The sequence below is a fragment of the Fibrobacter sp. genome (genome assembly GCF_045131395.1).
Lineage (GTDB): Bacteria > Fibrobacterota > Fibrobacteria > Fibrobacterales > Fibrobacteraceae > Fibrobacter.
This window is the reverse complement of the sequence record NZ_JBGUQY010000004.1, coordinates 1-115,343: the sequence shown is the minus strand read 5'-3', so window position 1 is coordinate 115,343 and position 115,343 is coordinate 1. Positions and strand designations below refer to the sequence as shown.

92 protein-coding genes and 2 tRNA genes are annotated in these 115,343 nt (G+C 51.0%); 60 read left to right on the top strand and 34 right to left on the bottom strand.

The window, feature by feature from the left end; translation table 11 throughout:
- The first annotated feature begins 31 nt into the window (after positions 1 to 31).
- The 4 genes from ACJMNB_RS02800 to ACJMNB_RS02785 all read left to right on the top strand — a co-directional run bounded on the left by ACJMNB_RS02800 (position 32) and on the right by ACJMNB_RS02785 (position 7,246).
- Positions 32 to 1,417: a tetratricopeptide repeat protein gene (locus ACJMNB_RS02800; RefSeq protein WP_405338773.1), complete on the top strand. Its 1,386-nt coding sequence runs from the start codon at positions 32 to 34 to the stop codon at positions 1,415 to 1,417.
- A 250-nt stretch (positions 1,418 to 1,667) separates the two neighbouring features.
- On the top strand, positions 1,668 to 3,185 hold the full coding sequence (locus ACJMNB_RS02795; RefSeq protein ID WP_405338771.1) for a family 16 glycosylhydrolase: 1,518 nt from the start codon (positions 1,668 to 1,670) through the stop codon (positions 3,183 to 3,185).
- Positions 3,186 to 3,311: 126 nt separating this feature from the next.
- The gene (secD, locus tag ACJMNB_RS02790) at positions 3,312 to 5,960 is read left to right on the top strand and encodes a protein translocase subunit SecD (protein ID WP_405338769.1); all 2,649 of its coding nucleotides are present in this window, start codon (positions 3,312 to 3,314) and stop codon (positions 5,958 to 5,960) included.
- Between the two features lie 143 nt (positions 5,961 to 6,103).
- Positions 6,104 to 7,246 carry a hypothetical protein gene (locus ACJMNB_RS02785; RefSeq protein ID WP_405338767.1) on the top strand — a complete coding sequence of 381 codons (1,143 nt, stop codon included), beginning with the start codon at positions 6,104 to 6,106 and terminating at the stop codon, positions 7,244 to 7,246.
- A gap of 91 nt (positions 7,247 to 7,337) precedes the next feature.
- Here the strand turns inward: ACJMNB_RS02785 and ACJMNB_RS02780 are convergent, their stop codons facing one another.
- The 9 genes from ACJMNB_RS02780 to ACJMNB_RS02740 form a co-directional block, all read right to left on the bottom strand.
- Positions 7,338 to 8,480: an N-acetylmuramoyl-L-alanine amidase gene (locus tag ACJMNB_RS02780; RefSeq protein ID WP_405338765.1), complete on the bottom strand. Its 1,143-nt coding sequence runs from the start codon at positions 8,478 to 8,480 to the stop codon at positions 7,338 to 7,340.
- The gene (gene smpB, locus ACJMNB_RS02775; protein ID WP_173653416.1) at positions 8,480 to 8,950 is read right to left on the bottom strand and encodes an SsrA-binding protein SmpB; all 471 of its coding nucleotides are present in this window, start codon (positions 8,948 to 8,950) and stop codon (positions 8,480 to 8,482) included. The genes ACJMNB_RS02780 and smpB overlap by 1 nt, the downstream gene beginning before the upstream one ends.
- A gap of 3 nt (positions 8,951 to 8,953) precedes the next feature.
- On the bottom strand, positions 8,954 to 10,081 hold the full coding sequence (obgE, locus tag ACJMNB_RS02770; protein ID WP_405338762.1) for a GTPase ObgE: 1,128 nt from the start codon (positions 10,079 to 10,081) through the stop codon (positions 8,954 to 8,956).
- Entirely contained in the window at positions 10,081 to 11,043 is a 963-nt protein-coding gene (gene argC / locus ACJMNB_RS02765; protein ID WP_405338760.1) for an N-acetyl-gamma-glutamyl-phosphate reductase, read from the bottom strand. Before argC ends, obgE begins: the two co-directional genes overlap by 1 nt.
- A 14-nt stretch (positions 11,044 to 11,057) precedes the next feature.
- Positions 11,058 to 11,555, bottom strand: a complete 498-nt coding sequence (locus ACJMNB_RS02760) for a YchJ family protein (protein WP_405338758.1) — start codon at positions 11,553 to 11,555, stop codon at positions 11,058 to 11,060.
- 152 nt (positions 11,556 to 11,707) lie between these two features.
- Positions 11,708 to 12,328 (bottom strand): methyltransferase domain-containing protein, encoded by a 621-nt coding sequence (locus ACJMNB_RS02755; RefSeq protein ID WP_405338756.1) that lies wholly within the window; start codon positions 12,326 to 12,328, stop codon positions 11,708 to 11,710.
- A complete protein-coding gene (gene rlmN, locus ACJMNB_RS02750; protein WP_405338754.1) occupies positions 12,322 to 13,398 on the bottom strand; it encodes a 23S rRNA (adenine(2503)-C(2))-methyltransferase RlmN in 1,077 nt (358 codons plus the stop codon). Before rlmN ends, ACJMNB_RS02755 begins: the two co-directional genes overlap by 7 nt.
- A gap of 53 nt (positions 13,399 to 13,451) precedes the next feature.
- Positions 13,452 to 13,841: a helix-turn-helix domain-containing protein gene (locus ACJMNB_RS02745; protein WP_405338752.1), complete on the bottom strand. Its 390-nt coding sequence runs from the start codon at positions 13,839 to 13,841 to the stop codon at positions 13,452 to 13,454.
- A gap of 166 nt (positions 13,842 to 14,007) precedes the next feature.
- Positions 14,008 to 14,081: transfer RNA gene (locus ACJMNB_RS02740), tRNA-Arg, on the bottom strand.
- A 186-nt stretch (positions 14,082 to 14,267) separates the two neighbouring features.
- Between ACJMNB_RS02740 and ACJMNB_RS02735 the strand changes: the two genes are divergently transcribed.
- Complete coding sequence (locus ACJMNB_RS02735; protein WP_405338750.1) at positions 14,268 to 16,580, top strand: penicillin-binding protein 1A; 2,313 nt, start codon at positions 14,268 to 14,270, stop codon at positions 16,578 to 16,580.
- A 101-nt stretch (positions 16,581 to 16,681) separates the two neighbouring features.
- Here the strand turns inward: ACJMNB_RS02735 and ACJMNB_RS02730 are convergent, their stop codons facing one another.
- Entirely contained in the window at positions 16,682 to 17,227 is a 546-nt protein-coding gene (locus ACJMNB_RS02730; protein WP_405338748.1) for a TlpA disulfide reductase family protein, read from the bottom strand.
- Positions 17,228 to 17,332: 105 nt separating this feature from the next.
- Positions 17,333 to 19,087 (bottom strand): hypothetical protein, encoded by a 1,755-nt coding sequence (locus ACJMNB_RS02725; protein ID WP_405338746.1) that lies wholly within the window; start codon positions 19,085 to 19,087, stop codon positions 17,333 to 17,335.
- An 86-nt stretch (positions 19,088 to 19,173) separates the two neighbouring features.
- On the opposite strand from ACJMNB_RS02725, the gene ACJMNB_RS02720 reads away from it, so the two are divergent.
- The 4 genes from ACJMNB_RS02720 (at position 19,174) to ACJMNB_RS02705 (ending at position 24,775) form a co-directional block, all read left to right on the top strand.
- Entirely contained in the window at positions 19,174 to 20,439 is a 1,266-nt protein-coding gene (locus ACJMNB_RS02720; RefSeq protein ID WP_405338744.1) for an FISUMP domain-containing protein, read from the top strand.
- A gap of 106 nt (positions 20,440 to 20,545) precedes the next feature.
- Positions 20,546 to 21,829, top strand: coding sequence for a serine hydroxymethyltransferase (glyA, locus tag ACJMNB_RS02715; RefSeq protein WP_405338742.1), 1,284 nt, complete (start codon positions 20,546 to 20,548; stop codon positions 21,827 to 21,829).
- 267 nt (positions 21,830 to 22,096) lie between these two features.
- Positions 22,097 to 23,764, top strand: a complete 1,668-nt coding sequence (locus ACJMNB_RS02710) for a carbohydrate-binding protein (protein WP_405338740.1) — start codon at positions 22,097 to 22,099, stop codon at positions 23,762 to 23,764.
- Between the two features lie 180 nt (positions 23,765 to 23,944).
- Positions 23,945 to 24,775 (top strand): ABC transporter ATP-binding protein, encoded by an 831-nt coding sequence (locus ACJMNB_RS02705; protein ID WP_405338738.1) that lies wholly within the window; start codon positions 23,945 to 23,947, stop codon positions 24,773 to 24,775.
- On the opposite strand, the gene ACJMNB_RS02700 is transcribed toward ACJMNB_RS02705, so the two are convergent.
- Both ACJMNB_RS02700 and ACJMNB_RS02695 read right to left on the bottom strand, forming a co-directional pair.
- Positions 24,772 to 26,676, bottom strand: a complete 1,905-nt coding sequence (locus ACJMNB_RS02700) for a BamA/TamA family outer membrane protein (RefSeq protein WP_405338736.1) — start codon at positions 26,674 to 26,676, stop codon at positions 24,772 to 24,774. The genes ACJMNB_RS02705 and ACJMNB_RS02700 overlap by 4 nt on opposite strands.
- Positions 26,673 to 30,557 carry a hypothetical protein gene (locus ACJMNB_RS02695; RefSeq protein WP_405338734.1) on the bottom strand — a complete coding sequence of 1,295 codons (3,885 nt, stop codon included), beginning with the start codon at positions 30,555 to 30,557 and terminating at the stop codon, positions 26,673 to 26,675. Before ACJMNB_RS02695 ends, ACJMNB_RS02700 begins: the two co-directional genes overlap by 4 nt.
- A gap of 244 nt (positions 30,558 to 30,801) precedes the next feature.
- Here ACJMNB_RS02695 and sbcD point away from each other — a divergent pair, with 244 nt between their 5' ends.
- The 6 genes from sbcD (at position 30,802) to ACJMNB_RS02665 (ending at position 39,477) form a co-directional block, all read left to right on the top strand.
- Positions 30,802 to 32,064, top strand: a complete 1,263-nt coding sequence (sbcD, locus tag ACJMNB_RS02690) for an exonuclease subunit SbcD (RefSeq protein ID WP_405338732.1) — start codon at positions 30,802 to 30,804, stop codon at positions 32,062 to 32,064.
- Positions 32,065 to 32,066: 2 nt separating this feature from the next.
- A complete protein-coding gene (locus ACJMNB_RS02685; RefSeq protein WP_405338730.1) occupies positions 32,067 to 35,192 on the top strand; it encodes an AAA family ATPase in 3,126 nt (1,041 codons plus the stop codon).
- On the top strand, positions 35,189 to 35,815 hold the full coding sequence (locus ACJMNB_RS02680) for a hypothetical protein (protein WP_405338728.1): 627 nt from the start codon (positions 35,189 to 35,191) through the stop codon (positions 35,813 to 35,815). Before ACJMNB_RS02685 ends, ACJMNB_RS02680 begins: the two co-directional genes overlap by 4 nt.
- Positions 35,815 to 36,642 carry a hypothetical protein gene (locus ACJMNB_RS02675; RefSeq protein WP_405338727.1) on the top strand — a complete coding sequence of 276 codons (828 nt, stop codon included), beginning with the start codon at positions 35,815 to 35,817 and terminating at the stop codon, positions 36,640 to 36,642. Before ACJMNB_RS02680 ends, ACJMNB_RS02675 begins: the two co-directional genes overlap by 1 nt.
- Positions 36,643 to 36,734: 92 nt before the next feature.
- Positions 36,735 to 37,514, top strand: coding sequence for a hypothetical protein (locus ACJMNB_RS02670; protein WP_405338725.1), 780 nt, complete (start codon positions 36,735 to 36,737; stop codon positions 37,512 to 37,514).
- Positions 37,515 to 37,881: 367 nt separating this feature from the next.
- The gene (locus tag ACJMNB_RS02665; protein WP_405338723.1) at positions 37,882 to 39,477 is read left to right on the top strand and encodes a right-handed parallel beta-helix repeat-containing protein; all 1,596 of its coding nucleotides are present in this window, start codon (positions 37,882 to 37,884) and stop codon (positions 39,475 to 39,477) included.
- A 15-nt stretch (positions 39,478 to 39,492) separates the two neighbouring features.
- Here the strand turns inward: ACJMNB_RS02665 and ACJMNB_RS02660 are convergent, their stop codons facing one another.
- Together ACJMNB_RS02660 and ACJMNB_RS02655 are read right to left on the bottom strand one after the other, a co-directional pair.
- On the bottom strand, positions 39,493 to 40,464 hold the full coding sequence (locus ACJMNB_RS02660) for a hypothetical protein (protein WP_405338721.1): 972 nt from the start codon (positions 40,462 to 40,464) through the stop codon (positions 39,493 to 39,495).
- A 419-nt stretch (positions 40,465 to 40,883) separates the two neighbouring features.
- Positions 40,884 to 41,894: a helix-turn-helix transcriptional regulator gene (locus tag ACJMNB_RS02655; RefSeq protein WP_405338719.1), complete on the bottom strand. Its 1,011-nt coding sequence runs from the start codon at positions 41,892 to 41,894 to the stop codon at positions 40,884 to 40,886.
- Between the two features lie 94 nt (positions 41,895 to 41,988).
- Between ACJMNB_RS02655 and ACJMNB_RS02650 the strand changes: the two genes are divergently transcribed.
- From ACJMNB_RS02650 to radA, 5 genes are all read left to right on the top strand, one after another.
- Positions 41,989 to 45,423 carry a hypothetical protein gene (locus ACJMNB_RS02650; RefSeq protein WP_405338717.1) on the top strand — a complete coding sequence of 1,145 codons (3,435 nt, stop codon included), beginning with the start codon at positions 41,989 to 41,991 and terminating at the stop codon, positions 45,421 to 45,423.
- Positions 45,407 to 47,254 carry a hypothetical protein gene (locus ACJMNB_RS02645; RefSeq protein WP_405338715.1) on the top strand — a complete coding sequence of 616 codons (1,848 nt, stop codon included), beginning with the start codon at positions 45,407 to 45,409 and terminating at the stop codon, positions 47,252 to 47,254. Before ACJMNB_RS02650 ends, ACJMNB_RS02645 begins: the two co-directional genes overlap by 17 nt.
- A 154-nt stretch (positions 47,255 to 47,408) precedes the next feature.
- The gene (locus ACJMNB_RS02640; protein ID WP_405338713.1) at positions 47,409 to 48,320 is read left to right on the top strand and encodes an FISUMP domain-containing protein; all 912 of its coding nucleotides are present in this window, start codon (positions 47,409 to 47,411) and stop codon (positions 48,318 to 48,320) included.
- A gap of 801 nt (positions 48,321 to 49,121) precedes the next feature.
- Positions 49,122 to 51,419, top strand: a complete 2,298-nt coding sequence (locus tag ACJMNB_RS02635; protein WP_405338711.1) for an ATP-dependent helicase — start codon at positions 49,122 to 49,124, stop codon at positions 51,417 to 51,419.
- Positions 51,420 to 51,672: 253 nt separating this feature from the next.
- A complete protein-coding gene (gene radA / locus ACJMNB_RS02630; protein WP_405338709.1) occupies positions 51,673 to 53,067 on the top strand; it encodes a DNA repair protein RadA in 1,395 nt (464 codons plus the stop codon).
- A gap of 52 nt (positions 53,068 to 53,119) precedes the next feature.
- Here radA and ACJMNB_RS02625 read toward each other — a convergent pair whose 3' ends face one another.
- Positions 53,120 to 54,511, bottom strand: a complete 1,392-nt coding sequence (locus tag ACJMNB_RS02625) for a pentapeptide repeat-containing protein (RefSeq protein ID WP_405338707.1) — start codon at positions 54,509 to 54,511, stop codon at positions 53,120 to 53,122.
- Positions 54,512 to 54,630: 119 nt separating this feature from the next.
- Between ACJMNB_RS02625 and ACJMNB_RS02620 the strand changes: the two genes are divergently transcribed.
- Genes ACJMNB_RS02620 through ACJMNB_RS02610 form a run of 3 tightly spaced genes read left to right on the top strand, consistent with a single transcriptional unit; the run spans position 54,631 to position 56,884 of the window.
- Positions 54,631 to 55,824 (top strand): NAD(P)/FAD-dependent oxidoreductase, encoded by a 1,194-nt coding sequence (locus ACJMNB_RS02620; protein ID WP_405338705.1) that lies wholly within the window; start codon positions 54,631 to 54,633, stop codon positions 55,822 to 55,824.
- A 4-nt stretch (positions 55,825 to 55,828) separates the two neighbouring features.
- On the top strand, positions 55,829 to 56,275 hold the full coding sequence (locus ACJMNB_RS02615) for a SufE family protein (protein WP_405338703.1): 447 nt from the start codon (positions 55,829 to 55,831) through the stop codon (positions 56,273 to 56,275).
- Between the two features lie 21 nt (positions 56,276 to 56,296).
- Positions 56,297 to 56,884, top strand: coding sequence for a hypothetical protein (locus ACJMNB_RS02610; RefSeq protein WP_405338701.1), 588 nt, complete (start codon positions 56,297 to 56,299; stop codon positions 56,882 to 56,884).
- A gap of 75 nt (positions 56,885 to 56,959) precedes the next feature.
- Here ACJMNB_RS02610 and tsaE read toward each other — a convergent pair whose 3' ends face one another.
- Positions 56,960 to 57,367, bottom strand: a complete 408-nt coding sequence (gene tsaE, locus ACJMNB_RS02605; protein ID WP_405338699.1) for a tRNA (adenosine(37)-N6)-threonylcarbamoyltransferase complex ATPase subunit type 1 TsaE — start codon at positions 57,365 to 57,367, stop codon at positions 56,960 to 56,962.
- Positions 57,367 to 58,506, bottom strand: coding sequence for a carboxynorspermidine decarboxylase (gene nspC / locus ACJMNB_RS02600; protein WP_405338697.1), 1,140 nt, complete (start codon positions 58,504 to 58,506; stop codon positions 57,367 to 57,369). The genes tsaE and nspC overlap by 1 nt, the downstream gene beginning before the upstream one ends.
- 70 nt (positions 58,507 to 58,576) lie before the next feature.
- Between nspC and ACJMNB_RS02595 the strand changes: the two genes are divergently transcribed.
- Genes ACJMNB_RS02595 through ACJMNB_RS02585 form a run of 3 tightly spaced genes read left to right on the top strand, consistent with a single transcriptional unit; the run spans position 58,577 to position 61,185 of the window.
- Positions 58,577 to 59,461 (top strand): hypothetical protein, encoded by an 885-nt coding sequence (locus tag ACJMNB_RS02595; protein ID WP_405338695.1) that lies wholly within the window; start codon positions 58,577 to 58,579, stop codon positions 59,459 to 59,461.
- A gap of 9 nt (positions 59,462 to 59,470) precedes the next feature.
- Positions 59,471 to 60,442 (top strand): FecCD family ABC transporter permease, encoded by a 972-nt coding sequence (locus ACJMNB_RS02590; RefSeq protein ID WP_405338693.1) that lies wholly within the window; start codon positions 59,471 to 59,473, stop codon positions 60,440 to 60,442.
- Positions 60,439 to 61,185, top strand: a complete 747-nt coding sequence (locus tag ACJMNB_RS02585) for an ABC transporter ATP-binding protein (RefSeq protein ID WP_405338691.1) — start codon at positions 60,439 to 60,441, stop codon at positions 61,183 to 61,185. The genes ACJMNB_RS02590 and ACJMNB_RS02585 overlap by 4 nt, the downstream gene beginning before the upstream one ends.
- 1 nt (position 61,186) lies before the next feature.
- Here ACJMNB_RS02585 and ACJMNB_RS02580 read toward each other — a convergent pair whose 3' ends face one another.
- From ACJMNB_RS02580 to rho, 3 genes are read right to left on the bottom strand one after another with little or no spacing between them, the layout of a single operon-like run.
- On the bottom strand, positions 61,187 to 62,512 hold the full coding sequence (locus ACJMNB_RS02580; RefSeq protein WP_405338689.1) for a sigma-54 interaction domain-containing protein: 1,326 nt from the start codon (positions 62,510 to 62,512) through the stop codon (positions 61,187 to 61,189).
- Positions 62,513 to 62,520: 8 nt separating this feature from the next.
- Positions 62,521 to 63,327 carry a pyrroline-5-carboxylate reductase gene (gene proC, locus ACJMNB_RS02575; RefSeq protein WP_405338687.1) on the bottom strand — a complete coding sequence of 269 codons (807 nt, stop codon included), beginning with the start codon at positions 63,325 to 63,327 and terminating at the stop codon, positions 62,521 to 62,523.
- A 15-nt stretch (positions 63,328 to 63,342) separates the two neighbouring features.
- Positions 63,343 to 65,367: a transcription termination factor Rho gene (gene rho, locus ACJMNB_RS02570; protein WP_405338685.1), complete on the bottom strand. Its 2,025-nt coding sequence runs from the start codon at positions 65,365 to 65,367 to the stop codon at positions 63,343 to 63,345.
- Positions 65,368 to 65,633: 266 nt separating this feature from the next.
- Here rho and folK point away from each other — a divergent pair, with 266 nt between their 5' ends.
- Genes folK through panC form a run of 3 tightly spaced genes read left to right on the top strand, consistent with a single transcriptional unit; the run spans position 65,634 to position 67,646 of the window.
- Positions 65,634 to 66,143, top strand: a complete 510-nt coding sequence (gene folK, locus ACJMNB_RS02565; RefSeq protein ID WP_405338683.1) for a 2-amino-4-hydroxy-6-hydroxymethyldihydropteridine diphosphokinase — start codon at positions 65,634 to 65,636, stop codon at positions 66,141 to 66,143.
- Between the two features lies 1 nt (position 66,144).
- Positions 66,145 to 66,795 (top strand): deoxynucleoside kinase, encoded by a 651-nt coding sequence (locus tag ACJMNB_RS02560; protein WP_405338681.1) that lies wholly within the window; start codon positions 66,145 to 66,147, stop codon positions 66,793 to 66,795.
- The gene (gene panC / locus ACJMNB_RS02555) at positions 66,795 to 67,646 is read left to right on the top strand and encodes a pantoate--beta-alanine ligase (RefSeq protein ID WP_405338679.1); all 852 of its coding nucleotides are present in this window, start codon (positions 66,795 to 66,797) and stop codon (positions 67,644 to 67,646) included. Before ACJMNB_RS02560 ends, panC begins: the two co-directional genes overlap by 1 nt.
- 41 nt (positions 67,647 to 67,687) lie before the next feature.
- Here the strand turns inward: panC and ACJMNB_RS02550 are convergent, their stop codons facing one another.
- Complete coding sequence (locus tag ACJMNB_RS02550; RefSeq protein WP_405338677.1) at positions 67,688 to 70,813, bottom strand: CHASE2 domain-containing protein; 3,126 nt, start codon at positions 70,811 to 70,813, stop codon at positions 67,688 to 67,690.
- Between the two features lie 50 nt (positions 70,814 to 70,863).
- Here ACJMNB_RS02550 and ACJMNB_RS02545 point away from each other — a divergent pair, with 50 nt between their 5' ends.
- Positions 70,864 to 73,866 carry a DNA translocase FtsK gene (locus ACJMNB_RS02545; RefSeq protein ID WP_405338675.1) on the top strand — a complete coding sequence of 1,001 codons (3,003 nt, stop codon included), beginning with the start codon at positions 70,864 to 70,866 and terminating at the stop codon, positions 73,864 to 73,866.
- A 10-nt stretch (positions 73,867 to 73,876) separates the two neighbouring features.
- Here the strand turns inward: ACJMNB_RS02545 and ACJMNB_RS02540 are convergent, their stop codons facing one another.
- Both ACJMNB_RS02540 and ACJMNB_RS02535 read right to left on the bottom strand, forming a co-directional pair.
- A complete protein-coding gene (locus ACJMNB_RS02540; RefSeq protein WP_405338673.1) occupies positions 73,877 to 74,866 on the bottom strand; it encodes a hypothetical protein in 990 nt (329 codons plus the stop codon).
- A gap of 17 nt (positions 74,867 to 74,883) precedes the next feature.
- Positions 74,884 to 76,248, bottom strand: a complete 1,365-nt coding sequence (locus ACJMNB_RS02535) for a DUF1302 family protein (protein WP_405338671.1) — start codon at positions 76,246 to 76,248, stop codon at positions 74,884 to 74,886.
- 100 nt (positions 76,249 to 76,348) lie between these two features.
- On the opposite strand from ACJMNB_RS02535, the gene ispE reads away from it, so the two are divergent.
- From ispE to ACJMNB_RS02505, 6 genes are all read left to right on the top strand, one after another.
- Positions 76,349 to 77,212, top strand: a complete 864-nt coding sequence (ispE, locus tag ACJMNB_RS02530) for a 4-(cytidine 5'-diphospho)-2-C-methyl-D-erythritol kinase (protein WP_405338669.1) — start codon at positions 76,349 to 76,351, stop codon at positions 77,210 to 77,212.
- 48 nt (positions 77,213 to 77,260) lie between these two features.
- Positions 77,261 to 77,332: transfer RNA gene (locus ACJMNB_RS02525), tRNA-Gln, on the top strand.
- 37 nt (positions 77,333 to 77,369) lie between these two features.
- Positions 77,370 to 77,981 (top strand): 50S ribosomal protein L25, encoded by a 612-nt coding sequence (locus ACJMNB_RS02520; RefSeq protein ID WP_405338667.1) that lies wholly within the window; start codon positions 77,370 to 77,372, stop codon positions 77,979 to 77,981.
- A gap of 79 nt (positions 77,982 to 78,060) precedes the next feature.
- A complete protein-coding gene (gene pth / locus ACJMNB_RS02515; protein ID WP_405338665.1) occupies positions 78,061 to 78,615 on the top strand; it encodes an aminoacyl-tRNA hydrolase in 555 nt (184 codons plus the stop codon).
- Positions 78,616 to 78,698: 83 nt separating this feature from the next.
- Positions 78,699 to 80,156 (top strand): IMP dehydrogenase, encoded by a 1,458-nt coding sequence (guaB, locus tag ACJMNB_RS02510; RefSeq protein WP_405338663.1) that lies wholly within the window; start codon positions 78,699 to 78,701, stop codon positions 80,154 to 80,156.
- 132 nt (positions 80,157 to 80,288) lie between these two features.
- Positions 80,289 to 81,017 (top strand): hypothetical protein, encoded by a 729-nt coding sequence (locus tag ACJMNB_RS02505; RefSeq protein WP_405338661.1) that lies wholly within the window; start codon positions 80,289 to 80,291, stop codon positions 81,015 to 81,017.
- Between the two features lie 82 nt (positions 81,018 to 81,099).
- Here the strand turns inward: ACJMNB_RS02505 and gatA are convergent, their stop codons facing one another.
- The 4 genes from gatA to ACJMNB_RS02485 are packed head-to-tail and all read right to left on the bottom strand — an operon-like array spanning position 81,100 to position 84,854.
- Positions 81,100 to 82,515 (bottom strand): Asp-tRNA(Asn)/Glu-tRNA(Gln) amidotransferase subunit GatA, encoded by a 1,416-nt coding sequence (gene gatA, locus ACJMNB_RS02500; RefSeq protein ID WP_405338659.1) that lies wholly within the window; start codon positions 82,513 to 82,515, stop codon positions 81,100 to 81,102.
- The gene (locus ACJMNB_RS02495; protein WP_405338657.1) at positions 82,515 to 82,838 is read right to left on the bottom strand and encodes a DUF4321 domain-containing protein; all 324 of its coding nucleotides are present in this window, start codon (positions 82,836 to 82,838) and stop codon (positions 82,515 to 82,517) included. The genes gatA and ACJMNB_RS02495 overlap by 1 nt, the downstream gene beginning before the upstream one ends.
- 34 nt (positions 82,839 to 82,872) lie before the next feature.
- Entirely contained in the window at positions 82,873 to 83,550 is a 678-nt protein-coding gene (ung, locus tag ACJMNB_RS02490; RefSeq protein ID WP_405338655.1) for a uracil-DNA glycosylase, read from the bottom strand.
- Positions 83,547 to 84,854, bottom strand: coding sequence for a class I SAM-dependent methyltransferase (locus ACJMNB_RS02485; RefSeq protein ID WP_405338653.1), 1,308 nt, complete (start codon positions 84,852 to 84,854; stop codon positions 83,547 to 83,549). Before ACJMNB_RS02485 ends, ung begins: the two co-directional genes overlap by 4 nt.
- A gap of 63 nt (positions 84,855 to 84,917) precedes the next feature.
- On the opposite strand from ACJMNB_RS02485, the gene ACJMNB_RS02480 reads away from it, so the two are divergent.
- From ACJMNB_RS02480 to hisB, 10 genes are all read left to right on the top strand, one after another.
- Positions 84,918 to 85,913, top strand: a complete 996-nt coding sequence (locus ACJMNB_RS02480) for a metallophosphoesterase (protein WP_405338651.1) — start codon at positions 84,918 to 84,920, stop codon at positions 85,911 to 85,913.
- Between the two features lie 7 nt (positions 85,914 to 85,920).
- On the top strand, positions 85,921 to 87,972 hold the full coding sequence (gene ccsA, locus ACJMNB_RS02475; RefSeq protein ID WP_405338649.1) for a cytochrome c biogenesis protein CcsA: 2,052 nt from the start codon (positions 85,921 to 85,923) through the stop codon (positions 87,970 to 87,972).
- A gap of 27 nt (positions 87,973 to 87,999) precedes the next feature.
- Positions 88,000 to 89,307 (top strand): deoxyguanosinetriphosphate triphosphohydrolase, encoded by a 1,308-nt coding sequence (locus ACJMNB_RS02470; RefSeq protein ID WP_405338647.1) that lies wholly within the window; start codon positions 88,000 to 88,002, stop codon positions 89,305 to 89,307.
- A gap of 6 nt (positions 89,308 to 89,313) precedes the next feature.
- Entirely contained in the window at positions 89,314 to 89,970 is a 657-nt protein-coding gene (locus ACJMNB_RS02465) for a pyrimidine 5'-nucleotidase (RefSeq protein WP_405338645.1), read from the top strand.
- A 21-nt stretch (positions 89,971 to 89,991) separates the two neighbouring features.
- Positions 89,992 to 91,104, top strand: coding sequence for a hypothetical protein (locus tag ACJMNB_RS02460; protein WP_405338643.1), 1,113 nt, complete (start codon positions 89,992 to 89,994; stop codon positions 91,102 to 91,104).
- 109 nt (positions 91,105 to 91,213) lie between these two features.
- Positions 91,214 to 92,026, top strand: a complete 813-nt coding sequence (locus tag ACJMNB_RS02455; protein ID WP_405338641.1) for a PDZ domain-containing protein — start codon at positions 91,214 to 91,216, stop codon at positions 92,024 to 92,026.
- Positions 92,027 to 92,098: 72 nt separating this feature from the next.
- The gene (locus ACJMNB_RS02450) at positions 92,099 to 94,567 is read left to right on the top strand and encodes a putative LPS assembly protein LptD (protein ID WP_405338639.1); all 2,469 of its coding nucleotides are present in this window, start codon (positions 92,099 to 92,101) and stop codon (positions 94,565 to 94,567) included.
- 22 nt (positions 94,568 to 94,589) lie between these two features.
- Positions 94,590 to 95,156, top strand: a complete 567-nt coding sequence (locus ACJMNB_RS02445; RefSeq protein ID WP_405338637.1) for a Maf family protein — start codon at positions 94,590 to 94,592, stop codon at positions 95,154 to 95,156.
- Positions 95,156 to 96,163 (top strand): helix-turn-helix domain-containing protein, encoded by a 1,008-nt coding sequence (locus ACJMNB_RS02440; RefSeq protein WP_405338635.1) that lies wholly within the window; start codon positions 95,156 to 95,158, stop codon positions 96,161 to 96,163. Before ACJMNB_RS02445 ends, ACJMNB_RS02440 begins: the two co-directional genes overlap by 1 nt.
- A gap of 9 nt (positions 96,164 to 96,172) precedes the next feature.
- A complete protein-coding gene (gene hisB, locus ACJMNB_RS02435; RefSeq protein ID WP_405338633.1) occupies positions 96,173 to 96,757 on the top strand; it encodes an imidazoleglycerol-phosphate dehydratase HisB in 585 nt (194 codons plus the stop codon).
- Position 96,758: 1 nt separating this feature from the next.
- On the opposite strand, the gene ACJMNB_RS02430 is transcribed toward hisB, so the two are convergent.
- Positions 96,759 to 97,358 carry a hypothetical protein gene (locus ACJMNB_RS02430; RefSeq protein WP_405338631.1) on the bottom strand — a complete coding sequence of 200 codons (600 nt, stop codon included), beginning with the start codon at positions 97,356 to 97,358 and terminating at the stop codon, positions 96,759 to 96,761.
- Between the two features lie 90 nt (positions 97,359 to 97,448).
- On the opposite strand from ACJMNB_RS02430, the gene ACJMNB_RS02425 reads away from it, so the two are divergent.
- The 8 genes from ACJMNB_RS02425 to ACJMNB_RS02390 all read left to right on the top strand — a co-directional run bounded on the left by ACJMNB_RS02425 (position 97,449) and on the right by ACJMNB_RS02390 (position 104,842).
- Positions 97,449 to 97,751, top strand: coding sequence for a type B 50S ribosomal protein L31 (locus ACJMNB_RS02425; RefSeq protein WP_072800891.1), 303 nt, complete (start codon positions 97,449 to 97,451; stop codon positions 97,749 to 97,751).
- A 59-nt stretch (positions 97,752 to 97,810) separates the two neighbouring features.
- Positions 97,811 to 98,674 carry a hypothetical protein gene (locus ACJMNB_RS02420; RefSeq protein ID WP_405338629.1) on the top strand — a complete coding sequence of 288 codons (864 nt, stop codon included), beginning with the start codon at positions 97,811 to 97,813 and terminating at the stop codon, positions 98,672 to 98,674.
- A 159-nt stretch (positions 98,675 to 98,833) separates the two neighbouring features.
- Positions 98,834 to 100,297: a glycosyl hydrolase 53 family protein gene (locus ACJMNB_RS02415; protein ID WP_405338627.1), complete on the top strand. Its 1,464-nt coding sequence runs from the start codon at positions 98,834 to 98,836 to the stop codon at positions 100,295 to 100,297.
- A 36-nt stretch (positions 100,298 to 100,333) separates the two neighbouring features.
- Positions 100,334 to 100,588, top strand: a complete 255-nt coding sequence (locus tag ACJMNB_RS02410; protein WP_405338625.1) for a chorismate mutase — start codon at positions 100,334 to 100,336, stop codon at positions 100,586 to 100,588.
- Positions 100,588 to 101,730, top strand: a complete 1,143-nt coding sequence (locus tag ACJMNB_RS02405) for a prephenate dehydrogenase/arogenate dehydrogenase family protein (protein WP_405338623.1) — start codon at positions 100,588 to 100,590, stop codon at positions 101,728 to 101,730. Before ACJMNB_RS02410 ends, ACJMNB_RS02405 begins: the two co-directional genes overlap by 1 nt.
- Positions 101,730 to 103,100 carry a 3-phosphoshikimate 1-carboxyvinyltransferase gene (locus ACJMNB_RS02400; protein WP_405338621.1) on the top strand — a complete coding sequence of 457 codons (1,371 nt, stop codon included), beginning with the start codon at positions 101,730 to 101,732 and terminating at the stop codon, positions 103,098 to 103,100. The genes ACJMNB_RS02405 and ACJMNB_RS02400 overlap by 1 nt, the downstream gene beginning before the upstream one ends.
- Position 103,101: 1 nt before the next feature.
- Positions 103,102 to 103,998: an NAD(+)/NADH kinase gene (locus ACJMNB_RS02395; protein WP_405338619.1), complete on the top strand. Its 897-nt coding sequence runs from the start codon at positions 103,102 to 103,104 to the stop codon at positions 103,996 to 103,998.
- Position 103,999: 1 nt separating this feature from the next.
- Complete coding sequence (locus tag ACJMNB_RS02390) at positions 104,000 to 104,842, top strand: hypothetical protein (protein WP_405338617.1); 843 nt, start codon at positions 104,000 to 104,002, stop codon at positions 104,840 to 104,842.
- A gap of 54 nt (positions 104,843 to 104,896) precedes the next feature.
- Here ACJMNB_RS02390 and ffh read toward each other — a convergent pair whose 3' ends face one another.
- Positions 104,897 to 106,261 carry a signal recognition particle protein gene (gene ffh, locus ACJMNB_RS02385; RefSeq protein ID WP_405338615.1) on the bottom strand — a complete coding sequence of 455 codons (1,365 nt, stop codon included), beginning with the start codon at positions 106,259 to 106,261 and terminating at the stop codon, positions 104,897 to 104,899.
- Between the two features lie 51 nt (positions 106,262 to 106,312).
- Between ffh and ACJMNB_RS02380 the strand changes: the two genes are divergently transcribed.
- Positions 106,313 to 107,731: an MATE family efflux transporter gene (locus tag ACJMNB_RS02380; protein ID WP_405338613.1), complete on the top strand. Its 1,419-nt coding sequence runs from the start codon at positions 106,313 to 106,315 to the stop codon at positions 107,729 to 107,731.
- Here ACJMNB_RS02380 and fliB read toward each other — a convergent pair.
- Together fliB and ACJMNB_RS02370 are read right to left on the bottom strand one after the other, a co-directional pair.
- Positions 107,728 to 108,696, bottom strand: coding sequence for a flagellin lysine-N-methylase (gene fliB, locus ACJMNB_RS02375; RefSeq protein WP_405338611.1), 969 nt, complete (start codon positions 108,694 to 108,696; stop codon positions 107,728 to 107,730). The genes ACJMNB_RS02380 and fliB overlap by 4 nt on opposite strands.
- 3 nt (positions 108,697 to 108,699) lie before the next feature.
- The gene (locus ACJMNB_RS02370; protein ID WP_405338609.1) at positions 108,700 to 109,353 is read right to left on the bottom strand and encodes a hypothetical protein; all 654 of its coding nucleotides are present in this window, start codon (positions 109,351 to 109,353) and stop codon (positions 108,700 to 108,702) included.
- A 134-nt stretch (positions 109,354 to 109,487) separates the two neighbouring features.
- On the opposite strand from ACJMNB_RS02370, the gene ACJMNB_RS02365 reads away from it, so the two are divergent.
- Positions 109,488 to 110,150 carry a DUF4230 domain-containing protein gene (locus tag ACJMNB_RS02365; RefSeq protein ID WP_405338607.1) on the top strand — a complete coding sequence of 221 codons (663 nt, stop codon included), beginning with the start codon at positions 109,488 to 109,490 and terminating at the stop codon, positions 110,148 to 110,150.
- 12 nt (positions 110,151 to 110,162) lie between these two features.
- On the opposite strand, the gene ACJMNB_RS02360 is transcribed toward ACJMNB_RS02365, so the two are convergent.
- Together ACJMNB_RS02360 and ACJMNB_RS02355 are read right to left on the bottom strand one after the other, a co-directional pair.
- A complete protein-coding gene (locus ACJMNB_RS02360; RefSeq protein ID WP_405338605.1) occupies positions 110,163 to 111,602 on the bottom strand; it encodes a vWA domain-containing protein in 1,440 nt (479 codons plus the stop codon).
- A gap of 154 nt (positions 111,603 to 111,756) precedes the next feature.
- Positions 111,757 to 112,299, bottom strand: a complete 543-nt coding sequence (locus ACJMNB_RS02355; RefSeq protein ID WP_405338603.1) for a GNAT family N-acetyltransferase — start codon at positions 112,297 to 112,299, stop codon at positions 111,757 to 111,759.
- Positions 112,300 to 112,365: 66 nt separating this feature from the next.
- Between ACJMNB_RS02355 and ACJMNB_RS02350 the strand changes: the two genes are divergently transcribed.
- The 4 genes from ACJMNB_RS02350 (at position 112,366) to ACJMNB_RS02335 (ending at position 115,105) form a co-directional block, all read left to right on the top strand.
- Positions 112,366 to 113,340, top strand: a complete 975-nt coding sequence (locus ACJMNB_RS02350) for a fibrobacter succinogenes major paralogous domain-containing protein (protein WP_405338601.1) — start codon at positions 112,366 to 112,368, stop codon at positions 113,338 to 113,340.
- Between the two features lie 94 nt (positions 113,341 to 113,434).
- Complete coding sequence (locus ACJMNB_RS02345; protein ID WP_405338599.1) at positions 113,435 to 114,490, top strand: fibrobacter succinogenes major paralogous domain-containing protein; 1,056 nt, start codon at positions 113,435 to 113,437, stop codon at positions 114,488 to 114,490.
- Positions 114,491 to 114,663: 173 nt separating this feature from the next.
- Positions 114,664 to 114,918, top strand: coding sequence for a hypothetical protein (locus tag ACJMNB_RS02340; protein WP_405338597.1), 255 nt, complete (start codon positions 114,664 to 114,666; stop codon positions 114,916 to 114,918).
- Complete coding sequence (locus ACJMNB_RS02335) at positions 114,875 to 115,105, top strand: DUF2442 domain-containing protein (protein ID WP_405338595.1); 231 nt, start codon at positions 114,875 to 114,877, stop codon at positions 115,103 to 115,105. Before ACJMNB_RS02340 ends, ACJMNB_RS02335 begins: the two co-directional genes overlap by 44 nt.
- The last annotated feature ends 238 nt before the right edge of the window (positions 115,106 to 115,343 follow it).

Here is a 115,343-nt window from a genome sequence, read left to right as displayed (position 1 = left end):
ATTCTAAAAATAATTTTGCTAAATTAAGGGCATGAATATCCGAATTTCTGCGATTGCGTTAGCATGTTTGGTGGGTCTCTCCTTCAGTGCCGACCCCCGAATGGAACAGGGTGCCCGTTTTGAGGCGAAAGGTGATTTTGAAATGGCCCTCGGCGAATACCGCGCTGTCTTGGCCGAAAATCCTAGGAATGCCGAAGCATACCTGGCCGCTGCACAAGTTCGCATGAAGATGAAGGATTATAGCGGAGCCCTCGCCAATTTCCGCCTGGCCTACAAGTTTGAACCTACTATGAGTGCCGCCTACGAAGGCGCCGCCAAGGTTTACGAGGCTCTCGGCCAAAAGGCCAAGGCCGATGCCGAACGTGCAAAGGACCCGAAGAACAATCCGGTGGTAGAAACTCCGATTGAAGCGACGACCGTTGCAGAAGCCCCAGCACCTGAGCCGGCTCCTGTGGCTGAAGCCCCGAAGCCGGAACCGAAGCCTGTCGAAGAGGCCAAGCCGGCTCCCGCTCCAGAGCCGAAGCCTGTGGAAGTTGCAAAGGCTGAACCAGCCAAGGCTGCCGCTCCTGCTGTTGCAGAACCTGCAAAAGCAGAAGCCGCCCTTCCGACGGATCCCTTTGAAAAAGGCAAGGCCCTCTTTGCCGAAGGCAAGTATAAAGAAGCTGCCCCCATGTGGCGTGAAGTCTTGCGTAAGCAGCCTGGCCATGCCGGTGCCTATTTCTATGCGGGCCTTACCCGTTACGAACTTGGCGAATTGGACAAGGCCGAGTTCAACTTGAAGAAGGGTCTTGAATACAAGGAAGAAGGCAACGACGCTAACTTCTTCTTGGCAAAGATCGCCCAGAAGAACAACAAGCCCGAACAGGAACTTAAGTTCTTGGCCGCCTACATGAAGAAGGCCGCTCCCAGCGCCAAGTATCGTGCCGCTGCCGAAGCCCGTATCGCCGAAATCAAGGCTGCCAAGAGTGGCAATGTTGCACCGGAAGCCGTGAAGGCAGACGTGAAGACTGCCGAAGCGAAGGTTGAAACCAAGGCTCCCGAAGCCGCTCCGGTGGTGGCAAGTGCCGCTCCCGCAGAAGAAGTTGCCCCTGTAAAGGACTTTGCCGACGCACCGTCCAATACGCCGACTCTTGCCAACGCGAACTTGCTCTTTGGTGCCGGCAGCTACGAATCTGCTCTCCAGATGTACAAGGCCTTGCTCGAAACGGAACAGGACCCTGAAGAACGCTACTTTACCATGCTTCAGGTGGGCAATATCTATCGTGAACTCCGCGACTTCCATAGCGCCGTGGTGCGTTACCGCGAAGTAGTGCAGCAGTTCCCGGATTCCGACTGGGCTACCGAAGCCGAACGTGCGTTGGAAGATGCCGTGTGGCTCGAAAAACATGCCTCCGAACTGCCTCGCAGAACTAGATAATAAAAGCCGTTCGGCTCTATAGCATTCCTATTTTAATTGTCTTCCCGGCCTTTGACCGGGCGGACAGCACTTAGCACTTTAGTGCTTAGTGCGCATGGTCCCCGAATGGGGAGACCTCCTTTTACGGCTTTCCAAAACGCTTGTAAACCTTATTGCAGTCTTTCTTTTTGCCCCTGCTATAAATTTTTTGCTTTGTAAAACCGCACCTTGAAAGTATATTTAAGAAGCGTGTGTTGGGTGAGGATTGGATATGAATAACGTCATTGCGAGTGTAACGAAGCAATCTATAGCAGTTTTGTTCTTGGCCTCTTTGGTCATGGCGGATCCTCCCGCTAATTTTAGCGGTTGGGAAAAAGTGTTTGAAGACAATTTTGATGGCACTTCGCTCAACAAAAAGAAATGGAACCCGACTTACAACTGGGGCCCCACTCACAACCACCGTGCCTATTGCGCTGAAGAGAACGTAATCGTTTCCGACGGTACGCTTAAGCTTAAAGGCGAAAAGAAAAAACACCCGGATGCCAGCGGCAGAACTGCCAAGTTCAACGGCAAGGAAATTCCGGTGGACTATACGAGTGGTGCCATCGATACCAAGGGCAAATTCGAAGTCAAGTACGGCTACATCGAAGGCCGTTTCAAGGCTCCGTCGCAAAAGGGAACCTGGCCTGCCTTCTGGACTTTGCAAGACGGCTGGCCCCCGGAAATCGACATTCTCGAAATTCCCGCATCCCGCAAGCAGCATCATTACTATTTGCATTACACGGACCCCAGTTGGTATAACAGTCATGGCTCGGCTTGGGACCATGAGGCTTCTTTCGGCGGCCACAAGGATGACAATGTAGACCGTTCCGCAGACTTCCACAACTATGGCGTGGAATGGGATGAATCTACTCTCAGCTTTTACTTTGACGACAAGAAGTTTGCAAGCTACAATCGTCCGACCGAAATCAAGCAGCTCTCGGCGCAGTACATCATCGTGAACCTGGCCATTGGCGGCTGGGCCGGCGACGACATCGACATTACAGCCGACAAGCCCGCTTATTTTGAAAGCGACTGGGTGCGCGTGTGGCAGGCCAAGCCCGCGAAACCCGATACGGTTCGCATCTTCTCGATGAACTTCGGGAGCTGCATGGTTCGTACTGCCGAAGACAAGCTTGCCCTCGGCGATTGCCACGGCGACGATGCCATCGTTGTCATTACGCCCCTTTCTTCGAACACCTATCGCTTCAACTTTGGCGAAATGTCGATAGACGTTCCCAATGAGTCGAAGGACGCTGGCGTGACCATGGGCCTTTACAAGTGGAATGGTGGCGAACACCAGAAGGTCGTGATGGAAAAACAGTCCGGCTACGAAGGCTCCGTGGTCCGCATGAAGATGCTGAACAGCGGCATGTACCTGCGTGCAACGACCGATGGCGAACGCGTGGTGCAGAGCTGGGCTGACGACTGGGAATGGAATCAGATGTGGCGTCTGCTTGCAAAGGATGACAAGATTCCTTCGAAGGATACGTCCACCACGGCGCTGGGCCAGATTACGAATCTCTATGGCACTTCCGTTCATCAAATGAATAATAATTTGTATGTAGAAGTGGGAAGCGGGTTCAAGAAGGGAGCCTCCATCCGTATTCTTGACTTGCAGGGCCGCGAAATGGTGCGTCAGCAGGCTTTACATAGTGCCACTATAGATATAAGGGCGCTGGCTCCTGGGCTTTACCATGTAGTGGTGAGCGATGGGGTGCGTACGGACGTGAAACGCTTCAAGAAATAACGGGGTTTTCGGACCGTTCGGCTCTATTTGAACTGGTTTTCTGGGAACCGGTAACTAATATGTAATGTCATTTTACTATCTTTGCGCGCAAAACTTACTGAATAATGCCTTATTAAGGGATTACAAATGAACAAGAAAAAATTCGGCATGCGAGAACTCATTATTCTCCTCGTCATTGTTTTGTCGGCCTACACTGTATGGCCTTCTATCCAGGTACACACCAAGAAGGGGGCTGAAAAGCAGACCTTCCTCAAGGAAAATCCGAAGCTGGGTGCAAAATCCATCAATTTCGGCCTTGACCTTGCCGGTGGTACGGCTATTACGCTCGAAATCGACAAGTCCGGCATCAAGGGTGAAGATATTAAGGACGTTCAGGAACAGTCCCTCGAAATCATCCGTAACCGCGTTGACCAGTACGGTCTTTCTGAACCGCAGATTTCCCCGTCCGGCGACGACCGAATCGTGGTTGAACTGGCAGGCGTGGATGACTCCACTGCAAAGGCTCTCGTGGGTTCTACCGCTAAGCTGGAATTCAAGATTCTTGCTGAAGCTGAAAAATTTACCCAGGTGGTTGGCCTCATCGACCAGTACCTGACCCGTCAGACCACCGATATCGTGGCCGACTCCGCCGCAACGGATTCTACTGCCAAGGACTCTACGGTTGCCAAGGCTGATTCCGCCAAGGACACCACCAAGGCCCTTTCTGATGACGAACTCCTCGGTAAGGCTCCCGCTGCTGCCGAAGTTGCCGCTACCGATTCCGCCAAGGATTCTGCTGCGGTCGAGGCTCAACCGGCATCTGAGGTCGGCGTTGCCCTTTCCGCTTACTACATGAGCTTTGGTAACGGCGGCTTTATCGCCGAAGAAAATGTGGAAAAGGTGAAGAAGCTCCTCGCCACCGAAGGCGTGCAGAAGCTGATTCCCCGCGATGTTGCTTTCGCTTTCGGCAGCGGTCTCGAACCGGTGCAGCGCGATTCCAAGATCAAGGCCAAGCGTCTTTACTTGCTCAAGCGCCGTGCCGAAATGGCCGGTGACGATGTGGTCGATGCTCGCCCCTACCGCGTGTCCGATGGTGTGAGCGCCGGTGAAGTGGCCGTTAGTCTCAAGTTCGGTGGCATCGGTCCGAAAAAGTTCTCTGCCGTGACTGCCGCCAACATCGGCAAGCAGATGGCTATCGTTCTTGACAACCAGGTGATTTCCGCTCCGGTGATCCGTGACCGTATCCCCAACGGCGAAGCCCAGATTACTGGCCTCGACGACATGGCTGAAGCTAACCGCCTCTCTGTCGTGCTCCGCGCCGGTGCCCTGAAGGCCCCGATGAAGATTATTGAAAGCCGCAGCGTGGGTGCAACCCTCGGTGAAGAAAACATTGTGCAGGGCTTCGGTTCCGGTGCTATCGGCCTTATCCTCTGCTTGGTGTTCATGGTTGCCTACTACCGCCTCGGTGGTCTTATCGCTAGCTTCGGTATGGTGATCAACACTCTCGTGACCGCCGCCGTGATGTCCGTGTTCAATGCTACTTTGACTCTCCCCGGTATCGCAGGCTTCATCCTCGTGGTGGGTATGTCTCTCGACGCCAACGTGATTATTTACGAACGTATCCGTGAAGAACTCAAGAACGGTCTTACCGCTCGCGCTGCCGTGGCCAAGGGTTACGAACGTGCTTTCGGCGCCATCTTGGACTCCAACTTGACCACCGTGCTTACCGGTCTTATCCTCTATAAGATTGGTACGGGTTCTGTGAAGGGTTTCGGTCTTACTCTTACCATCGGTATTCTTACTTCCTTGTTCTGCGCTATCACGGTGACCCGCTCCATCTTGGATTGGAAGCTTGCCAAGCGCGACGCTACCACCCTTTCTATCGGTGGCGGCTTCAAGGCTATCAACGAAGCTAACCTCCAGATCATTCCGAACCGTCGCCGTTTCGGTCTCATTTCTGCAATCCTCATTATTGCTTCTATCGCCTTCGTCGCAATCAAGGGCTTTGACTTCAGCATCGACTTCACTGGTGGTCAGGTTTATACAGTGCAGTACCAGGATAGCGAAAAGCATGAAAAGGATTTGAGCAAGGCTCTGTCCGCTGCCGGCATCTCTGGCACGAAGGTCCGTACGCTCGGTGGTACTTCTGCTAACTCTTACCAGATTAGCATGCGCGCCTCTGACGACGCTCAGTTCGAAGTCAAGATGGCTCAGGCCTTCGAAAAGGCCGGTCAGAAGTGCGAAATCGTGGCTAAGGACAATGTGGGTCCGACCATTGGTAAGGAACTCCGCTTCAACGCAATCCTCTCCGTGATCCTCGCCTGGCTCGGCATCTTGATCTACGTGTGGTTCCGCTTCGGTAAGTTCGGTCTCGGCTTCGGTGTCGCTGCCGTGCTCGGCCTTGTGCACGATACCGTGATTACCCTCGGCTTTATCTCCGCTTTCGGTCTCTCCTTCGACGGTGCCTTGATCGCATCGCTCCTTACGATGATCGGTTACTCCGTGAACGACACCATCGTGAACTTCGACCGTATCCGTGAAAATACCGCCGTATATGGTTCCAGCAACTTCGCCGAAACCATCAACAAGTCTATGAACCAGTGCTTCAGCCGTACCATGGTGACCTCTCTCACGACCTTGTTCGTGTGCGTGATCCTCGCTGTGATGGGTGGTTCTTCCATCCGCGACTTCGGCTTGGTCCAGTGCTTCGGTATCCTTATCGGTACCTACTCTTCTGTGTGCATCTGCTCTCCGATCGTTCTGTGGTGGAGCAAGCGCTTCAAGAAGGGTGTGTAATCCTTTTTGAGGGAAGTTTTGAAAATCCCTGGCTTCGGCCGGGGATTTTTTTGATGCTTAAATCACATTTTTTTATAAAGTTGTTTAAACGATAATCTGTTTTTTTGAATAAATTGTATATTGTAGAAAAATTGGAGGTCTCTATGAATATTCGCAATGTTTGGCGTCTGTGCTGTGTATCGGTTGCATCTCTGTTTTGGGCGAGTTGCGATAGTGACACTAGTACGCAGGCTCCGGAAATTAATGATCCTGAATCTCCGGAATCTTCGTCGGCGGAACCGACCTCTTCTGAACAGTCTCCGACAAGTTCCTCATCCCTGGAATCAGATCCCGTTTCTTCGGAAACGCAGTCTTTGTCAAGTGCCGAAGTGGAAAGTTCTTCGTCTGTCAATGAACCCGGTTCTTCAGAATCTTTGGAATCGTCCAGTTCTGAAGCGTCTAGTTCCTCTAGTTTAGAACAATTTGTTCTGGCGAAAGATCCTTCGGTGACTTGCACGAAGATCGATTCTTATGAATCTGTGTGCGGTTCTACTACTTCTTCAAAATCTACTACTTCTTCAAAACTTTCTTGTATGGATTTACAAGAATTTTTGAAAGCGGATACGGCTGTACATTTTTCGACAAGGATGGAATGGGAGAGAAAACTGGAAAATTGTGGGGCCATTGAGGAAGCAGTTGCCCTCTATGGTATCGTATACGATCCCTGCAATTCGTACCGCACTGTGACTAATCTTAAATGCTCCGATGGCTTGACCTATAAGTGGTTCAAGGTAGAGGATGGCGTCGCCTATACATCCGAAGAGGAATATAACAAGGCCAAGGGAATCAGCTCGAGTTCCGAGGTCGAAAGTTCTAGCTCCGAAGCGGAAAGCTCGAGTTCCTCTTTGCCTGAAGGCTATGTCCAGTGCTCGTTAGATGGTTTTGCCTTGTTTGCGGATATTCTTGCCGAAGTACAAAAAGAAATCTATCGGAGAATATCCGCGTTGTTGGAAAATCCGGAATCTGGCTTGACCGATGCTCAAAAACAGTTCTATGATGAGTTGCTGGATAGTGAAAATGAAAAATTGCTCGGGAATTTTTCACCCTATTATGTGGGTGGCGATGACTTTGATGTCGAGCATACAAGTTTAAAGTATACAACAGATCTGTGGTTCGATGGCTATATTGCCAAGACCTATACTTGTGCGGGTGGAACTCTTACGACAAATGAACGCTATCAGGAAAAGTACGATAAAATCCTTGAAGAGTGTTTAGATATAATCAATAAATCGTTACCTAAAAAATAGCCAATCAGAGAAGCAGAGGATCTTGAAAATAAAAGAGCCGATTGCAACTGCAGTCGGTTTTTTTTATACAAAGGCGGTGTTTCCCGCGGATTTATCGGCCTAAGGTCTCGCGGTAATTGTGGACGGCTGCCTTGTAGGTGCTGACCGCTTTTGCGACGCGTGTGGCAATGTCTTCTTGTGCCTTGGTCGTCATCATATAGGCTTCTTCCTCGGGGTTGCTGATGAAGCCGATTTCAAAGAGGACTGCGGGCATGAGCGCACCTACCAGAACCATGAATCCGGCACCGCCGACGCCACCGCCCTGACGCTTGATTTTGCCGTCGTCAAAGGCCTTGAGCATTTCTTCGGTGAACATGTAGCTGTTCTGCTTGTACTTTTCGAGGCGGGCTTCCAGCTTGAACCATTCCAGCGGGGAGAGTTCTTCCTTGGCGTTCTTTTCGCCGTAGAGGGTGGCCACCTTGTTTTCGCGGCGGGCAATGGCCTTGTCTTCTTCGCTTTCGGGGGCGCGGAGTACGTAGACGTGGAAACCCTTGATTTGCTTCTTGCGTTCGGCGCTGGCGTCGATGGCGTTGCAGTGCAGGCTAATGAAGAGGTCTCCGTCCCATTGGTTGGCAAGGTTTGCGCGTTCGCCAAGTTCGATGAACACGTCCTTGTCGCGGGTCATTTTGACCTTGAAGCCTTCTTTTTCCAGTTCCTTTTTCAGGAGCTTGCCGACGGCGAGCACGATGTCCTTTTCGTTGGAATTCTTGCCTTGGGCGCCGGTATCTTTGCCGCCGTGGCCGGGGTCGATGACGATGGTCTTGACTTCGCGGGTGCCGGCGGTTTCGTTTTTAGGCGTGGCGGGTTTTGCTGCGGGAACGGCTGCGGCCGTTTTAACTGGTGCGACAGCTGCAGAAGAGGCAATGGAACTGCTGCTTGCCGTTTTTGCAGACGAAGAACTTTCTGCCTTGTATAGGCCTGCCACGTCGGCAGAGTCTAGAAAGATGTGCCCGTCAATAATTTGGGGGGCGCGCTTGAGTTCTATGGACTTGCCGTGGCTGCTGACGTAGGGGAGCCCGATGGCGAATTTAAGCGTGTCGTTGGGGGAGGCCAGGAGAAAAGTCTTCTGTACCGGGAACCAGTGGAAGCTGGCGTTGTGTTGCTTGGCGAAGTCTTCGGCGTCAATCGTAGGGGAGGCCCAGGCAGAACCTGCAAGAGCTGCGCAAACGAAGATGTTCCGAAGACCTTTCAGCATTAGCGGTGAGCCTTTGCCGCACGGGCCATTTCGAGTTTTGCGTCGCGGTTGATGATATCCTGGCGCTTGTCGCGCTGGTCTTTACCGCGGCAGATTCCCATTTCGAGCTTGGCGCGGCGATTCTTGAAGTAGAGCTTCAAGGGAATGAGGGTGCAGCCCTTTTGTTCCTTCGCCTTGCGCATTTTGGCAATTTCATGGACATGTGCCAAGAGCTTGCGGCGCCTTGCCGGAAAATGGTTGAATCGGTTGGCGAAGAGGTATTCGTCGATGTGCGCACCCACGAGCCAGATTTCGTTCTTGGTCTCGTCGATGTCAATCCAGGCTTCGCCCAAAGTACACTTGCCGTCGCGGATAGATTTCACTTCCGAACCGATCAGCATGATTCCCACCTCGAATGTCTCGTCGACAAAGTAGAGGTGGTTCGCCTTGCGGTTTACGATGACCGGTGTGCTCTGTTCTTTTTTTGCCATGCGTTAAGCCTTCTTTCCCCATCCGCTCTTTTTGGCGGTGGTTTTGGAGCTTGCGCTCTTTGCTGCTGAGCCGGCCTTGCTCTTTGCGATTTTCTTGCCGGTGCCGTCGATGCCGGTGGTGGCGCTGCTGAGTTTCTTGCTTTCCCAGCCCACCTTCTTCTTTTGCACGTGGGGCACGGCTTCGTCCAGAGCGAGCGTGAGTTCCTTGCAGCCTTCGCCGTTCATGGCAGAGGTCACGATGACTTTTTCCTTGTGGGCCTTGAACTGCTTGATCGCTTCTTCAATGCCGAGGTCAGCCTTGTTCAATGCAATCACGTAGGGCTTCTTGGCGAGCTTCGGGTGGAACGCCTTGAGTTCTTCCTTAAGGACGGTGAACTGCTCGTAGGCGTTTTCTTCGTAGCCGTCGATGACGAACAGCAACGTATGGGTGCGTTCGATATGCTTGAGGAACTGGTGGCCGAGGCCCTTGCCTTCGCTGGCGCCTTCCAGAAGACCCGGAATGTCTGCTACCACGAAGCTGTGACCGTTCAGCTGCACGATGCCCAGCACCGGTTCAAGCGTTGTAAACGGATAGTCGCCGACTTTCGGGCGACCGCTAGAAATCTTGTTCACCAGGCTGGACTTGCCTGCGTTGGGGAATCCCACCAGACCCACGTCAGCCATGAGCTTCAGTTCCAAGAACAGTTCGCGCTTTTCGCCCTTTTCGCCGGGGGTGCACTTGCGGGGAGCCTGGTTGGCAGGTGTTGCAAAATGCTGGTTGCCCATGCCGCCCTTGCCACCGCGGGCTGCAATCCACTTCTGGCCGGGTTCGGTCAGGTCTGCGAGAATGCGGCCTTCGGCATCCTTCACGATGGTGCCGCGAGGAACGCTTACAATCAGGTCTTCGGCGCTACGGCCGGTGCAGCGCTTGGCGCCGCCGGGCTGTCCGCTTTCGGCTTTGTAGACTCGGGCGTTGCCCATGTCGAGCAATGTGGAGAACTGCTCGTTCACCTGGAGAATCACATGACCGCCGCGACCACCGTCGCCGCCGTCCGGGCCTCCCAGGGGTACGAACTTTTCACGGTGGAAACTGCAGATGCCGTCGCCACCCTTGCCAGAGCGCACTTCAATCGATTTTTCGTCTAAGAACATTAAAGGCTAATTCCTTCGTCCAGTCCGAGGGCGATGTTCATGTTCTGGATGGCGGCACCGCTGGCGCCCTTGCCCAGATTGTCGATGATGGTGGTCACCTGCATCACGTTTTCGTTGCCGAACACCTGGATGCGGGCGTTGTTGGTGTCATTGCAAACAGTGGGGTCGAGGCGGCCGTTGAACAGCACGGGGGCTGCTTCATAGGGCATCACCTTCACAAAGCGGGAGCCTTCGTAGTGCTTTGCCAAGATTTCGGTGAGGCCTTCGGGGCCAAGCTTCTTGGTGAGCACATTCGGGAAGATCGAAACCGTCACGGCCATGCCCTTGTAGTAGGGGCCAAGCACCGGGTTGAAGAACGGCGTATTTTCGAGTTCGCAGTACTTCTTCATTTCGGGCAGGTGCTTGTGGGCGAGGGCCAGGGCGTACGGAGCCGGAGCCATGATTGCCTTCGATTCACCGGCAGCATGCGAGAGGGCTGCGGCTTCTTCGTATTCGGCAATGAGCTTCTTGCCACCGCCGGAATAGCCGGTGATGCTGTAGGCAGAAACGTTGGCGCTCTTGGGGAGCACGCCGGCGGCAACCAGCGGGTGAACGCCGAGGATGAATCCTGTGGCGTGGCAGCCGGGGTTTGCAATGCGCTTGCTCTTGGCGATGGCTTCGCGCTGGGCAGGGCAGAGTTCCGGCATCCCGTAGGTCCAGTCGGGGTTCACGCGGTGAGCCGTAGAGGCGTCAATCACGCGGGTGTTCGGGTTTTCGCAGAGGGCGGCACTTTCGATAGCGGCTGCATCGGGCAGGCACAAGAATGTGACGTCCGACTCGTTAATGAGTCGCTTGCGTTCGTTAATATCCTTACGGAGTTCGGGAGCGATGCGCAACACTTCGATGTCGTTACGCTTTGCGAGTCTTTCGTAAATCTGCAGGCCGGTAGTTCCTGCTTCGCCGTCAACAAAAACTTTGAACATGTCTTTCCTTTAAATTACTTGCCAGCGCCGCAGCACTTCTTGTACTTCTTGCCAGAACCGCAGGGGCACGGATCGTTACGGCCAACAACGGGACCTTCGTGACGGACAGTTTCCTGCTTCACGGCACGGCCGTCGTAGAAGAACCATGCGCCGCCCACCTTGTGGAATTCGCCCAGCTCGTGGTGGTTGCGGGTGATGTTGCCCTGCTTGAAGCGGGCGATGAATTCGACCCAGCCGATGTTCTTTTCTTCTTCGGTCTTGGTCTGCTTGATTTCAATGCCGAGCCATTCGGATTCCTTGCTCCATGCAGTCACGCTGGCTTCGTCGAAGTCGCTGCGCTGGGTAGCTTCCAAAGAGTCCTTGAGCCATTCAATTTCCTGCTTTACGTAGGCGGTGTAGCGAGAACGCATCAAAGCTTCGGGAGTTGCAGCGAGAGTCTGCTTCTTGATGATGGGTTCGCAGCATTCGCCGTAGGCTTTGCCAGATCCGCAGGGGCATAAATCTTGTGCCATATAAATACCTTAGTTCCTTGTGTTGTTCATCAGGCGAACTTGCCGCCCGGTTTGAGTAAAAATTTTAAGTAAAAATAGAAAAAATTCGGGGTTAAAAAAGTGGGCGGCTTTTCACCGTCCACCTTTAAATGTAGCGCTTTTCGCAGGAACGATTACAGGCACTTTTTAAGGAGCCAGATTTCTTCCTTGCCTTCGCGGCCGGCGATGCTGTTCACCGGCTTGATGCGTTCCACCACATCGAACACGCCGCCGAGACGAGCCATGAGTTCGCCTTCGCTGGTGGCATGGGGAGGACCCTGAAGGGTCTTGCCGTTCATGAGGGGGTACAAGAAGAGAATCAGCAGGCCGTCGTCCTTCATCATCTTGTAGCAGACTTCGAAGAATTCGTCGCGGCGACCCGGGTGAATTGCCGTAAAGCCGCAATAGTCGTAGACGATGTCAAAAAGCTGGCCGCCACGCTTGTCGTCCTTGGGAGAAAGCGAGAACAGGTCAAGGTCCAAAGAACGCAGGTTCTTGTGCTTGCGGCTCAAGTGGTCCAGTTCGTCGACGGCAGAGGGGGCAAAATCCACTGCCAGTACGTCGTGACCGCGCAAAGCCCAAGCTTCGGCGTCGTAGCCAAAGCCTGCACCGGGAACTAGAACGGAGCCTGTGGCGGGGCAGGAAGGATGCTTGAAGAATTCAAGGAGGGCGGGGGTTGCCTTCTTGAGATTCCAGTAGTCCTTACCTTCGGCGTAGAGGTTGTCCCAGAAATCCGGGAGGTTTTGTGTCAACATGTTTTACCATCCTTCTTTTTATACGCGAGCTGTCCGCAGGCTGCGAGAATGTCGCGGCCGCGCGGATTTCGGATCGTTATTTGAATTTCGGCTGCCCTAACCATAGCCAAAAAGTCTTCAACCTGTTCCGGCGTGGGGGCATGCAGCGTGGGGTCGTCGCCGTCGTTGAGCACGATGGCGTTCACCTTCACGCGGCGGGGAGCGCAAATGCGGATGAGCTCCTTGGCTGCCTTCGGGGTGCAGGTAATGTCCTGAATCAGGACAAATTCAAAGGTTACGTAATTATCGGTTCTGCGGATGTATTCGTCAACCGCTTCCAAAAGTTTTTCGATGGGCCAGGTCTTGTTTACCGGCATCACGGACGAACGGTATTCGTTGTTGGTGCTGTTCAGGCTGACGGCAAGGCAGCAGGGGGTGTTACGGTCTACCAGTTCCTTGATCTTGGGAACTACGCCACTGGTGCTTACGGTCATGCGTTTTGCGCCCATGTTGAACAGGCTCTGGTTATGCAGCGTACAGCAGACGCGGTGCACGTTTTCCAGGTTGTTCAGGGGTTCGCCCATGCCCATGAAGATGATGTTGGTGACCTGGGCCGTTTTGCCTTCTTCGTTCAAGAGGCCGGCTTCTTTCAGGTACCAGTTCACGTTGATGATTTCTTCCAGGATTTCGCCGGCTTCCAGGTTCCTGGTAAAGCCCATCTTGGCGGTACGGCAGAAGGCGCAGTTCATGGCGCAGCCCACCTGGGTCGAAACGCACACGGAATAGCGGCCGTTTGCGGGAATCATCACCGTTTCGATATGGTGGTCGTCATGTGTCTTGAAAAGCCATTTGACAGTTCCGTCTACCGATACCATGCGCTGTTCTTCGGTCAGGGCACGGAGGGTAAACTGGTCTGCCAATTTTTGACGGAGGGCGGGCGAAATGTTGCCCATTTCGTCATAGGTCTTGACCTGCTGACAAAATAACCATTTCTGAATTTGGCTAGCCCGGAACGGCTTTTCGTCCACGTCCCGGAGCCATGCCTTAAGCTCGTCTTCGGTGAGCGTTTTTATGTTCTTCGGCCATTCCATCGGGGGCAAAAGATAGCAAAAAAATACATTTTTGTTAAGGGTCAAAATGGCTGTTATTGCCCCGGACAATTTCCCGATGGAGGTGGCTTTGTCGATGCGGAATCCTGTTGTTTTTGGGCGTTATTGATGTATTCTATCAATTTTTGCCTTGTTTCCGCGGCAATATTTGCCGGGATTTTAAAGGGTCGCCTCTTCTTCTCTATCAAGGGGTAAAATCGGTCCACCTCGTAAAACAGCTGGGAAAGGCTTTTGTTGTAGGCGTTCGCCAGCGCGCAAATGGTGTTGATTGAAGGGAGCCTTTTGCCGACCTCGACTTGCGATATGAATTGCCGGGTGATATTTGACCGAAGGGAAAGCCCGTTTTGGGTAAGCCCCCGTTGTCGGCGACTTTCCAGAAAGACAAGCCTAATGGCTTCACTGAGAATGTGATCCTTGTATTCCACAAACAACCTCGAAAAACGTGGATTACCAAGCACTCTCTGGGGGCCAATTTTAGAATTAGAAGGGGCGGGTGCGTGCAAACAAGTATTTGCAGACTTTGAAAAAATATCTTAACGATAAATGGGCGGATAAAAAAGAAAGGTTAATCTTTCGATTAACCTTTCCTTCTGCGGGTGCCAGGACTCGAACCTGGAGCCTTTTGGTTCGTAGCCAAACGCTCTATCCAGTTGGGCTACATCCGCTTGATTGATGGCCCAAAGATAGTTTAAAGTGCGGGTGTTGTCAAGGGTTTTTGTTGAAAAAAAACAAAGAATTTTTGATTATTATGTCAATCTAGGGCTTTTGCGGGGGTTTTGCCGCGGTGCTAAGAAAAAGTGTGTCTTATAAATAACTATCTTTCTTGCCAAATTTTTTAACGGTATTGGACCATGGATAAAGTCAAACCCGTATTACTTTTGGTTCTGAATGTCTTAAAGAGCTGGTTTACTGATCGTAGGATCATTAAGTGGCTCATTATCTTTGCTGTTCCTGTGGTGGCCGCTTTTATTGCTGTCGTTGCAGTGTACAACCACTTCTCGCCGGAGCTTCCGTCCCTTTCGCAGTTGGAACAGATCAACCCGAAGTTGGTTACCAACATCTATGACATGAACGGAAAAATTGCTCACGAATATTTCGTGGAACGCCGCGAATGGACTAGCTTCGATTCCATTCCCGAAAATGCAATCCATGCGGTGATGGCCACCGAAGACCGCGCCTTCTATAGCCACTGGGGCATGAACGTGTGGGCGATTCCGTCGGCGATTATGGAAAGCGCCTTGACGGGCAAGAAGCTGCGCGGTGCATCTACCTTGACCCAGCAGCTCACCAAGCTTTTGTTCTTGACGCCGGAACGTACCATTTCCCGTAAGATCAAGGAAATGATGACGGCCATCCGCATCGAGCAGACTTATACTAAAGAAGAAATTCTTGAATTCTACATGAACGAAGTCTACCTGGCTGGCGGTAACTACGGTTTCCAGGCTGCAGGCAAGTTCTACTTCGGCCGTCCGCTGGATAGCCTTACGATTCCGGAACTGGCCGTGCTGGCCGGTATGTTGCAGCGCCCGGAAGCCTACCGCCCGGACCGTCACCCCGAAGCTTCTCTCGAACGCCGCAACACGGTGCTTTATGCCATGCGTGATGCCGGCTATATCAATGATGACGAATACCACGAATATATCAAGACGCCCATTGAACTGGCGAAGAAGGAAGTTTCCAACGAATCCGGCTTGTATTTCTACGAAGAAATCCGCAAGTACATGGAAAAGAAGTATGGCGAAAATTCCCTCTATGCCGATGGCGTTTCTATCAATTCGACCATTGATCCGGACATTCAGGCCTATGCCGACAGCGTGGCCCGCGTGCAGGTGGAAAAGGTTCGTCGTCGCGTCAAGTACCGCGCCACTCGCCGCCTTTTCCTGACCAAGAAATTCGACATGCCCGAAGATAGCGTGGTGGCCCACTTCGACAGCCTCTATACGATTTTCAAGAAGGACTACCTGGCCGATGACTTGAAGCGCCCCGCCGACAAGCGCCGCTTCCCGGACTCCATCCTTTATCACCATCCTGAAATTGCTGCCATCCTGATCGAAAACGAAACGGGCGCCATCCGCGCCATGGTGGGTGGTTCCGACTTTAACCAGTCCCGCTGGAACCGTGCGGTGCAGTCTTTGCGTCAGCCGGGTTCTTCGTTCAAGCCCATCGTTTATTCCACCGCCATGGACAACGGTGCTAGCCCCTGCGACTCCGTGAACGACCAGCCGGTGAGCATTCCGGACCCCGATGACAAGGACAAGAATAAGGTCTGGCGTCCGGCCAACTTCGAACATGACTTCGAAGGCATGATGACGCTCCGCCGCGCCCTTTACCGTTCCAAGAACTTGCCGGCTATTTTGACGGGTATGAAGTACGGCCTCAACAACGTGGTGAACTACGCCCGCAAGTTCGGTATCGTGCGCGCCCCGCTGATGGCTGTGCCTAGCTTGGCCCTGGGTTCCGTGGGAGCAACCCTTATGGAAATGACTTCTGCCTATACGGTGTTCCCCAACGGCGGTAACCGTATCGAACCTTACATGATCGAATCTATCGTGGACCGCAACGGCGAAGTCATCGAAAAGAATTCCAAGGTGGAACACGAAGTGTTGCGCCCGGCATCGGCCTACCTGATGGTGGACATGCTGAAGGACGTGAACATTCGCGGTACTGCTGCCCGCGTGTGGGCCAGCGGCTTTACTCACCCCAGTGGCGGTAAGACCGGTACCACCAACGATTACACCGACTGCTGGTATATCGGCTTTACCAAGCAATACACCATGGGCGTGTGGGTCGGTTCCGATAGCCCGGGCACCTTGGGTGCTGGCCACACCGGTACCGAAGACGCTCTCCCGGTCTGGATGGCCGTGATGAAGCAGCTCCACAAGGATTTGCCCCGCAAGCCCTTCCCGGTTCCGAGCGGTGTTGTAAGCAAGGGCGTTTGCAACCATACGGGTAAGCTCGCCGGTGAATTCTGCTCCGAAAAGACTTACTGCCTCTATACGGCAGGCTATGCTCCGACAGAAACCTGCGACGGTAACCACTTCGAAGTCAAGACCAAGTCCGCCGATGACGCTACACTCTTCAGTAACAAGGGTGCAAGTGCTGCTCCCAAGCCGAGCAGCAGCGGTAATGGCCCCGCCAAGAAGAACACCCGCAAGATGTTCTAAAACAAGTTCCAAGTGCAGCGCCCTTTCGGGGCGGGCAACAATAAAAAAAGGCGCCTGTTGAGGCGCTTTTTTTCGGCTTTTTTTGTGGTCTTATAAAATTTTTATTTGAGCATTTCATTCAACGTGGCGCGCATGTGGTTCATGTTCGCCTCGTTTAGCGTTTCGTAACGGTAGAAGGTTCCGTCTTTCTGGACGATGTAGACGACGGGAATGTAGCCGGTACCGTAAGCGGGGCCGAACTTGTAGTCGCTATCCTGGAACACGGGAATTGCTACGTGGAACTGGTCGATAAAAAGACGGATGTCGTTCTTCTTGATGCCGCCGCCAAGTCCGATGGCGATTCCGGCAAGGCCCTTGGGTTCGTATTCCTTGACCAGGTTCTGGATTTCGGAAATGTGGCGCTGGCAGTGGGGGCACTTGGGGCTGAAGTAGTAAATCAAAAGGGGCTTGTTTGCAAAATGGCTGAAAAGAATGCCCGGATCGCTAATACCCGAAAGAGGCTTGGAAAAGTCCATCTTCATGGGCTGGTTGGTAGTGGAATCCTGCATGAGTTTGACATCGGCCATCTGGGGGGCGGGGGCAAGCTGCGCGAATGGGGTTGTCGCCGCAATTGTCGCAATACTTAAAATTTTAGAAACGAAATTCATAACCCTTAAAATACGAAAATATAGCCCGAAAAGACACATTTACTGAAAAAAAATGCCTTAAATTGAAAAAAATCACACTTTTGGCTGCCCGAGAAGGCTACCTAACTACAGGCTGTAAGTGGTGATAATCGAGTAGTGGGGTTCACCCTTGCGGACGCCGTTCAGGGGGATGCTCACGTCGAATTTGTTGACCAGTCTGCTGATGGACTTGGTCTGTGCAAAACGCACGCCGAATCCGGTGAGGTAGATGAGGTCCTTGCGGTTAAGGTCCCAGAAGTCCCAGGCGGTTTCGCCGACGCTCTGGAATACCACGAATACGGGCATGAGGGTGGCGATTTCAAAGTTCGTGAAGTAGCGCTGTTCCAGGTTGGCGAATATTCGTGCCTGGCCTGCGTAGAATCCGGTGGGGAAACCGGCGAAGCCGTTTACGCCGCCGAGAGTGAGTTGCTTGCCGTAGCGGGCGTCTTCGTAGAAATCAACAAGGCCCGAAAGCGCGGTGGCGAATGTGTTGGTGGGGTGGAAAATGTATTCGCCGGACATTCTTCCGTAGTAGTCATGCCTTTCGCCGTGGTCCAGGTAAAAGTTCATCTCGGACTTTAGCGTCAGGTGGTGCATATTGCGACCAAGCATCAGGTTTGCCCAGAAGTCGAGGCGGATGTCGTTGTCGGCGGCACCGAGCTGTTCGTAATTCTTTGAAATTTGAGCCTTGAGTTCGTAGCCTTTTTCGATGTCTTCGGTCCACTTGGCGTTATGGAAATTCTTGATCTTTTCGTAGCGGATGTTTGAAAGGGTCAGGTAGAAACCGAGACGGGAATCTTTCTGCTCCGGAAGCCATTCGTTGACTGCGGTTGCCGAATCGATAAAGTAGGTGGTGTCGCCGTCGGTGAATGCGTAGGGGTAAAGCTTGCCTTCGCTGGCGGTGGTGTAGCGGTAGTTGTAGGTGGCGCCTGCATAGAGCTTGCGGTAGGTGCCGCCGAAGGAACGGCTGATTCTGAAACTCAGGGAGTCGTCGATAAAGTCCTTGACGGCCAACAGCTTTACGACTTCGTTGCCGTTGTACAGCGGGAATGAGTCAAGCAGGGCTTTTTTGTGATTGTAGATAGGACTGTCGCCGTATCTCTTTTGGGCGTCGTAGACGGTGGCGCCGGGGGGCAACTTTCCGCTGCCGTAAAAGTAGGCTTCATGCTTGTTCTTTAAGCCTTCGATTATGTATGCCCACTGGTTTTGGCTTCTGCTTAAGAACGGAATGTACATTTTGCCGTAGGCCAGGTAACCGTCGGTGTTGTAGCTATATAGAAAGTCCAGGTGGTTGTAGCGGAACAGGAAGTGGGGGTCGCCGTATTCCACTTGCCACATGTCACGGAATTCGTTGTGGCCGAAGTAGAAACCCAACTTTTGCCCCAGGCCAAGGAAGTTGCTTTCTTGAACGCCGATGCCCCAGTTCAGGTTTTTATAGTTGTATTCTTTTCCGGCAAAACCGAATGTAGTCGGAATAGAAAGCGTCCAGTTGTCGCTGGTCTTGACGTTTGCAATGTTCTTGCCGTCTTCGTTGGTAATCTTGATGCTTGCGTCCGAAAGGAAGTTCTGGCTGCGCAGGAATCTTTCTGCCTCTTGTACCTGGATCGGTGTGACGGTTTCGCCTTCATCGAAAAGGAGCAATTTCTTGACGGTTACTTCGCGGGTTTCGAAGTGAATCAAATTCAACAAGTCATAGGCCCACTTGTCGTACTGCGTGTGGTACTTGGAATCGTCGAAGGCGTCGCCGATGTTGTAACGGATGGAATCGATCTTGAATGCACCGGGGGTATCCTGTGCAAAAACGATACTTGCTAAAAAGACGACAAATAAGATAATAGGCATTGCGTGGAAAATATAGAAAATATGCCTTGCCGTAAAATGCTATACTTTGCCCGAATAAATTGATTTGGGTTTCTTGGAGGTACTTTGTGAAAATTTTTAATTGCGCCATAGCCTTGTCCGTACTCCTGACCATGCTTGTCGCATGTGACGAAGGTTCGTCTTCTACGAGTGTCACCCTGAGCGAAGTCGAAGGGTCTAGTTCTTCGGTCGGTAGGGAAAAGTCTTCTTCGTCTGTAAAGTCAGGTGATGATACACAGAAGAGTTCTAGTAGCAAAAAAGGTAACTCGAGTAGTTCTAACGGTGAGGGAAACTCTTCGTCAAGTATAAATGATGCTCGTTCGAGTTCCAGTGGCTATGTGTTGCGGGATTCGCTTTGCTCGAGTGAATATGAGGGCGGAACAAAATACATTTCTCAATATAACATCAAATATCGTTGTATAGATGGTTACTGGGTTCTCCAGTCGAAAACTTGCACCAGTGAAAAAGAGGGCGTTGAAGCCTATATTTCGCAAGAAGAAAGTTGGTGTGTTTGCACGAATGGATTTTGGATTCCTGTATCATCCAGCTCTACAGAACCCTCTTCGAGTAGCAAGTATTACGATATGAGCCGACTTTTTGAAAATGAAAATGGTTATAGTTATGGGGAATTTACGGACCCCCGTGACGGTCAGGTGTATAAGACGATTCGCTATGAGCTTGGTTACGAGATCTTAGATTCCATAACCTTTTTTGCCCAAAATTTGAACTATGGCAAGATGATTACGGGGGGAACCCAGATGACCGATTCTACCAAGTTCTGCTACGATGATGACCCGTGGTATTGCGATAATGGTTTTGGCGGCCTTTACACCTGGGCTACGGTAATGAGTTTTCCTGCGGCATGTGATAGCTTTGCCATGGGTAGTACCAAATGTCCGGTAGAGTATGATTTGACAAAAAATCATGTTTTCCCAAATAAGTTCAATTATGTTTTCCACCAAGGAATCTGTCCTGAAGGTTGGCATGTGATGAGTCAGGAAGAATGGGCTATGGTGATGAAGGGTAGCGGGTCAAGAGATGGTGCAAGTTATTTGGGGGCTGTTTTGTGGGGCTCCAATCAGCGAGGATTCTCCCTTTTACCGGCGGGAACGCTTACAACGCAATGGGGTAATTCCCAAGAGAAATATATTGCGTATGAGAATATGAGGGAGTATACTGTCCATTGGATTCCTGGTGATTATAACGGCAGTCTGGTGAGAGATTCTGCGGCGTCATATGGAAATACTGTTTTGATTACTCGAGATCGTATGGATCGAACTACAGGTGCTAAAAAGGTCTATGGTCTTTCAGTCCGTTGCACAAAGGATTATTAATCCTTAGTTAACCATCCAAAAAGGGTTAATGCTTTCGTAGGAATGCGGTCGGGTTTTCAAATTTTTACTATATTTGGGCCGTACAAAATCTCCAAGGAGTAGCTCAATGCTCAAATCTACACTGCAACAGACCGATCCGGAAATCTACAACATCATCCAGGAAGAAGCCGAACGCCAGGAATATGGCATCGAACTCATCGCTTCCGAAAACTACACCTCCAAGGCCGTCATGGAAGCCATGGGCTCCGTGCTGACCAACAAGTACAGTGAAGGTTATGTGGGCAAGCGTTACTACGGTGGTAACGAAGTCATCGACAAGATGGAAGCCCTCGCCATTGAACGTTGCAAGAAGCTCTTTGGTTGCGACCACGTGAACATCCAGCCGCTGTCCGGTTCTCCGGCCAACGCCGCTGTTTACTTTGCCGTGCTCAAACCGGGTGACAAGGTCCTCGGCCTCAAGCTCGACCACGGTGGACACCTTTCTCACGGCCATCCGGTGAACTTCTCCGGCATGCTCTACAACTTCGTTCAGTACGAAGTCGACAAGGAAACTGGCCGTATCGACATGGACAAGGTCCGCGAAATCGCCCTCAAGGAAAAGCCGAAGATGATCCTCGCCGGCTTCTCTGCCTACAGCCGTAACCTCGACTGGAAGCGTTTCAAGGAAATCGCTGACGAAGTTGGCGCCCTCACCATGGCTGACATTTCTCACATTGCCGGTCTCGTTGCCGGTAAGGCTATCGACTCTCCGGTGCCGTACTTCGACATCGTGACCACCACCACCCACAAGACTCTCCGTGGCCCCCGTTCTGCTATCATCATGTGCAAGGACCGCACCATCCAGAAGATGGTCAAGGGTGAACTCAAGGATGTGTCCCTCGCCAAGGAAATTGACAAGGGCGTGTTCCCGGGCATGCAGGGTGGTCCGCACGACCACGTGAACGCCGGTAAGGCCGTTGCATTCCTCGAAGCTTTGCAGCCGGAATTCCAGACCTACGCCAAGAACGTCATCAAGAACGCTCAGGCCATGTGCGCCGAAATGCAGAAGCTCGGTTACAAGGTCATCAGCGATGGCACCGACAACCACCTCATCGTGGTGGACATGACCTCCAAGGGCGTTTCCGGTAAGGAAGCTGAAGTGGCCATGGAAAAGGTCGGCATCTCCTGCAGCCGTTCTACGATCCCGTTCGATCCGCGCAAGCCGATGGATCCGTCCGGTGTCCGTCTCGGTACTGCCGCCATCACGACTCGTGGCTTCGACGAAGAAGACACCCGCGAAGTGGCTCGCATCATCGACCGCGCCATCCAGGCCAAGGACGACGAAGCCGGTCTTGCCAAGATCCGCGAAGACATCGTGGCTCTCTGCAAGAAGCACCCGCTTTACAAATAAGACCGCTCGCGCCCAATCGTACTAAGTACGTACCCCGAGCGCTCGCTCTCGCAATCGCGACCCGTTAACACCGGGTCGCTTTTTGCTCACATAAGACCGCTCGCGCAATAAACGAGCGCGACTGTTAACAGAAATTTGCCCCGGCTTTTGCCGGGGTTTTCTTTATGTGCTGCTCGCATTCCTTATTGACATTTTGTCTATGATTCTTAAAACGGGCGGCTATTTTGGGGCCTAAAAAAGAGTATTTTACTCCGTAAGGAGTAAATTATGGAATGTTTCAAGGTTTCGCTTGCCGCGGCGTTTTCGCTCGTAGCCATTTCTGCTTTTGCTGGCCCTATTACCACCGTTCCGTGGAATGGTCACAAGGGCGCTGCCACTTTCACTTTTGACGATGGGCTTCATTCCCAGACGAGTAACCTGACCTTCTTGGACAATATGCCCGATGTGTCGGTGACGTTCTTCGTTTGCACGGGTACGATGGACTTTGCGACCAACTCGGAGCCCCATTTGAACTATGCAAAGAAGGGTCATGAAATCGGTAACCATACGGTCAATCACAAGGACTTGACCAAGGAAGGAAACCCCGCCTCGGAAATTAGCAATGCCACTTCAAAGCTGAGAAGCATGGGCTTGGAGGCCACCTCTTTGGCGACTCCGTATTGCGCCCAGAACGCAAACGTCAAGAACGCCATTAACCAGGAACACTTTATCAGCCGCGGTTGCGGTGGCTCGGGCCTTACGGGCTGGGACAACGAACCGGACTGGATGCAGATCGATTCCCACTACTGGCAGGGCTCTAGCAATGTGGCGACTTTCAAGGGAAGCCTCGACCAGGCAGCCGGTGGCAAGTGGCATGTGCAGCTGAACCACGGGGTATCTGGCAACTGGGATATCATTTCTGCGGCCGATATCAAGACGCTGATTGAATACGCCGTGCAGAAGGAACTCTGGGTGGCCAGTTTCTCGACGGTGGGCGCTTACCTGCGCGCTCATTTTACCATCGACAAGGCTACCGCTACGAATACCTCTACAGGATTTACGGTCAAGTGGACGTCCCCGCACGCCCACATGCCCAAGAGCGTGCCGCTGCGCGTAAAGATTCAGGGCGCCCAGGGTAAGACCGTGAGCCAGAAGGGTAAAGAAGTCAAGCCGAATTCCGATGGCACGTACACCATTGAATTCATGGCGCTGGAATTGGAAGTTTCTGGTGAACCCATCGAAGTCAAACCCTTCAAGGGCGCCATTGAAATTCCGGGAACTCTGGAAGCCGAAAACTATGACACTTACGCCTACAACGATGCAGACGGCAAGAGCGATGAAACGGGCTACCGCAGCGACGATGCCGGCATTGTGAAGGCGGGCAACGGTTACGCTCTCGGCTATACCACCGCAGACGATTATTTCGAATACACGCTGGACGTGAAGGCCGCCGGCAAGTACAAAGTGGTCATTAACGGTGCTACGGGAAATTCCACGGCATCTAGCGTGACGGTTTCTGTGGGCGACAAGAAGGTTCAGGCAGAAATTCCTTCCATGGGCAACTGGGAAACTTATTCCGAAGTCGAGGCAGGCGAATTGGAGCTGGTGGCTGGCAAGCAGACGCTCCGCCTCACCATCAACACGAATTACATCAATGTGGACTGGATCAAGTTTGAAAGCGAATCAGCGCCGCAATCTTCTGGCTCCGTTGAAGGGGAGTCTAGTTCTTCGACGACTGCGATTGCTCGGCCCCTCGCTTTCGAAAAGGGCGCTGCCGTGTTGCACTGTCAGGTGTTCGACATGAACGGTCATCAGATTAAGTCCATGAACGTGATGGCGGGCTCGGTAAGCGATGCCTGGAATAGCGTGAAGGCTGGCTTGATGAACGGCGTGTACATGATGCGCGTCGGCGAAGTTGGCCACAGTGATATGCGCATGGTCAAGGTTAAAAAATAACGGCTCTACTCTCTCTCATAAAGTGTGATATCGCCTCGGCTTTTCGCCGAGGCATTTTCTATAAAGACCGTTCGGCTCTGTCGCATAAACAAGAATGTGATATCGCCTCACTCTCGCAAATGTCCCCGGTTGACGCTCGGGGACTTTTTGCTCACAGAAGAACTTTCTATATTCTCATTTATGGCAATCATCAAAGTGCAAGATGTGACTTTCCGCTATCCGCGAGCCAGCGTAGATGCGCTGTCTTCGGTGAATCTCGAAATTCCCGAGGGTTCGTTCTTTGCATTGCTGGGCCCCAATGGTGCCGGAAAGACGACGCTTTTGCGACTCTTGTGCGGGCGTTTTGCGAAGTTTGCGGGGACGCTTGATATCGCTGAGAATTTGCGAGGCAAGAATGGTTTTCTCGACCCATGTGCTTGCGGAATTTTGCTGGAAAATCCGGGCGTTTACCCGAAGCTTTCGATTGCGGAATATGTGGATTATTTTGTGGGCTTTTATGCAGCGCACAACCCCGAGTGGAATGAATCCGCTGCCCGCGAGCGCATTGCCTTGCTAGCTCAAAAGCTGGAACTCCCGAGTCTTGATACGCGCATGGGCAAGCTTTCGCTAGGTAACCGTCAGAAGGTGCAATTGCTGCGTGCCATGGCGCCGTCTCCCAAGCTCTTGATTTTGGACGAACCGGTGGCAAACTTGGACCCCATGGCCCGCGAAGCCGTGTGGGCGCTTCTAGCCGACTGGCGCAAAAATGAGGGCGGTACTGCCATCGTGTGCTCCCACATTCTCGCCGAAATGGAAGAAGAAGCCACCGACTACGCCATCATTGACCGCGGACAAGTCCTGAAGAGCGGGCGAGTGGCCGATATCGCTGCGAGTTCCGCGACATTCAAGATTGACGCTCCTGTAGGAGTGTCGCTTGAACAAGTCCGCGACGCCCTTGCTGCTGCAGGAATCTCTGCAGAGGTCGCCCGCGCGCAGGCTGGTCTTTCGAAATTATACCGCGAAACGGTTTAGAATGTCTGCGACAGGTCGAAGGCGAATCTGCCCCAACCGAAGCTTTCCATGTTCCAGTTGTTCAAGTCCTTCTTGAACGCATAATCCAGACGGAATGTCAAGAACTGCCAGCGGTAACGGATACCGAAGCCAAAACTTTCCCGTTCTTTTTCGATGTATTTAGAGTTTTCGCTATCGGTGACTTTTGCCCAGTCGTAGAATTGCACGATTTGCCAGCGTTGCCAGGATTTCCACGGCAATGTCCAGCGGATTTCTTCGTTGAATCTGAAATAAAGCGGTGTGAGGCCGGTGTTGATGACGGTGTCGATGACATCGTTGCCGTCGCTGTCGGTGGTGTTTTCGTAGGTCGTATCGCTTGCAAAAATACTGCGGAATCTGTAACCGCGTACGGAACGTGTACCGCCCTGGTAAAAGATTCTGGCATCGTCTTCAAGAGCCTTTGCGAAGAACTTACCCACGCTTCCGCTAACGGCTCCGTTAAACGTCCAGAATAGGGGATGGTAAAGGTTGACGGTCATTTCACCGTAAGAGTAGGGGTCGCCCACCATGGTCAGGTTCTGGATGTTGGCTCTCCAGTTTGTGCCGGCACCCAATGTGGGGGCCAGTCGGATACCCGTTGTCGGATTGAAGTAGTCATCGGTGTAGTCGAACGTGAGGGCGGTTTCGCCTTTGATTTTGAAGAGCTTGTCTTCGTTCTTGTTCACGTATCGGGTATCGAATGTTCCGCGGAAACGGATATGCTTTGTAATGCCGAAGGTCAAGTCTGCACGGTTGATGATTTCGTAGCGTTCTTCGAGACTGTCTGGGTAGGCCGGCGGGTTGATTTTTTCATGGTTCAGCGTAAAGCGGTCTTCAAAGCGGATAGCCGTAGGAATAAAGCTGAAGGAGGTTCCGAACAGGAGCGGGTTTGCGTAACCGATAGATGCTTCCTGTTTGTGCTGGGCAATCTGGGCGCTGGTCGAAAATTCGTGGAGCCTTCCGAAGAAGTTCTTGTGCCTGGCCGAGGCCTGGGCGCCGAATCCATAAATTTCTTCAAAGAAGAACCCGTAGCGCATTTCGCCGGGTACGCGTTCGGTCACGTTCAGGTAAACGTCCGAAAGTCCGTCTTCCCGGAGGGAATCGCTCATCTTGATCTGGGTAAACAGCTGCGTGGAGAAAAGCTTGTTCCTGAAGGTGTTGTACTGGTTACCGTCAATGATTTCGCCTTCGGGAATTCGCCACAGGCTCGAAAGCCAAGCCGTATCCGTAAGCCCCGTTTCTGTAACGGCGATGTTGTGGTTCCGCTTGTCCTTGGTTCGGTGGCTATAAGAGACCATGTTGCCCATGACGACCTTTGCGCCGGGGTCGATGGTGATTTCCACATAGATTTTCTTTTGCGTGGTATCGATTCTTTCGATGGAAGAAAGGGTGGTGTGCAGGTATCCTTCGCGGCGGTATGCCTTTTGGATATCTTCCATGTCTTCGGCGATGTCTTCTTGGTTGTAGAGGTGGTCTTGGGCGATGTTTAACTTGGATACGTCGATTTCAACCTTGCGGTCTTCGGGTACAATCAGCTTTGCGCCGTTAAATCGGTAACGCTCGCCGTCGCGAATGGTAATGTAGTAGCCGCGAATGCAACTGTCCTGGGCGACATAGTTACGCTGGATGTCCATGGTAAGGCTGAGGCTGTAGTAACCGCGGGAGTAGTAAAGGGCCTTGATGTTTTCAAGGGAAAGGCGCATCATGAAGTCTTGCTTGGTGGTATCCATTTTACCGAATTCTTCGGGAATGTCAAGCTGTTCTTCTAGCTGGTAATTCGAAAACGCCTTGTTGCCCTTGATGTCCAGGTACCAAGGGTGTTTGTCTTCTTCGGCAAAGCTAAAGAAGGTCAGGGCTAAAAGAAGGAGTAGGATCTTTTTCATTTAGAATCCTCCTTTTGCTTTAAAGACGGCGCAATGGATTCGCATCGTCCAATGCCCAGTAGACAGGGGTTCCAGAATCGGTACACATAGTTGACACCGATGTTCTTTTCTAGACGGTCGTTGCTTCCGGCCCCAGTGCTGGTCAAGTATTGCTTAGATGTCAGCATGCCGTTCAGGTACAGGGTGGGCGACAGGTGGTTCTCATGAGAGTAGACGTCTTCCTGGAATACCGGCAACGTGTAGTTGACGCCGAACTGGAAGGATTGATCGTAGGTGGGGCTTTCGCTCTGGTCCTGGGTGTAGCCGAAAATCAAGCTCAGGTTCTTTACCCAGCGGTCCAGGGAAATCGGGATCTTGAAATAGCTGGAATCCTTGTCGCTGGTCGTGTTGTTGTCAAAGAACATCACCTTCATGTCGATATCGCCGATGTAGTCGCCGCCCAGGGTCTTGTTTGCCGTTGTGGTAATCACCTTTCCGATGGCCTTGCCGGCAATTTTGTTCCAGTCTGCTTCTTCGCCATTGTCTTCTGCGATACATCCGAGCAAAATGTTGTAGTAAATGGCTGCGGTAGAAGCTTCTGTACCGCAGTTAGACGACGGTTTGGCTTGCAGGTTCGAAATGGTTCCTTGCAAGTCCAGGTTGATGGGGCAGGTTTCTTTGTCCGTTTCGTTGGTTTCGGAGCAGTAGGGGAGTTCCTGGCTGCTGGTGACGTCTACGGTTCCCTTTTGCCACGGAACGTCGTTCCATGAAATCATGAAGGAATTGAGTTCGAATTCGTAAATGTCCTTGACACCGATAAAGCCCGTGTTGGTGTTGGTAATGTCTCCGCGTAAAAGCGGCCTTGCGGTGTTGCCCAGCACCCTGATGTCTACGGTGAAGGGGAAGGTGGCAAACGGCGTCACGATAGCGACGGAGTCCATCTGCGAATCGCTGATGTGCATGGAAAGGTTGATGGGGCTTGATGCCGAAAGCTTTTCTTCCTGGTTTCCGCTCTTGCGCAACTTGGCCACAAAGTTGTTGAACATGGTCAGGTACTTGTCGAGAGCTGTTGGCGTCACGTCGATATCCACTTCTCTGTAGAATACCATCTTGTCGATAGAAATATCGCCCGTAATGGTGTTGTTCTTGATGATACCTTCTTGACTGTGGGGAATGCTGAAGCCGATGTTTCCGCGGGCAATGGCTTCGGCCTCTCCGTAGAGGGAATTGTTGAACTTGTACGAAATCTTGGGAATGTTGGCGGTAATCAGCAGTTCCTCTTCGCTGTCGGTCATGGTACTGTTGATGTCTTCGAGCACAAGGTAATGGGAGGCGGTCTTGATGGAATACCTGTCCGAATGCACGTTGATGGAATCCAACCTCATGCTGTCGAGGTTGAACTGCAACGTACCCGAAATAACTTCATCGTTTTCGTTTCGGGTCCTGCCTTCGTAAATGTTGAGTAAGCCGTTTTCTATATGGCCGCGCATGTAAATGGGGAACTGCACCTTGGTCTTGGGCGGTTCGTAAATGGTAGAATCAAGGCTGATGTCTGCAGTTATGCCGGTAAGGCCCTTCCTAAGTTCTGCGGAAATGTCGATGTGCAGGTCGGTGTTCTTGATTTCGCTGACGGTCTTGGGAATGTACCAGGAACCGTTGGCGTCTACAGTTCCCTTGAACACGAAGTCATTGTCGATAAAGCCCTCGGCCCAGAGTGTGCCGCCGTTGTCGCTACCGTGAGAGAAGCTGACATGTCGCTTGTCGCTAAAGACGTTGTCGATAATGATCTGGGTGTTGCCGGTCCAGCCACCGCCGCCGATGTCCAAATAGGAGTTCAGCTCGATCTTGTCGTTTTCGGCAAAGATGTTCAGCTTGCGGATGTTGAACAGGTCCGGCGGAATCTTTCGGAAATTGATGTCGGTAAAGTTCAGGTTTCCGATAAGCTTGTTGCCCTGGTTGTAGGTCAGGTCGCCGTTCAGCATACCCGAGGTCAGAGTACTATCGTTAAAGCCTTCTAGCAAAAGGGGAATGCTGAATTCATGGGACGAGATGTTGGCGTACAGGACTTGTATCGGCAAGAAGGTGGTGGGCTTGAAGTCTGGGTTGGAGTCGTTGGGCAAGATGAATACGGTGGCGGCGGTTACGGAGTTCTTGTTGTGGATCGCCTTAAAGTTGTCGATGAACATGGTATCGCCGTCTGCGCGGATCGATGTCTCCAGGTTCACGTTGAAGGCGTCCATGCCGCCATCTACGGCAAGGTCCAGTTTTCCGACGCGGTTGTCGAAGTCGTGGTGCCATTCTCCGCTCACCATTCCGCGGATGTTTCTACCGAGCTTGATGTCCGAGAAGGGGATGGTCTCGAAGATAACCTTGTCCGCTTCTACATCGAGGGCGATGGTATCGCCGATATGGATGTAGGCCGAAGCCTTGCCGCCGTGTTGCTGTCTGACATTCCACGAGGTATGGGGGTGCTCGTCGTTCCATTTCACGTCGCCGTCAAAATCGAAGGTCTCGTTGGGAGTGTAGATGGTGCCGTTGGAGAAATCGATACCCTTGCTGTTGATGGCCAGCATGACTTGCAGGGAGTCGGCGGTAATGTGGTAGGCGTTGATGATGGAATTGATCTTGGCGAGAATCTTGAGGGAACGTCCGTCAAAAGATCCGTAGGCTTTAGAACGGGCGCCCAGGGTCAGGTTGCCCTGAGTCCAGTCTAGGGCCCATGGTTCGTAAGGCGAAATGTCTCCGGTAAAGGTGAGGGAGAGGGAATCCTTGAAGTTGATGTTGGCGTCCACCAAGGTGCCTTGCCTTGTTTCGACAGAAACGGTGAGCTCCTTGTCGTAGAGTTCGCCCGATCTGATTTCCATGTCAAGCGGCATCATCTGGGGACCGAACTGGGCGCTCATGTGCTTTACGCGGCCGCTAAAGAAGGCGTTCATTTCTTTGTCCAGGGTTCCGTTGAGCTGGATGCTTCCGCCTTCGTCGTTTTGCAGCAAGACATCGGCTTCGATGTTGTTCATGTCGCCGGAAAGGTCCACGGTCACATTTTCGGCCAGGAGCGGCCAGAAGGCTCCTACGCGGGTCTTGATGTGGGCGTTATAGGTGGTGCGGTTCTTTTGCAAGTCGATATTGGCATTGGCGCTCACCTTGACCTTTCCGATTGTGGGGACGGCGGCGGGGAGCTCAGCCGGAATCCAGTCTTTTGGATTGTCGATGGTCAGGTCTGTTTTGGTCTTGATGCGTCCCAGGTTGTTTTTGGGGGCTTCCACGTTCAAGACCACGGAATCCTTAGGTGTCTTGACTTTGCCGGATACCTTGATAATGTCGTTGCTGAAGTCGGCGTCGAGCTTGAAGTTGGCCGGTGTCGAAATGTAGTCGCCGCTGATATTGTTCGCCCTGACCGAGAGGGCTCTTTCTCCGCGGTTTTCTAGATGCACGTTGCTGGCTTGCCATCTCTTGCCATCTGAAAGGGCCACCCGGGCTTCCTTGACGTCAACCTGTACGGGTAGCGGGAATTTCAGCTTTTCCGGGAACTGGGGAATTTCTCCGGATTTCTTCTCCGTGGTGCTTTCTTCTGGAATCTTGATCTCGGCAATGACCGAATCCGATTGCAGGTTGATACCCTTGGGTTCTCCCAACAAGGTTATCTCGAGATTGGGATTTGCGACTTTCAGGTCGGTGCCTTCGAGGGAAACCCGAATGGAGTCGAAGTGATGGGTGAGAAGGTCGTCCATCCTGTGGCCATAGGGGCTAATGGTTATCCCTGCAATGGTATGCGGTGTGGACAGGAACCGTTCCAAAAGTGCATGCAGAGACCAGACGCCAAGGGCAATGGCGCCAACAACAGCCGTGGCGAAGGCGGCTGTTCCAAAAAATGTCGTCGGTCTCTTGATCAACTTGCCCATAATTATAGAAAATACGCGGATTCTAGTCTGGAAAATTTTTGAAAATAAACGTGTAATTCGTTGTCTGTCAACGACTTAAGCCGTTTTCTGTATGACGGTGTTTGACGACGGAATTGTGGATGTGTCCCTATGAAAGTGAAAGGTATGTTTTAGTGAACGTTTGTGTATGTAATTTGTATTTTTTTAAAGGGGTGATTTTTTGATTTGACATTTAGTGTCAAGTTTGCGATAGTATATTTGGAATATGAAATTGATACACACCGCCGACTGGCATTTAGGCAATTCGATGCACGACATCGATAGGTTAGAAGAATCCAAACTGTTCCTGAATTGGCTCAAGGAACGTATTGTAGAATTTGGGGCGGAATGCCTTGTGGTGGCGGGCGATATTTTCGATACGACGAACCCCTCTGTGGAGGCTCGCCGCCTTTATTTCCGTTTTTTGGCCTCTTTGCTGGATACCTGCTGTAAAAATATCGTGTTGGTGGGCGGTAACCATGATTCTGGCGCCTTGCTGGATGCCCCGCGGGATTTGCTGGAGGCTCTCAATATCCAGATGGTGGGCTCCCTTGGAGACCGCCCGGTCGAAGAACTGGTCAAGGAATTGAAGGACAGCTCGGGCAATGTGGTTGGTGTCTGTGCCGCCGTCCCTTACGTGCGCGAAATGGAGTTGCGCCGCTTCAAGACCGAAGACAATGGTGATTTTGCCCAAAATACGTTCAAGGGGCTTTATAATACGGTTTACGAGGCTGCCGAAAAGGTTCGCGGCGGTCGATCGGTTCCGCTTCTGGCTACGGGCCACCTGTATGCGGCCCAGCTGGAAGGCCGCCCCGATAACGATAACGGTAGCGATGCCAGGGAACACGGCATGCGGGACATTGTGGGCAATCTGGGTACCATTCCGGTGTCGGTTTTTCCGGAGGGTTTTGACTACGTGGCCCTGGGGCATATCCATTATACCACCATGGTGGCTAAAAATCCGAAGGTCCGTTATTCCGGATCCCCCTTTGTGCTGGGGTTTGATGAGGCCGAAAGGGCTCACCACGTTTTGCTGGTGGATTTGCAGCCGGGCGTGGCCCCTGCCGTAGAAAAACTGGAAACGCCACAGTATTACAGCTTTAAGCGGGTTTCGGGTCCCATTGATGGCATAAAGGAACAACTGAAACTTTTAAAGAAAAATCCTACGGAAAAGCCCCTTAAAATTGAAATTGTCTACGACTATACTTCGGGCGTAAACGTTCACGAGGCCCTTTCTGGCGTGCTCGAAAATGCTGCCTTTGAGGTGGTGAGCTGGAAGGTGAATCGTGCCGCCTCTTTGGGGGCTGAAAGTTTCTCGGATGAAACCCTCGAATCGGTGGATGTCTTGGATGACGAAGAAATCTTTAGGCGTCTTTTGATGAGCAAACTCGGTGTAACCGAAATGAATGATGACATCAAGAAGGACTTCGAAAATTATCTCCCGCTATTTAGGCAGGTTGTTGAAGAAGTAAAAGGCGAGGAGGCGTAAGCATGAAGATTTTGAAAGTCGAATTCGAAAATATCAATAGCCTTGCCGGTGAATGGTGTATCGATTTTACGGATCCTTCCTATAGCGAGTTGGACCATAGCCTTTTTGTCATTAGCGGAAAGACGGGTATGGGTAAGACCAGTATCCTCGACGCGATTACGTTGGCCCTTTACGGGGCGACGCCTCGCCAGGGCTTGGTCTATAACGGCAATGACGGCAATGCGGTGATGACATCGGATAAGGGGAACTGCTTTGCGCGGGTGACGTACCGCTGTAAAAAGGGAACCTTTGTTTCGGAATGGAACCAGCGTCGTGCCCATGACAAGGCGAACGGAAACTTGCAACCGGCTCAGGGCGAAATCTATCCCGTAGACAATCCGCAACAGAAGCTGTTCAGCGGAAGGACGGGGGCGAACGGTGAACTGGGTAAGGCCAATGCCGAAATAATTCAGTTGGATTATTCCCAGTTCTGTCGCTCCATTATGCTGGCTCAAGGAGAATTCAGCAAGTTCTTGATGAGTAACGAAAGGGAACGTGCCGACATCCTTGAAAAACTGAATGGAACGGAAAGGTATCGCCGCATCGGAAAAAAGGTGGGGGACCACAGGAGCGAAGCCAGGTCCGCAAAGGATAGTGCGCAGACCGCATTTGACACGTTGAATAGCGCCATGCCCAAGGCAGAAGAAATCGCTGCCGACGAGGCCTTGCTGGCTGAATTTGCAGAAAAGGAAAAGGGCTTTTCTGCAAAAAGGCTGGAACTGGAATCGAAAATTACCTGGCGAAATTCCTTGGATAACGCCCTGGATCGTATGAATAGGGTCGAAGGGGAACTGGCCAAGGCAAAACAGGGTAAGTCGGACTTTGCCGAAAGCGAAATTTATCTTGCCCGTGCCGAGAAGGCCAGGGAATGCGTGTCCCTTTATACGGAATTGAAGGGTCTTCGCGACCGCAAAGCTGCCGACGAAAATGTCTTGAAGCGGCTGCAGGCATGCCTTCCTGATGCTTCGGAAAAAATGAATAAGGCTACCGCCCAAAAGAAAATAGCCGAAGAAGAAAAGGCGGCGGCGGAGCAGTTCATTGCAGAAAATGAACCGGTTTGGAATGAAATCCGCAAGTTGGATGAAAACCTGAAAAGCTCGCAGAAGCTTGTGGCAGACGCCAAGATGCGCAAGGAAAAAGCGGCGCAGGAATTGGCCAGTGCCGAAGGTGAATTCAAGAAGGCTAAAAACGATATCCTCACGCTGGAACCGAAAGTCGGTGAACTTAAGGCGATTCAAGAAGCGAACGCCAAGGATGTAGAGCTGCGCGGGATTATTCCCCAGAGCGAAACCCTTGCAAGGCAAATTCGTGATTTTGAAGGACAAATTCTTGATGCGGAAAAGGCTAAAAATGCGGCAATCAAGGATTATGAAAAGGCCGAAGATGTTTTCAAGTTGCAGTCCGAAGCCAAGCAGGGACTGCTCCTGGAACAGCAGAAGTTGTTTGAAAATGATGTATTGGTGCTTGCCGATGTCATTCAGAAACATCTGGTAGAAGGCGCTCCTTGCCCGGTATGTGGCTCCAGGGAACATCCGGCTTGCAAGCAATCGGAAAATGTTTCGGTAAATGAATCCGGTGCCGTGAATGTGGCCGAAAAAATCCGCGAACTCAACGGTAGAATGCAGAAAGTGGATTCCGCCTTGAATCAGTGCGAAATCGCAAAGACTCGCGCCAAGACCGCAGAAAATGCGGCCACTGAAGCGATCGGTTCCCTGACCGATCAAAAGCGTGATGCCGTCAATCAGATTGCCGAATTGTGGAAGCCTTGGGCGGAATTCAGCCTTGATACGGCCTCGGCGGTTTTGAATGAACTGCGTCAGCGCTTGCAGACTTTTGAAAGGAATCAGTTTGATTTGGAATCGCTTATGAGCAAGCTGGATCTTGCCCATAACAACGAAACCCTTTATAACGACAAAGTGGCTCAGGCTAAGGCGAATCTGGATGCCGAAACCGAGGCGTTTGACAAGGCTTTCTCGGATTTGCAAAAGATGGCTCTCGCACGAAGGGAAAAGTTCGGCGACAAGAATGTAGATGCCGAATGGACCGCGGCGAATGGCAAGAAAAATACGGCGGTGACTGCCTATGAAACCGCCGGCAATGCTCTCCGTGTTGCAGAAAACGCCTGCAACGAGCTCAAGACGAAAATCGACTCTCTTACGGAATCCCTCGCGAAGACTGCAGAAGGAATGAAATCTGCGTCTGCCAATTTTGAAAATGCCCTCAAGGCAAAAGAATTTGCGGGCGAGGCTGATTACTTGTCTGCATCTATGCCGGAGGCTGAATTTGCCAGGCTGCAGGCTCAAAAGAAACTGGTGGACGAATCTCTTGCTTCGGCGACCCGCTTGCGCCAGGAAGCCCTTGACAGTCTTGAGAAAATCAAGTCGGAACGTTCCGACGATACACCGCTCCAGACGCTCCTTGATGAAAAGAAAAAGCTGGAAGATGACTTGACTGCTTGGCAGCAGAAAGCCGGTGCCGCCCAGGCCAATGTCAAGAGCTATAAGCAGAACCAGGCTCAGTTGCAGTTGCTGGAAAAGGACCTTGATACCAAGAAGGCAGCATTGGCCCGCTGGGATGTAATGGCCGACTTCTTCGGGGTCAAGGACGGCAGCGATTTTGCCACCTTCGTGCAGGGGCTGACATTCAAGTCGTTGCTTAAGTTGGCGAACAGGCACTTGGCGATTATCAAGGATCGCTTTAGGCTGGTGGCGAAGGGTAACCTGGGCTTTGAGGTGGAAGATGCGGAATTTGACCATAATCGCGGAATTTCGAACCTTTCCGGTGGCGAAAAGTTCCTGGTAAGTCTTTCCCTGGCGCTTGGAATTGCCGATTTTGCCAGCCGCAATGTCCGCGTGGAATCCTTGTTCATGGACGAGGGCTTTGGTACTTTGGACGACGTAACCTTGGAAGATGTGATGAATTGCCTCAGGAGCCAGCAACGGGAGGGCAAAATGCTTGGAATCATTACCCACGTGGAGTCGGTGGTGAATAGCATTAGCCAAAAAATTGAGCTGGAGGCGGCCCAGCATGGCCATAGTCTCATTAAGGGCCCCGGCGTAAGCCCAAAAAATGTACATTGTCTTATATGAGAAAACTTTATTCTAAAATTCTTGTTTCCTTGATCGCTTCCCTAGGGCTGTTCTGTGGCTGTGGCGAGGTTGATGATGCGCCGCCCACTTACAGCCAGAAGTGTGGAGACGTGGCGGAGTTTGAAGGCTTTCAAGCAAGCTTTGGAAGTTACAAAGAAGGCAAGACGATTCCGTTCAAGCATTCGGACGGTTACCTGTTTTCTTTAACGGTTGTCAGTAAGGATAAGTACATTGAGGAAACCAGCTGCTTAAGGTGTATGTACACGTTGCTGGAATCGGCCTATCCCATCTATTCCATTTCGGTCTCTGCAGTTGCCCCCTCCTTCTACTTTGATGAAAAGGACAAGTTGAATCGTGATGCGGTGGATGTCCGTTTCGGACAGTACCTCTTTACCCTCAAGAACCCCATTGCGCTTGGAGAATCTGACTCGTCCTATATCGATACCCTGGAAGTCAACGGAGTCACCTATACAGGTGTTGCCGTAAGCAACGGTGTTTTGCAGAATGGTTCTCAAGGTAAGAGTGTCCCGACAGACGCCAAGCTCTATTACCAGGAAAAGAAAGGTATTTTGAAAATCGAATTGGAAGACGGTAGTTACATCGCTATCAATGAGGAGGACTAATGATGAAAAAACTGATTCTCCTTGCAGCTGGAGCGCTTCTTTGGGCCTGCGGCGGTGACAGCAGTAGCGAAGTCTACAAGATCGAGCCTGTTGGTGGCGTCCAGGTTTTATTGAATGGTAAAAAAGGTTTCAGCAAGGATTCTGTCATCTACCTGGCGGATTCCGTCAAGTTTGTGGATAAATTGAACCAGTCTGCCGATTTCGGTAAAGAGGACCATCCTAAGCTGGTATACTCCGCCAAGGCGCTGGCGTCTGCCATAGATATCGAGCTGCAGACGCTTCTCAATGATGACGATGGTTCCATTGTGGTTTCGTGCCACCCGAGCCATGACCGAAAAATCTATTTCAACGAACCGGTGTTCCCGGCGACGCAAGACGGCTACACGTTGACAATGGAGGATTCCCTCAAGGTCGGCGATTCCACGTATTACGATGTCCTGAAGTTTGATGCGTCAAAAAACGATTCCAACTTTTGTAGCGTTTCTGCGTTCTATTACGGAATCCATGATGGCCTTGTCAAGGTCGTAAGCAAGAACGGCGTTGAATTGAACCGCGTTTCTGCGAAGGTATACAAAGATGCCGAAAAACGCAGGGAGAAGGAACGGGCTATTGCCGACTCCATCGCCCAGGCTGTTGCGGATTCCATTGCACAGGCGGTTGCTGATTCTATCCTCAAGGCGAATACGGCGGCCCAAGAAGGTGACGACGACGACCCGCAAATTGAAATTCCCCAGGACGTCCAGGACCTGGTGGACTCCATTGCGGAATGCATCAAGAGGGCCTATTCATCCGGCTCCCTTTCTGCGCTCAAGGAATGCGGAATCTAGTATTTTATTAGCGGGCTCTCCATTAACGATTCGTTAATTCGGGGAGCCTGTTTTTTATATATTAGGGGTAACCCCATTGGGGAGGGAGGAATATGAAGAAGAAAATATGGACTGCGCTTGGGGCGCTGTTTTGTCTTGTAATTCTATTTTCGGCTTGCTCTGATGACAAATCGAGCTCGCCTTCGGCTGTCAGCGAAGATCCTGGGATTATAACGTCCGACTCGAAATCTTCGTCAAGTGCTGGTGAAATTCCTGCATCAAGTGCGAGTCCGCAGTCTAGTGCGGGCGCAATCCCGCAGTCAGGTGAATCTCAGAAATCCTCTTCGTCATTTGCTTATCCATGGGCGGATGCTTACTCGTCTGATGGCGTCTACTATAATCCTGGAGCCTGTTGTCCAGATACGGTCTACATAGAAAACGGTAATGTTGTAAGAACTCATACACGGGAGTCGGGAGTGTGCCCCCCGCCAAGTGTTATAATGATTTCTTGTGAGCCGCCTGTTCAAGTAGACTTGGATTCTACTAGGGAGGCCGAAACAAGGACTAATAAGAAAGTTCCGACCATTACGATTTACGAATGTCTGGCGCGGACAGAGGTGTTGTTGAAAAAGGGGGCGGATAGTCTCAAAAAGGCCCTTCCGATTGAAGGTGGTGACGGTTCTGTTCAAATTGAGTATTGGCAAGATAAATATTGTGGCGCCAATGCCAATTTGTCGTTTGAACGTTCTGGCGATACGTTATCTGTGAATTTGGCGGAATCCCAATTGTCGGCGGATTGCAATTTGCATTGCAGGTCCCGAATAGATATTCCTGACTCATTGCAAAATTTCTCGTATTTCAGTTTTGAAGGCTATACTTACGAACTTTGGTAAATTTATCTAGTTAGTGTGAAAAACGTGATTTTGAAGTAGTTCTAGAGGCGTAGCTTTCGTGCAAGAATTTTCATTTTGACAGCCGAAGCATGACTTCAGCGATACAAAAGGGCCTGACTAGCTTCCTAGGTTGGCTCTGTCAAGTCAATTCATACATATATTCCGGTATAGCAAAGTTTTTTCATTTCGTAAGCCCCCGGAAGCTGTTTTTCGGCGTCCTGAACACTGTTTTTTGGCTGTTTTGGGCGATCCATCTATCGCAGCAGGTTCGCAGCCATACGGCATAACTTGACAGAGCCTTTTGTGGAAAAATGTCAAGTAATCATTGCGAAAAAGAGTATATTACAAGCATATACTTGAGGTGTTTATGGATAAGAGGTTCACTTTCGCGTTTGCGCTTGCCTTGGCGGCACAGGCGTTCGGTGCCGTGTACTACGTAGCGACCGACGGAAGCGACAGTGCTGCGGGTACAAAGGACAAGCCCTTCGCGACGCTCAACAAGGCGAATGCCGTAGTGCATGCGGGTGATACCGTCTGGATCCGCGGCGGCATCTACGACCTGAAAGATACCGTCTATGTCCCGAGATACAAGATGACTGCTGCCATCCATTTGACGGCAAGCGGCGAAAGCGACGACAACCGCATTCATTACTTTGCCTATCCGGGTGAGCGTCCGATTTTTGATGCGACCAATCTCCCGGTTGGAATTGCATATAGCCATGACGGCTCCATCGACAGCATCCTGTATACATCGCCTATCGTAGTCGAGGCGAAATACCTGCACCTGAAGGGCTTCGAGGTTCGCAACACTCCCATGGTGCACAACTCAAACTCCGGCGTTTTTGTCTTTGTGAGCAAGCACATCATCTTGGAGCAGATTGAAAGCCACCACAATGCGGGCCCGGGATTCTTTGTGCACGATGGCGCATCGGGCGGCGGTGGGCATCTCTTTTTGAACTGCGACTCCCACGACAACTATGACCCTACAGGACGCCAGGGCGATGGCGAGAATGCCGACGGTTTTGGCGTGCATTATCAGTTCGATGGCGACACCACCAAGTTCTACGGATGCCGCGCCTGGTGGAACAGCGACGACGGCTTTGATGTACTTGCCCAGGAATTTCCCGTAGTCGTAGAAAACAGTTACGCCATGGGGAACGGCTATATCCATTACGGGACAAGCAAACCGCCTAACGTGAATGGCAATGGGTTCAAGATGGGATACAGCCGAAATGACAAGGGACGACACACTATCAGGAATTGCGTCGCCTGGAACAACGTGGCCTCCGGATTCTATGCGAACTACACTAGTGTCGGTAGCACCTGGACAAACAACACTGCTTACAATAACGGAGACCGAGCCTACACCATGGCGTCGACACTTTACGCTGAAGATGAACGGACTCGCATTGCCGAAGTGGTCCCGTTGACGGGCGACAAGGCGCACGTACTCAAGAACAACATCGCCTTCCCGAACAAGGTTTCGCAAATCGGAACGTGCTGGGAGAAAATTTCGAGCCAGAATATCGACCATTATGTGGATTGTCCGGCGGGCGAAAATAACACCTGGAATCTTGATTTGGACTTGACGGAAGATGACTTTGTGAGTCTCGATGACCCGAGCATGACCGTGACCGGCAAGGACCTCTCTACAATTCCGGGAATGCTTGGCCCACGCAATGCTGATGGTAGTTTGCCCTATGTAGATTTCTTGAAACTCAAGAAGGGGAGCCGCGCCATCGACAAGGGCGAAGATCTCGGATTCCCGTTTGTGGGCGATGCGCCCGACCTCGGCGCGTTTGAATACGGTCTTTCGAGCAGATCCTTCGCCGAATCATCTTCTGGAACGGCCCGCATCGTGCCACAAAAGACACCTGATGGCGTGACGCCCGCCCGCAAGGGCTTTCGCGACCTCAAGGGCCGCCACTATGAGAAACTAATCCACTATCGCGTGATGTTCTAGTTTTCCGCACACAAACTAAAGGAGCGTCAGGAGCCATTCCTCGATGAAATGGCTTTCGAGTTCGTGGGCGTATTCGTTCGGGTGCCAGTTGTGCTCGTGCACCCATTGCTGTTTAAGGATTTCCGTTTTCTCTGCGTCGGGAGTCGGGTTCCTGGAACTGGAGCGCAGCATCGTAATACCGTTCACGCCGCCATCCAGGTCAAGGTAGGGCAATTCCCACTTGATGGCTATCTGTTCTGTCGCCTCGGGGTAATCCTCGGTATCGCAACCATTCGAAACGATAATCCCGATCTTTGCCTTCGGGTAGTTCTTCGTCAGGTAATCGAGTGCCACGTTGAATGCCCCGTAGAATGTAGTCGGGTCCATGTCATCTATGTTCCCGATAGGAATGCGGTTGTGCGAGTCATTGATTCCGTAATAGATGGTAATGATGTCGGCGTCCGAAAAATTCGTCCGGTACATGATTCCGTTTTCCGGCTTGGTGAAGCCATAGGTATCGTAATAGCAGATGGTGGTTCCGCCCGCGGAGATATTACGCACGTCGCAGCCGGTCCGGTTTCCGATCAGGTAAGAGTATACGGGAGGCTTCCCGGCGTATTTTCCTTCCTTGATGGTGGGCTTGGGGTCGAGTCCTTCGAAATCGCCCGCACTGAAACTGTCGCCGACAACATACCAGACAACGCCTTCCAGACTTTTGCTACTGCTGCTCACAACGGGCGATTCGCTTGAACTGCTCGATTCAACGGACTCGACAAGTTCGCTAGAACTATTTGGCTCAATTGAACTGCTGGATTCCTCTACCGAAGACGAACTGCCCCAATTGGAATCATCGCTGCTTGATAACAGGAATTCCTCGGAAGAGGAATGCGTACCCGTATCCTCGGCGGAAGCGACCGGACCTTCGCTGGACGAATTGTCTCCACACGAAGCCAAGCAGAAAAGGCCTATTGCCAATGTAACGATTGCATGATGTCTCGTAAAGTTCATTTTTTTACCTTGCTAACCCACTCCGAAGGGCCTTATGTACACATAAATGCAATTTTTGTGGGGCTCTGTCAAGCCTTTTTATATGGCTGCGGTAAGTTTTCCAAAAAACTGCGGTTCTGCTGCGGTTTTAGCCTCGGCTCTGTCAAGTCTGGTCGTACGGCTATTTTTTGGCTGTGGTTATGCTGCGGCGCCGAAACCTAAAAACTACCTAAATATGGCGATTTTGAAGTGAAAATGCAGTTTTCTAGGGGCTTACAAATCAAGAAAAGTTTGCTAGCACCTACTTTTTATACGGATTGGCTTGACAGAGCCGGAAAGTCATGGCACTTTTGCACCACAGTTTGATAGACATTCGTAAATGATGTTTGAAGAGTTAATTTCGTTTGAGAATTTAATCCCATCAGTTTGGGAAACAGACCTTACCCATACTTTTCCGCAATCTCCAGCCCTATTTTCAGGAGTTCCTTTCGCAAATGTTCCGGTTTTATAACTGTAACCCCATTTTCGGTATGAAAAAGCAGCCACTGTTTCAGTTGGAGGGTTACGTTTACATGCATTGTGACATGTAGAAATTTCTTTCCTTCCCTGATGCGCATAGATGAATGGAAGGGATTATCCTCAACAAAATCTCTTTTCCCGAGAGGAAATGTAAGATGAATTTTTTCAACGCAGTTATCCTGTTTGTTGAACAAAGAGAAATCTTTTACCATGCTCTCTAGAACAATTCTGGTTTCAGGATTTTCTACAAAGGGAACTTTTGTCGGTTCAACCGAAATAATTCGATTCAACTTGATTGTATAAACAGCCCTAGGATCATTGCGACGAACGCAAGCAATATAAATCTCTCCCTGAAACATCGCAATTCCAACGGGAATACGATTCCCTTTTTTCGTCTCACCGCCAGATGTTTTGTAAAGCGTTGATAATTCATGTCGATTGCGAAGCGCCAATAAAATGGTATGCAACTTCTCCCCAGCCTCATCATCGATTTTCCGATAGCCACCTACAAAGAAAACCCTGGAATGAATATCCTTATAAGCATCTTTCAATTTATCCTGTTCTAATCGAGGAAGATTACTCTGAATCTTATCCACAAGTTCCTCAATAAGATCTGCGGTGCCTGGGTAAATATTAGCAATATTTTGCAAAAAAACGAACTGAAACATCACATCTTCAAAATTCGGCAATGACAGCTTATCAAGAACATTCAATCCTGTTCGATACGTTTTGCGAGTACCATGGCCATCGCACACAACCAAATTACCTGGCAAAGTCATCAACGAAACCATATCGCGTTGAACATTACGACGTTGCGTTTTGGGAAGGTCTATCGCCTGCAATAGTTCAGTAATCGTAAACGCCTTCTTCGGACGTTTCAATAATTCCACCAACAGTTGGATGATTCGTTCATTCTTTTGAATATCTGCCATAGGTACCCCTTACGAACCTGAAAAATAGCCATCCATTGCGACAGAATCCGTCGCAATTATAATTTAATTTTTATTGCGTTAAATAGGAGAATCCATGTTCAACTCTATCAAAGATTTCTGCGAAAAAGGCGAAAATACAGGTTTATTGCTGGTGGATATGCCCACAGGATCGGGCAAGACCCATGCCGTTCTTGAGTACATTTGCCAGGAATATGACAAACCACAGAACGAAAACAAGACTTTCTTCTTTATCACGAACCTTAAAAAGAACCTCCCTACAGAGGAATTATACGAAAAATTCGTGAAAAATGGCAAAAAGAACGCCTTTGACGCAGATTTTCTTCAAATCGATTCCAACGAAGACTGCGTTTTAGAAAAATTGACCGAAGACTTTGAGGAAATAATCCCCCCGAGTATCCTAAGAACACCAGAATATTTCAACCTAAAAAGTCAAAGAGACCTTCTCCACAACATCAAGGGACAATTGGCCAAGGAATCTCTCAGCAAAGAGTTTCGCGAAAGAACCGAGCCGAAATTTCGCAAAATGATCCAGGGAATGCTCAAAAAGCAATTCAAAACCGCCAAGGAAAGGCTCAGAGCCATTGAAATTGATGATAAATGGAAATGGGTGGGCAAACTCTACCCAGCTATTTTTACTAGCAGAAAACGCATTTTATTCATGAGTGTGAATAAGTTCTTCACCAAGAACACAACCATCATCGAGCCTTCTTATGAGTTCATCAACAATAAAATCCTCGACAAAGCCATCGTTTTTATTGATGAATTTGACGCCTCCAAAGAAACCCTGCTGGACCAAATTATTACGGAAGGGCTGAACAATAGAATCAATTTCCTGGAATTGTTCAAGGTCATTCACTCCGCATTCCAAATCAATGAATTCCAGAATGATCTGACAACGCCATCTATGATTTGGCAGCAATACTATAGCAAGGGAATTTCTCTTGAAAAACAATTCAAGGACATGAGTGAAAAGTCTACTGAAATTTTCAAGAAATACAAGCTACAGTTTAGCCACCGTACAGAATCTTCGGCAGAAGAAAATGGAAAGAATTTTCTGTTCCAGGATTACCGTTATTTGTCTGTTCTTGATAACAACAAAAAGTTCGTGGCGGTATCTCCAGACAAGTCCACAAGGCTAAATAAAATTCGATTTACCGAAGACATTCCTAAAAAAGAGCAAACCATCCAACCATTGCTCCATGACATCAAGCAGTTCCTTTCTCGATTCCAAAAGTTTGTTGACCGTCTGGCTACCAACTATCGTCAATTAAAAAAAGAACGAGATGCAACAAGCGAAATAACCCAAGAAGAAGCTATTCGCTCCGTGCTTGACTTATTCCATTTACGCGAGGATCAGCACAACTATTTGCTCTCTAGAGTCATGGATAACACTAGTAACCAGAACAAAAATTTTGACAAGGTGGAAATTGACACAACCATCCACACAAAAGGGTTCCGTTACTACGCCTTTGAAGATGAGCAAAGCCATGACATGCAATCGGTAATCAAGCTTTGCGAATTTTCAGCAACACCCGAAAAGTACATTCTGCAAATCAGCAAAAAGGCTAAGGTTATCGGAGTTTCCGCAACGGCAACATTGCCCTCTGTTATTGGCAACTATGACCTGAGTTTTTTTAGATCTCAACTCGGCGAAGATTTCCACTATCTCTCTAAAGAGACAAAGCAACGCATCAAGGATGAATGTTATGCAAATTGGTCCAAGTATAACAAGGTGAATATCCATGCCGAATTGTTAGACGGACTTGGCGTTTTCAACAATAGTGAATTTGAAAGTTACGCCAATAATTCCATTGCACAAGCCCAGTGTTCAGACTTCGATGCTACACGCTATCTGAGAATTTGTAGCGCCTACAAGAATTTCATTCTGCATGACAACATTAAATCGTTTCTGTGTGTTCTCACAAAACATCCCAAAGTCAAAGATGAGCACCTCAACCTTGATTTATTATACCAACTCTTTGAATATGTAGCTGATGACAATAATCTCGACTTCAACAAAGACGCAATCGTTCTTTTGACAGGCCATGATTATGATGATACCAAAAAATCCATTACCGAAAGATTACGCAACTGCAAAAAACTATTTGTCATATCAGCTTATCAAACAATCGGTGCAGGACAAAATCTCCAATATGGATTCGATGAAAGTCAAAAGGATTCTCTTATCAACGTGGATAAGTATAGAACCAAATTGGAAAAAGACTTTGACGCCATTTACCTTGACAAGCCAACCCACATGCTTGTTAATCTTATTGGCGGCTTGAAGGATTCCGATTTTGCGAAATCCATTTTTCAGACAGAATTCATGCAGGAAAAAGGCGAAATTTCACGCAACGAAGTCGCAGAAAACATCAAGAAAGCCTTTCGTTGCATTATGGGCGGTAAAAAAGACAAGAACACGGCAGAGGAAGATTGTTCAAAACTCTATGACAAAAAGAGCGTCAAACTCTTCGCAACTAGAATGATTATTCAAGCCGTGGGTCGAATTTGCAGAACCGGCTGGAAAAGTAAGGATATATACATTTTCGCAGACAAGGCTATTGGAGACGCCATTGATACATCTGTTATTAACGGCGGTTTCTATAACAAGGAATTTGTAGCTCTTGTTGATAGAATTAAGAAGGACGCGGAACTCCAGGAAGAAAATATTAAGGACAATTTCGAAGACACCTTGCACAATGCTGCTGTTACAAGATCTTACAAGACATTCCGCGACATTGAATTCATGTTGGAATCTAATTGGTCCAAGCACACCATGGATAAGTGGAAGAAAATTCGCGATTTCGTAATAAAGAGTCCCACACTTTCTGTAGTAGAAGCAGAAAAGTCCGATGTAGGCGCCAACTACTATATCAGAGTTCCTGAACTCGCAAACAAACTCTATTTCAAGGAAAAGAGTGATTTTCAGGACATTGAAATTTCCTTTACTCCCGCAAAGGGGTTCAGAGAACTTTCCGAATCTAAAGCAAAACTTGATTCTATTATGAAATACGAGCCATTGGCAAAGTTCTTTGATGACCAGGGTTACGCAAAAGAATTCAAGCCCAATGAGTATTTGATGTCCCCCCCCCTCTGGAGCAATATCTATAAAGGCATGCTTGGCGAAGTTGCTGGAGAATACTTGTTCAAGAAGCTAGTAGGTTGCGAATTAAAGGAAATTGATCAAGCAGACATTTTTGAAAAGTTTGATTTCCAGATTGTTGATAAACCCATTTACGTGGATTTCAAAAACTGGAACGAATCCTTTGACTTAAATCAAAAAGAAACTCGAACAAAGATTCTCAAGAAAGCAAAAGAGATTGATGCGAAACTTGTAATAGTGGCAAATATCCTTGCCGAAGACAAGTACAAGATTGATTGTAGAAACGAAGACGGAATCGTCCTTCTTGTAATTCCGTCAATCCTTACCAAAACCGATGACATCGTCATCGAGAACATCCAAGCAATTACCAAAATCAAGGAGGTTATCAATGAATGCGCCGTTTAAAATCAATAGAGTTATCGCGGATATCAATCATCAGAAAATTGATGAAAAGTTTGATTTCTTTGAGATTGCAGAAACCCGAAAAGACAAGTACTTTGAATTCAACGCATCTCTCCTTGATGACTTAGTCACGGACAAATCCATCCGAGCCGTACAATTCCATGGCGGTAAAAAAGTCTATGTCATGATGAATAAGGATGAGAATAATCTTGACCGTATCAAAACGGCAAAGGATAAAAGCAAAGATGCAGATTATCTTTCTTGTAATCAAGTCTCTTCGGAAGATGTTGAAAGAGACCATCGTTTAGTTCAACTATTTTTTAACGGATTATTCCGTTCCGAGCATCCCAAACTCAGCTACAACAATGTTGGTGGACATCTTTATTGTTTTCATCCCAAGTGGATTAAGCGGACAAAAAATGTCATTTGGAAAATTCCGACATTAGATGTAAAGGTGAACTGGCAGAACACCTTGTCATTACCTGTCTGCACATTTTCTGATTTAAAGTTAACCGTCAAAAAGGCAGAAAGCAACGAAGCAATGGCTAAAATTTTCGATAAGCCTCAATATGTTTATTTAGGCAACAATACCATGCGTCGGAAAAACGATAGTGATACATCGCAGGTTTTTGTAATTGGTTCTCCAGGCAATTCTAAAGTCAATATTCCTTTTATTAAACTGTGGCCAGCCACGTCTTTCCCAGAGAGTAAAATGGGAATGCTTGCAAATATTGTAGAGAAATTCAATCAGGATTATTGTAGTTTGATTCATGTTGATTTTGTCTCTATTGAAGATTACAAATCCTATAATTTTTCAAAAGATGTTGAAAAAGAGAATAAAGCAGCAATCGAAAGAGCGCTTAGCAACGTTTCTATCAAGATTCTTGACGAAATCGATGACGAAAAATATGATTCAAAGAATGAATGCAAAAGGATTCAGAAGGCAATCAAGGACAAGTATCATTTGGAATCTTCCATTGGCAAACGCCCTGATAAAGAAGGAATCAACATCAGCTTAATTCACGAACCTGAATATTACGAAAGCACAGGAGAACCAGATCCGCACAATAAAAAGATTGATGGAATCTCAATTCAGCACATCACTCTTCAAAATGGCATGCAAAGTTTGGAGGAATCCATTTCAACAATCATCCAAAATGCGTTAATCAAAAAAGATTTGCAAAATCAGCAAATCACGCTTTTTGATTGGACAAAAACAAATCTGGCAGAGGCCATTACTTTCGGTTATGCAGATAAGATTACTGGCACAAAATTCCATCGATATTATTTCATGGACATCAATCCAGACGGGACCTTTAAAATTACCGAACTCGAACATGATGCATTCAACCACGAGGAATATCAAAAATGCATAGACATTTTTGAACGAGCCCAAGTGGATAAAAGGTCCAAAGAAGCTCCTGCAGAGGGCATCATTCGCGATAGCGCTGGAAACATAAGCGTGATTCGCGGATCCGACAAGTTTACTCTCCCCGATTTTGCAACAATCAAAGAAAAAGTTGATAACGGAGAAACAAACATCAAGCGAGCAGCAACCTTTGAAGAATACTATTCAGGTTGTATGAACATCAAGATGTTTGAAGACTGCGGTAAAACATATTACTGCGTTGGTAGAAAAGATAAGAATCCGTCATTAGCAATTCCGCGAGCAGTCAATGTCCGGGAAGTTCAGGTTTACGAAGGAGAGCCTATTCTCTTCGAAAAGCTTCTTTCGCTCATGAGCGTTGAATTCGTGAGAAACGGGCAATTGACAGTTGTTCCGTTTCCTTTCAAATACCTGAGAGAGTGGGTGGAGATAAATAGGGAGAAATAACACCTTGCAGCTCTTCCAACAGCTCTATATTATCATCCCGCTGCGATCATGACTTCGGCTCTGTCAAGTCAAATTGTATTTTTTGCAAAAAAAACTATATTTGGCCCATCTTTTTTTTGAGGAGACTACCTTGTTCTACAAATTCAGCTTCAGCATGCTAACTCTTTTAGCGGTTCTTTCGTTCAGCCTTTCTGCCTGTGGCGACGATTCATCGCTTTCCGGCCCTGGGGGAACATCTGTCGATCACCGCGTGGCAGCCATCGATAGCCTAGAAGACTGTACCCAGGAACTAGAAAACGAAAGAGCCTACATCGAAGAAGATTCTACATGGAGAGTCTGCTTATCCTACAAGGCAGACACTCTCATTAAATGGACCTGGAAAAGACATGTAAATATCAACGGCGAACTGTACCCCGTCGGATACGCACCTGCCGGAACCTACGACTGCAACATTTATAACTGCGTCACCACAGAATATTTAAATCCAAATGTCACTTACGGCGAATACCTGGACACCCGCGATAACAAGGTCTACAAGACTGTCTATATCGGGGACCAACTGTGGATGGCACAAAACCTGGCCTACACGATGGGCAACGACTCCTTAACAGGGGCCAATTCCTACGATTCCGATTCTACCAAGAAAGGCTACTATTATCAAGCCAGCTATAATTGCCCAGCCGGTTGGACAAACCCGACAAGAGATGACTTTACCGAATTAGTCCAGTTCACCGGCGATACTACATTAAATGTTCTAAAAACAGCCAATGATGGTTGGAATCATTCTGAAAATCTCACCAACCCGTACGGTTTTTCATTGGTGGAAACATGTGACATGACGTATCTTACCGACGCTCAAGTGGAAGAATTCCGCCGAGATTGGGGCTTATCGACATCACAGTGGACTGCAACTTGTGGTGGAACCTATTTATGGCTAGAATCTCACAACAGCTATTATTGGTGGTATGTCGAAGTAAGCAATCGTGACCTGAATTACGAATACTATACGGACGTCAACAAAAAAAAGTATAAAACACTCCGTTGCATCGCTTTAAATTACTACTAATCGCTAAATCAAGTAAGGGGCCCTTTAATTGTAAGGGCCCAGTCTACTTGACAATGGATTCAAAGCATTCCACGTCGCCGTACTTTGCCGTCGAGCAATCCACCTTCTCCATCTTGGCGGGGTCCGCAAAGCCGGGGAATGCCTTGATGGCTTCACGCACCGCAAAAATGGGAAAAAACTTCTCAGAGTTTTCGTATCAATTCCAAGTCAGGCAATAAGTTCAATCAGAGATTGGAACTTCGAATTGGCTCGGCTGTTGGCAAAAAAACCGGAACCTTAGTTTTCCTTTCCTTTTGCTATAAGCATGTTTTTGAAATATTCAATGAGTTTCTGGTCGTCATTGAATACTTTTGGACGCATGAAAGAATAAGCATCTTTGTATTTATCTTTATAATTGTCAGATGTTATAACGGTTTCTATTACACCAATTCTTGATGAAACAGAAGATGATTGATGGTCGGTAAACGAAGATGTGTTGACTTGGGAAATCATATGTACAAGGCTCTGCTAGGCCAATCCGTACGCCAACCCTCGGCTAGCAAACTTTCCCGATTTCGTAAGCCCTTCCAAAACTGTTTTTCGGCTGCATGACCGATGTTTTTACGCTGAAAAGGTCGTTCGGCGGTCCGCAGCATGTTCGCAGCTATACGGACTGGCCTAACAGAGCCAAACGGTCATTTTCGCAGCGTTTTGGCAGTTTATGTAAAAAAGTACGAATTAGCCTGACAGAGCCCCTAGGTTTACTATATTTTTGTGCAGTAAAACAAATGTTCACTACTTTTTAAAGTTTGTGAGGTGCACATGGCCCTAGAAAACATGGATTTGGAGCAAAGGCAAGCGGTGGAAACCACCGAGGGTTATGTGCGCGTGGTGGCGGGCGCGGGTTCCGGCAAGACTAAGACTCTGACGCAACGTTACCTGTATCTGGTGAAAGAGATGGGCATTTCGCCGTCGAACATCCTTTGCGTCACGTTCACCAACAAGGCCGCTAACGAAATGAAGAAGCGTATTCGCACGGTGTTGGGCGGCGACGACAGCGGTTACATTTCCACCTTTCACGGCTTTTGCGTGCGGTTCCTGCGCGAAGAAATCCATGTGCTGAATTACCCGAAAGAATTCATGATCCTGGATGAGGACGACCAGAAATCCCTTTTGCACAAGGCTTATGCGGATTTAGGCTATTCGCTAAAAGATTTGAAAATCAGCAGCGTTATAGACTATATCGGGGGCCGTAAGGCGGCCGACATCAATTACGTTTCGCTTTTCGCGGAACTGCCTTCGGAAGGCATAACAGCCAAGGAACATTTGCTTGCGCTTTCGGAAGCGGCTGATGACAAGTGGATGCGAGTTTATTACCGCTACCTCTACGAGCAGAAAAAGAATTACGCGCTAGACTTTGACGACCTGATTCTTTCGACGCTGTACATTCTCAAAAACTTCCCGGAACAGCTCGACAAGTGGCGCAAACGCATGATGTACATCATGGTAGATGAATATCAGGACATCGACGGACAGCAATACCAGCTGGCGGATTTGCTTGCCAGCTACCACAAGAATCTTTTCGTGGTGGGCGACCCGGACCAGACCATTTACGGTTGGCGCGGCGCCGATGTCAATCGCATCTTGGAATTCGACAAGACTCACGAAAACACCAAGACGATTCTGCTGCAGAACAATTACCGTTCGACTCCAAGCATCTTGAAAGTGCCGGATGCCGTTATCAAGAACAACAAGTTCCGAATCGAAAAAGTCTTGAGGCCAAAGCGTGCCGGCGGCAAGACGCCTGTCTTTTATCACGCCAAGAACACCCGCGAAGAAGCCCGCTGGATCGTGGAACAAATTCAGAATGCGGTGCAGAACACGGGAGTGCATTACAAGGATATCGCGGTGCTTTACCGCATGCATTCCCAGTCCCGTTCCGTAGAAGAAGCCTTGATGGCCGAAAGCATTCCTTATAAGGTTTACAGCGGGGTAGGCTTTTACCAGCGCAAAGAAATCAAGGATGTCATTTGCTACTTGCGAATGCTGGTGTACGCCGACGATTTATCGTTTATGCGTACGGTGAACACGCCCAAGCGCCAGTTTGGTCCCCGCAAGATTGCGACATTGCAGGCCTTTGCCGATGCACGAGGGGTCGGCCTTTACGAGGCTCTGCTTGAAATCGTTTCGGAGGCAGGCCTTTTGAATAATGTGGCCGCCGATGTTTCGTCGCAGGCGGAGCTTTCTTCTGTTGGAAACGAAAATCAGAAAATTGATTTTGACTGCATGGGGTTCTTGGCCCGCAGCAATGTGGTGGAATACGTGAAGCTGATTGAAAAGTACCGTTCCCGCTACAAGGATATGAGTGTCTCCGAAGTCCTCGCAAAAATCCTGCGCGAAACCAAGTACGAAGAAATGCTGCGCTTGGACGGTGACGAAGACCGCCTGGACAATCTGGCGGAACTGAAGCAAGGTATTCTGGAATTCGAGAATTACTACGAAGAAGATGCCTCGCTAGATGAATACTTGCAGAACATCGTGCTGTTCACCAACACCGACGAAGACACCGAAGAAAAAGATCGCGTGCAACTCATGACGATTCACAATGCGAAGGGTTTGGAGTTCCCCTACGTATTCGTGTGCGGCTTGAACGAAGGCTTTTTCCCAGTCAAGCGCGTGCAGAACAAGATTCAGCTGGAAGAAGAACGCCGCCTGGCCTATGTGGCCTTTACCCGCGCCGAAAACGTACTTTGCTTAAGCGATGCCGAAGACGGCGTGGCGGGCGAAAGCGGATCCCGCTACCCCTCCCGATTCTTGCTAGAAATGGACATGGGTGGGCTAGATGTAGCCCGCGGCATTTCAGAAGATTTTCTTGAGGCGGCGAAAGCCTACATTGCAAACATTGATCGCGACCGAGATTTTTTGAGCGATGAAAGCCTTGGGCTCGTAAAGAAAGCGCCTTCAGCCGAGTTTGCCGTGGGCGACCGCGTTATGCATAAAATCTTTGGCATGGGAACCGTGAAGGCTGTAGACGAAAAGAATTTCTGCTACGAAATCGCCTTCGAAAAGTTTGCGACCCCGCGTTCTATCCAGTTTGACTTTCCTTTAACGAAATTCTAAAAAAAATTCTCTTTTTTTTGTTGGTTGTTTCGTAATATATATAGCCTCGAATATCGGTGTGAAATACGACTTTAACGAGACCTTTTCCATCGACGCTAGTGCTGGAATTGGTAGATGGGTTAACATAGATGACAGTCCTCTCGCTATAGGTGCTGCATTAGACCTTTTGATGAATTTCTAAAATTGGTGCCTTTTTGAGCATTTGCTTGCGCTTGACATTTTGTGTCAGGCGCATTTTGTTATATTAGTGCACATGGTGGCACTAAATAAATCTAAAGCGAAAAAAGAAATTGAGTTCCTTTGTACCGAATGCGGTAACACGACGCCTAAGTGGGCGGGCAAGTGCCCCTTCTGTGGTGCCTGGAGCAGCCTCAAGGAACATGTGGTGGAAAACATTCTCGAGGGCGGTCGTGCCTCTCGCGGCTTGGGCGGGCCGGTGCATAAGGTGGTGCCGCTCAAGGAGGTGGCTACCGAAGATACGCGGCGGCTGAGCTCCGCCAATGCTGAATTTGACCGTGTGCTGGGGGGCGGGCTTGCACCAGGTTCCCTGGTGCTCATTGGTGGCGATCCGGGAATCGGCAAGTCCACGCTGGTGCTCTCGACCCTCGCCACCATGACAGCCGCCGGCGTCAAGACGCTTTATGTAAGCGGCGAAGAGAGTGCGGTGCAGGTCAAGCTCCGTAGCGAACGCCTGAATGTGGCTGGCTCCGACATGCTTCTGCTTTGCGAAACCAGCCTCGAAAAAATCTTGCAGCAAGCCCAGGATATCAAGCCCCAGGTGCTGGTAATTGACTCCATCCAGACGGTCTACAAGAGCGACTTGTCGGGCACTCCGGGCTGCGCTACCCAGCTTCGCGAATGTACGCTGGACCTGATGGTCTTTGCCAAGAACACGGGCTGCATTACCATTCTCATTGGGCACGTAACCAAGGACGGCCAGATTGCGGGCCCCCGCATTTTGGAACACATGGTCGATACGGTGGTCTACTTCGAGGGCGACCGCAATCACCAGTATCGCATCCTCCGTACCATCAAGAACCGCTTTGGCGCTACCGACGAAATCGGCGTATTCGAGATGACGGGGCACGGCCTTTCTCCGGTGGAAAATCCCAGTCGGGTGTTCTTGCAAGAGAATGTTCCGCCGACGCCCGGGAGCGTGGTCTGCTGTACGCTGGAAGGCTCACGTGCCATGCTTTTTGAAACTCAGGCGTTGGTGAGTTCGACGACCTTTGCCGTTCCCCAGCGTGTGGCTGCCGGAATCGATTCCAAGCGGCTGACGATCATCCTTGCCCTCCTTGAAAAGTTCGGCGGGGTAGTGGTGGGAGCTTCGGACGTGTTCGTCTCGATTGCCGGCGGGCTGAAGGTCTCCGACACTTCGTCGGACCTCGCCCTGGCTCTTGCCATCGCCAGCAACCATCTGGGCATCCCGCTGGGCCGCCAGTCCATCGCCATCGGTGAACTGGGACTGTCTGGCGAGGTCCGCTCCGTGAGCCTGTTGGAAACACGGCTCAAGGAAGCCCGCCGCCTGGGCATTACCGAAGCGGTGGTTCCGGCCGGTGGCCGCCTGCCCGAAAATACCTCCGGCATGAAGATCGTGCAGGTCAACACCCTCTCCGCCGCCGTGAACTGGCTGATGCAGAAGAAGTAAAACAAAAGCCTCGGTTTTCACCGAGGCTTTTTAAATCCGTTAAGGTTCGAAACTACTCTTCGTCGTCAGCGGCTTTCTTTCTTTTCTTCTTCTTGGGAGAAGAACCGCTATCAACCTTGATGTCGGCGGCCTTTTCACCACGCTTGGTGAAGCCGTACTGACGCGGGTCGAAGCCGGACGGGAACTGGGTCTTGTTATCGTAGATCACCTTCTTGGCGGTGAACTTTTCGATCTTGGCGCCTTCGAGGTTAGCACCGGAGAAGTCCACGTCTTCCATCTTGGTGTCGGCGTCGATCTTGATGCCCTGCATGTTGGCGTTGGTGAAGTTCACCTTGACGAGCTTGGCACCGGCGAAGCTTACACCGTTGAGCTGGGCGAGAATGAAGTCGGTACGTTCGATGGTGGAGTTGGCGAAGTTGGCCTTGGTGAGGTCAGCCTTGTCGAAGATGTCCTTACGAACATAGGCACCGTCGAACACGGCCTTCAGGAGTTCTGCGTTCTGGAAGGAGTTCTTGCTCACTTCGGTATCGTAGAAGGATGCCTTGGAAAGCTTGGTCTTCTGGAAGGAGTTCTTTGCGACGGAGCCCTTGTCGAAGATAACGCCGGTCAGGTCCTGGCCGTCGAAGTTCATGTTCTTCACGGTGGACTGGGCGAACTTGGCCTTCTGGAGCTGAGTCTTGGAAAGGTCGACGTCGTTGAAGGTCGTCAGAGAAAGGTCTGCTTCCTGCAGGTTCACGTTCTTGAATTCAACGCCGCTGAAGTTAGCCTGGGAAAGACCAGCCTTGGCGAAGTTCACGTCAACGAGTTCGACGCCCTTGAAGTTGGCGGCGATCAGGTTACAGGCGGTAAAGTCGGTCTTCACGATGGTGGCCTTGCGGAGGTCGCTGTTAGCCATCAGGGAGCGGGAGAAGTTGGCGCGGGTGAGGTTTGCCTTGCTGAAGTCGGCTGCAGTAAGGTCCACATCCATGACGGACGCCTGGGTGAGGTCGGACTTGCTGAAGTCAGCGTTGTCGGACACCTTCATGGCGTCGAGGCGGGCGTTCTTCATGTTGGTCTTCGGGAACTTGCTGTCCAGAAGAGTGGCACGGTAGAGGTTGGCCTCTTCAAAGTTTGCGCCTTCGAAAGAAGAGTTACGGATGTCGGCACCGCTAATGGTTGCCTTGGTAAGGTCTGCGTCTTCGAAGTTTGCGCCGCTAATCACAGCGTTCTGGAAAGACACTTCGTTGAGCTTGGCGCCCTGGAAGTTCGGACCTTCACCGGTGGCACGGCGGAAGTCGGTCGTGTGTGCGACAGCCTTCGCATTTTTGAAGTTGAAGCCGTCGATACGCTTGTTACTGAAAGAAACGTTCAGGTCCTTGCCTGCCCAGTTGTCTTGGGCAAAAACATTGAGAGCAAGTGCGCTCACAAGGCACAGGCCGAACTTGGATACACTCTTCATATTCATATAAATTCCCTTTTAAGGATAAACCAAATAACGGATAGCTCTAAAATAACTAAAAAAATTGCCAATTAACAATAAAAAAGAAAAAAACTTCATAAATAAATGCTAATTTGTTCCCCGAAATGGCAAATTTTACCTCAAATCGGTACGATGTGGTGGTTTGCGGGGCCGGTCCTGCCGGTCTCATGGCTGCCTGTACCCTTGGCCGCTTGACCTCCGGTACTAGACGGGTTTTGCTTTTGGACAAAAAGGAACCTTGGAAGGAACCTATTTTTTGTGCCGAAGCGGTGTCTAGGGACCGCCTGAATTCGCTGTGGCCGGTGGATGATTCCTTTGTGCGTGGCACTCTTTCGGGAATCTATTTTACCTCGCCCAAGCGTTACCGTGCGGAATTCTATAGCAAGGACTGCGGTCTTGTTCTGGATCGCGCCCGTTTCCACCATACCCTTTCGGATGGCTGTGTGGCTGCCGGTGTGGAATGCCGCTATGACGCGGTTATCAAGAAACTCGAAAAGACCGGCGAAGGCTGGAATGTTTCTGTGTCGGTGGGCGGCGAAGTCGAAACCTTGTTTGCCGGGGCCGTTGTGGATGCCTCGGGACCGAGTTGCAAGCTGACTCGCGGAATCGAATGCCTTGAAGGCATTGAATCGGGCGATACGGACTTGGAACCTGCCATCTTTGCGGTGGCCGACGGTATTGAACATAGCAAGGAGCACATTGAGCTGTTCTTCGGTTCCGAGTTCGAATCGGGCTACGGCTGGATCTTCCCTCGCGATGGCAAGGAAGTGAACATCGGTTTCGTGCTGGGTAAAGACGTGGACCACAAGGTTCCCTTGCGTAAAAAGCTGCTGGACTTTATCGCCCGCGATTATCCGAAGGCGACAGTCAAGGCCGTGTATGGCGGCATGATCGCTTGCGGTCAGTCCCAAAAGCCCATGGCCAAGTGCGGCCTCTTCAAGGCGGGCGATGCGGCCAGTTGCGTGAATCCCATTAGCCGTTCGGGTATTGTGGAATCGCTTTTGTGCGGTAAAATCGTCGCCGAGTCGGTCTATGAATGGCTGGGTGATTCCGGCGAAAATCGTAGCGCCATCGAAGCGAAGGTGCTGGACCGCTGGATGGCCGCTTTGGGCAAGAAGCACTTGCAGGTGGCCCGAGCCAAGGTGGGCTTCAATAAGATTAGTGACAAGCAGTTTGACAGTGCGGCCTACAGGCTTTCTAAGCTTCCGCGCGAAAAGCAGACCTTGTTCCGAATATTTTTCAATGTTTTGTGGGCGGCTCCTTCCCTGATCTGGAAGATGCGCTCTTTCTTGCGGTAGGTTTATGAGCGAATTAATGGATGCACGCCTAAGCGAGATTCGTGAAAAGTTTGCGGGCTTTAGCGACCCCGACGACAAGTGGAAATTCCTCTTGGATTTGGCCCGTGCCCACAAGGGCATGGACGCTGCCTTGAAGGCTGAAAAGTTCATTATCCAGGGTTGTGCCTCCACCATGTACTTGGTCCCGAATTTTGACGGTGCAAAGATCCATTTCGAAATGGATGTGGAAGGCGGTACCACGAACCCCCTCATTAGTCGTGGTCTCGGTGCATTGGCTTTGAAGGTTTACAACGACATGGCTCCGGCAGACATTCTCGCCGTGGACCCGAAGTTCTTCCAGGACATTGGCCTTAACGTGGGCCTTTCTCCGACGCGTTCCAACGGTTTTGCGAGCCTGGTCAAGCAGATTTATTTATATGCAAGGGTCTTTGCGGCCCTCACCAAAAAATAGGTATTAAAAAGAAGGTAGAACATGTTTAGCTTTTTGAATGGCAAAAGCCCCTTTGACGAAGCAGAAGAACGCCTGGAAGCAGGCGATACCGTAAACGGCAAGCCGAGACTCCCGTCGGGCCCGATCATGGGCTGGCAAGATGGCGTGTTCCTCTTGGTCATCATCGGCCTGATCGTGGGCGGCTATCAGTATTACCAGTACGTCAAGCGCAACTGCGCCGAAACATTTGCCAAGTGCGATGCCCTGTATGTGGCAGCAACCGAAGATCCTTCCAAGTTTGCCGAAGTGGAAACCTGCTACGAAGCCACCTGGGATCTCGCTTTCGTGAGCGATACCCTGGAAGTGCTCCGCCAGAATCGCCTGGGCCAGATCGAAGATTTGCGCAATGCCCAGAAGGATTTGCTTGCCAGCGCCAACGACGCTTTGGACAGGGGCGACACCGCTGCCGCTGCAAAGATCGTGACGGAATACAAGGGCGCCATGCTCCTTTATACCGGCGACAAGAGCGAATGGGATGAAATCGTGAAGATTGCCGAGATCCAGGCCGCCAAGGTTGCCGCTACGGCCGCCGTTGCTGAACCGGCTGCAGATTCCGCTGCGAAGAAATAAACTTGAAGGCCTCTTTGTAGGGGCAATGAAAAACCCGCCGTTCAGGCGGGCTTTTTTTGTTGATAAAAATGTTGGCTACAGGCGGCTTACTTCGATATCTCTCTCGGTTTCCGAGAGTATTTTTATTTCAATCTTGTGCGTGAGCCCGGGGTCGTTGTCTTCTAGGCGTTCGGGCCATTCGATAAGGCTGATACCCCGTTCGAGGTAATCCGGGTCGAGGCCCACTTCGTAAAGGTCGGCACCGCCTTCCAGGCGGTAAAGGTCGAAGTGGAAGATGGGCGGGTCGTTGGGGTATTCGTGAAGAATGGTGTAGGTGGGGGAGCAGACGGAACCTTCGAAACCGAGACCTTTGCAGACTCCGCGGCTAATGACCGTCTTGCCGGCGCCCAGGTTGCCATAAAGAGCCACCTTGTCGCCCGGCTTCAGGCTACGGCCAAATTCAACAGCCCACTTATATGTTTCTTCTTCCGACTTGAAAAGCATTACAGCTTATCCTTGAACTGCTCGTAGGTGAACTTGTGGAGCAAATGGAATTTGCCCTGTTCGTCGAACTTGCCGATGCTGGGGTGACGTACACCGTTGAAGAATGTGGTCTTGACCATTGTATAATGGATCATGTCTTCAAAGATAATCTTGTCGCCCACCTTGAGGGGCTCGTCAAAAGAGAAGTCGCCCAACTGGTCGCCGGCCAGGCAGGAATTGCCTGTTAATTTGTATGTAAACTTCTTTTCGCCGGGCATTCCGGCGCCCGTCACGGTGGGGCGGTACGGCATTTCAAGGCAGTCCGGCATGTGTGCACTGATGGATACATTCAGTATGACAATGTCCATTTCGTTGTGAACAATGTCTCCGACGGAGGCCACCAGTTCGCCCGTCTGCCACCCGACGGCCTCGCCCGGTTCCATGATGACGGTCAAGTGCGGGTAGCGGTTGTGGAAGTCGTTCAAGAGGCGAACCAGTTCTTCGCGGTGGTAATCCTTGCGGGTAATGTGGTGTCCGCCGCCGAAATTCACCCATTTCATTTGGGGCAGGTACTTGCCGAAATGCTGTTCGAAAGCCTTCAGTACGCCTTCCAGGGCGTCGGCGTCCTGTTCGCAGAGGGCATGAAAGTGGAGTCCTTCGATGCCGTCCAAGAGTTCCGGTTTGAACTCCGCTTCGGTGACGCCCAGTCTCGAAAACTTTCCGCAGGGATTATATAGATCAGTCTCGACCGTTGAAAATTGGGGGTTGACGCGGATTCCCGCGCTTACACCGGCAGCGAGGGTCTTGTCTTTGAAACGCTGCCACTGGCTAAAGCTGTTGAAGGTGATGTGGCCCGCGCAGGCGAGAATCTGGTCAATTTCGTCGTCTTCGTAGACGGGGGCGAACACATGGACTTCCTTGCCCATTTCTTCCTTGGCAAGGCGGGCTTCGTTCAGACTCGAGGCGGTGGCTCCGGCAAGGTACTGCCTGATGAGCGGAAAACTGCGCCAAAAACTGTAACCTTTCAATGCGCAAATAATTTTTACATTCCCGCGCTTCTGGATATCGTCCAAAATTTCCATGTTATGGCGAAGTCTGGCCTCGTCAAGTACAAAACAGGGGGAGGGAACCTGGGAATAATCGAGAGTTTTACTGAACATGGTCCAAAGATAGCCTTTTTTTTGTCCTTTTTACTACTCTTTTCCATACGCTTTAACTACATTTAACTTGATGAGAGATTTCATGTACAAGCATATTCTTATTTCGTTGTGTTCTTTGGCTTTCGTTGGAATGGCTTTTGCTCAGCAAAAAGCTGCTCCCGCAGCCCAACCTTCGGCTACGGCCGCTACTGTTCAATCTTCTACTTCCCAGCCTCCTAAGGCCGCACCGGCACAACCGGCTCAAGCGGTCCAGCCGGCGAACTTGGCTAAGGTCGAGTCTCAGGTGGTAGCAACCCCCCGTGGTGCGACGGCTACGCTGGATGAAATGATTCAGGCGAAACTCGACTCCATGAACCATGCGGCACCGGCGGTCGGTCCTCGCAATGCGGACAGCCTTGCCAAGGTTCAGGCCGACAGCGTTCGTAAGCTGGTCCAGACTGGTAAGTATGTGCAGCGTGCTCGCTACGACAAGAGCAACTTCGACCACTGGAGAATTGACACTGTGCTCCAGAAGAAGATGAAGGATCAGGTCGTGGGCGTGTGGCGCACTCCGATCATCGCTCACGGTCATGCCTTCCGCGATGCAGAACTTCGCTTCGGTGCCAACGATACCTTGATCGGTATTACTCGCACTTACTCCGACTCGGGCCGCTACCAGAAGACTGGTGAATACACCTTCAAGGCTCGCTACCGTTTCGACAGCGAAAGAACTCTTGCTAGCCGTGAAGTCTTCAAGGAACGTCAGGTGGTTCGTTGGGACTACATCACTCTCGATATCGTGAATGACACCCTTCAGTATAATCTGAACAAGCTGGAATTCCGCGACCTGAACGATAACTGGCTTAACGCCTTGCAGGGTTTCGACAATATCCCGCCTGAAATCTATATCCGCGATGCAGCTCAGACTGCTGAACTGAAGCAGGCTGTGCAGGATAAGAACAAAAAGAAAAAGTAAGGTTTTCTCGTGGCCGGGGAACGCCGCTTCGAATATCGAATCCTGGCTGGATTCGCCCTGTTGGTTGCCCTGGCTTTCGTTCTTTCTTATTTGACATTGTTTTCTGGATCGGTCGGACTATCGTGGTCTGACCTTTCTTTGAATTCTGTGGAATCCCGAATCTTTTGGGATATCCGCGTGCCTCGACTGGTGGCGGCGGTACTCTCTGGAATTTCCCTTGCGGTGGCGGGGCTTTCGTTGCAGACTCTGTTCAGGAACCCGCTGGCAGGCCCTTTTGTACTAGGCATTAGCAGTGGCGCAAGTCTTGGGGTTGCCCTTTCACTGCTGGCCGGTTTTAGCTTCGGTTATTTTGGCGTGTTGTCGGCGGCATCGGTGGGTGCCATTGCGGTGACCCTTGTGGTGATGACGGTGGCGGCCCGCTTTGAAAATTCCACGGTACTCTTGATCGTTGGGCTTCTGGTGGGCTACTTTATCGATGCGCTGGTAAGCCTTTTAATCGTGGGCAGCGATGCGGAATCCTTGCGGGTGTACGTGTCCTGGGGCATGGGAAGCTTTGGCCGCCTGACCTCCGATTGCATTTGGATTTATGCCCTGAGCGTTTTGGTGGGACTGGCCCTGCTGGTGCTTTCGGTGCGTTATCTGAATGCTGCCAGAATGGGCGATGACTTTGCGAAGGGGCTTGGCGTGAATGTGCGCCGTGGCCGTATGACGGTGCTCTTGGGAGCCTCTCTTTTGGCGGCGGCCTCGACGGCGTTCTGCGGTCCCGTTGCCTTTGTGGGAATTGCCGTTCCTCACTTGGCTTTTATGTTGTTCAAAACCAGCAACCATCGCGTGCTGATGCCGGCCTCGGCCTTGTGCGGAATTGTGCTTTGCCTTGCGGCTTGCCAGTTTTCCAAGATTCCGCTGAATGCGGTGCTTAGCTTGGTGGGCGTGCCTGTGGTGCTCTGGGTCATTGTCCGTGGTGGAGGTATTCGTAAATGACGAATCTTCTTCAATGCGAAAACCTGGTGCTGGGTTATCAGGCTGCCAAGGCGAATGCCGCAGGGATTGTGGCGCCTTTTAATTTTGAATTGAAGGCTGGCGAAGTAGTGGCCTTGCTGGGTGAAAACGGTTGCGGAAAAAGCACCTTCTTAAAGACGCTTTGCGCCCGCCTCCAGCCGGTTGCAGGGAATGTCGCCCTATGTGGCCGTTCCTTGTGGGGGTCTGATAACGCTACATGGACAGCCCGGGAACGCGCAAAGCTTGTAACTCTGGTGCGAATGAGTGGGCTGGTGTGTGACCGCATGACGGTTCGGGAATTTGTAAGCTTGGGCCGTACGCCGTACGCGGGCTTGTTCGATGGCCGTAGCAAGGAAGACGAACAGATTGTAGACGACGCCATCGCCCTATTGGATTTGGAAAGTTTCTCGAACCGCTGGGTGAACGAATTGAGTGACGGCGAACGGAGCCGTGTTTACTTGGCGCAGGCCGTGGCCCAGCAGGTGAAGGTGCTTTTGCTGGACGAGCCCAATGCCTTCTTGGATATTCCCCGAAGCCGAAAGCTCTTTGCGTTGTTGCAAAAGCTGGCGAAAGAGCGTAACATGGGAATCCTGGTTTCGACCCATTCTGTGGAATATGCCGAAAAGTATTGCGACCGTATTGCGGTAATTGTCGACCGGCAAGTGCGCGTTGCAAAATCAGAAGACGCGCGAGCCGAAGGTCTGCTGAAGTGGACTGAGGAGTGATTTAGATTTCTTTGACATTCACGCCTAAATGGCTTAGGCGGTTGTAGAGGGCGGTGCGGAACAGTCCCAGCTTTTGGGCTGCTTCGCGGACAGAACCGTTGCATTCCCGGATTTTTGCAATCAAGAAATCCCGTTCCTGGGCAAGCTGCATTTGACGGAACTTTTCGTAATCCGAAACGGTCTCGTTGCTTTCGCTGACTGGTTCGGAATGGTTCTGGACGACCTTGGTATCGATGTGAAGGTCTTCGGGTTGCAAGATGCCTGCGCTGGTAAAGCAGAGGGCTCGCTGGATAACGTTTTCCAGTTCGCGGATGTTGCCCGGCCAGTCGTATTCCTGCAACTTGCGTAAGGCTGCGCCGGAGAGCGTGTAGTGCTCGCCGGTTCCCTGATAGGTGTGTATAAAGTAGTTCGCCAGGTCTTCGATATCTTCTTTGCGCTCGCGGAGAGGCGAAAGCTGCATGGGAATCACGTTCAGGCGGTAATAGAGATCTTCGCGGAAACGCTTTTCGGCAATTTCCTGTTGCAGGTCCCTGTTGGTGGCCGCAATGATGCGGACGTCCACGTGCTTGGTCTTGTTGGAACCGAGCGGGCGGATTTCCTTGTTCTGCAAGACGCGCAAGAGCTTGACTTGGGCGTGCAGCGGCATATCGCCGATTTCGTCCAGGAAGATGGCTCCGCCGTCGGCTGCCTCAAAAAGACCGATACGTTCGTTTTGAGCACCCGTGAAGGCTCCACGGGTGTGTCCGAAAAGTTCACTTTCGAACAAGTTGTCGGGAATGGCGCTGCAGTTGACGGTAATGAACTTTTCGTACATGCAGCCCACGGCGCGGGCGATGAGTTCCTTACCGACGCCGGTTTCGCCTTGAATGAGCACGGGGCCTGTATGCACAATGGCCCTTTCCACGGTCTTGCGGAGCTGTTCCATGGCCTGGCTTTTACCCACCAGGTGGCTCATGCGTTCCCTGAAGATTTGACGGGCGGTGTGGATATCCTTGAGCTTTGCGATTTGCGACATCAGGTGGAGCTTTAGGGATTCCACCGAAAGAATGCTGTCGTAAAGCTTGTTAGAAATATCGCTGAACCGCTCGGGGGCTTCGGCATAAACAAGAATCAAGGTGTCCGGGGATTTTTCGCGGAGCGCCTTGAGCATTTTCAGGTTGTGGGCCGAAAAAGAATCCAGGTCCCAGATAATCAGGGTGGCCTGGGGAATGGAATCTGCGGCGGGAATGTCCCGGAAAAGGTCTACCGCATAATCTACCGACGAAAGAACGTCCTGTATAAACGAGGACGTTGCATTTTCTTTCGCGAATAGATTAATGGTTGCCATTTAGGGGCTTACTTTCCCAGTTCCTTGCTGCGGTCGGTGCCTGCAACCACAGCCTTGATGAGCGTGCTGCGGAAGGCGCCTTCTTCAAGGGCGTTGATGCCTGCGATGGTGGTGCCTGCAGGAGAGCAAACCATGGCGCAGAGGTCGCTGGGACTCTTGCCGGACTGCTTCACCAGTTCCACGCTGCCTTCGATGGTGCCAAGGGCAAGCTTGAGGGCCACATCGCGGGTGAGGCCAGCCTTCACGCCGCCGCGGGTAAGGCCTTCGATGAATTCAAAAACGTAGGCGGGTGCGCTGCCCGAAAGACCGGTCACTGCATCCATCAGGGATTCTGCCACGCGGCAGGTCACGCCGATGTTGCCAAAGATCTTTTCGGCAATAGCGAGCGTTTCTTCGGTGACGCCGTCAGTGGCGAGACCAACGGAACCCTTGCCAACGGTAAGCGGCAAGTTCGGCATGACGCGGAGAATCTGGTTCTTTTCGCCGAGAACTTCAATGAGGGCCTTGCGGGTAACGCCAGCCATGATGCTCACGAAAGTCTTGGTAGCCTTTTCGGCGGTGGCGGCAGCCTTCCATTCGGCGGCAACCAGCTTGAAAATCTGCGGCTTTACGCAAAGGAAGGTGACATCTGCCTTGGCGAGGCCTTCGGCAAAGCTTGCCACGCGAACGCAGCCGAGAGCAGAAACTTCTGCAGCGGCCTTGTCGGAGGGGTCAAAGAAGAAAATGCTGGAGGCATCCGTACCGGCGTTCAAAAGACCGCGGAGGATTGCTCCACCCATGTTTCCGGTACCTGCGAAAAAGATTTTTTCTGACATAGAATATCCTTTTGTTTAGCGAAGGCTGTCCTTTGCTTTTTTCATAAATTCTAGTAATTCGGCATTGGTCTTGTTTTGCTTCATGAGCTTAATGAGCTTGTCCATAATGCCGTTTTCGGTATCGTTCTGGGCTCCCTGACGGAATTTCCAGATGATATCCTGTTCGTAAAGGCTGAGAAGGCGGTCTTCTTTACGGGTGCCCGACTTGAAGATATCGATAGCGGGCCAGGTGCGCTTTTCGGCCAAGCGGCGGTCAAGCACCAGTTCCATGTTACCCGTACCCTTGAATTCTTCGAAGATCACTTCGTCCATGCGGCTGCCCGTTTCAATCAGGGCGGTACCGATAATAGTGAGGGAGCCGTTCTTCTGGAGGATTTCGCGGACCGGCTCGCCTGTAATGGTCTGGACAACCTGGCCGTTGGAATCCTTCTGGAAATCGCCCAGCTTGTCTGCAATCTTACGGGCGGCGCCGAAGAATTTTTTCGGGAACTGCATGGCGTTGGCGTCCACACCGCCCGAAAGAATCTTACCGGAGTGCGGAATCACCACGTTGTTGGCGCGGGCGAAACGGGTAATGGAGTCGAGCAAGACTACCACATCCTTCTGCTGTTCCACGAGACGCTTAGCCTTTTCGAGTACCATGGTGGCCACGCGGGCGTGATGGTCAGGCGGTTCGTCGAAGGTGGAGGCCACCACTTCGGCGCGCAGGTTCGGGTTTGCTTCTACCAGTTTGCCGATGATTTCGCGCATTTCCGTCACTTCTTCAGGACGTTCGTCAATCAGAAGCACCATGATGATGATTTCGGGGTGGTTCTTGGCGATAGCGCGAGTCATGTTCTGCAAGAGAATCGTCTTACCGGTACGCGGGGGAGCGAGGATGATGCTGCGCTGGCCCTTACCGATGGGGGAGAACAAGTCCATGACGCGGGTGCTTAATTCTTCGGAATCCCATTCCAGCTGAATCTTTTCGTTGGGGTGGATCGGGGTCAGGTATTCGAATGCCACGCGGCGCTTGATCTTTTCGGGATCTTCGAAGTTGACCTTGTCTACGCGACGCAGGGCGTAGTACTTGTCGTTTTGGTCGCGGGGCGGACGTGCAATGCCTGCAACGGTATCGCCGACCTTAAGGCCCAACTTGCGGATTAAATTCTGGCTGACGTAAACGTCGTCCGGTCCCTGCTGGTAGTTGAATTCGGTATTGCGCAGGAATCCGTGGCCCTGGGGTGTGACTTCCAGGAGGCCTTCGGCGTAAACGATGTTGTTTTCGTTTTCCAGGCTTTGCAAGAGAAGACCGAGGGACTGCTTGCGGTAACGCCTGAAGTCGAGATTTTCTTTTTGCGAAGCCAGTTCCTGCAAGTCGCTCATGGTCATCTTGCGATACTTGCTCCAGCATTCGCGGGCCTTGTTCCAGGCTTCGGAATCCGGTTCCGGCAGCGGAGTCGTGTCTTCTTCTTCGGGCTGGAATCTCTGATTCTGGCGGTTATTGTTGTTGTTCTTGTCAAAACGACGGTTGTTCTTGTTGAACTTGTCGAAACGGCGGTTCTGCTGGTTCTGTTGCTGGCCGTTGTTGTCGTTCTGATTGGCGCCCTGTTCGCCCTGGTTGGCGTTCTGGTTTGCGCCTTGCTGCTCGCCTTGTTCTGCAGGTTTTTCGGCAGGGGCGGCTTCTACATTCTGTACAGGTTTTTCAGCGGCAGGAATTTTTGCAACAGGTGCTTCTGCAACAGGTGCTTCTGCAACAGGTGCTTCTGTAGCGGGAGCCTCGGCAGTGGGGGCTTTAGCAAAAGATTTTTCTTCTTTAGCCGTTTCGTTTTTTTGTTCTACAACTTTTTCTTTTTCAACAGGTTGTTTTTCGGCCTTTTCTTCTGCCTTGGCTTCGGCAGATTCTTCTTTAGTTCTTTTAGGCCTTCCGCGGCGCTTAGGAGAAGATTCTTTTTCTTCGGAGTTCGAAAAGTCAACGTTCAATTCAGGGGGAATTTCTGCGCCAGTAGGTTCTTGATCTGCCAAATAGGCGTTCTTAGAATTCTTTTTAGTTGGAGCCACGATGGTGTCCTATTGAATAAATAAATGAAAATGATTTTATGTTGATAAAGTTAATGTAGATGAATATGCCCAGGTCTCTAAATATGACCGAAAAAATATCACGGGCTCCGATAAAATAACTAAAAAAAATGTTTTTGTCACGGAAAAACGCCCTTTTTTCGGAAAAATTTTTTTGAGTGTGATGGATGACCATTAAAATCCGCCTGTGGCGGTTAGGTTTGCTTTTTTGCCGTAAAAATGACATTTTGAATATCTATATTTATTTCGTGGATTCTTTAGAAAGAGTTTTTGTTGCCTTGGGCTCAAACCTCCCCGACCGTTCAAAACACTTGAACGAAGGTCGTGAAATGCTCCGCAAAATTTCGTCGGGCGGGTGGCTAGAAAGTCCCATATACGAAACTCCACCGGTAGGACCGGCGGGCCAGGGTCCCTATTTCAATCAAGTCGTGAGTTTTTGGTATTCGGGAACATCGACGCGCCTGCTGCATTACTTGAAGGGCGCCGAATTCGTGCTGGGTCGCAAGCCCCGCGGTCATTGGAATTCCCGCGAAATCGATTTAGACCTGTTGTATTTTGGAAAAGAAGTTCACCAGGGTAGGCCCAACCTTCCGCACCCCCAGATTGTGAACCGCCAGTTTGTGCTGGTGCCCTTGAACGACATTGCCCCAGAGTGGGAAGATCCCCAGCTGGGAATAAAGGTAAAAGAAGTTCTTTCGAACCTTTTGCAAAAAGAAGAAAAAATCCCGTTCCGCGTCATCACCTCGGAGGAACCTTGATATGCTGAGAGAAAAAGGCGTTCATTTTTTGGCCATCGAAGGCGCTATCGGTGTAGGGAAAACTTCTCTTGCAGAAATTCTTGCGGACCGCTGGAAGGCGACCCTGATTGAGGAAAACTTCTCGGAAAATCCCTTCCTTGAAAAGTTCTACCAGAACAAGGAAGCGTACGCTTTCCAGACCCAGCTGTTCTTCTTGCTAGACCGTTTAAAACAGTTGCAGAATTCGGCTATCCAGAGTGACCTTTTCCGCGACCTTTTGATTAGTGACTATACATACGACAAAGACCAAATTTTTGCAGCCCAGAACCTGACCGAAAGCGAATACGCCATGTACGATCAGGTGGCCAAGGCCCTGAATCACGATATTCCGAGGCCTGATTTGGTCGTCTACTTGCAAGCATCGGTTCCCACCCTCCTCAAGCGCATTCACGGCCGTGGCCGTGCCATGGAAAAGACCATCGAAGGGTCTTACCTGAATGGGCTCCTGGAACGTTTCGACAACTATTTTTGGAACTACCCTTATGCGCCGGTGCTGATTATCAATACTGACAACATCGATTTTGTCCATAACGAAGCTCATCTGCAGTTGGTGCTGGACGCTATTGCCGCATGCCCCAAGCAGACGACTTATTTTGTTCCAGAAGGTAAATAATGCAAATCGTAAATTCTATTGATTCCTTGCGTCAAATCATCAAGCCCCTTTCGAAGCAGGGTAAGACCATCGGGCTTGTTCCCACTATGGGAGCCTTGCACGCCGGCCATGGTGCGTTGATTAAGGAATCTGTCAAGGAATGCGACGTGACGGTGGTCAGCGTGTTCCTGAATCCGATCCAGTTTGGTAAAAACGAGGATTTGGATAAGTACCCCAAGCGCTTGGAAGCCGATGCTAAGTTGGCCGAATCGCTGGGTGCCGATTACGTGTTTGCTCCGAGCGTCCAGGAAATGTACCCCGATGGCGACCCCATGACCATGGTTCGTGACGAAACCCTGGAAGGCATGTATTGCGGTGCCTACCGCCCGGGCCATTTCCGCGGTGTCTTGACGGTTGTCTCTAAGCTGTTCCTGATTTCTGGCTGTAACCACGCCTACTTTGGCGAAAAGGATTACCAGCAGGTGTTCCTGATTGAACGCATGGTGAAGGACTTGAATTTCGATATCCAGATTCACCGCGTAAAGATTGTGCGCGAAGATTCGGGCCTTGCCCTTTCTAGCCGCAACGAATACCTGAGCGACGAAGAACGTGCCAACGCCTTGTCCATTAGCGCAGGCCTGAAGCTGGCCAAGGAAGCCTACGAAAAGGGCGAACGTGCCGTAAGCAAGATTCGCGATATCGTACTGAAGTCCATTATCGCTGCTCATGGCATTGTGCAGTTTGTAGAAGTGGTAAACCAGAAGGACCTGCAGAAGTTCGCCGGCATTCTTGCTGCCGAAGACAAGGTGGTGATTCTGGTGGCCGCTTTCTTCGGAAAGACTCGCCTGATCGACAATATCGAACTGAATTAAAAAGTTTGAATAAAAAAATGGCCCGCGAAAGCGGGCTTTTTTTATTTCTCTGTAGCGGTATAGACACCGTCCCAAACCTCGCCTTCTGCAACAGGCGGGGTTGTTTTGTATGTCTCGCAGCGCTTGATGTATACATGGGAAGGCGTGGTCTTGCTGCCCGGATCGCGGTCGGGGTGGTGGGGTTCCAGTTCCAGACATTGGGTGAACAGGGCGATGGCGTCGTCCCATTGCATGTTCAGGTAGCAGGCGCGTGCCTTTTCCCAAATGCCGACCAGTTCCTTGAGGGCCTTTTCGTTCTCGCAGCCGGTTTTTGCCAGAAGTTCGAAGGTCTTTACAGGTTGGCTCTTACCGATCACGCGGATAGTGTCGAGGGAACGATAAATGAAGTAGCCTTCTTCCAGGTGCTTTTGGGTATCTTCGCTGATTTGGATGTAGGCGCCGTACTGCTTGGCGGCACTTTCGAGACGGGCGGCTAGGTTCACGGCGTCACCCATCATGGTGTAGTTCTTGCGCATGGTAGAGCCCATGTTGCCCGTCACGATGTCACCGGAGTTGATACCGATGCGCATGTGCATGTCATGAACGACTTTCGGCCACTTGTCGCCTTCGTTGGCCCATTTTCTACGCAACTTCATCAGCTTGGTTTGCATGTCTACTGCGGTTTCGCAGGCGTTTTGGGCGTGGTTGGGGAGCGGCATGGGGGCGCCGAAGAAGGCGATAATGGCGTCGCCTTCGTACTTGTCCAGAGTACCTTGGTTCTCGAGCAGGGTGTCCGTCATTGCGGTCAGGTATTCGTTCAACAGGTCAACCAGTTTACTCGGGTCACCAATCTTTTCGGAGAAGGTGGAGAAGCTTGCGATATCGGTAAAGTAGGCCGTAATGTTGGACTTTTCGCCACCCAGGGTCGGCATGATTTCGTTGTCCACCAGTTCGGCAATCAGTTCGGGAGAAATGTACTGTTTGAACGCGTTGTTGATAAAGTTCTTTTCTTTGTTTTCAAAGTAGAATTGCACCACCAGAGCTGTAATGTTTGTCAGGAACATGGCCAGCAATTGCTTTGAAACACCTATGTAGAGGCCTCCCTGGAAGTACTTGTAGGCGATGTAGGTGTAAACGCCCATCAATATAATCGACAGCGCCACTGAAATAGAGCTTGTAAAGTAAAGACCCAGAATAAGGCAGAGGAGGGCGAGCAGGATGACGATAATCTGCTGTTTCTTTTCGCTTAAGGTAATCAGGTAGTCGTCTGCCAAGATGTTCTTGATAATGGTAGCGTGAATCAGCACGGCGGGGTAGTTTTCTTCGTGGGGGCCCGGCACAAAGTCGAATAGGGCCGCCGCGGCAGAACCGAGAATGAAAATCTTTCCTTGATAGAACAGGTTGTCTACGCGTCCCTTGTAAACGTCGTAGTAGGACAGGTGCTGGAATCGTCTGTTGTTGATTTCGTTGTAGCGGCCTTTGTATTTGACCTGATAGCGGCCGTATTTGTCAATGGGAATGCGCTTTGCCTTTCCGAATCGAAGTTCTTCGCCGGGCTTGAGCTTGCTGATGGCTTCGTCGCTGGTGGCCTGAATGTTTCGAATCACGTCGTCCGAAAGAATGGCCTGGTTAGAATTCCATTTCTTGATGCTCTTGTTGTAATGGATTTGCATGTCCAGCGAAAGGATCATCTTCTGGTTTGCGGGCATGCGCTTGAGGGTGTCTTTGTAGAATATCAGGGTCTTGATGGCGCTTCGGGTGAAGTCGATGGACTCGTCTTCGTCCTCGTCGTCATTGTCGGTCGGCTTTCTTACAATCTGGAAGAAGCCTTCGTCATCTTCGTCTTTTCGGATAATGTAATCCTTGGTGAGCTTTACGGATTCGTGGTCCTCCAGGGCGTCCAGTTGCTCGAGGGTCACTTTCATCAGAAGCTTTGATTCCTCTTCGTCAAGAATGCTGCTGGTGCCACCATTGGAAAGCTCTATGGAAATTTTCCCGTTCTTGTCCTTATGGGCGAATACTTTGTGGGATATTTCGAGGATTCCTTCGCTGGCCTTGTTTTGAATTTTCTTTTCGGCAAGGGTCTCGCGGAGCAACAGGAACATGTGGTAACTAAAGTTGGGGTAGGTCGTATGGTAGGTGCCCATGGAGTCGCGATAAATGCCAAAGGGCTTGCCCACGTCGATATATTTGCCCATCTTGACCTGGATATCCTTGGGATCCCTGTGGAACAGGTGCAGGATGGTCATGAGGGACATGGTGGAGTATACGTAGTTTTCGTTGCTGCCGTTGACAATGGCGTTGTATTTTTCCTTGTCGTCGGCGTTGGTGGTGTCCAGGAGCGGGATGATATCCAGGGTGGGATTGGGGAACCGGTAAAGCATGGAAACTTTGCGGACCACGCCGTCGTTATCGGGGTAGGCGTTAACGGAGCCGAACTTGGCGCCTGCTTGGGCCAGTTCCGGGAATATGTTGTCTAGCAGGTCCTTGGCTTCCACGTCATCGATTTTGTCTACCTGGGTGGTGTCCAGGGTAGAGGTGTAACCGATGGCGTCGGCACGTTCCTGGGTACTCAGGGGAATCCATTGGGAAGGGTGCTTGTAGGACTTGCGGTCGTCAAACATGTAGCAGACGATGGCGTTTCCGCTTTCCTTGACGGAATTTACCAGCATGGAGTCGAAGTTGTAATTGGCCAGCAAAGCGGGATAAATGGAATCCACTTCGGCTTCGGGGGCGATTTTCTTGAGGACGCTTACCGCCTGGTTCGTCTTTTGTACACCGAAATCGGCGCTTTTAAACAGAATATCGAAGCTGATGGCCGCGGCGCCGCCTTCGCTCAAGTTCTGGATGACTTTGGCGTGAATGGAACGGTCCCATTCGTTATAGTTACCGAGTTTGGTCAGGGAGGCTTCGTCAATATCTACAATGTAAATGTTCTGGTCTAGGCTGTCGCTAATGGAAACTCGTTTGTGGGTAGTATTGTCTTCTTCGTCGGCTTTTTCGGAATGGGTGGCGGCTTTAAAGAATAAATCGTAAAAAAGGTTTTCCATTGCTTCTGCACTGTTACGTGTAGAACCCTGGATGTCGTTTTGCGTACTTCCAAAGATGAGAATAATCAAGACGATAAGGGCTGAAATAGAGAAGCCGGATAAAACTTTCTTGATCTTTTTCGAAAACTTTATTTGCATAATAAAAAGATAATATAATGCTATATTTAGGAGGTACTTGCGGAGGCATTTTGGCTACTCAAAAGAAATCGACATCGAAAAAAGCGGGAAAATCGGCAAAGTCTTCTAAAAATGACGATTTTTCGCCCTCTGAACAGAGCTTTGGCGCCATTCTTGGCGGTTGGGCCCTGGTGGGGTTCGGCTCCATATTGATGATTGCCTGTATTTGTTCGGCTTACAGCGGTGTACGGGAAAACATCTTGGGCCCTTATTTGGGTAAAATGTTCCCCGATGCCTTGGCCTTCGTGTTTGGCAGGGTCGCTTCCCTGGTGGTGTCTTCGGCTTTGGTCTTGTGGGGTGCCGCCCTGGTGTCTGTATCGAGGCGTGGTCGCTTTGTCCGCTATGCGGTTGGACTTACCCTTTTGTCGGTTGTTTTCTCGTTCCTTTTCTCCCTCCGCAATTACGGGGTGACGAAGGTTACGAAAGATGCCCTGATTCAGGGCGGTGGCGCCTTCGGGCAATTCTTTAACCAGTTTGTGGTGGCTCCGCTTTTTGGAAAGGCCCTCTTGTTGCCGGTCTGCATTTCGGTGGCGGTGATTGGCTTGATTCTGGTGATTGCCTTTGGGCTCCGTCCGAGGCATTTCAAGTTTGTGGTGCAGACGACGAATTGGTTCAAGTCGGTGTTCCAGAAAAAGGACTCGGTGGACGGCAAGGGCTATGAGCCGGTGGATGCCCGCCGCATGCCCCAGGTGCAGACCAATATGGATTTGGGTGCGGGGCTCCCTCGTGGCGTCTACATGGACGACAATACGGTGAATATCAAGCCCGACGGTTTCAAGATTCGCCGCAAGGGCAAGGTGACGCCTTTCAACGGTCGCAGCAACTGGATGGATGATGAATTCAGCCTGAACGGAAGCCTGGACGAAGTCCCGAACCTCCCGGATGAAGTGCTGCAGACAATGACGCCGCGCCAGGTAAAAGAGGTGGCGGAGTCCCGACCGGATACGACGAACAATGTGGCAGGCGAATACAATCTGGATGAGGATCCCGAAATTCGCAGGCTGGAAGATTACTTGCGCCAGAACGGTGGCAAGATGAATGCCCTCGAAATCGTGGAAGTCAAGGAAAAAATTGCTGCCTTGAAACGTGCCCGCGACTTGATTGCTTGGGAAAAGGATCACCGTGGCCGTATGCAGGTGAAGGGCGATGTGCGCCGCGAAGGTGGCGTGACGGGCTCCATGGCTGCCCGGACGGTGGTGGCCGCAAAGGGTGCGACTCAGAGGACGATGACCCAGGTTCCCGCCGAAGAACGTACCATGGTGGCAGGGGAGCCTACGGTTGCCGAACAAGCCGCCTTTAATGCTGAAGACTTGCTGGGTGGTGATGGCGCCAAGACGATTGATGTGGCTGCCTCTGATGACGATACTTTTGTGCCGGAGGTCTACGGCGCCGACGATGTGGGCGAAGTTCCCGAAATTCCAGATGGAACCATGGGAGATTCCTTTGGTGATGTGCCTAGCGGTTCATCTACAGCGGGCATGAAGGCAGCCCCCATTCCGCAGCGTGACCCGACCACGGTTTACGATGAATACAAGGTGCCAGCCATTAGCGACATCTTGGAAGAGCATGAACCCCAGACGGCCGATTACAGCGAAGACGAACTGAACGCTATTGGCAAGATGCTGGAAGAAAAGCTGGAAAACTTCAAGGTGAAGGGCCGCGTGATCGGTTGCGAAACGGGCCCCATGATTACCCGCTTTGAAGTGGAACCGGGCCCGGGCATGAAGGTGAGCCGATTCTCCGCCTTGCAAGAAGACTTGGCGCTTCCGCTCCGCGTTTCGTCGGTGCGTATTCTGGCTCCGATTCCGGGCAAGGCTGCCGTCGGTATCGAAATCCCGAATCGCAAATTCCAGACGGTGTACAGCCTGGATGTTTTCCAGAGCGAAAAGTTCAAGCCCTCGCCCGAAAAGATTCTGGTGGCATTGGGTAAAGACATTACCGGCGAAGCCTTCACCATGGACTTGGCCAAGGCCCCGCACTTGCTGATTGCCGGTCAGACGGGTTCCGGTAAGTCTGTCTGCATTAACGCCCTCATGGCCTCGATGCTCTTTAGTAAGACTCCTGACGAACTCCGCATGATTCTGGTGGACCCGAAGGCGGTGGAACTCAAGATGTACGAAAACATCCCGCACCTTTTGGCCCCGGTGATTACCAAGCCCGAAATCGCCATTCAGGCATTGCAGTGGCTTTGCTATGAAATGGACCGCAGAACCGAAGTCTTGGCGGCTGCGAAGGTGCGTAATATTGGTGGCTTTAACGCGAAGTTTGAAGCGGGCGAGTTGCCCGACGAGGTGCCCGAAGAAGACCGCGGTCATCGCATGGCTTTCATCGTGGTGATTATCGATGAAATGGCGGACCTCATGATGGTGGCTGGCAAGGAAATCGAAAAGAACGTGGCGCGCCTTGCTGCAAAGGCTCGTGCCGTGGGCATTCACCTTGTGTTGGCAACGCAGCGCCCCTCGGTCAAGGTCATTACGGGTATTATCAAGGCGAACTTGCCGACGCGTATCAGCTTCAAGGTGGCATCGCAAATCGACGCCCGCACGGTCATGGACCATGCCGGCGCCGAAAAACTCCTGGGCCGCGGCGACATGCTTTACAAGGCCGTGAACGATCCTGAACCGGTTCGTGTTCACGGCGCATTCTTGAGCGACGAAGAAGCCGAAAAGCTTGCCGATGCCTGCTCCGACCAGAACGTATTCTATCCGCAGGTAGAATCCTTCGACGTCAGCGACGGCGAAGGCGACGAAGACGGCGAGGGCGGAGGCAAGGACTTGGGCAAGCTCGACAAGTTGCTTTACGATGTAGCTGTTTGGGCGGTGGAATGTCGCGGGCTTTCGACCTCGGCGGTGCAGCGCCACTTTAGCGTGGGCTTCAGTCGCGCCGGTAAGATTGTGGACCAGCTTTACAGTCTCGGCGTTTGTGGCCCTGCCAAGGGTAACTCGAAACCCCGCGCCATGCTCCTTGGAATCGAAGAAATCCAGAACATGGAACGCTCCGGAAAATTCGGGTGATAGCACCTTTTTAGAATAAGTGTTTCCACTGGAATCCGATGGTATAGAACAGCCATTCTCTACCGCTATAGGTCATTAGAGGCTCGTATTCGCTGTCCTTGTATTTTTCGTGGAAACTCCTGCGGGATTCGAAATCCAGAAGCACGTAGAGCTTGTCTTTCTTGCCTAGCGTGATTTCTGCCATGGGCCAGATGTCGATGGTCATGAAATCGCCTTTGTAGCTTGATGAATAGTCGCCGAAGTCGCTGGATTGGTAATGGCCCGAAAGCGTGGTGCCGACACCGACCATCGAAAGCTTCAAGGGCATCTGGTAGCCTATAAAATATTCCTGCTCGTAGATCCAACCGCTAGCTAAACCATCGGAGGCCTGCCAAAGCCAGACATCGCTGTCGGTACCGGTCAATTTCTGGTAGCCAGCCTTGTAGGTGGCCGTTGCTACAATATGGTGCCAGTCGCCTTCCCACAGGGCGGCAAGATCGAACATGAGGCATGCGCTTCCCCAACCGAACAAGTACCAGTGGGCAAAGGGCGTCAAGTCCTTGTATTCGGGCTTCGTTTCGTTGTATGCGGCCATACCTTGGAACAAGTCAAAAAAATTCCAGCCAGTTCCCGCCGTGCCGCCGATGGCCAGTTCCAAAAATGCAATGGGCGATACGGTAATCGATGCGACTGGTGCGACCGTAACGGGTGAAATTTCTAGGCCCATATTGAAGGTCACATGGTTGTCGGCGGTGAATCCGTCATTGCCACGCAAGAAGGGAAGCGTGTAGGCGGCGTCCAATTCGGTTACAGCTTCAATGCCGTCGTATGGGCCGCTGATGCCTGCGATGTGAGTCGAGCCGCGGTCGTGTTCTACTTCAGGATAGTAGGCCGCTGATGTCGTCGCTGAAAAAGCCCAAGGTGATTGTGCTTGAGTGACTTTTTCTGGGGCATCTTCTGCGAAAAGTTGGCTGCCTGCGCAAAGGACGGCCGCGAATGCGAATAAAGCTTTTTTATTCATGACTCCCCTCCAGAAAGTTAGAATGACATTTTTCCTTTGAAAGTGACACTGCTAAAATCGTGGTATTCTCCGTACAGCCCGTATTTGTTAGGTCCTTTCAAGTAAAAGTTTCCGATGAGACTAAGCGTGATGGCTTCGGTCAGCTTGTAATCCAGTTCCAGTTCGCTTGCAGAAGAAAAATTTCTCAAGTCGAGTGCACCGGACCCCATGGCGGTTATTGTTTCGTTCAAGAAAGATTTCTCGATGCTGAGTGTGGCTTGGTGCTCGAATTCTCTTCTCTCAAGGTTGTCACTGTAATCGAAAACCTTATCGATGATATACTGCGCTGTAATGGTCCAGCTGCCGCTCGGTGTCCAGTCGAGGCCCGCTAGGCCCAAAGCTTGATTCTTTCGTTCACTTGCGGTGAGTTTTTTTCCTTCTACGAGTTCGTCTATTTGAGAATAGGCTGTTGTTTGAAAGTGGCGCTTGGGGAAGAACGCTCCTTCGAAACGGAATACGATGTCGTCGTAGGGGATTGCTGCATCGGCACCGACCATGGACATGTGTTTGTACTTTCCAGAAACAACAAAGGTGTCCAGATAGAATTCTTCAACTTGAGTGTTTATGTAGCGGGTGTAACTAATGAAGGGTGTGTCGTCCCATCCGTAGAAACCGTATAGTGACAGGGCTGCAACTGATGTATTGACGCTTGCACGCAAGGCTAGCTCGCTATGGGAAAGTTTCTTTTCGGGAAGGTCAAAATCCCTGTAAGTCTCGGGAACATCAACTCTCGATCCATCAAATTCCCTTGGGAAAACTTGACTGTTGAGCGGGTTCCCACTGGCGAGTGGAAGAATGCTTGGCGTGAAAAACGGAATCCAGTACGCGTCGAATTGAGTCTGCTTGGTCAACAGAGAAAGGCGTACGGCGTCAACCCCGAGTTTAGCCTCGTTGTAATCGCTTGCAATAAAGCTCGATTCGTCCCTTGGGTTCAGCACGTCGGTAATCTGGATGTCGTCGGCTTTTCCCCACGAAGTAATCTGACGACCTATGCGGAGTGCTAGCAGTTCGCCTTTCCAGTCGATATAGGCTTCGCGTAGCTTTAAGGCGTATGTTCCGTCGTCAGCGGTGAATGCGGACGAACCGTTTGTCGATTGAGCGCCTAAGGCGTCGTGGACAAGCTGGGCGTTCACATAGACCATGGCTTCGTCAAGGTACGATTTGACTGTTCCGTCAAAAATCGTCTGGCCGAGCAAGAAATCGCCCTTGTTATGGTGCGCATTCGGGAGTCCTACCCCGGCCTGCGAGGTAAGGCTACCCAAGAAAACTGTTTCTTGGGCGAAGATAGAAGCCGCAATGGCGAAAATCAGAAAAAACACCATTGTAGAACGGTGAACTCTCATGCCTAACTCCTTTTATTTGCCAAGCCTTTTTAGACTCTATGGTGTCTTTAATATACAACTTTTTTGCTTCTAGTGAAAAATTTTTACTAAGTTTGACGCCATGAAAGAATACGCTCCTGCCAAGATTAATTTGTTTTTGGATGTTATTCGTAAACGTGACGACGGCTATCATGATTTGGGGACCCTGTTCCAGACCATCGATGCCGGCGACACCGTAAGTGCCGAAATTCGCGAAGATGGCCGCATTACGCTTTGCTACAATGAACCGCAGAACTATCCGCTGGAATCGGACCTGGTTTACAAGGCCGCCAAGCTCTTGCAGCAGGAATCGGGCACTACTCACGGTGCTGATATTTATTTGAAAAAGATTATGCCTCTGGGGGCAGGCCTCGGTGGGGGCTCTGCTGACGCGGCGGCCACGCTTCGCCTGCTGAACCAGTTGTGGAAACTCAAGTTCAAGCCCGAAAAGCTCGAAGAAATCGGTGCCCGTCTCGGAGCCGATGTGCCCTTCCTGGTTCGTGGCGGTTCTGCCTTTGCCGAGGGTATCGGCGAAAAGCTCACCTTTATCAAGCCCTTGCAGCTGAGTGAAGAACAGTACCTGCTGGTGGCCACTCCGCTGGACTCCGTGCCGACCAAGGATGCCTATGCCGGCGTGCCCAAGTCCGGTCCGGACCGCTGGGAAACCTTCAAGGCCAAGTGCAAGTCGGCAGGCAAGTCCGCCATTGAATATGCCCTGGCCAACGGTTTTAACGGTTTCGAGGAATCGGTATTCCCGAAGCACCCCCTTGTCGAAGAAATGAAGAATGAGTTTAAGCGCCTCGGGGCGACCTCCATCTTGATGTCGGGGTCGGGGGCGTCTGTTTTTGGCGTTTTTGCAACCCGTGAGCAGGCAAAAGCGGCTGCCGAAGAGCTGAAACCGCTCTCCAGGTACCAGGTCGTGACCCGTTTTTTCGAGGGTTTTTAGCTAAAGGCCTTTGAAATTTGCGCAAATTTGCTATATTTGCGCCACCATTGGGGTATCGTCAAGTGGTAAGACAACGGATTTTGATTCCGTTATTCGTTGGTTCGAATCCAGCTACCCCAATGAATTTTTTTAACCATTTACTAATTGGAGTAAAATTATGGAACTCACAAAGCTCGCAGCAACCTCGAGAGTGCTAGGCAAGAGCCGCGACAACGCCCGTCTCCGCAAGGAAGGCAAGATCCCGGCTGTCTATTATGGTAAGGGTCAGGAGTCTGTGAATATCAGCGTTAGCGCAATCGATGTTCGCAAGGTTCTCGCCCCGGGTAAGCGTTACACGCTTCTCGACCTGGAAATTGATGGCAAGGCCGGCAACGCTGCCGTAATTTACAACTACCAGAAGAACCCCCTGACTCAGGAAATTGAACACATCGACTTCCTCAAGATCGACGATGCTTCCAAGGTCAAGGTTCGCGTTCTCGTTAAGCTCAGCGGCCTCCCGGTTGGTGTCAAGACCCAGGGTGGTACCTTCGCTCAGCAGAACCGTTACATCCAGCTCGCCGCTGTGCCGTCCAAGATTCCGGCCGTGCTCGAAATGGATATCTCCGACTTCCCGGCTCCGACGACTTTCTACGCCAAGGACCTGAAGCTCGAAGACGGTATCGAACTTGCTTGCAAGCCGCGCACCGTTATCTTCACCATTACTGCCAAGAGCGGTAAGAAGGCTGAAGAAGCTGCCGCTGCTGAAGCTCCGGCTGCCGAAGCCAAGTAATTTTCTTTTAGAATTTCTTTTAGAAAATTTCAAAGGACCTGCCCTGAATAAAGGGTGGGTCTTTTTTTATATTTGGGGCATGTACATTATTGTTGGTCTCGGAAATCCTGGTACTCAGTACTCTAACACTCACCACAACGCGGGCTTTATGGCGGTAGAAAAACTGGCCGACCCGAACAAGGACTGGAAAAGCGAACACAAGGCGCTGACCATGAAGGTGAACATTGCCGGCGAAGAATGCTTGCTCGCCAAGCCGCAGACCTACATGAATTTGTCTGGCGAAGCGGTGCAGGCCTTGATGACCTGGTACAAGGTGAAAGTGGACCATCTGCTGGTTTTCAGCGATGACATTAATTTGGATGTGGGCCGAATCCGTTGCCGCAAGGACGGCAGTCACGGTGGCCAGAACGGGCTCCGCAATATTATTGAGCATGTAGGCGACAAGTTCCCGCGCATCCGTTTTGGCGTTGGCAAATGCCCTCCGAAATTTGACCTCAGCAACTGGGTGCTTGCCAAGTTCTCTCCCGAAGACCGCCCCGTGTTCGAAGAGGCCATCTCAAAGGTCCCTGCACTTGTCGAATGCTATTTCAAGCTCGGCATCGAAAAGTGCATGGAACGTTATAACGGGAAATAGTCAAATTTTGGTAAAATATTCACCTGTTACTAGTGACTAAAGGCTGAAACTATTCTATATTTACCTCGCAAAAAGAGGTACTTATGAAACTTTTGCCTGAAGCCTTGACGTTTGATGACGTCCTGCTCGTTCCCGCTGAATCCTCCGTTTTGCCGGCTCAGACCGACGTGAGCACCCAGCTCGCCCCGAATATTAAGCTTAACATTCCTATTATCAGTGCCGCCATGGACACCGTGACGACGGCTCCGCTCGCTATTTCCCTCGCTTTGCAGGGTGGTCTCGGTATCATCCACAAGAACATGAGCGTCGAAGACCAGGCCGAAGAAGTCCGCAAGGTCAAGCGGTGGCAGTCCGGTATCGTGACCAATCCGGTGACTCTCGATGCCGACGAACCGGTGTCTGCTGCATTTGAACTCCGCGCCAAGAACAAGGTGAGCGGTTTCCCGATTTTGTCCAAGGGCAAGCTCGTCGGCATGCTTACGAGCCGTGACCTCCGCACCGTAAGCGACATGAACGTGAAGATCCGTTCCGTGATGACGAAGAATCCGGTGACGGCAAGCCCGAAGGTTAGCCTTGCCAAGGCTAAGGAAATTTTGGCCGAAAAGCGTATCGAAAAGCTCCCGCTGGTGGATGCTTCCGGTGCCTTGAAGGGCCTGATTACCATGACCGACATTTTGAAGCGCGAAAACAACCCGAACGCTAGCCTCGACAAGAACGGCCAGCTGCTCGTGGGTGCCGCTGTGAGCACGTCTGCCAATACGCTGGAACGCGTGGCGGCTCTCGTGGATGCCGGTGTGGACTTGTTGATTATCGATACGGCTCATGGCCACCACATCGGTGTGCGTAACATGGTGAAGACCGTTCGCAAGAAATACCCGAAGCTCACGATTTGCGCCGGTAACGTTTGCACGCCGGAAGCTGTCGAAGAACTCGCCAAGTGCGGTGCCAACATCGTCAAGGTGGGTATCGGTCCGGGTTCCATCTGCACGACTCGTATCGTGGCCGGTGTGGGTTACCCGCAGTTCTCCGCTGTGGTGGAATGCGGCAAGATGGCTCGCAAGGTGGGCGTGAAGATTATCGCCGACGGTGGCCTCAAGTTCTCTGGTGACATCGTGAAGGCTCTGGCCGCTGGTGGTCACGCCGTGATGGTGGGCTCCCTCTTTGCCGGTACCGAAGAAGCTCCGGGCGAAGTGATTCTCGCCGATGGCCGTAGCTACAAGAGCTACCGCGGCATGGGTTCTCTCGGTGCCATGAAGGCTGGCTCTGCTGACCGTTACTTCCAGGGTGGCGTTCAGGAACCGCGCAAGTTCGTTCCGGAAGGCATCGAAGGCCGCGTTCCGTACAAGGGACCGCTCCGCGACACCGTTTACCAGCTGATTGGCGGTATCCACTCTGCCATGGGTTATGCCGGTGCTGCAAACCTCGAAGAACTCTACAAGAAGGCAACCTTTGTCCGTATCACGGGCGCAGGCCTCCGCGAATCTCACCCGCATGACGTGACGATTACGAAGGAAGCCCCGAACTACCGCACTGGAGATTAGGCACTTAATGTCACCCCGGACTAGTCCCGGGGTCGCCTTTTCGAAATACTTCAATCCGTTGCATACAAGTGCGACGGATTTTTTATATTTAAACAAACTAATTTTTAGAATTACATAAAAAAGGAGTTGAGAATGAGATTCGTTAAGTTGTTCGTTGTTTTTGCTTTGCTTGGCCTAGCCTTTGTTGGCTGTTCGGGATCAAAGCAACACAAAGATGCTTCATGGACGGCGAAACCATCGAATTTGCAGGTGGTGTTCACTGCACCTGTTGTCGTAGATTCGACAAAGGATAATTGCCCGATGTTCCCTTGGTATTTTACAAACGCTAATGTAGCTGGGGGCGCAAGGACGACTATATGTGAGAAGGATGTTCTCATGCTGCCCGGAGAAATGAAAAAGATGTCGGAGTGGTTTTTGAGTAATGTCGATAATACGCTTAAGTTCAATTCAAGCTCTCATTATAAGATCAGTGAAATTTCCAAGGATCTTGTTTCTTACTCCGAAAAAGATGTTGATGGTGAAAAACTTCGTGTTCCCGTGCTGAAATCTATGTCGGATAGTGCCGATGTTTATATGGTTTTGGATAGTATTCGATTGAAGTCCAAAATTCGCGTGAAGGAAGGGGCTTCTACATATATGGCGTCTGTTGACATGAATGTTGGATCTACCATAAATAATAATTGCGTGTATATATCGGCTTCGTACGCTTTTTACGATGTGAAAACCGCGAAACCGCTGGATTATGGTTATCTGGAAGAATCTCAATGTTCGGACCAGATGGTGATTGAACATGACTGGGTAAATGTTTTACGAGACCTGATTCTGCATATGATAGACAAAACTCCAGTTGCGCAGTTTTAAATAAGAAAACGCAGCTTAACTAGGCTGCGTTTTTTGATGTATAATTTAACGAGAATTGCGGCATTTGTGAAATGCGCGACACTCACTTTGCAAGCTTTTCCGTAGCAGCGGCGACGCTGAGCAGGTCGGCTTCCTGGAACGGCTTGCCGATCCACTGGAGACCCACGGGGAGGCCTCCGGCCATGCCGCACGGCACGCTCACGCCCGGGAGACCGGAAAGGTTCAGGCTCACGGTGTAGATGTCGCTGAGGTAAACGGCCATCGGGTCGGATTCGTTCATGCCGCACTTGAGCGGGAGACCCGGCATGGTGGGGCTGGCGATCACGTCGCAGCTTTCGAATGCCTTGTTGAAGTCGTCGGTAATCAGGCGGCGGACCTTCTGGGCCTGCACGTAGTAGGCGTCGTAGAAGCCTGCGGAAAGCACATAGCTTCCGAGGAGGATACGGCGCTGAACTTCCTTGCCGAAACCTTCGCTGCGGGACTTGGCGTACAGGTCAAAGAGCTTGCGGGCTTCCTTGCTGCGGTAGCCGTAACGAACGCCGTCGTAGCGGGAGAGGTTCGAGCTAGCTTCGGCGGTTGCAATGATGTAGTAGCTGGACACGGCGTAGCTGATGTGCGGAAGGCTGATTTCCTTGAGGGTAGCGCCTTCGGCTTCGAGCTTCTTGAGCATGCCTTCGATGGCGGCCTTGCATTCGGCGTCGAGACCTTCGCCGAAGTATTCCTTCGGAACGCCAATCACCTTGCCCTTGACGCCGGCATTAAGCTTTGCGGTAAAGTCTTCGGTCGGGCGAGTGCTGGTGGTGTTGTCGTGCGGGTCGATACCGCAGATAGCGCCGAGCAATGTGGCGGTATCCTTAACGGTTGCACCGAAGGGGCCAATCTGGTCCAAAGAGCTAGCGTAAGCCAACAGACCGTAACGGGATACACGGCCGTAGGTGGGCTTCAGGCCCACAACGCCTGTGCAGGCTGCGGGCTGACGAATAGATCCACCGGTGTCGGAACCCAGTGCACAGGCGACCGTGCCACTGGCCACGGCTACGGCCGAACCGCCACTGGAGCCACCCGGAACTCGGGATTCGTCGAGGGGGTTGATGACCTTGCCGAAATAAGAAGTTTCATTGCTGGAACCCATGGCGAATTCGTCCATATTCGTCTTACCGACGATTACGGCGCCGGCGGCTTCGAGCTTTTCGATAGCGGTGGCGGTGTAGGGGGCAACAAAGTTTTCAAGAATCTTGGAGGCAGCGGTCGTGCGCGTGCCTTCGATGCACATATTGTCCTTCACGGCGACGGGAATACCGTCCAGGGCACCCAGGGTCTTGCCTTCTGCGCGACGCTTGTCGGATTCGGCTGCCTTTTGGAGGGCGCGTTCGTTCAAAACGCTAATGTATGCATTCAAATTCTTGGTAGATTCAATCTTTGCAAGGGATTCTTCTGCGAGCGAAACGGCGGTGGTACCGCCAGCGAGCTTGGCTTGAAGTTCGTCAATAGTAAACATTACCTTTCTCCGGACCATTTCATAATGTAGATGCCGAGAACCATGCCGATGACACTGACCACGTTCAGCTTGATGCCAAATCCAAAGGCAAATTTGACGAGGTACAGGTCAAGAACAACCGGTTCGGGCCTGTCAACAAAACCGATGTTAAAGTTGAACGATGAAACGAAGAAGTTGTGGACCACGTTATTGTATCCACCTGCGTTCATCAGTTCGCCGAGTTGGCCAAACAGCGTACCGAGGCACTCACCAAGGATTCCGCCGATAATCAGGCCAAGAAAAATAAAAAGCAGTAAACGGCCAAAAGTATTCTTGCGATTCATATCGGTTAATATAGAAAATTAGACCGGCGCGGCGCTACTTGATGCTCCAGTCGATGGGCTCCAGTCCCTTACTTATTAAATATTCGTTTGCCTTACTGAAATGTTTACATCCAAAGAAACCCCGGTAGGCCGAAAGGGGGCTCGGGTGGGGGGCCGTTAAAATCAGATGGCCGCGGTTTTTGGCCACGAGATCCTGTTTTTTGATGGCAAAACTGCCCCAGAGCAAAAATACCAGGTTTTCGCGGGTTTCGGACAAGCGCTTGATGATGGTGTCGGTGAACTGTTGCCAGCCGATTCCGGCGTGGCTTGCCGCCATGTGGGCGCGAACCGTCAGGGAGGCATTCAGCAAAAGGATTCCCTGGTGAGCCCAGCTTTCCAGGTTGCCGTGGGGTGGCGGGTTAATGCCCAAGTCGTCGTGGAGCTCCTGGAAAATGTTAATCAGGGAAGGGGGCGGCTCGATACCCAGGGGCACCGAGAAACAAAGCCCGTGAGCCTGGCCCGGGTTGTGATAAGGATCTTGCCCGATGATGACTGCTTTCACCTTGTCGACGGGACAAAAGTCAAGTGCAGCGAAGATCTTGGATCCCGGCGGATAAACCACATGGTGCTCGGCCTTTTCTTGCAGGAGTTTTTCTTTAATTTGTTTGAAATAAGGCTGCTCGAATTGGTCGGCGAGCAGTTTGAGCCAAGATTCTTCGAGTTTGACGGTCATAGACTTCTCCGGGCGAGAATGGCGATTTTTTCGCCATAGGCGCGGGTGTAGAATAGGATGGCGGAATTTTTGCCCTTGGGCTTTAAGCGCTTGATTTCGGCGTCTGGGTCCAGCCTTACGCCGCGGAGCTTGAGGGTGATTTTGCCGACATCATGTTCCTTGAGCATGGCGCGGACGGCGCCTGTTGCAATTTCGGCGTGGGCCAGAACCTCGTAGCAGGCAAATCCTGGTGCGGGGAGCGGGTTTTCGCTGGTCACGTAGGCGATTCCTTCTGAAATCAGCCGGGCGTTTGTGTCGTGGGCGAGGGCTGCCGCATTGAAAAGGTGGCTGCGGATGAGTACCGGCGCCGGTTCCGAAAGGTACTTGCCCAATTCTCCGAGAGGGAGGTCGCTTTTGCTTGTGGCGGTGCGGTAGGTGCGATCTTTCCCTTCGAGGGAATCGTTTTTGTCCAGTTTTTCCTGGAGGTCATCGTCCAAGGTCTCAATGGAACGGTCGCGCTTGCGGTTCCACTGGGCAAGGGCTTCACCTGTCTTATTGACGATAACGGCTCTAACTGTATCCGGATTTCGCGCCAGTTCTCCGAAAAGCACCAGGCATTCGCGGCAGTCGCTGTGGCCGCCTATATATATAATCTCGGTGCCGTCGGGAATTTCTGCCGGAGGGTAGCCGGGCGGAAGCTTTGCCATGCCGCCCTTGTAGTGTCTGCTGATTTCAACCACTTCTTCCAGGGTGGGCGTCAGGTTGCGCAGGTCTCGCTGGTTTTCGCCTTCCAGGGCGCGGCGGGCAGGATCGATGGTGAAAAAGTCCGCGCTTGGATTGCCCGCGAAGTCGTTGCCGCAGGCGACTTCCCGGACATCGGCGCAACGTGTATCGACGTCCTTGCCGAAAGCCTGCTGGTTGTAACGGTACATGGCCAGACGGTTTTCGTCCAGGTCCACGCCGGTCACCTTAAGGTTGGCGGGCAAAAAGAAACTGTCTCCGCCCATGCCGCAGCATAAATCGTTTACGGAACCTTCGGTTGGCCAGAGGCTTGCCTTCCAGCGGCCAATATCCTGGGCGGTACTTTGCTCCAGGGCCAGCTTGTCGCAGAGCAGAAATTTATCCTTTCGCTCCGATTCGGCAAAAAACTTTTCGCGGAACTTGGGAACAAGCGCCATGTAGTCCATGATGGTGGCGCGTTCTTCGTTGCTGTAACCGTCTTTGTTCAGCCGGGTTGATACTTGAAGGGCGTCCATCTTGCGGGCAAAGGCTTCTTTGATAAAGCCCTGGGTCTTGTCGGATGTAAGCAGTTCCCAAATGTTCATATTTATAATGAGCTGGTTCTTTTGCGCAAAGATAATTTTATTTGCATTAGTTATATTAGAGACATGACGAATTCCTTGGATTTTATCGGTGATGTTCATGGACATTGTGATGAACTGCGTGCCCTGCTGAAAAAGTTGGGTTATGTGGAATCGAATGGCGCCTACCGTTATCCGGGGAATGAACGTACGGTGGTGTTTTTAGGCGATTACGTGGATCGCGGCTCCAAGGTGCGTGAAACGCTGAATCTGGTACGTTCCATGCGGGAGGCGGGAACTGCCGTTGCCCTCATGGGAAACCACGAATTCAATATGCTTTCGTTCTGGCAAAGAAACGGCGCCGGTGGTGGCCATTTCTTGAAAAAGATGAAGGACTGCTACCTTCGCGAGCACAGCTTCAACAAGATGGCGATTCATTCGCGGACGGTTAGCGATTTTGTGGGTCGTAAGCAGGAATTCTTGGATGCCTTGGAATTCGTGAAAACCTTGCCTATTTACCTAGAGACAGATTCTTTTAGGGCGCAGCACGCCTGCTTTGACGGGGCCGCTGTCGAGGCTTTAAGGCGTGAAAATATCACCTGCTTTGCCGACGGTAATTTTGATGAACTGATTGCTCGGGCCAACGACGAGGATTTTGAATACGAAGATAGCCTTTTTGTGCCCATGAGCACCCTTTTGAAGGGGCCTGAAATGCCTTTGCCCGAGGGGGAGCATTTTACCGATGCCGAGGGCGTGCGCCGTGTCAAGACCCGCATTGCCTGGTGGGTGAATCCGGCAAAGGCTAGTTTTCGGGAATTGTGCTTTCAGCCGGGCGTATCCATGGATGTGCAGGCGGAAGTCTTGCCGCAGGTTCGTGCAAGGAATTTTTACGGCGAAAAGGAACGTCCGGTGTTTTTCGGGCATTATTGGCTGACGGGGCTTCCGAAACTGATTCGCGATAACGTGTGCTGTTTGGATTTTAGTGTGGCTGGTTACCGCGGGAATGGTCGCCTGGTGGCGTACCGTTTTGACGGCGAGCAGAAATTGGATGAAAGTAGGTTTGTTTTTGTAGACGCAATGTAATCCATATATGATGCGTAAACTATTGAAAGGTCTTTCTTCTTTAAAATTCACGGCTGTGCTCCTGGTGGCCTTTTTATTGGTGACTTTTTGGGGCGTGCTGGCCCAGGCGAACGCCGAGGCTGCGGGTGTATCTGCTGCGGTAGCGGTAGATCGCTTCTTTGATAGCTATTTCCTTTGGATTTTGGGGGTGGTGCCGCTCCCGGCCTTTAAGGGACTTGCCTTGTTGACTGCCGTGAACGTGGTGGCATCCATGATTTTCAGAATGCCTCGCGGATTGAAAAATGCGGGACTTTGGTTGATGCATGTGGCCCTGTTGTTTTTGCTTGTGGGCGGTGTCGCCGAAAGTGAAATCAAGCGGGAATACAATGGCTACCGGGACATTTCGATTGTCAATGCGGACCTTTCCTTTTTTTCCGTTGACGATAGCTTGAAGATTTCCCCTGTTGAAATCCCTAAAAATGATTACGCCTATTCGGTCCATTATCACGGCAGGGTCGATAACGTCATGGGAACAGCGGTAGATTTGTACAAGGCAACCTACGACCCTTTGCGTTTTGTCCCTTATGTCTTTATGGTGTTGTTTCTTTTAGGCGCGGCTGTTCACTATGCGGTAAAGGTTCGAGGTCGGCAGACGCCTAAAACAGCTGTGTTCAAGATGCTGCCTTTTGCCGTGATGCTTGCGGTATTGCCGATGAATGCCCGTGCTTCGGAGCGTCCAATTCCCATATGGGAGGCCTTGCATAGCGATACGCCTGTTTTGGTGGAGTCTTCGGTACGTCCTTTTGATTCTTTTGCTCGCGGGTTCCTCGATGAACTCAGTGGCCATGTGAAGTACAAGAAACTTGCGGCGGCCGATGTGGTGCGGAAAATCTTGCTGGCCCCTGAAGAGGCTCGGCAGTATGCCATATTCAAGGTGCTCCGTAGTGATGTTTCCGTAATTCTCCACCTGCCTCAAGAAAAACGCTATGTGAGTTATGCGGAACTGTCTCCGTTGAAAGATATACTCAAGCTTTATGCGACCCGTAACGATGACCATCCGGCGACGGCCGAAATGCGTCGGTTGTATTCTAACGTGTTGCTGTATGAGTCTGTCGCGAACCGGTCGGCTTTTTCGATTGTGGCGAAAAATTCCCTGACCCATTCCGATGTCAATTACCGTCGGCTCAAGGCTGAAGTTTTTTATCATAGGCTGAATCTTGCCTTGTGGGGTTTTGTGCTGGCGTTGTTGGCCGGTATACTGGCAACTTTGAATGTGGTGTTCAGGTCCTTGAAGCTTGATGCTACGGCTAATATCTTGTGTATCGTTGCCACTGTAACTTTGACCGTGATGCTTGCCTTGCGCGCCTATATTGCAAGTCACCCGCCGATGTCTAGTTTGTATGAGATTGTGCTGTTGGTGGCTTTGATGCTGGTGACCTTTGAGTCCTGCGCATTCCTATTCTGCAAACGTCGTACCTATACCTTGATGATTCCCGTAACCCTGATGGCGACGGCGCTTCTGTTTTTTGCCAGATTCGTGCTGGAGCCGGGAGATACCTTCCAGCCGCTTCCTACGGCGTTGAATTCTTCGGTGTTCTTGACGGTCCATGTGTTTACCATTGCCCTGGGCTTTGCGGCCATGATTTTGTCGGGAGTGGTGGCCCATTTGGTGCTGTACCGAAAGGCAAAACCATCTCCGCTGTATTCTTTGATGGATGGAACCCTTGTTTTTGGCATGGTCTTTACCGTTCTAGGAACGCTCTTGGGTGGCGTTTGGGCCGATTATGCCTGGGGCCGTTTCTGGGGTTTTGACCCCAAGGAATGTGGAGCCCTTTTTGTGATTCTCTGGGCTATATTGACTCTCCATTTACGGGCGGGTAAGCTCATTTCGCTACGCGGTTTTGCCCTGATGAACTGCTTGAATGTGATTGTCACGTTGCTTTGCTGGTTTGGAGTGAATCTTCTTGGTGTGGGCTTGCACAGTTACGGTTTTCAGAGCGGTTCCGTGTTTTGGCTTACGGCGTTTGTCGTTGCAGACGTGGCTATTATCGCCATTATATTCCGTCGCTCGGCATCGTGATATTCGTCTAATTTTTATATTGTACCCATGCTTCAATGGGATACTTTGCTTTCTGCGACGCGCTACGGGCACCCTGCCGATTTGGACCCGAACCGTTCTGACTTTCACCGCGATTATGACCGTATCGTTTTTTCGACGGCCTTTAGGCGTCTAGGCCGTAAGACTCAGGTTCACCCGTTCTCGGTGAACGACCATGTGCATAGCCGTCTGACACACAGTATCGAAGTTTCCAGTGTGGGCCGTAGCCTTGCCATTACGGTGTACCACCTGATTAAAAAGTATCTGCCCAAGTATATTAACGAATACCATTTCGGAACCATCGTGCAGTCCGCCTGTTTGGCCCACGATATCGGTAACCCGCCTTTTGGCCATGCCGGTGAAGCCGCCATTCGCGAATGGTTCCGCAAGAACCGCAATTCGGCCCCGCTCCGCGACTTGAACGATACCGAAATTGCCGACTTCGAAAATTTTGACGGCAATGCCCAAGGGCACCGCATCTTGAGTAAGCTGGAATACCACTTCTTGGATGGTGGCATGCGCTTGACTTATGCGACCCTTGGAACCATGATCAAGTACCCGCAGCTGGCAAAGTTCGGTTCGCCCACAAGTTTGTTTGCTACAGAAGCAGACCTTTACCGCGTTACGGCTTATACGCTCGGCATTCCCGAAGTGGAAACGGGCAAGTGGGTGCGTCACCCGCTGGTGTATTTGATGGAGGCCGCCGACGATATTTGCTACAGCATCTTGGATGTGGAAGACGCTATTGAACTGGGCATCTTGAGCTACGGCGATGTGCGAGGCATGTTCAGCTATTTGTGCGGCCCCGATGTGGATATCGATCGCGAGTACCGCGAGAACGGTCAGAATTTCCGCGACTTCTTGAGCAGCATCCGTGGCCTTGCTATCCAGAACCTGATCGATGACGTGGCCCTCACTTTTGTGAACCACTACGAAGAAATCATGTCGGGGGAGCGCGTCAAGCACTTGACGAATTTGTCCCGTTCCGATGTGATGGAAGGAATCCGTATTGCGAAGCGTTTGGGAGTGGAACGTATTTACCCCGACCGCCGCAAGACTGAACTTGAAGTCGGTAGCTATACCACTCTTGCCACCGTGCTGGATGCCTTCATTAATGGTGTTTATGACTTCCGCCTGAATGGTAACAATTCTTACCGCGCCGACCGCATTGTTCGCTTGATTGGCCAGGCTAAAATCGGCCAGAGCGTGACGGTTGCCGAAGCTTACCACCAGGTGCTTGACTTTGTAAGCGGCATGACGGACAATTACGCAACCTATCTTGCTCGCCAGATCGGCGGCCTTGCCATGGGATACTAATTCCCTATGGTTTGGCTGTTTGATTACGACTTGACTTTGTACGGGGCCGAAGAACGCTGTGTCCTGAATTCACTGGACCATCGTATTTCGCTTTTTGTGCAAAAGACTGTGGGTGGCGATTTCGAATCGGCCCACAAGATTCGTACCGATTACTTGGAGCGCTTCGGTACCACGCTGTCTGGGCTGATGGCCATGCACCAGGTCAATCCCGATGACTTTTTCGACTTCATTCATGAACCGGAATACCTGATTTACCCCAAGAAGGCTCCCGAAAAATTGGCTTTGTTGAAAAGCCTGGAAGGTCCCCGTTTTGTGTTTACCAACGGACGTCACGACTGGAGCGAAGCCGGTATGGCCCACATGGGAATCGATTCGGCCATTGATGGCGTATTCGACTTGAAGCAGTTGGGCTGGGAAGGAAAACCCCACGAAAGCGCTTACGAAAAAATGGAAGCTTGGCTTGCCCAGAAGCTCCCGGCCATGGGACTTGAAATGCCCAAGAACAAGAGCGAAATCGTGCTGTTGGATGATGGCCTCCGCAATCTGGAACCCGCTCATCGCCGCGGCTGGACTACGGTTTTCGTGAATCCTTCGTCTGATTCCGCCCCCTATGTGGATTACCATATTCCGCATTTGATGAATTTGACGGACTTGAAACTCTAATTTTTGTATTTTATTTCGCGTATGAAATGTTCTGCCTTATTTGCTGTAATTTGCCTTTTGGCGGTATCCTTTGCCTCGGCCATGCCCGAACCTGCAAAGCGAAACGGCTTTAGCAATATGAACGTTACCACGGAGTATTCTGAACTTTTGAAAGAAAAGAATGCCCGTAACGATTCCCTTTTGCCTGCTCTCGATGGCGACAAGGCCTTTGCCGAAGTGCTTCGCCTGAATCCCAATTTCTGGAGCCTGGGTGGAGCTCTCGATAAAGAAGCTTCTCTCGTGACCAAGCTTAATGCAAAAGTCATTTTTATTGATGGTATTCGCGAAGATCCTTTCTGCGAAATCGACAAGAATGCCGGGAATACCGCTGGCGAATGGAATATTCGTATCGGCGTGGACTTTGTGTCTGGCGGTTCCAATACGGTGCATATTCACGTGCAGCAGTGTTTGGACTATGTGCGCGACCAGTTGGGTTATGCCATCAAGAAGGGTGACAAGGTGGTCTTTGTGCCGCCCAAGAAGGTCCTCGACAAAATCAAGGAAAGCGAAATTCCCGATGCCATTGATGTGGACCTGCAGCAGACTCTTTTGAAGGCCCACGAAGATGTGAACCTGACGGGTAAATGTCCCAAGGATATCGAGGCGTATATCATCTTGATGAATGTCTACGAACAGGTGAAAAACCAGAAGATGGACTTTGTGGTTATCAATGACCAACTGAACAAGAAGCGCAACGGCGCCGGCCGCGTGCAGTCCTGTGCCTTTAGCCGCGAATGGAATAAGCGCTATCATGAAAGCGCCAGTTTCGAGTGCGATATCGACAATGACCGCTGCACGTACCGTCAAGAAAACGACGGCAATTCCGAATGGTCTATCAATTACGACAAGGATCGCTTTGAGTACATCAACAAGAAGTTCGTGTTCTTCAATTTGAATCCCAAGAGCATTCACAAGGGCGGTACCATGCTGGACCTTCGCCTGCTCCGCCTTTCCACAAACCTTTACCTGGAAGCCTACTTGAACATGAAGGGCGAACCGGTGACTCTCGGTCTGATTATTGTCCCCGGCGACGGCAAGTCCATGGATGACTATGACGACGGCGCCGACGAAGAGGATAATATGCTGGAGGAATAGGGAAAAAGGCCCTAATTGCCCTTCGTTTATCAAAAAATACCTTGATTGCCGGCTTGTCCGGCATTTTTTATTATATATTTACTACAGATAGAATTGATAAGGAGATCTTATGAACAAGTTTGTCAAGGCTTCTCTTGTTGCAGCACTTCTTGCTGCTCCTCTTATGGCCGACGAAGAATTCGGCGGTATCGGTGTGACCATTTATCAGGTCGGCGACGGTGTTAAGGTTGCCGAAGTTATTCCGGGTACTCCCGCAGCCGAAACCAAGCTCCAGGCTGGTGACGTGATTACGGCCGTTGACGGTGTGAGCCTCAAGGGTAACGATATCGAAGCTTCCAAGTCGGTGCTCCGCGGTACGGTGAACAAGCCGCTGGAAATTACCTACGTGAGCGAAGGCGAAACCTACACTGCCACAATCCGTCGCGCCCAGATTACCGTGAAGGATCTGGAAGCTGCCAAGGTGGAATCCTGGTACAACAAGGCTGAATTCAACGCCCAGGAACTTGAAACTTACGCTAGCGCAACCGAAAGCAATAACAAGCAGCTGGTTGCCGTGCTCCAACAGGGATCGCTGGTTGCGTCCGACAAGAACGTGAAGGCCACGAACTTGAACGGCATCTACATCGAACGCGCGGACGAATTCGCCCCCAAGACACCCAAGCAGCAGCTGTCCAAGCATTCTACTTCTAGCCTCAAGGGCTTTACCCGCAAGACCATTAGCTTCAACCTGTCTTCTGCCGGCACTGCCGTTATCACTATCCTGAATTCTGATGGTGCCGAAGTGGCTACTCTCCGTGCCGAAAATGCTCAGCCGGGCTTCAATACGCTTCGCTGGAATGGTGAAAATATCCCCAGCGGTCGTTACCTTGTTCGTATTGAACATAACGGCTCGATCTCTGGCAAGAACGCCGTGCTGAAGTAATCGGTTGTTCATCATCGATCTTTATAAATCCCTCGACTTTTCGTCGGGGGATTTTTCTAAATTATCGCCGACGTGATTTTATCTAGAACCCATCGTATTCTGTGGGCTTTTTTGGCATTATGGATTCTTGCCATCGCCGCTCCGGCCGCTTTCGGCCAGGAGATGACTCGTTTTGAACTGGAAGAACGGGAGCAGGTTGAAGAAGATACCACCGAAGTGGACTGGATGAACGACACCACCGGTGTTGATACCATTGAATACCGTGCTGTGGACCTGGTTTACGATGTGGAGAAGTCCACCTTTAACCTGAATAACAGTGCCCAGCTCAAGTACCGCTCTGCCACCCTGGATGCGGATACCATTTTGTTCGACCAGGAAAACAGCATCTTGGCGGCAACGGGCGACCCCATATTGCGCGAAACCAAGAACCCCTCTCTTTCGGGTATGCGGCTCAAGTACAATATGAAAAGCCGCATCGGTGAAATCTATTACGCTACGACCTACCAGGACAACCAGCAGTTGAACGGCATGGAAGTGCGCAGGCTGCCGGACCAGAGAATTCAGATTGCCCGCGGCGACTTTAGTACTTGTAACGATTCCACTCACCAGCACTTCTATTTCTACGGACGGCGCATGGTGGTGAAGCCTAAGGAGACGATTACCGCACGTCCGGTGGTGCTGAACATTGCCGATGTGCCTGTGGCGGTGCTGCCTATGATTGTGGCTCCTTTAAAGAGCGGACGTAAGTCGGGTCTTTTGACTCCTAAGTTCGGTGGCGACCAGAAGCAGGGCTACTACATGAGTAACTTGGGCTTCTATTATGCTGCAAACGATTACTGGGATGCAACAGTCAAGGGTGACATTATCGAAGGCGACGAAGCCCGATTCGAACGTTCGACTTTGACGGGTGAAGTGCGATACAAGAAGCGTTATGTGTTGGATGGAAACCTGTCCTATACGGCGTACCTCGAAGAATTTGACATGGCCAACAGTGGCTACGATATCCACTTTACCCACAACCAGAATTTGACTCCCGACGGTAAGCAGACCTTGAGTGGTTCGGGCTCCTTTGTTTCTAGCCAGAGTGTCCGTAAAGACAAGGCTCTCGATGCAGAAACCATCTTGAACCAGCAGGCCAATGCCCAGTTGACTTACTCGGGCCGATTCGGTACCAACAAGAGCCTTACGGTGAAGGCCCGCCAGAGCCATAACCTGGTCACGGACATGATGGAACGTGAAATTCCGGATATCCAGTACCGCATGAGTGGTCAGCTCTTTACCTTTGAACTGGATGAAGATGAAGAAGCGTATGAAGACGGTTCTTTTATAAGCTACCTGGAAAAGTTCAACTACAACTTTAACAACCGCTTCAACTATTACACCAAGCGTGCCCGCGACACGGTCAACGCCGTCGACACCACTGCGGAATATGTGGGTTATACGGGAACCTACTCCTTGGATTATTCCACCTCGATTTTTGACGTGATCAACTTGACTCCGCGTGCAAGTTTTACGGGCTACTGGACTGGAACGGGCTGGATTAACCCCGAAGATTCCCTCAAGTATCGCAAGCGTTACATGAGCCTGGACCCGGAACATGATGAATACGGTCAGGTGGCGTATAACCATAATTACAGCATTACGGCCGATACTAAGTTGTACGGAATCTGGGTGCCAGAAATTGGGCGGTTTACCGGAGCCCGCCATGTACTTTCTCCAAGCGTGTCTTATACCTACGCCCCTGAAATCGATACGGTGAAAAAGTTTGCGCCCCATCCGCTTTTAGGCCAGACCCCTTACCAGATTAAGCAGAAGACCGTTGGTTTCGGCCTTAACAACGATTTCGATATCAAGTACCTGAAGGTGGTGGGCCATGTGGCCGATACGACCAAGGGCGAAGAAGGCCGTGCCGTAGAAGACCAGTATGGGACTCGCCGCCTTTTGACGACACGTCACAACGTGTCCTATAACTTTGCGGCTGATTCCTTGAACTTCTCGGATATTACGTCTTCTTTCGGTTTCCAGATCCTGCCGGATTACCTGTTTACCATCAATACCCGTCACAGCGTCTATCACAAGTTTACCGAGGAACCCAACAAGGTGCAGGTGCCCGAACTCACTTATTGGGGCTACGATTTTTCGAAGCGCTTTAACTGGAGCGGTGAATTCAATGGCGGCCTGCCTTCGCAGATGGGCAAGTACGAAATGCTCAAGTGGACCTTTGGCTTTGATTACAGCTATAGCTTTAGCAGTTCCCGCGTAGCCCGTGACTTGTTCCAGGACCAGGTGACTCATTCTACGGGTATCAGCGCTAGCTTGCAACCCACCAAGAACTGGGAAATGACTTACAGCACCCGTTACAACTACAACGAAGGTCGTTTTGTGACGCATAGCTTTACCTTTAACCGTGTGCTGCATTGCTGGCAACTTGACTTTAGCTGGACGCCTACAGGGCCTGCTGCCGGATGGAGCTTCTCGATTTACGTGAGAGATTTGCCGGATATCAAGCTGAATGCGGGTAGCACGGAAACGAATAACTGATGTGTGGTATAAGGGTTTTTGAATGACTAAGATAATACTCGCGAGCGGTTCACCGCGACGCAGGGAAATCTTGCAGCTGATTGGCGTGAATTTCGAGGTGGTGGTTTCCAACGAAGAAGAAAAGCCGACCGCCAAGGATCCCCTTGAATTCCCGAAAGAGAACGCCTCCATAAAGGCTTTGGCTGTTTCTCGCAAGATGCCCTCGGAAATTGTGCTGGGCTTTGACACGCTGGTGTTTTTGGATGGTAAGCCTCTAGGTAAGCCCCGCACCGAAGCGGAAGCCCTTGAAATGCTGAGAAGCCTGAACGGTCGATCGCACAAAGTAATTACCGGCGTGGCCATTGCCCATGGCGGACAAATTATCAAGGCTGAATGCGAGGAAACGGAGGTGGTTTTTAGAAACTGCTCCGGCCAAGAGCTTGAAAATTATGTAAATTCTAAGGACCCGATGGACAAGGCTGGCGCTTATGGAATTCAGACCGGTGGCGCAAGGCTTATCAAGGAAATTCGGGGGTGTTACTACAACGTGGTGGGGTTGCCTGTAGCGCGAATGCTCCAGATGTTGGCTGATTTAAAGGTAGAGGTATAATGTCGAACCCGACAGAAGAAAAAAGGCCCGATGAAAAACTTGGCCAATTTATAGCAAGAGTCCGTGAAAGCCGCAGGATGACGGTTGAAGAACTTGCTGATGCAATTAAGCTTGGTGTTCAGTATATCAAGGCTATTGAAGCGGACGACTGGAAGGTTTTCCCGGTTGCCGCCTATGTGCGCGGTTACTTGCGCTCGATTAGTAATAAGTTGAATTTGAACGCGGATGAGGTTCTTAGGGCCTATAGTGTCGAATGCGGCGGTACTGCAGAACCTGTATTTGAAAAGGCTTCCAGCGAAATAAAGCTTTCTCCTTTGAAAGAAGGCGAAATCAAGAAGAAAAGCTATGCCGTGCCGGTTGTGATTTTGCTTCTCGTACTGGCATTCCTAGTCGCATCTCATTTCCTGGATTTGGAATCTATCGCCTTGAAACAGGCCCAGGATTCTCAGCCGGCCGAAAAGACTCCGGCTGCACAAGAAGAATCCGTTGGTTCTCAGGAAATTCCCGATGGTGCGGAAGCTGTTCCGGTCGATTCCATGGCAGTGGATTCTACGGCTGCCAAAGATTCTTCGGCGAAGGATTCTTCTGCCAAGCAGGCCGACGCTACTGTTAGCCAGGCTGTTGTGGATGAAGCCGTCAAGAAGTCTGATTTGCCCGCTTCTGCAACGATTTTCATTTCTTCTGATTCCAAGAAAGATGCAAAGGCTGCCGATAAAGAAGCACCGAAAACCAACAAGACGAATTTCGTGTTGATCGGTTCCGGCGAATCCCTTTCTTGGGTGGGCCTCAAGCGTCGCGAAGATGCAAACGAATTCCTGAAGGAAGCCAATATTTCTAGAGCCGGTGTCCGCATGGTTTATAACACCAGCGATACCCTGTGCGTGACCATTGGCGATCCGACGGCTATTGCCAAGATGCTCTTGAACGGCGTGGAAACTCCGCTGCCCGAAATGAAGTTTGGCCGCGTGACGCGCTTCCGCGTGTACGGTGGCAAAATCGTAAAGTAAAGGTTCAATATGCGTAGCACGAATCTCACTCGCAAGACTGGCGAAACCGATATCACGCTTTCTCTCAACCTGGATGATTCTACTCCGGGCAAGATTGATTCCGGTAACGGTTTCTTGGACCACATGCTTAATTTGTTCCAAATTCATGGTGGTATCCACCTGGATTTGACTTGCAAGGGTGATGTCTATGTGGATATGCACCACAGCATGGAAGACATTGCCATTGTGCTGGGTCAGGCTCTTGTGGAATGCCTTGGCGACAAGAAGGGTATCGAACGCTACGGTTTTTACTTTGTTCCCATGGACGAGGCTTTAAGCCGCGTGTGCATCGACTTTAGCAACCGCATCGGTTTTGTCTGGAACGTGAAACTTCCGGCTGCCATGGCTGGTGGTATCGAAGCCAGCATGTTCGAACACTTCTTCAAGAGCCTTTGCGAAAATGCCCGCATGAACTTGCACGTGGAACTGTTCTACGGTAATGACAACCACCATTGCCTGGAATCCATTTTCAAGGCCTTTGCCCGTGCAGTTGCCATGGCGATTGCTCCGAGCAGGAATGTGAAGGGCATTCCCAGCAGCAAGGGCGTGCTCTAATTTACAGCTTTGGAACTCTGACTTTATCGCCGGCGTTTAAATGCTCAAGCATGACGCCGGCGTTTACTGATTGTAGGGCCGAGAGCACATAGAAACGGGGGAGTCCTTGGACTCCGGCGCCGTAGGTGCGCTTTAACAGCTTGAACAGGTCGTCGCCGTCGTTTGCGACGACCGTCTTGTATAGGCTGGCGTTGCTGGGGTCGGACTGCAGCTTGGAAAGGGCGGTAGAGAACCTGTCTGCGAACGCCTCGGCGCTGGTGTCGGCCGGCTTTGCAGCGTTAGCTTGTTTGGGGCTCGCGGACTTGCCTGCGAGGTTCGTCTTCTGGTTCTTGGATCCCTTGGAGGCGGAGGCTGTGCCGGGGAGCTTGAAAAGGGGTGCCTCAAACACGTTCATGTTGATATTGGCGTCTGTTTCGGCGGCCTTTTTGACGGGTTCCAAGGCGAGAATGGAGTCTAGACTGGCGATGTAGGAACTGTCGGGCCATTCGATAAGGGGCATTTTTTGGTCGGTGACGATAATCTTTGCGACGGGGCTATCGTTGCCGCAGCCCATCAAAAATGCAGGAATGACTGTAAAAAATGCCGTAAAAATTCTGTTCATGCTCCCAAAAATACTATTTCCCTTGCCAAAATGGCCGAATTCTTCTAAATTTAGGCTCTCAAAATTAACTGCTTCAATAGGAAGTTTAAAATGAAAGAAGGTATCCACCCTAACTATCAACCGGTCGTGTTCGTCGATGCGAATACGGGTAAAGAATACATCACCCGCTCCACGAAGTCTTCCGCCGAAAAGAAGACTATCGATGGTGTTGAATATAGCGTAATTTCTCTCGAAATTACGGCTGATACCCATCCGTTCTGGACGGGCAAGCAGCATCGCGTGGATACGGCTGGCCGTATCGACCGCTTCAACAAGCGTTTCTCTGGCAACATCACTGGTGCAAAGCGTAAGACCCGCAAGGCTGCTCCTGCCAAGGCTGAAGACGCTGAATAATTACAGATAAATGAATTGGCTCCCTTTTCAAAGGGGGCCTTTTCTTACAAAGGACTCTTATGAAAAAGCAACTCTTTATTGGTGCAGCCGCTCTCGTGGCTATGGCTATGACCGGTTGCCAGAAGACTGGTACTATCGAAGGTGTCGTTCTTGATCCGTTTACCGGCAAGGCTGTGGAAATGCCCACCGTTTGGATGGATTCCACCATTTTCGGAACCCAGAACCCCAAGTACCCCTACAAGGCTGACCTCCAGCAGGGTAAGTTCAAGTTCGAAAAGGTGCCCGTCGGCAACTACCTGATCAAGGCTCGTCGCTCCAAGTACATTCTCGGCCAGCAGAACATTGCTACCGACGAAAAGAACCCGAACCTCTCTGTGACTCTGTACGAATACAGCGACCAGATCAAGCCGGGTCTCTACAAGAGCGGTACTACCGAAGGTCCTGAAAAGATTGATAACCAGTGGGTTGTCTACTCCACCAGCTGCACTGAATCTGTTGCCGGTTACCGTTTGACCATGCCCATCAATACCGATGCTGGCAAGGTTCCGGGCAAGAAGGCCGACAAAAAGAAGAAGAAGGCTGACAAGGGTGCTGCCAAGGTTTCTAACCTCCCGGCTCCGTTGGCTATGGGCGCTGCCATCAACGTGTTCTACGTGAATGCTAGCTCCGTGACCTCTCCGCTGGTCGCCACCACTTACCCCGCCGTCGAAGGCAAGGTCGCTGACCACTCCGACTGCCAGGGCTTCGGTGCTGACGAAAAGACCGGTCTCTTTGTCAACAAGGACAAGGGCACTGCTCTGAACGTGGAATACAAGGCTGAAAACTTGTTCCAGATTACGGGTAACCTCCCGGCTGGCAAGCAGATTCTCCAGCTGTCCCAGGATGGCAAGACTCTGCAGACCTACTACTTCCAGGTCAAGTAATTTTGCGGCTTAGGGTTTAGCCCTATACTGTTGAATTTGGTGAAAGACTCCGCTAAGGCGGAGTCTTTTGCTGTTTGTAGAATATTTATATGCTGTTGCGTCTCCTGTGTAAAGAAATCCTTTGTTGCGTATTGGGGGCGTTTTGTATAAATTTAGGGTATGGGATTACGAATGGGTAAATTTGGCTTGGTGTCTCTGGCGGCAATGGCTTTGTGCGCCTGTGGAGACGATACGAATATTACCGGTGATTTGCAATCCGGCAACGAAGGTTCTGTTATAGATTCTCTTTCGTCGGATTCTCTTTCTTCTTCGGTTGCAGAGCTGCTACTTTCCTCGGGTGAAGAGGCTGTCAGTTCATCTTCGTACTGGTCCCCGTTTTCTTCGTCATCGTATCTGTGGGACCCTTACCCTAGTTCGAGTTCTTTCTGGTTTCGCTCCAGTTCGTCTTTCGAAGGAGACCCTCCGCCATATTCTTCTTCGGAGCCGAATCCATTTAATTATTCTTCGGAAGAACAGCCGCGTTCCTCCGCTATGGAACCGCTGCATTCTTCGTCTAGCGGCACGCCTGCGCCGAATTTCAGTTTCTATAACGGTGCCGATATTTCGACGGTGCAGGAATATGAACGCTGGGGAGCCAAGTTCTACGATGTGGACGGCACAGAAAAAGACATCTTTACGCTCCTGAAAGACCACGGATTCAATGCAATCCGTTTGAAGACTTTTGTGAGCCCGAAGGCGCAGTACGGTTATGCTGCATCGGGCTGTGACCACGATGCCGAAGCTTATGCCGACAAGGATCACATAATCGCTTATGCCGAGAAAATCAAGGCCGCCGGCATGGCCTTCTTGCTGGATATTCATTACAGCGACAACTGGGCTGATCCGGGCAAGCAGATTATTCCGAGCCGCTGGCGTAACGTGAAAAGTTCCGATGCCATGGCGGATTCCATCTACAATTATACCTACGACTTGATTTCTTCTCTCAAGCAGGTGAATGCGACGCCGGAGATGGTACAAATCGGTAATGAGACGACTCCGGGCATCTTGATTCATGTGCCGAACAGCAAGACGGACTGCTGGGGTAACGGGGTAGACAAGGCGTCTACCGCCATCAATGGCGACATGGGCACGTCTTCTGGCAAGGCCAATGCGGGCAAGTACTTTAAGGCTGGCATTCGCGCTGTCAAGGCGGTTTCTGAGAATATCAAGACGGTATTGCATATTGAAAGTATCCGCAAAACCAATACGGTCAACTGGTGGATGGAAGAAATCTTCAAGAACCAGAAGGTGCCTGCCGACGTGATGGGATTCTCTGCATACACCGCTTATGGTGATGACAAACCCGACAAGTGGAATAGTTTGTTCAAAAACCTGACCTCGACTTATTCGAACTTGGAATTCATCGTTGCCGAATACAATGGCGGCGAATCGGATAATTCTTATTCTTACGACGGTTCGCGCAAAAAGACTGTGGAGATGGTTCGCGGGTTGAATCGCTGGATTGGCACATTTTTCTGGGAGCCTACTCTGAGCGGCGCCTGGGGCCCGGCGCTATTTGACTGGGATGGCCCGGATTTAAGGGTGAATAAGAAGGCTTTTGACGAGTACAAGGTGGAGTTTTAAGCGACACCCTGAAGCCATTTTTCTAAATTCATGACTATGAAGATTGAAGACTGGCGCAACCGTATCGACGAATTGAATGACGAACTTATCGCCCTGTTGAACAAGAGGGCGACTTACGCGACAGAAATTGGTAAAATCAAGAAACAGATGGGGCTGCCGGTGTTTGATGCCGCTCGCGAAGATGCTGTTCTTGAAAACGTGGCGGCGCTGACAAAGGGCCCGCTTACGCCGGAATCCATCAAGAATATTTTCCGCGTCATTATGCAAGAAACCCGAAAGGTGGAGGAATAATGCGCTTTACTTTTGTTGGCTTTGGACTTTTGGCAAGTTCTGTGGCCGCAGCAATCAAGCAGGCAAAGTTGCCTACGGTTGTGCGTGCCGTAAGCAGCCCTGCCACGCTTGCCCGTGCAAAGGTGCTGGGGCTTGCCGATGAATTCTTCGGTTACGATGAAATCAAGGACTGGGTTCCCGGTTCCGACGTGATTTTGCTGTGCGCTCCGATCCTGCACATTCTCAAGACCATCGATGCCCTTTCCCAGATGGACTTGGCTGCTCTTGCAGGCCAGAGCCAGATTCTGGTGAGCGATATCGGAAGCACCAAGGTGGAAATTTGCAAGGCGGGCGCCAAGCTCCCGAAGCCCTTCGTGTTTGTGGGTAGCCACCCCATGGCGGGCTCCGAAAAGCGTACGCTGGAATACAACGACCCCTCGATTTTTGAAAATGCCTACTGGTTCGTGTGCCCGCCCGAAGGCGTCGACGAATCGGTGTACAAGCCGCTCCTGAACTTGATTTCATTCGTGGGCGCCAATGCAGTGGTGTTCCCGCCGGAACATCATGACCGCACCATGGCCTGGGTCTCGCATATGCCCCAGATGCTTTCTTCGACGCTGGCGGCCAGCATGCCGGAACGCTTGGTGAAGCCCAACTACCAGCATTATGCGGGTCGTGCCTTTAGGGACATGACGCGCATCGCTGCCTCTGGCTGGAACATGTGGCACGATATTGCAGTGACCAACCGCGACCAGACGGTAAAGGCTTTGCGCGAGGTGCGCGAAGGTCTTGATAAGACAATCGATGCGATGGACCGCTTGCAGGTGGTAAGCGATGGAAAGCCCGCTGCCGATGACTGCTCCGTCGATTTGGAAACGGTCTTTAAGGCCGGTAACGATGGCCGCGCTAGCCTGTTTGCGCCGGGTCGCAATGCGGCTGCCGCCTTCTCCGAAATTACGGTGCCCCTCAAAGATGTGCCGGGTGCGCTGTTGCAGGTGCTGCAACCCCTAGCCGACAACAATTTGAATATTCGCGATATAGAACTCATGAAGGTTCGCGAAAATATTGCAGGCACTTTGCTGCTTGCGTTTAAGACCCCTGACGAGGCCCGCCGTGCCATGCAGATTCTATTGCAGCTTGGCTACGACGTAAAGGAACGCTAATGGATTTTGTACTGAACCCCGACCGCGAACGCATGGAGCTTGCGCTGGTGATGGCGCTGCTGGTGAATGGTCGTACCGTTTTTGAAGATTTTTCTTTTGCTGCCGGTGTGGAACCCTTTGCGGTCGCCCTTAAGGAATTCGGGCTGAACTATGTGCAGCAGGGTCACCAGCTGGTGCTGGAAGGCAAAGGCTTTCAGTATAGCCTGCCGGACATGCTCCCTATGGATATGAGCGAGTCCCGCTCTGTCATGCTCTGGACTCTGGCTTCGAAAGATGTGGAGCAGATTTATACTTTCGCCGCCGAAAATGACGAAGCGGGCGTTGCCCAGGTGGCAAGCGCCAAGGAACTTTTGCAGAAGTATTTCAAGGTGAAGCCTGTCGCCGATGAACCGGCGAAGTTCACGTTTACTTTTGCCGCCGAAGATCCGGCCATCAAGAAGGATTCCCTCGGAAACGTTTCTACGGTCATGCGTAACCGCCTGTTGTTGCGTACGCTGATTCGTGGCGAATACTTGTCTTTTGAAGAAAAGGGCTCGGTTCATGATCAGTGGACCAAGATGCTCATGTACTTTGGCGTTTCGCTGAAGTATGAATCCCGCGGCATGGAACAGCTCACAGAACTGGAACGCCGCATGATGATGGCTCGTGGCCAGAAAATTGAACGCACCCAGTTTACCGAGATTTCGGAAACGCCGGTGATTACGGGTCGCGACTACTACGTCCCGGGCGATACCACCGAAGCCATGGCTCTGGCGCTGCTTACCACTATCGCAGGCATTCCGAAGAATACGGAAGTGGCCCTCAAGAATGTGGACTTGAACAGCTCCCGCGCGGGCGCCCTCACTTGCCTCAAGCGTATGGGCGGTAACTTCGAAACTGTAAGCCGCCGTGAACGCTTTGGCGATGTCTACGGTGACGTCATGGTTTATCCGCTGGCTTCGGGCAAGCGCCTGCAGGGCCGTCGCTTTTCGGAAGATACCATTGCGACGGGCATCGAGGAATATCCCTTCTTGGCGGTGGCGGCTTGCTTTGCCGAAGGCGAAACTATTTTGCGCATTCCCAAGGAACTGCGTAAGGAAATGCGCCCCACGAATGAGGCTTTGGCCGAAAACTTGCGCAAGACGGGCGCCGAAGTGGGCGTTTACGATGACGGTCTTGTGATTCGCGGGCTAGAAACCATTGTGAACGGAAGCGACTTTGACGGGGGAGCGGTGCCGCAGAACGGCCTTGCTCTTTCCGTGCTTTCCATTGCTCTTGAAAACGATGAACCGGTGGCAAATTCCGAACTGGTCGAAGCGACTTATCCGGGAGTGTTGCAGAAGTTGAAACAGCTGCTGGAACAGGCCACGGCAAAGCCGGAGGAAACCTAAGATGAAGAAGAATGGAAAAATGAGTTTCCAGACTATTGGCATCGTGGGCTGGAAAGACAAGAATCCGGATTTGGCTCTCGCTCTCGACATGATTTCCAAGTGGGCGGTGGAGCATCCGCAGGTCACCTTCTGCGTTCTGGATAACCTGAAGGAATTGGTTCGCAAGCCCATCAAGGTGGTCAAGGAAGGCGTGCTTTGCAAGTCGGACTTGTTGCTGGCCATTGGTGGCGACGGTACCGTGCTTTCGGCTGCTCACATGGCGCTGGGGCACGACACGCCCATTCTGGGCGTGAACGCGGGTCGTGTGGGCTTCTTGGCCGAGACTCGTGTAGAAGGTCTTGCCCAGACTTTGGATAGCTTGCTTGCTGGCGACTTTTCGACCCGCGAGCGCATGATGATCGAAGCGGTGGTGTATCACGGCAAAAAGCAGGTGGCCAAGCAGACGGTGTTGAACGAGGTTCATGTGCGTGCCCACGCGCCCGAGCGTATGGTGAACGTGAGTGTGGCCTACAACGGGACGGACTTGACGGATTACTGGGCCGATTCTCTGCTTGTGTCTACGCCGACGGGTTCTACTGCCTACAATCTGGCGGCTGGCGGCCCGATTATTCACCCGGCAACGCCTGCAGTGGTATTGACGCCTGTTGCTCCCAGTAGCCTTTCGGTGCGCCCGCTGGTGCTTTCTCTTTCGTCTAAGCAGCTTCAGATGAAGTCTGCGGTGGATGGCCCTCTGGATTTGGTTTTTGATGGCCGTACGACGGTGGTGTTGAAGCAGGGCGATGTGGTGACGCTTGCCGAAAGCAAGTCGGTGACTACCTTTATCCGCATGCGCCATACGGGCTTTGTGGGCGCTCTCCGTGAAAAGCTGGGTTGGACCGGAAAACCGAGGCAGGTTTAAGATGAAAAATTCATTTGTGGTGATTTTTGCGTTGGTCGGCTTGCTTTCTTTTGCAGGCTGCGCCGGTAGCCAGGGCGGTTCCGACGATGTTTCGGGCGATGCCAGCATGAAGGATGCTCCGTGTCAGGAATGCGGAACCCGCGGCGACATCGAACTCAAGATTACGAACGAAAAATTCTACCGCGAATGGAACAAGAAGGCTTATAGCCGCATGGATTCGACGGCGGTGTGGGGCGTGTTCCCTGCGCTTTCGATTAAGGCGGATCGTCCGGAAAAGTGCAAGTTCTGCCACAGCTATAGCGCCGATGCCTTGGATTTTGACTTGGCCCGCGTCGAAGATTCCTTGATGGTCAAGGCCTTTCCCAAGATGCGCCGCGAACTCATGCTCCCGGGCATGCGCCTGCCGGATGCCGATTCCGCTTACTTGGATAGCCTCTCGAAAATGTTGCTGGGTTCCGTCTTTGCCGACGGTAAAAAGCTGAGCGATATGAGCCCGTGGCTGGAACGCGACGGGGTAGAGCAGGATATTTCACGCGAACTTTCCAAGGATTTCAAGAATTTGCTGAATGCATTGGCCAGCCGCTACGAACTGCGTTACGTGTCTATTCCGGTGGTGCTGAATGTGCGCATGGATACCGATCTCGGCAAGAGCGGTGGTTACACCTGGCAGACGCTCTGGACGCTGTGGGATGCCCGCTATGGGGAACTCGTCTTCTTGGTGTATTCGGAATTCACGGCTGCCACCACGAGCCGTGTGGCGCCCGAAAAAGAATGGGCGGAACCTTTCGCGTCCCGCCTTTGGAAAATGCTTTCGACTGACTTGAGCAAGCTCGAAAATCACTAAGCAAATCGTTTAGCAATTCAATAAAGCAAAAGCCCGGTTGTCCGGGCTTTACTTTTATTTTTTCTTCTTTTTCTTCTTGTCTTTGGGCGGGGTGTAGTTGGAACCCACCTGGCCGCCGTTGTTCTGCTTGCGGGCCATGTCTCCCACCTTCTTGAACATTTCCTTCATGGTCTCGTACTGCTTGAGCACTGCGTTCACGCGACCGATTTCGGTACCGGAACCCTTGGCTACACGTGCCTTGCGGCTGCCGTCCAGGATGTCGGGCTTCTTGCGTTCCTTCGGGGTCATGGAACTGAGCACGGCTTCCACGTAAACCAGTTCCTTTTCGTCGATCTGGTCGATGGGGAGCTTGTTCAGGCCCGGAATCAGGCTCAAGATGTCCTTGATACGGCCCAGCTTCTTGATAGTGCGCAGCTGGTTCAAGAAGTCGTTCAAGTCGAAGGTGTTGTTGAGAATCTTCTTCTTCAGGTCCTTGGCGTCTTTTTCGTCGATGACCTGCTGAGCCTTTTCCACGAGGCTGACCACGTCGCCCATGCCGAGGATTCGGCTGGCCATACGGTCGGGGTGGAAAAGTTCAATGTCCGAAAGCTTTTCACCGACACCGATAAAGCAGATAGGCACGCCCGTCATCTTCTTGATGCTGAGGGCTGCACCGCCGCGGGTATCGCCATCCATCTTGGAAAGGCAAACGCCGGTAAACGAGAGACGCTGCCAGAAGGTTTCTGCCACGTTCACGGCTTCCTGACCGATCATGGCGTCTGCCACGAACAGGATTTCGTCGGGATGGACTGCGTCTTTGGCCTTTTCCAGTTCCTGCATCAACTCTTCGTCGATCTGCAGGCGGCCTGCGGTATCGTAAATGACTAAATCAAAACCGTTGTCCTTGGCGTACTGGTAACCGTGCTTGATGATTTCCACCGGATCGCCCTGGCCTTCGTCGTAAACGGGAATGCCAATAGACTTGCCCAGCACCTGCAACTGCTTGATAGCGGCGGGACGGTATACGTCGGCGGCCACCAGAAGCGGCTTGCGCTTTTTCTTGCTGCGCATCCAGAGGGCGATTTTGCCAGCGAAGGTGGTCTTACCGGAACCCTGCAGGCCTGCCATCATGATGCCCACCGGAGCCGGACCGGACAGGTTGATTTCCTTAGTTTCGCCACCCATGACGGCAACGAGCTCGTCATGGATGATTTTCACGATCTGCTGACCGGGAGTCACCGAGTTGAGCACTTCGGAACCGAGGGCCTTTTCCTTGACGGCCTTCACGAAGTCGCGGGTCACGTTGAAGTTCACGTCGGCTTCGAGGAACGCACGGCGCACTTCGCGCAGCGATTCGGCGACGTTTTCTTCGGTGAGCTTGCCCTGCCCGCGCAGGTTCTTGAGGGTAGATTCTAGAGAGTCAGTCAGCTGTGAAAACATAGTAGGCCAAATATAGCATTTTTTGGTTTCATTTACTATCTTTGCGCTCTAATGGTCGATGCAATATTGAATAAGTTCTACAGACCGTCTAAATTCAAGAAAAACGGTGATGTGAAGGATGTGCTGGTGGTGGCACTTCCGATGCTTATGTCGATGTCTTTCGACACCATCATGACCTTTATCGACCGCCTGTTCCTTTCAAAACTTGGCCCTGCCGAAATGAATGCTGCCCTTGGGGCGGGTGCGGTGCAACTTGCCCTGACCATGTTCTTTACCGGTGCCATCAGCTATACGACAGCTATGGTGGCGCAGCGCCTGGGGGCCAAAAAACGCTGGGATTGCGGCCGCGTGTTCATGCAGGCGGTGTATCTGTCGCTTGTTTCGGTGCCGCTTTTGTACCTCACGATTCCGCTGGGTCATTGGGCCTTTGGCATGGAGCACTTGCCTGCCGATCAGCTGCAGTACCAAAAGACCTACTTTGACATTCTGATGTTTGGCGGCATCATTAACTTGGTGCGCAATGCGGCCCCCTGTTTCTTTAGCGGTATTGGCGAAACCAAAATCGTGATGAAGGCAGCCTTTGTCGGCATGATTGTGAATGTCGTCTGCAACTTCTTCTTGATTTATGGATTTGGCCCGATTCCGGCTTTGGGCGTGGCGGGTGCTGCCTACGGTACGCTTATCGGGAATCTCGTTTCGACGGTAATCCTGTTCGCCAAATTCTGGGGCAAGAGCTGTCACGATCGTTTCCGTACTCGCTACACTTTTGCCTTTAGCTGGCCCTTGACCAAGGAACTCCTGAAAAAGGGAATTCCTTCTGGTGTCGAAATGTGCCTGAACATGAGCGCCTTCCAGTTGTTGATTCTCATGTTCCATGCGCTGGGGCCCGAGGCGGCAACGGCGTCTTCGGTGATGTTCAACTGGGACATGGTGGCCTACGTTCCGCTGATGGGTCTTGAAGTGGCGTCCACGAGCCTTGTGGGCCGTTACGTGGGAGCTCGCGATGGTGCGGCGGCAACCCGCTCGACTTATTCCGGCCTAAAACTGGGCTGGGGTTACTCGCTCATCATGGGTGTTTTCTTTATCTTCTTGCCCGGCGTGCTGACCGATATCTTTAAGCCCGATGCAGCGGAGGCTTCTGCCGAAGCGCTTGCTATTTTCGCTGCGGCTAGGCCCATGAGCGTGTTCATGTTGCGGATTGCGACCTTCTACATTTTCGTGGAAGTCTTGCTGGTGATTTATGCAGGTGCGCTTCGTGGTGCGGGCGATACCGTGTGGGTTATGTTTGCTTGTGCCATTATGAACTGGTGTGTGGCGGGAGCCTTGTACGTGGCAGCCTACATTTTCCAGCTGCCGGCACAATACGCCTGGATTACCGTTGTGGCGGTGTACAGCACGGCTCCGGTGATTTTCTGGTTACGCTGGAAGAGCGGCAAGTGGCGCTGTCACGTGATGGATAGAGAAGACTAATCGTCCAAGGAAATTTCGACGATTTCCATGATTTCTTCGCAGTATTCCAACTGCTTGGAAAGAATTTTAACTGCGTTTATTTTTGTAAGGGCCAGCGGGCTGCGCGGGTTAACGGAAGTCTCGCCTGCAAGTTCCTTGGTAAAGAATCGGGCCAAGTTCCAGAAGTATAGCGCAAATTGCAACTTGCCTTGCTCACGGCCGACAAAAAGGCATTTGGCATAATGGCGGTAAATCAGGTAGGCGAGCAGTCGCAGGCTTTCGGTTTCGGTAAAGAATCCTTGGTCTACAATCGGTTCGCTAGATTCCAAGCGGCTTTTAATGCGCGAAAGGGCGGCGTCCCAATCCGGGCCGTAGCTTTCGAGCTTTGCTAAAAGTCCAATCATGGCCTCTGCGCTTTCAAAGGGCGCAAACGGATTCTCGCCGGTGTAACCGAAGACTTTGTAAAGCTTCTCGGCAAAGGGGATGCTTGGGTCGGCGAGCGTTTCGAACATCCATTCCCGCTGCCCAAGAACTTGATCGCGGACTTCGCGGTCGTCGTCATCCAATTCATCTTCGGGCTCGTCGCATTCTTCGCTGGTAAAGGCCAACGGGCCTTCGCCTTCAAGCAACAAGCGTGCGGCTTCTTCGCAGCAGAGCCCGAGCCCCCGCTCCATGATGTCGCCAAAAACTTCTACGAAACGCGGATGCTCAGTGCAAATATTGCACAAGGCTTCTTCGCCCAAGTGCTGGTAGACTTCGCAAAGGTTGTCCTTGTCAAGGAACGGACAACGGTCGTGGGGGAGTAATTTAAAATGCCCGTCTTCAATATTGGCGCGGAGCCGCTCGCCAAAGGCTCCCGCCACCTTGTTGTAAGCTTCAAGACTGGCCTCGTCAATGTCGATTTCCCAGCCGACACAACAAGTGTCCGTGCACCGCGATGCGATGCACTGGAATTGGTCATAAAAGTCGGGCTTTCGAAGAATCATGTATTACGCTTTGTCGTCGGACAAAAAGCCGAATGCTTCGCCCTTTACAAGCCAGCTAACGCCGAAGAAGGTGAGGGCTATGGCTTCGACAATAAAGGTCTTGGCAAAGAATTCGACGGGAATGACCATCAATGCCAGGGCGCACAACATGCCGATTCCGCAAACTTTGAAAATAATGTTCTTGATATGCTTCTTGGACGAGTCGGCACCCTTTGTGAACTGGAATAAGCTCATGTAAGACAAAAGGAGAAAGAATGCGACGGCAGAAGCGCAGTGGATTGTATTTGAAATTTTGACCGGCAACTGGAAGAATCCGACAATGTCGCTTGCGGCGGGGCAATTGCAAGGGAACAGGACAATCATCAATCCGAAAATGCCTGCCAGGGCGGAGATAACGTGGTCTTTCAGGTTGTAGCCCTTATAGCACATCAAAACTACTGACGCTGTCGTTAAAATTCCCACCAGAGGGGGCGTTACGTAGTAAGTCTCAGAAATGGATAGTTCGCCCCAAAAACCGTCAGGAAATCCCTTTGTACGTGCCACAAGAATGGCTCCAATCAAAGAGACCCAGGGGAGAATCATGCCCAAGAAGCCGGCAAGATTACGAACCCTCTTCATCCAAATTTTTTCAATGTCGTCAGTATTCTTTTCGCTCATCGTGAAAGCTCCTTTGTATTAAAATATACTTTATTTGACAGGATTCTAAAAAATATTGGATAAGATGTTGATTTGTTATCGTTGTGAAATTATATTACCATAATGACGGAAAACTTGTCTAAAGGAGGTCAACAGTGAAATTAGCATTAAAAATAGTGTCTATCGTTGTTCTCCTGTGTGTAACGGTTGCGGCAACCCTTTTCGCCGTGAAAAAAATGGAGGCGGATTCCAAGGGTCCCCAAATAACTAGCGCGTACATAGAACATCAAATTAGCGAAATTTCTGAACTAGCAACCCTCCATCACCATTACAGGAAAAATGCAAATTATCAGGATGCAAAAGTTCTCTTGAAGTACATGCCTAATTGGCGAATCAATAAGTCTATCAAGGAGCTTATGCTGATATACCAGGGGGATGTCAAGCTGGGCTACGACTTGAAAGATATTGGCATTAAAGTGGAGCCTTTGACAAGGACCATTCTCATTTACCTGCCCGAACCGAAAATCTTGAGCCATAGCATTGATTTCGAAAGCATCCAGGTTTTCTGGGAAAAAAGTGGTTGGTTCAATGATATCAAGTTTGAAGACTTCAAGCAGTTCTTTATTGCCGAGCAAAAGAAATACGAAGAAGAAAACGGCTCCGAGCTAAAACGCCTAGCTCGCGAGCACGCTAAAAAGATTATTCTGCTTTATCTCAGCTCGGCCATCAAACTGACAGATTCGCCCGAGAATTACAAGAAGTCGTTTATCGAAGGTTGGATCCACCCCGAAGACGGCTACAAAATACAAATGGAATAAATTCCAGATTCCTTATTCCACGTATTTCTTGATCAGTCGAATCATCAGGTCGGCTAGCTTTTCCACCTTGTGGTCGCCAACGGATGCTTCGATATGCGAGTATCCGATACCGCTATCGTCGGTGAGGAACACGTAGGTGCCGCCCGTGACAATATCAAAGAATCGTAACATGGATTCGGTGTCCTTGTCGATGCCGCTAGCGGCTACGGGGATAAGCTTGATTCCATTCTTGGCGTAGAGGGTAATGGATTTCTGAAGGCTTTCAATGACGTTATCCTGGTGGTGGGCGGGAGCGTCAAGAATCAAGAATGCGATGCGGGCGCGAGCCGATTCATTCCAGGAGAAGTTCTGCAACGCGGATTCAAGCGCGGTATGCACGGCTTCGGGGAAGTCTCCGCCACCATCTGCAAAATGTTCAGCGATGAATGCCTGGGTGTTGTCAACATCGGTAGAAAAATCCTTGCCCTGAATGATATATTCGTCGCTTTCGTCGCGGTAGAATTCAACAGCCGTGCGTAAGGCGACCTTGGTGTCTGAATGGGCGTGGTCTATAATGTACTTGATGTCCGATTTGAGGAAGCTAATTTCGTCTCCCATAGATCCGGTGGCATCAACGATAAAGGCTACGTCCGCCTTGGCTTCGGCTTGCTTGGCGTCGCTTGTAATCGTGATTATTTTGAGCGATTCGTCGGTCATGTCAGTGAACTCGACAGGAGTTTCGGATACTTTGCCGTTGACTTTCAGCGAGAAGTCTTTTTCTCTGATGGCCTCTTCGGTTTCGTCTTCGAACAATTGTACCCAGCAATAGGCATTGCCCGCGTTGTCGGTCTTGGTGGCAAATTTTACATTGTCGCCTTTAAGGAGTTCAACGGAAACGTTGGCTAGGCCGGTGCCGTTTTCATCAACTACTTTTACGGCTGCGAGGGTCGTGGGGTAAAATTTCCAGTAACCAGTCTTGCTGGAAAATTCGCCTTTCAGAATTTCTGCCCAGGCACTCCAATTATCCAAATCGTTCCATTCGGAGGCCGTGAGCAGACCATAAGTTCTGCCGTTATATTCGTCGTCACCTTCACGGGGCGGGACAACGTCGTAGACTTCAGGGACGCTTCCTTCGGCGTCTCCAGGAGCGACGGAAGGCTCTATTGCACCGCTATAGGATTCTTCGACTGCACCCGGCGCCATGACATCGCCTTTGTATGAGTCGTAGATGATGGTCCCTCTATCAAAGGAATCGTAGCTTTCGTTGCTGTATCCGCTGCCCTTGGTTTCGAAGGTAGCGCCGTTTTCGGTTTCAACGGCGGATTTTTTATGGGTGGTCGAGTCTGTGGTTTTGCCGTCATCGTTCTCGACTTCGGCTACACCATCTGCGTTGACACTGCTAGTGCTGTCGCTACAGGCCGCGAATAGCAAACTGAGCGCAAATCCTGTAATTAAAAGGAATCTGGATTTCATGGGGAGTCTCCTTATCAATCTAAAATATAGGTTGATAAGGTACAACATGCAATACCGTCTGCAAACAATGCAATTTTCGATGTTTTACGTCACGGGATAGCTGCTAGTTTGATTCGTTCTGTTCTTTATTATACGCGTATTATACAGAGATTTCTTAGGGGTATTTTGCACCGGGAATGTCCTTGAGGACTTCTTTCCAAAAATCGCGGAATTCTTTTTCGGTAACGGTTCCGCCCGCCGAGAGCAATCGGTAATGCTCGCCTTGCCACAGGTAATCGAACGGGGAGGCTTCAAAACCGTTGCGCTGGTAAAAATTGCGGCGGCGCTCCCGGAGTTCAAGCTCCTTGGCGTCCTTGGAATCTTCTTCAACCTCGATGTCAACCACCAAGCGGGTTTCGGGGTGTTTTTCGCGGATGGCTTTCAGAATCTCTGAACCATAGCCGCGGCTGCGTAGCTTGGGCTCTACCGCGAAGTAGACGATGTTGGTGATGGTGCCCCGCGTAATCGAATTCGAAAATCCGCAAAAAGTGGGTGTGCCATCAATCGTATCCACGAATGCAAAAAATTCCCGCTGGATTTTGTTGTCAAGCAGATGCTTTATCGGAATCCGTTCATTTGCCGGAAACGCCGACTCATACAGTGCCTTGACCTGCGGCAACCACGGGGAATCTTTTGTCACTGTGAAACTTTGGAGCATGATGGCTCTAAATATAAAATACTACATTGTTCTTTGGATTTATATTATCGGGTTACCGGAGGATTTATGAAAAAGTTTTTTGTTGCGATGGGTTTGGCTGCGTTTGCGTTTGTCGGGTGCGATGACAGTTCGTCTGCATCGGCAGAAAACAGTGAACCTGCGGCGTTGAGTAGTGCTGAAAAGCAGGGGAGTTCGTCTTCATCACGTCATTGCGAGGAGTGTAACGACGAAGCAATCTCTAGCGACAGCAATGCGGAGTCGAATGGGTCTAGCCGGTCTAGTTTGTCCGAAAAGAATGCGGAGTCTAGTAGTTCGGAGAAATTGTCCGAAACAAGTAGCAGTTCTGTGGGCGAGGCGAAGTCTTCGTCGAGTTCTGTTGCGTTGGCAACTCCTTGCAAAACAGAAACTGAAGACAACTGCGAATATGGGACTTTGCTTGATGAACGCGATGGCCAAGAATACAAGACCGTAAAAATCGGTGACCAGTGGTGGATGACCGAGAATCTCAACTACGAAACGGATAACAGTTTCTGCGTCAAAGATTCTGCCGAGTATTGCGAAAAATATGGTCGTCTTTACACGTGGGCTGCTGCCATGGATAGCGCGGGCACTTGGAGCACGAACGGCAAGGGCTGCGGCTTTAGCGACTTTTACAAGACATGCTCGCCGACCTACCCAGTTCGAGGAGTTTGTCCCGAAGGCTGGCATTTGCCGACTCAAACGGAATGGAACACCCTGTTCACGGCGGTGGGCGGCCAATCAACTGCGGGTCAGAAGCTCAAGGCGGCATCAGGCTGGAATGCGTTTAGTAGCATCACCAATGAGGACACTTTCGGTTTCTCGGCGTTGCCTGCCGGCTACAGGGACGACTGTGGGGATTACTACGACTACGACGTGGGCTACGGCGCGTACTTCTGGAGTTCGACGGAGGGCAATAGTAGCCGCGCGTACCTCGTAAACTTGTACTACGGCAACAACTACGCGGACCTGTACTACAACGTTAAGAACTACGGGCGCTCTGTCCGCTGTGTAAAGGACTGATTGTTGTCCTGAATTTTGCAGCAACTTATTATTGGGGATAAAATAAGTTATATTGTCCGCCGGGAAAATTAAGCCATTGGGCGAAGGAGTTTTTATGAAAAAGATTTTTGTGGCGCTTTGCATGGTGGCGTTCTTGGCGGCGTGTGATGATTCATCGTCGGCATCGTCGGGGTCGAATGACGAATCGGGGGGTGAATCATCTTCTTCGGTTGTGCTCGGCTCGTCCAGCAGTGAAAAGGAGAAGTCTCAATCCAGTTCTAGCGAAAAGTCTGGAAAATCTAGCAGTAGCGTGATTGATGTGTCGTCGAGTTCGGTAAAGTCGGAGTCGACTGAAAAATCGAGTAGTTCGGAGAAATTGTCCGTGACAAGTAGCAGTTCTGCGGGTAAGATCGTGTCTTCGTCAAGTAAAAGTGATGTTCCGCAAAGTTATGCCGAAGCGAAGGTCATGCCGTCGGGAACATACGATTGCATGAAGTATAAGTGTGCTTCAATGGAATACTTAAATCATGAATTTCTTGAAGCGGGAAGGTATGGCGAAATTCTAGATGAACGTGACAATCAAGTTTATAAGACTGTTCAGATTGGCGACCAGATTTGGATGGCAGAAAACCTGAACTTCGCTTACATAGGTGTTCCATATACCTATTACGATGATACGTCCGATTCCACTAGTTGGTGCTATGACAACGACCCTGCCAACTGTACCAAGTACGGTCGCCTTTACACTTGGGCCGCGGCGATGGATTCTGTCAAGACCGGCTGCGGCTTCGACAAGACCTGTGGGCTCTCTGGCATTGTTCAGGGAATTTGTCCCACGGGTTGGCATCTGCCGGATTCTACGGAATGGGAAACCTTGATTGCTGCTGTGGGTGGTGGACTCTCGCCGGGCGAGGCTCTCAAATTGCAGAGTGGCTGGCTTGATGACGGAAACGGAACGGATGCATTTGGTTTTTCCGCATTGCCTGCCGGCTATAGGGATATCCTTGATGGAGCCTTCAACCGCGGAGGAGACTTCACTGTTTTCTGGACTGCTACTGAGGTTGAGTATTACGCCTGCAGCGTAACTTTGAACTACTTCAACGGGATTGCGTTCATGGGAGGCTTTAATAAGGGCCTTGGACATTCAGTTCGTTGCGTAAAGAACGAATAAGATTGTCTCATGATTTGTAAAATTTTTTCAAGCCCCTTGCCAGTTTTCTGAATCTTAGGTACATTAATGCCCGACGCATCTCGCTGTTTTAAGGCGAGGTGCGTTTGTGCTTTACCGCAAAAACGCCTCTAACAATAACCGGCCGCAAACTGCGACCAAAAAACGGAGGCTATATGAACAACAATATCAAAAAAAGTAAAGACCTTTTCCCGTTTAGAATTGTGTCCGAAACGCCAACAGGCGATGGCTTTATTGATTGTGTTTGGGAAATGCCGACTTGGGTTGTAGAAAAACTTGAGGCTGAAGCAAAAAGGCGGAAAATTACAGTTTCAGACCTTGTAACACTTATCTTGAAAGCCGCTTTGAAGGAAAAAAAGGAGGAAAATGGAAAAGATAACAGAAAAAGACGTAAAAAGACTTTGGGTTGAGAAGGATGCCGTTTGTGTTGAACTCAAAGATGGTCGGATTGGGCGGGAACTCATCCGCGATTACGAACCGCTGAAGAAGGCTACACGAAAGCAATTGGAGAACTGCCGCGTTGATTGCGATGGCGTGTGGTTCGACGATCTTGACGAAGGTTTGGAACTTTCGGGATTCTTTTCGCTGCGTACGTGAACGGAACGAAGAAACCGTCCTCGGCAAGAAAAAAACTCATTGACGAAGAACTGCGCCGTATCGGAAGGGAATTGCTGAAGACTGTAGCGTAGTTTTTTTCTCTGGAAAGGCGACCGTTTGTCGGGTATAAATGAAAATAAATTACATTTGGTGTGGATTTATTATATCGGGTTATCGGAGGTCTTATGAAAAAGTTTCTTGTGGCGATGGGTTTGGTGGCGTTTGCTGTTGTCGGGTG

Coding starts and splice junctions, on each gene's coding strand:
- ACJMNB_RS02800 (WP_405338773.1), top strand. CDS start 32: ATGAATATCCGAATTTCTGCGATTGCGTTAGCATGTTTGGTGGGTCTC.
- ACJMNB_RS02795 (WP_405338771.1), top strand. CDS start 1,668: ATGAATAACGTCATTGCGAGTGTAACGAAGCAATCTATAGCAGTTTTG.
- secD (WP_405338769.1), top strand. CDS start 3,312: ATGAACAAGAAAAAATTCGGCATGCGAGAACTCATTATTCTCCTCGTC.
- ACJMNB_RS02785 (WP_405338767.1), top strand. CDS start 6,104: ATGAATATTCGCAATGTTTGGCGTCTGTGCTGTGTATCGGTTGCATCT.
- ACJMNB_RS02780 (WP_405338765.1), bottom strand. CDS start 8,480: ATGCTGAAAGGTCTTCGGAACATCTTCGTTTGCGCAGCTCTTGCAGGT.
- smpB (WP_173653416.1), bottom strand. CDS start 8,950: ATGGCAAAAAAAGAACAGAGCACACCGGTCATCGTAAACCGCAAGGCG.
- obgE (WP_405338762.1), bottom strand. CDS start 10,081: ATGTTCTTAGACGAAAAATCGATTGAAGTGCGCTCTGGCAAGGGTGGC.
- argC (WP_405338760.1), bottom strand. CDS start 11,043: ATGTTCAAAGTTTTTGTTGACGGCGAAGCAGGAACTACCGGCCTGCAG.
- ACJMNB_RS02760 (WP_405338758.1), bottom strand. CDS start 11,555: ATGGCACAAGATTTATGCCCCTGCGGATCTGGCAAAGCCTACGGCGAA.
- ACJMNB_RS02755 (WP_405338756.1), bottom strand. CDS start 12,328: ATGTTGACACAAAACCTCCCGGATTTCTGGGACAACCTCTACGCCGAA.
- rlmN (WP_405338754.1), bottom strand. CDS start 13,398: ATGGAATGGCCGAAGAACATAAAAACGCTCACCGAAGACGAGCTTAAG.
- ACJMNB_RS02735 (WP_405338750.1), top strand. CDS start 14,268: ATGGATAAAGTCAAACCCGTATTACTTTTGGTTCTGAATGTCTTAAAG.
- ACJMNB_RS02730 (WP_405338748.1), bottom strand. CDS start 17,227: ATGAATTTCGTTTCTAAAATTTTAAGTATTGCGACAATTGCGGCGACA.
- ACJMNB_RS02725 (WP_405338746.1), bottom strand. CDS start 19,087: ATGCCTATTATCTTATTTGTCGTCTTTTTAGCAAGTATCGTTTTTGCA.
- glyA (WP_405338742.1), top strand. CDS start 20,546: ATGCTCAAATCTACACTGCAACAGACCGATCCGGAAATCTACAACATC.
- ACJMNB_RS02710 (WP_405338740.1), top strand. CDS start 22,097: ATGGAATGTTTCAAGGTTTCGCTTGCCGCGGCGTTTTCGCTCGTAGCC.
- ACJMNB_RS02705 (WP_405338738.1), top strand. CDS start 23,945: ATGGCAATCATCAAAGTGCAAGATGTGACTTTCCGCTATCCGCGAGCC.
- ACJMNB_RS02700 (WP_405338736.1), bottom strand. CDS start 26,676: ATGAAAAAGATCCTACTCCTTCTTTTAGCCCTGACCTTCTTTAGCTTT.
- ACJMNB_RS02695 (WP_405338734.1), bottom strand. CDS start 30,557: ATGGGCAAGTTGATCAAGAGACCGACGACATTTTTTGGAACAGCCGCC.
- sbcD (WP_405338732.1), top strand. CDS start 30,802: ATGAAATTGATACACACCGCCGACTGGCATTTAGGCAATTCGATGCAC.
- ACJMNB_RS02685 (WP_405338730.1), top strand. CDS start 32,067: ATGAAGATTTTGAAAGTCGAATTCGAAAATATCAATAGCCTTGCCGGT.
- ACJMNB_RS02680 (WP_405338728.1), top strand. CDS start 35,189: ATGAGAAAACTTTATTCTAAAATTCTTGTTTCCTTGATCGCTTCCCTA.
- ACJMNB_RS02675 (WP_405338727.1), top strand. CDS start 35,815: ATGATGAAAAAACTGATTCTCCTTGCAGCTGGAGCGCTTCTTTGGGCC.
- ACJMNB_RS02670 (WP_405338725.1), top strand. CDS start 36,735: ATGAAGAAGAAAATATGGACTGCGCTTGGGGCGCTGTTTTGTCTTGTA.
- ACJMNB_RS02665 (WP_405338723.1), top strand. CDS start 37,882: ATGGATAAGAGGTTCACTTTCGCGTTTGCGCTTGCCTTGGCGGCACAG.
- ACJMNB_RS02660 (WP_405338721.1), bottom strand. CDS start 40,464: ATGAACTTTACGAGACATCATGCAATCGTTACATTGGCAATAGGCCTT.
- ACJMNB_RS02655 (WP_405338719.1), bottom strand. CDS start 41,894: ATGGCAGATATTCAAAAGAATGAACGAATCATCCAACTGTTGGTGGAA.
- ACJMNB_RS02650 (WP_405338717.1), top strand. CDS start 41,989: ATGTTCAACTCTATCAAAGATTTCTGCGAAAAAGGCGAAAATACAGGT.
- ACJMNB_RS02645 (WP_405338715.1), top strand. CDS start 45,407: ATGAATGCGCCGTTTAAAATCAATAGAGTTATCGCGGATATCAATCAT.
- ACJMNB_RS02640 (WP_405338713.1), top strand. CDS start 47,409: ATGCTAACTCTTTTAGCGGTTCTTTCGTTCAGCCTTTCTGCCTGTGGC.
- ACJMNB_RS02635 (WP_405338711.1), top strand. CDS start 49,122: ATGGCCCTAGAAAACATGGATTTGGAGCAAAGGCAAGCGGTGGAAACC.
- radA (WP_405338709.1), top strand. CDS start 51,673: ATGGTGGCACTAAATAAATCTAAAGCGAAAAAAGAAATTGAGTTCCTT.
- ACJMNB_RS02625 (WP_405338707.1), bottom strand. CDS start 54,511: ATGAATATGAAGAGTGTATCCAAGTTCGGCCTGTGCCTTGTGAGCGCA.
- ACJMNB_RS02620 (WP_405338705.1), top strand. CDS start 54,631: ATGGCAAATTTTACCTCAAATCGGTACGATGTGGTGGTTTGCGGGGCC.
- ACJMNB_RS02615 (WP_405338703.1), top strand. CDS start 55,829: ATGAGCGAATTAATGGATGCACGCCTAAGCGAGATTCGTGAAAAGTTT.
- ACJMNB_RS02610 (WP_405338701.1), top strand. CDS start 56,297: ATGTTTAGCTTTTTGAATGGCAAAAGCCCCTTTGACGAAGCAGAAGAA.
- tsaE (WP_405338699.1), bottom strand. CDS start 57,367: ATGCTTTTCAAGTCGGAAGAAGAAACATATAAGTGGGCTGTTGAATTT.
- nspC (WP_405338697.1), bottom strand. CDS start 58,506: ATGTTCAGTAAAACTCTCGATTATTCCCAGGTTCCCTCCCCCTGTTTT.
- ACJMNB_RS02595 (WP_405338695.1), top strand. CDS start 58,577: ATGAGAGATTTCATGTACAAGCATATTCTTATTTCGTTGTGTTCTTTG.
- ACJMNB_RS02585 (WP_405338691.1), top strand. CDS start 60,439: ATGACGAATCTTCTTCAATGCGAAAACCTGGTGCTGGGTTATCAGGCT.
- ACJMNB_RS02580 (WP_405338689.1), bottom strand. CDS start 62,512: ATGGCAACCATTAATCTATTCGCGAAAGAAAATGCAACGTCCTCGTTT.
- proC (WP_405338687.1), bottom strand. CDS start 63,327: ATGTCAGAAAAAATCTTTTTCGCAGGTACCGGAAACATGGGTGGAGCA.
- ACJMNB_RS02560 (WP_405338681.1), top strand. CDS start 66,145: ATGCTGAGAGAAAAAGGCGTTCATTTTTTGGCCATCGAAGGCGCTATC.
- panC (WP_405338679.1), top strand. CDS start 66,795: ATGCAAATCGTAAATTCTATTGATTCCTTGCGTCAAATCATCAAGCCC.
- ACJMNB_RS02550 (WP_405338677.1), bottom strand. CDS start 70,813: ATGCAAATAAAGTTTTCGAAAAAGATCAAGAAAGTTTTATCCGGCTTC.
- ACJMNB_RS02540 (WP_405338673.1), bottom strand. CDS start 74,866: ATGAATAAAAAAGCTTTATTCGCATTCGCGGCCGTCCTTTGCGCAGGC.
- ACJMNB_RS02535 (WP_405338671.1), bottom strand. CDS start 76,248: ATGAGAGTTCACCGTTCTACAATGGTGTTTTTTCTGATTTTCGCCATT.
- ispE (WP_405338669.1), top strand. CDS start 76,349: ATGAAAGAATACGCTCCTGCCAAGATTAATTTGTTTTTGGATGTTATT.
- ACJMNB_RS02520 (WP_405338667.1), top strand. CDS start 77,370: ATGGAACTCACAAAGCTCGCAGCAACCTCGAGAGTGCTAGGCAAGAGC.
- pth (WP_405338665.1), top strand. CDS start 78,061: ATGTACATTATTGTTGGTCTCGGAAATCCTGGTACTCAGTACTCTAAC.
- guaB (WP_405338663.1), top strand. CDS start 78,699: ATGAAACTTTTGCCTGAAGCCTTGACGTTTGATGACGTCCTGCTCGTT.
- ACJMNB_RS02505 (WP_405338661.1), top strand. CDS start 80,289: ATGAGATTCGTTAAGTTGTTCGTTGTTTTTGCTTTGCTTGGCCTAGCC.
- gatA (WP_405338659.1), bottom strand. CDS start 82,515: ATGTTTACTATTGACGAACTTCAAGCCAAGCTCGCTGGCGGTACCACC.
- ACJMNB_RS02495 (WP_405338657.1), bottom strand. CDS start 82,838: ATGAATCGCAAGAATACTTTTGGCCGTTTACTGCTTTTTATTTTTCTT.
- ung (WP_405338655.1), bottom strand. CDS start 83,550: ATGACCGTCAAACTCGAAGAATCTTGGCTCAAACTGCTCGCCGACCAA.
- ACJMNB_RS02485 (WP_405338653.1), bottom strand. CDS start 84,854: ATGAACATTTGGGAACTGCTTACATCCGACAAGACCCAGGGCTTTATC.
- ACJMNB_RS02480 (WP_405338651.1), top strand. CDS start 84,918: ATGACGAATTCCTTGGATTTTATCGGTGATGTTCATGGACATTGTGAT.
- ccsA (WP_405338649.1), top strand. CDS start 85,921: ATGATGCGTAAACTATTGAAAGGTCTTTCTTCTTTAAAATTCACGGCT.
- ACJMNB_RS02470 (WP_405338647.1), top strand. CDS start 88,000: ATGCTTCAATGGGATACTTTGCTTTCTGCGACGCGCTACGGGCACCCT.
- ACJMNB_RS02465 (WP_405338645.1), top strand. CDS start 89,314: ATGGTTTGGCTGTTTGATTACGACTTGACTTTGTACGGGGCCGAAGAA.
- ACJMNB_RS02460 (WP_405338643.1), top strand. CDS start 89,992: ATGAAATGTTCTGCCTTATTTGCTGTAATTTGCCTTTTGGCGGTATCC.
- ACJMNB_RS02455 (WP_405338641.1), top strand. CDS start 91,214: ATGAACAAGTTTGTCAAGGCTTCTCTTGTTGCAGCACTTCTTGCTGCT.
- ACJMNB_RS02445 (WP_405338637.1), top strand. CDS start 94,590: ATGACTAAGATAATACTCGCGAGCGGTTCACCGCGACGCAGGGAAATC.
- ACJMNB_RS02440 (WP_405338635.1), top strand. CDS start 95,156: ATGTCGAACCCGACAGAAGAAAAAAGGCCCGATGAAAAACTTGGCCAA.
- hisB (WP_405338633.1), top strand. CDS start 96,173: ATGCGTAGCACGAATCTCACTCGCAAGACTGGCGAAACCGATATCACG.
- ACJMNB_RS02430 (WP_405338631.1), bottom strand. CDS start 97,358: ATGAACAGAATTTTTACGGCATTTTTTACAGTCATTCCTGCATTTTTG.
- ACJMNB_RS02425 (WP_072800891.1), top strand. CDS start 97,449: ATGAAAGAAGGTATCCACCCTAACTATCAACCGGTCGTGTTCGTCGAT.
- ACJMNB_RS02420 (WP_405338629.1), top strand. CDS start 97,811: ATGAAAAAGCAACTCTTTATTGGTGCAGCCGCTCTCGTGGCTATGGCT.
- ACJMNB_RS02415 (WP_405338627.1), top strand. CDS start 98,834: ATGGGATTACGAATGGGTAAATTTGGCTTGGTGTCTCTGGCGGCAATG.
- ACJMNB_RS02410 (WP_405338625.1), top strand. CDS start 100,334: ATGAAGATTGAAGACTGGCGCAACCGTATCGACGAATTGAATGACGAA.
- ACJMNB_RS02405 (WP_405338623.1), top strand. CDS start 100,588: ATGCGCTTTACTTTTGTTGGCTTTGGACTTTTGGCAAGTTCTGTGGCC.
- ACJMNB_RS02400 (WP_405338621.1), top strand. CDS start 101,730: ATGGATTTTGTACTGAACCCCGACCGCGAACGCATGGAGCTTGCGCTG.
- ACJMNB_RS02395 (WP_405338619.1), top strand. CDS start 103,102: ATGAAGAAGAATGGAAAAATGAGTTTCCAGACTATTGGCATCGTGGGC.
- ACJMNB_RS02390 (WP_405338617.1), top strand. CDS start 104,000: ATGAAAAATTCATTTGTGGTGATTTTTGCGTTGGTCGGCTTGCTTTCT.
- ffh (WP_405338615.1), bottom strand. CDS start 106,261: ATGTTTTCACAGCTGACTGACTCTCTAGAATCTACCCTCAAGAACCTG.
- ACJMNB_RS02380 (WP_405338613.1), top strand. CDS start 106,313: ATGGTCGATGCAATATTGAATAAGTTCTACAGACCGTCTAAATTCAAG.
- fliB (WP_405338611.1), bottom strand. CDS start 108,696: ATGATTCTTCGAAAGCCCGACTTTTATGACCAATTCCAGTGCATCGCA.
- ACJMNB_RS02370 (WP_405338609.1), bottom strand. CDS start 109,353: ATGAGCGAAAAGAATACTGACGACATTGAAAAAATTTGGATGAAGAGG.
- ACJMNB_RS02360 (WP_405338605.1), bottom strand. CDS start 111,602: ATGAAATCCAGATTCCTTTTAATTACAGGATTTGCGCTCAGTTTGCTA.
- ACJMNB_RS02355 (WP_405338603.1), bottom strand. CDS start 112,299: ATGCTCCAAAGTTTCACAGTGACAAAAGATTCCCCGTGGTTGCCGCAG.
- ACJMNB_RS02350 (WP_405338601.1), top strand. CDS start 112,366: ATGAAAAAGTTTTTTGTTGCGATGGGTTTGGCTGCGTTTGCGTTTGTC.
- ACJMNB_RS02345 (WP_405338599.1), top strand. CDS start 113,435: ATGAAAAAGATTTTTGTGGCGCTTTGCATGGTGGCGTTCTTGGCGGCG.
- ACJMNB_RS02340 (WP_405338597.1), top strand. CDS start 114,664: ATGAACAACAATATCAAAAAAAGTAAAGACCTTTTCCCGTTTAGAATT.
- ACJMNB_RS02335 (WP_405338595.1), top strand. CDS start 114,875: ATGGAAAAGATAACAGAAAAAGACGTAAAAAGACTTTGGGTTGAGAAG.